The organism is Pseudomonas sp. H3_A02 (genome assembly GCF_054671965.1).
Genome location: NZ_CP162807.1, coordinates 518,139 through 633,481 on the forward strand (window position 1 = coordinate 518,139; position 115,343 = coordinate 633,481).

The 115,343-nt window shown below is 61.5% G+C and carries 94 protein-coding genes, 2 tRNA genes, 1 pseudogene and 1 riboswitch (2 of these 98 cut by a window edge); of the genes and pseudogenes, 23 read left to right on the top strand and 74 right to left on the bottom strand.

The window, feature by feature from the left end; translation table 11 throughout:
* From AB4N80_RS02170 to amaB, 4 genes are all read right to left on the bottom strand, one after another.
* A protein-coding gene (locus AB4N80_RS02170; RefSeq protein ID WP_046064350.1) for an ABC transporter permease subunit crosses the window boundary here: on the bottom strand, positions 1 to 217 show its 5' portion. 698 nt of this gene lie to the left of the window's left edge; only the first 217 of its 915 coding nucleotides appear in the window; it begins with the start codon at positions 215 to 217; its stop codon lies beyond the left edge, outside the window.
* A gap of 223 nt (positions 218 to 440) precedes the next feature.
* A complete protein-coding gene (locus tag AB4N80_RS02175) occupies positions 441 to 1,574 on the bottom strand; it encodes a branched-chain amino acid ABC transporter substrate-binding protein (protein WP_122567284.1) in 1,134 nt (377 codons plus the stop codon).
* A gap of 370 nt (positions 1,575 to 1,944) precedes the next feature.
* The gene (gene amaA, locus AB4N80_RS02180) at positions 1,945 to 3,228 is read right to left on the bottom strand and encodes an L-pipecolate oxidase (protein ID WP_122567285.1); all 1,284 of its coding nucleotides are present in this window, start codon (positions 3,226 to 3,228) and stop codon (positions 1,945 to 1,947) included.
* 152 nt (positions 3,229 to 3,380) lie between these two features.
* Positions 3,381 to 4,871: an L-piperidine-6-carboxylate dehydrogenase gene (amaB, locus tag AB4N80_RS02185; RefSeq protein WP_072412016.1), complete on the bottom strand. Its 1,491-nt coding sequence runs from the start codon at positions 4,869 to 4,871 to the stop codon at positions 3,381 to 3,383.
* A gap of 180 nt (positions 4,872 to 5,051) precedes the next feature.
* Here amaB and AB4N80_RS02190 point away from each other — a divergent pair, with 180 nt between their 5' ends.
* The 3 genes from AB4N80_RS02190 (at position 5,052) to nadE (ending at position 8,232) form a co-directional block, all read left to right on the top strand.
* Positions 5,052 to 5,960 (top strand): LysR family transcriptional regulator, encoded by a 909-nt coding sequence (locus tag AB4N80_RS02190; protein WP_460080505.1) that lies wholly within the window; start codon positions 5,052 to 5,054, stop codon positions 5,958 to 5,960.
* A 213-nt stretch (positions 5,961 to 6,173) separates the two neighbouring features.
* Complete coding sequence (gene pncB / locus AB4N80_RS02195; protein ID WP_122567288.1) at positions 6,174 to 7,400, top strand: nicotinate phosphoribosyltransferase; 1,227 nt, start codon at positions 6,174 to 6,176, stop codon at positions 7,398 to 7,400.
* Between the two features lie 4 nt (positions 7,401 to 7,404).
* Complete coding sequence (gene nadE, locus AB4N80_RS02200) at positions 7,405 to 8,232, top strand: ammonia-dependent NAD(+) synthetase (RefSeq protein WP_122567289.1); 828 nt, start codon at positions 7,405 to 7,407, stop codon at positions 8,230 to 8,232.
* Between the two features lie 615 nt (positions 8,233 to 8,847).
* On the opposite strand, the gene AB4N80_RS02205 is transcribed toward nadE, so the two are convergent.
* Together AB4N80_RS02205 and azu are read right to left on the bottom strand one after the other, a co-directional pair.
* Entirely contained in the window at positions 8,848 to 9,012 is a 165-nt protein-coding gene (locus AB4N80_RS02205; protein WP_163006799.1) for a hypothetical protein, read from the bottom strand.
* 202 nt (positions 9,013 to 9,214) lie between these two features.
* Positions 9,215 to 9,661, bottom strand: coding sequence for an azurin (azu, locus tag AB4N80_RS02210; RefSeq protein WP_122567291.1), 447 nt, complete (start codon positions 9,659 to 9,661; stop codon positions 9,215 to 9,217).
* Between the two features lie 341 nt (positions 9,662 to 10,002).
* On the opposite strand from azu, the gene AB4N80_RS02215 reads away from it, so the two are divergent.
* Entirely contained in the window at positions 10,003 to 10,590 is a 588-nt protein-coding gene (locus AB4N80_RS02215) for an LOG family protein (protein ID WP_122567292.1), read from the top strand.
* 68 nt (positions 10,591 to 10,658) lie between these two features.
* Positions 10,659 to 10,847: a hypothetical protein gene (locus AB4N80_RS02220; protein ID WP_057448273.1), complete on the top strand. Its 189-nt coding sequence runs from the start codon at positions 10,659 to 10,661 to the stop codon at positions 10,845 to 10,847.
* Between the two features lie 73 nt (positions 10,848 to 10,920).
* Here the strand turns inward: AB4N80_RS02220 and AB4N80_RS02225 are convergent, their stop codons facing one another.
* From AB4N80_RS02225 to rnr, 14 genes are all read right to left on the bottom strand, one after another.
* Entirely contained in the window at positions 10,921 to 11,298 is a 378-nt protein-coding gene (locus AB4N80_RS02225; protein ID WP_122567293.1) for an NUDIX hydrolase, read from the bottom strand.
* 168 nt (positions 11,299 to 11,466) lie between these two features.
* On the bottom strand, positions 11,467 to 12,360 hold the full coding sequence (locus AB4N80_RS02230) for a transglutaminase family protein (RefSeq protein WP_122567295.1): 894 nt from the start codon (positions 12,358 to 12,360) through the stop codon (positions 11,467 to 11,469).
* On the bottom strand, positions 12,360 to 14,846 hold the full coding sequence (locus AB4N80_RS02235) for a circularly permuted type 2 ATP-grasp protein (protein WP_122567296.1): 2,487 nt from the start codon (positions 14,844 to 14,846) through the stop codon (positions 12,360 to 12,362). The genes AB4N80_RS02230 and AB4N80_RS02235 overlap by 1 nt, the downstream gene beginning before the upstream one ends.
* Positions 14,847 to 15,053: 207 nt before the next feature.
* Complete coding sequence (locus tag AB4N80_RS02240) at positions 15,054 to 18,347, bottom strand: transglutaminase family protein (protein ID WP_305491612.1); 3,294 nt, start codon at positions 18,345 to 18,347, stop codon at positions 15,054 to 15,056.
* Positions 18,348 to 18,512: 165 nt separating this feature from the next.
* On the bottom strand, positions 18,513 to 18,974 hold the full coding sequence (locus AB4N80_RS02245; protein WP_122567298.1) for a hypothetical protein: 462 nt from the start codon (positions 18,972 to 18,974) through the stop codon (positions 18,513 to 18,515).
* Entirely contained in the window at positions 18,971 to 19,897 is a 927-nt protein-coding gene (locus tag AB4N80_RS02250; protein ID WP_122567299.1) for an NAD synthetase, read from the bottom strand. Before AB4N80_RS02250 ends, AB4N80_RS02245 begins: the two co-directional genes overlap by 4 nt.
* Positions 19,898 to 20,212: 315 nt before the next feature.
* Positions 20,213 to 22,513 (bottom strand): YgiQ family radical SAM protein, encoded by a 2,301-nt coding sequence (locus AB4N80_RS02255; RefSeq protein WP_058546535.1) that lies wholly within the window; start codon positions 22,511 to 22,513, stop codon positions 20,213 to 20,215.
* 250 nt (positions 22,514 to 22,763) lie between these two features.
* Positions 22,764 to 24,161, bottom strand: a complete 1,398-nt coding sequence (dnaB, locus tag AB4N80_RS02260; protein ID WP_027911801.1) for a replicative DNA helicase — start codon at positions 24,159 to 24,161, stop codon at positions 22,764 to 22,766.
* 117 nt (positions 24,162 to 24,278) lie between these two features.
* Complete coding sequence (rplI, locus tag AB4N80_RS02265; protein WP_003186385.1) at positions 24,279 to 24,725, bottom strand: 50S ribosomal protein L9; 447 nt, start codon at positions 24,723 to 24,725, stop codon at positions 24,279 to 24,281.
* Between the two features lie 18 nt (positions 24,726 to 24,743).
* Positions 24,744 to 25,634 (bottom strand): YybS family protein, encoded by an 891-nt coding sequence (locus AB4N80_RS02270; RefSeq protein ID WP_122567300.1) that lies wholly within the window; start codon positions 25,632 to 25,634, stop codon positions 24,744 to 24,746.
* Between the two features lie 36 nt (positions 25,635 to 25,670).
* Positions 25,671 to 25,901, bottom strand: coding sequence for a 30S ribosomal protein S18 (gene rpsR, locus AB4N80_RS02275; protein WP_002551829.1), 231 nt, complete (start codon positions 25,899 to 25,901; stop codon positions 25,671 to 25,673).
* A gap of 28 nt (positions 25,902 to 25,929) precedes the next feature.
* Positions 25,930 to 26,358 carry a 30S ribosomal protein S6 gene (rpsF, locus tag AB4N80_RS02280; protein ID WP_003186395.1) on the bottom strand — a complete coding sequence of 143 codons (429 nt, stop codon included), beginning with the start codon at positions 26,356 to 26,358 and terminating at the stop codon, positions 25,930 to 25,932.
* A gap of 308 nt (positions 26,359 to 26,666) precedes the next feature.
* Entirely contained in the window at positions 26,667 to 27,425 is a 759-nt protein-coding gene (gene rlmB / locus AB4N80_RS02285; protein ID WP_122567301.1) for a 23S rRNA (guanosine(2251)-2'-O)-methyltransferase RlmB, read from the bottom strand.
* Positions 27,422 to 30,058, bottom strand: a complete 2,637-nt coding sequence (gene rnr / locus AB4N80_RS02290; RefSeq protein ID WP_122567302.1) for a ribonuclease R — start codon at positions 30,056 to 30,058, stop codon at positions 27,422 to 27,424. Before rnr ends, rlmB begins: the two co-directional genes overlap by 4 nt.
* Positions 30,059 to 30,285: 227 nt before the next feature.
* On the opposite strand from rnr, the gene AB4N80_RS02295 reads away from it, so the two are divergent.
* Both AB4N80_RS02295 and AB4N80_RS02300 read left to right on the top strand, forming a co-directional pair.
* Positions 30,286 to 30,372: transfer RNA gene (locus tag AB4N80_RS02295), tRNA-Leu, on the top strand.
* Positions 30,373 to 30,548: 176 nt separating this feature from the next.
* Positions 30,549 to 30,635 (top strand) — tRNA-Leu (locus tag AB4N80_RS02300).
* A gap of 326 nt (positions 30,636 to 30,961) precedes the next feature.
* Here AB4N80_RS02300 and AB4N80_RS02305 read toward each other — a convergent pair.
* From AB4N80_RS02305 to AB4N80_RS02365, 13 genes and pseudogenes are all read right to left on the bottom strand, one after another.
* Positions 30,962 to 31,846, bottom strand: coding sequence for a methyl-accepting chemotaxis protein (locus tag AB4N80_RS02305; RefSeq protein WP_460083202.1), 885 nt, complete (start codon positions 31,844 to 31,846; stop codon positions 30,962 to 30,964).
* Positions 31,847 to 31,867: 21 nt separating this feature from the next.
* Positions 31,868 to 32,560, bottom strand: a pseudogene (locus AB4N80_RS02310) (methyl-accepting chemotaxis protein); the annotation flags it as partial.
* Positions 32,561 to 33,046: 486 nt separating this feature from the next.
* Positions 33,047 to 34,339: an adenylosuccinate synthase gene (locus AB4N80_RS02315; RefSeq protein WP_003186407.1), complete on the bottom strand. Its 1,293-nt coding sequence runs from the start codon at positions 34,337 to 34,339 to the stop codon at positions 33,047 to 33,049.
* Between the two features lie 54 nt (positions 34,340 to 34,393).
* Positions 34,394 to 35,581 (bottom strand): ATP phosphoribosyltransferase regulatory subunit, encoded by a 1,188-nt coding sequence (locus tag AB4N80_RS02320; protein WP_122567304.1) that lies wholly within the window; start codon positions 35,579 to 35,581, stop codon positions 34,394 to 34,396.
* 314 nt (positions 35,582 to 35,895) lie between these two features.
* Positions 35,896 to 36,765: a protease modulator HflC gene (hflC, locus tag AB4N80_RS02325; protein ID WP_018610083.1), complete on the bottom strand. Its 870-nt coding sequence runs from the start codon at positions 36,763 to 36,765 to the stop codon at positions 35,896 to 35,898.
* On the bottom strand, positions 36,765 to 37,937 hold the full coding sequence (gene hflK / locus AB4N80_RS02330; RefSeq protein ID WP_122567305.1) for an FtsH protease activity modulator HflK: 1,173 nt from the start codon (positions 37,935 to 37,937) through the stop codon (positions 36,765 to 36,767). Before hflK ends, hflC begins: the two co-directional genes overlap by 1 nt.
* Positions 37,938 to 38,022: 85 nt before the next feature.
* Positions 38,023 to 39,324 carry a ribosome rescue GTPase HflX gene (gene hflX, locus AB4N80_RS02335; RefSeq protein WP_122567306.1) on the bottom strand — a complete coding sequence of 434 codons (1,302 nt, stop codon included), beginning with the start codon at positions 39,322 to 39,324 and terminating at the stop codon, positions 38,023 to 38,025.
* A gap of 12 nt (positions 39,325 to 39,336) precedes the next feature.
* Complete coding sequence (gene hfq, locus AB4N80_RS02340; RefSeq protein ID WP_003186419.1) at positions 39,337 to 39,597, bottom strand: RNA chaperone Hfq; 261 nt, start codon at positions 39,595 to 39,597, stop codon at positions 39,337 to 39,339.
* A 91-nt stretch (positions 39,598 to 39,688) separates the two neighbouring features.
* Positions 39,689 to 40,660, bottom strand: a complete 972-nt coding sequence (gene miaA, locus AB4N80_RS02345; protein ID WP_305469464.1) for a tRNA (adenosine(37)-N6)-dimethylallyltransferase MiaA — start codon at positions 40,658 to 40,660, stop codon at positions 39,689 to 39,691.
* Entirely contained in the window at positions 40,660 to 42,573 is a 1,914-nt protein-coding gene (gene mutL, locus AB4N80_RS02350) for a DNA mismatch repair endonuclease MutL (RefSeq protein WP_122567308.1), read from the bottom strand. The genes miaA and mutL overlap by 1 nt, the downstream gene beginning before the upstream one ends.
* Positions 42,570 to 44,000, bottom strand: a complete 1,431-nt coding sequence (locus AB4N80_RS02355) for an N-acetylmuramoyl-L-alanine amidase (RefSeq protein WP_122567309.1) — start codon at positions 43,998 to 44,000, stop codon at positions 42,570 to 42,572. The genes mutL and AB4N80_RS02355 overlap by 4 nt, the downstream gene beginning before the upstream one ends.
* Complete coding sequence (tsaE, locus tag AB4N80_RS02360) at positions 44,000 to 44,470, bottom strand: tRNA (adenosine(37)-N6)-threonylcarbamoyltransferase complex ATPase subunit type 1 TsaE (RefSeq protein WP_460080524.1); 471 nt, start codon at positions 44,468 to 44,470, stop codon at positions 44,000 to 44,002. The genes AB4N80_RS02355 and tsaE overlap by 1 nt, the downstream gene beginning before the upstream one ends.
* The gene (locus tag AB4N80_RS02365) at positions 44,458 to 45,957 is read right to left on the bottom strand and encodes an NAD(P)H-hydrate dehydratase (protein ID WP_460080526.1); all 1,500 of its coding nucleotides are present in this window, start codon (positions 45,955 to 45,957) and stop codon (positions 44,458 to 44,460) included. Before AB4N80_RS02365 ends, tsaE begins: the two co-directional genes overlap by 13 nt.
* 63 nt (positions 45,958 to 46,020) lie before the next feature.
* On the opposite strand from AB4N80_RS02365, the gene queG reads away from it, so the two are divergent.
* Positions 46,021 to 47,100 (top strand): tRNA epoxyqueuosine(34) reductase QueG, encoded by a 1,080-nt coding sequence (queG, locus tag AB4N80_RS02370; RefSeq protein WP_122567312.1) that lies wholly within the window; start codon positions 46,021 to 46,023, stop codon positions 47,098 to 47,100.
* On the opposite strand, the gene AB4N80_RS02375 is transcribed toward queG, so the two are convergent.
* Together AB4N80_RS02375 and orn are read right to left on the bottom strand one after the other, a co-directional pair.
* On the bottom strand, positions 47,082 to 47,696 hold the full coding sequence (locus AB4N80_RS02375; RefSeq protein WP_204126993.1) for a trimeric intracellular cation channel family protein: 615 nt from the start codon (positions 47,694 to 47,696) through the stop codon (positions 47,082 to 47,084). The genes queG and AB4N80_RS02375 overlap by 19 nt on opposite strands.
* A 221-nt stretch (positions 47,697 to 47,917) precedes the next feature.
* Positions 47,918 to 48,460, bottom strand: coding sequence for an oligoribonuclease (gene orn, locus AB4N80_RS02380; RefSeq protein ID WP_122567314.1), 543 nt, complete (start codon positions 48,458 to 48,460; stop codon positions 47,918 to 47,920).
* 109 nt (positions 48,461 to 48,569) lie between these two features.
* Here orn and rsgA point away from each other — a divergent pair, with 109 nt between their 5' ends.
* Entirely contained in the window at positions 48,570 to 49,601 is a 1,032-nt protein-coding gene (gene rsgA, locus AB4N80_RS02385) for a small ribosomal subunit biogenesis GTPase RsgA (protein WP_122567315.1), read from the top strand.
* Between the two features lie 138 nt (positions 49,602 to 49,739).
* Here the strand turns inward: rsgA and motB are convergent, their stop codons facing one another.
* Positions 49,740 to 50,786, bottom strand: a complete 1,047-nt coding sequence (motB, locus tag AB4N80_RS02390; RefSeq protein WP_122567316.1) for a flagellar motor protein MotB — start codon at positions 50,784 to 50,786, stop codon at positions 49,740 to 49,742.
* Positions 50,787 to 50,789: 3 nt separating this feature from the next.
* Positions 50,790 to 51,641, bottom strand: a complete 852-nt coding sequence (motA, locus tag AB4N80_RS02395) for a flagellar motor stator protein MotA (RefSeq protein ID WP_122567317.1) — start codon at positions 51,639 to 51,641, stop codon at positions 50,790 to 50,792.
* A 166-nt stretch (positions 51,642 to 51,807) separates the two neighbouring features.
* Here motA and AB4N80_RS02400 point away from each other — a divergent pair, with 166 nt between their 5' ends.
* The 4 genes from AB4N80_RS02400 (at position 51,808) to AB4N80_RS02415 (ending at position 57,066) form a co-directional block, all read left to right on the top strand.
* Positions 51,808 to 53,346, top strand: coding sequence for an HDOD domain-containing protein (locus tag AB4N80_RS02400; protein WP_122567318.1), 1,539 nt, complete (start codon positions 51,808 to 51,810; stop codon positions 53,344 to 53,346).
* Between the two features lie 42 nt (positions 53,347 to 53,388).
* A complete protein-coding gene (locus AB4N80_RS02405; protein ID WP_460080531.1) occupies positions 53,389 to 54,204 on the top strand; it encodes a rhodanese-like domain-containing protein in 816 nt (271 codons plus the stop codon).
* Positions 54,205 to 54,223: 19 nt separating this feature from the next.
* Complete coding sequence (gene asd / locus AB4N80_RS02410) at positions 54,224 to 55,084, top strand: archaetidylserine decarboxylase (RefSeq protein ID WP_122567320.1); 861 nt, start codon at positions 54,224 to 54,226, stop codon at positions 55,082 to 55,084.
* Positions 55,085 to 55,305: 221 nt separating this feature from the next.
* Entirely contained in the window at positions 55,306 to 57,066 is a 1,761-nt protein-coding gene (locus AB4N80_RS02415) for a molecular chaperone (RefSeq protein WP_122567321.1), read from the top strand.
* Positions 57,067 to 57,254: 188 nt separating this feature from the next.
* On the opposite strand, the gene serB is transcribed toward AB4N80_RS02415, so the two are convergent.
* A complete protein-coding gene (gene serB / locus AB4N80_RS02420) occupies positions 57,255 to 58,469 on the bottom strand; it encodes a phosphoserine phosphatase SerB (protein ID WP_122567322.1) in 1,215 nt (404 codons plus the stop codon).
* A gap of 133 nt (positions 58,470 to 58,602) precedes the next feature.
* Here serB and AB4N80_RS02425 point away from each other — a divergent pair, with 133 nt between their 5' ends.
* Positions 58,603 to 60,117, top strand: a complete 1,515-nt coding sequence (locus AB4N80_RS02425) for an AhpA/YtjB family protein (protein ID WP_305469454.1) — start codon at positions 58,603 to 58,605, stop codon at positions 60,115 to 60,117.
* A 424-nt stretch (positions 60,118 to 60,541) separates the two neighbouring features.
* Here the strand turns inward: AB4N80_RS02425 and AB4N80_RS02430 are convergent, their stop codons facing one another.
* From AB4N80_RS02430 to AB4N80_RS02475, 10 genes are all read right to left on the bottom strand, one after another.
* A complete protein-coding gene (locus AB4N80_RS02430; RefSeq protein WP_122567324.1) occupies positions 60,542 to 61,246 on the bottom strand; it encodes a PqiC family protein in 705 nt (234 codons plus the stop codon).
* Between the two features lie 179 nt (positions 61,247 to 61,425).
* The gene (gene parC / locus AB4N80_RS02435; protein WP_122567325.1) at positions 61,426 to 63,690 is read right to left on the bottom strand and encodes a DNA topoisomerase IV subunit A; all 2,265 of its coding nucleotides are present in this window, start codon (positions 63,688 to 63,690) and stop codon (positions 61,426 to 61,428) included.
* A 10-nt stretch (positions 63,691 to 63,700) separates the two neighbouring features.
* Positions 63,701 to 64,219: a retropepsin-like aspartic protease family protein gene (locus AB4N80_RS02440; RefSeq protein ID WP_122567326.1), complete on the bottom strand. Its 519-nt coding sequence runs from the start codon at positions 64,217 to 64,219 to the stop codon at positions 63,701 to 63,703.
* Positions 64,216 to 65,202 carry an esterase-like activity of phytase family protein gene (locus AB4N80_RS02445; protein WP_460080537.1) on the bottom strand — a complete coding sequence of 329 codons (987 nt, stop codon included), beginning with the start codon at positions 65,200 to 65,202 and terminating at the stop codon, positions 64,216 to 64,218. Before AB4N80_RS02445 ends, AB4N80_RS02440 begins: the two co-directional genes overlap by 4 nt.
* Positions 65,202 to 67,106: a DNA topoisomerase IV subunit B gene (parE, locus tag AB4N80_RS02450; RefSeq protein ID WP_122567328.1), complete on the bottom strand. Its 1,905-nt coding sequence runs from the start codon at positions 67,104 to 67,106 to the stop codon at positions 65,202 to 65,204. The genes AB4N80_RS02445 and parE overlap by 1 nt, the downstream gene beginning before the upstream one ends.
* A 42-nt stretch (positions 67,107 to 67,148) precedes the next feature.
* On the bottom strand, positions 67,149 to 67,757 hold the full coding sequence (locus AB4N80_RS02455) for a YqiA/YcfP family alpha/beta fold hydrolase (protein WP_122567329.1): 609 nt from the start codon (positions 67,755 to 67,757) through the stop codon (positions 67,149 to 67,151).
* A 655-nt stretch (positions 67,758 to 68,412) separates the two neighbouring features.
* Positions 68,413 to 68,742 carry a DUF6124 family protein gene (locus AB4N80_RS02460; RefSeq protein WP_122564880.1) on the bottom strand — a complete coding sequence of 110 codons (330 nt, stop codon included), beginning with the start codon at positions 68,740 to 68,742 and terminating at the stop codon, positions 68,413 to 68,415.
* A gap of 949 nt (positions 68,743 to 69,691) precedes the next feature.
* Positions 69,692 to 70,507, bottom strand: a complete 816-nt coding sequence (gene cpdA, locus AB4N80_RS02465; protein WP_122564968.1) for a 3',5'-cyclic-AMP phosphodiesterase — start codon at positions 70,505 to 70,507, stop codon at positions 69,692 to 69,694.
* A 99-nt stretch (positions 70,508 to 70,606) separates the two neighbouring features.
* Positions 70,607 to 71,059 carry a DUF1249 domain-containing protein gene (locus tag AB4N80_RS02470; protein WP_024618006.1) on the bottom strand — a complete coding sequence of 151 codons (453 nt, stop codon included), beginning with the start codon at positions 71,057 to 71,059 and terminating at the stop codon, positions 70,607 to 70,609.
* Positions 71,050 to 71,667, bottom strand: a complete 618-nt coding sequence (locus AB4N80_RS02475) for an NUDIX domain-containing protein (protein WP_122564969.1) — start codon at positions 71,665 to 71,667, stop codon at positions 71,050 to 71,052. The genes AB4N80_RS02470 and AB4N80_RS02475 overlap by 10 nt, the downstream gene beginning before the upstream one ends.
* Before the next feature lie 214 nt (positions 71,668 to 71,881).
* Between AB4N80_RS02475 and AB4N80_RS02480 the strand changes: the two genes are divergently transcribed.
* On the top strand, positions 71,882 to 72,628 hold the full coding sequence (locus AB4N80_RS02480; RefSeq protein WP_122564970.1) for a DUF3298 domain-containing protein: 747 nt from the start codon (positions 71,882 to 71,884) through the stop codon (positions 72,626 to 72,628).
* Here the strand turns inward: AB4N80_RS02480 and cytX are convergent.
* Both cytX and thiC read right to left on the bottom strand, forming a co-directional pair.
* Positions 72,597 to 73,889: a putative hydroxymethylpyrimidine transporter CytX gene (gene cytX, locus AB4N80_RS02485; RefSeq protein WP_122564971.1), complete on the bottom strand. Its 1,293-nt coding sequence runs from the start codon at positions 73,887 to 73,889 to the stop codon at positions 72,597 to 72,599. The genes AB4N80_RS02480 and cytX overlap by 32 nt on opposite strands.
* 171 nt (positions 73,890 to 74,060) lie before the next feature.
* Positions 74,061 to 75,950, bottom strand: a complete 1,890-nt coding sequence (gene thiC, locus AB4N80_RS02490; RefSeq protein WP_305482468.1) for a phosphomethylpyrimidine synthase ThiC — start codon at positions 75,948 to 75,950, stop codon at positions 74,061 to 74,063.
* 161 nt (positions 75,951 to 76,111) lie between these two features.
* Positions 76,112 to 76,217, bottom strand: a riboswitch (TPP riboswitch).
* Between the two features lie 158 nt (positions 76,218 to 76,375).
* Here thiC and AB4N80_RS02495 point away from each other — a divergent pair.
* On the top strand, positions 76,376 to 77,815 hold the full coding sequence (locus AB4N80_RS02495) for a TolC family outer membrane protein (protein ID WP_305482467.1): 1,440 nt from the start codon (positions 76,376 to 76,378) through the stop codon (positions 77,813 to 77,815).
* A gap of 132 nt (positions 77,816 to 77,947) precedes the next feature.
* Here AB4N80_RS02495 and waaA read toward each other — a convergent pair whose 3' ends face one another.
* The gene (gene waaA / locus AB4N80_RS02500; protein WP_354338231.1) at positions 77,948 to 79,222 is read right to left on the bottom strand and encodes a lipid IV(A) 3-deoxy-D-manno-octulosonic acid transferase; all 1,275 of its coding nucleotides are present in this window, start codon (positions 79,220 to 79,222) and stop codon (positions 77,948 to 77,950) included.
* A gap of 22 nt (positions 79,223 to 79,244) precedes the next feature.
* Positions 79,245 to 80,135: a LysR family transcriptional regulator gene (locus tag AB4N80_RS02505; RefSeq protein ID WP_060739451.1), complete on the bottom strand. Its 891-nt coding sequence runs from the start codon at positions 80,133 to 80,135 to the stop codon at positions 79,245 to 79,247.
* A 103-nt stretch (positions 80,136 to 80,238) separates the two neighbouring features.
* On the opposite strand from AB4N80_RS02505, the gene AB4N80_RS02510 reads away from it, so the two are divergent.
* The 4 genes from AB4N80_RS02510 to AB4N80_RS02525 all read left to right on the top strand — a co-directional run bounded on the left by AB4N80_RS02510 (position 80,239) and on the right by AB4N80_RS02525 (position 83,762).
* Entirely contained in the window at positions 80,239 to 80,571 is a 333-nt protein-coding gene (locus AB4N80_RS02510; RefSeq protein ID WP_003197153.1) for a DMT family transporter, read from the top strand.
* Between the two features lie 206 nt (positions 80,572 to 80,777).
* Positions 80,778 to 81,953, top strand: a complete 1,176-nt coding sequence (locus tag AB4N80_RS02515) for an NAD(P)/FAD-dependent oxidoreductase (RefSeq protein WP_354338227.1) — start codon at positions 80,778 to 80,780, stop codon at positions 81,951 to 81,953.
* On the top strand, positions 81,950 to 82,762 hold the full coding sequence (locus AB4N80_RS02520; protein ID WP_122564976.1) for an aldo/keto reductase: 813 nt from the start codon (positions 81,950 to 81,952) through the stop codon (positions 82,760 to 82,762). Before AB4N80_RS02515 ends, AB4N80_RS02520 begins: the two co-directional genes overlap by 4 nt.
* 34 nt (positions 82,763 to 82,796) lie before the next feature.
* Positions 82,797 to 83,762, top strand: coding sequence for a metal ABC transporter ATPase (locus AB4N80_RS02525; protein ID WP_122564977.1), 966 nt, complete (start codon positions 82,797 to 82,799; stop codon positions 83,760 to 83,762).
* A gap of 2 nt (positions 83,763 to 83,764) precedes the next feature.
* Here the strand turns inward: AB4N80_RS02525 and AB4N80_RS02530 are convergent, their stop codons facing one another.
* From AB4N80_RS02530 to AB4N80_RS02575, 10 genes are all read right to left on the bottom strand, one after another.
* Positions 83,765 to 84,571 (bottom strand): hypothetical protein, encoded by an 807-nt coding sequence (locus AB4N80_RS02530; protein WP_122564978.1) that lies wholly within the window; start codon positions 84,569 to 84,571, stop codon positions 83,765 to 83,767.
* 72 nt (positions 84,572 to 84,643) lie between these two features.
* On the bottom strand, positions 84,644 to 85,348 hold the full coding sequence (locus AB4N80_RS02535; RefSeq protein WP_122564979.1) for a hypothetical protein: 705 nt from the start codon (positions 85,346 to 85,348) through the stop codon (positions 84,644 to 84,646).
* Positions 85,349 to 85,353: 5 nt separating this feature from the next.
* Complete coding sequence (locus AB4N80_RS02540) at positions 85,354 to 86,328, bottom strand: glycosyltransferase (RefSeq protein WP_122564980.1); 975 nt, start codon at positions 86,326 to 86,328, stop codon at positions 85,354 to 85,356.
* A gap of 107 nt (positions 86,329 to 86,435) precedes the next feature.
* Positions 86,436 to 87,857 (bottom strand): bifunctional D-glycero-beta-D-manno-heptose-7-phosphate kinase/D-glycero-beta-D-manno-heptose 1-phosphate adenylyltransferase HldE, encoded by a 1,422-nt coding sequence (gene hldE, locus AB4N80_RS02545; RefSeq protein WP_122564981.1) that lies wholly within the window; start codon positions 87,855 to 87,857, stop codon positions 86,436 to 86,438.
* Positions 87,858 to 87,956: 99 nt separating this feature from the next.
* Positions 87,957 to 88,508, bottom strand: a complete 552-nt coding sequence (gene cysC / locus AB4N80_RS02550) for an adenylyl-sulfate kinase (protein WP_240998410.1) — start codon at positions 88,506 to 88,508, stop codon at positions 87,957 to 87,959.
* A gap of 190 nt (positions 88,509 to 88,698) precedes the next feature.
* On the bottom strand, positions 88,699 to 90,117 hold the full coding sequence (locus AB4N80_RS02555; protein WP_460080551.1) for a PIG-L deacetylase family protein: 1,419 nt from the start codon (positions 90,115 to 90,117) through the stop codon (positions 88,699 to 88,701).
* 16 nt (positions 90,118 to 90,133) lie between these two features.
* Positions 90,134 to 91,030, bottom strand: coding sequence for a GNAT family N-acetyltransferase (locus tag AB4N80_RS02560; RefSeq protein ID WP_122565003.1), 897 nt, complete (start codon positions 91,028 to 91,030; stop codon positions 90,134 to 90,136).
* Positions 91,030 to 92,820 carry a lipid A export permease/ATP-binding protein MsbA gene (gene msbA, locus AB4N80_RS02565; protein ID WP_122564984.1) on the bottom strand — a complete coding sequence of 597 codons (1,791 nt, stop codon included), beginning with the start codon at positions 92,818 to 92,820 and terminating at the stop codon, positions 91,030 to 91,032. Before msbA ends, AB4N80_RS02560 begins: the two co-directional genes overlap by 1 nt.
* A 132-nt stretch (positions 92,821 to 92,952) precedes the next feature.
* Positions 92,953 to 94,137 (bottom strand): O-antigen ligase family protein, encoded by a 1,185-nt coding sequence (locus AB4N80_RS02570; protein ID WP_122564985.1) that lies wholly within the window; start codon positions 94,135 to 94,137, stop codon positions 92,953 to 92,955.
* Positions 94,134 to 95,255 carry a capsular polysaccharide export protein, LipB/KpsS family gene (locus tag AB4N80_RS02575; RefSeq protein WP_122564986.1) on the bottom strand — a complete coding sequence of 374 codons (1,122 nt, stop codon included), beginning with the start codon at positions 95,253 to 95,255 and terminating at the stop codon, positions 94,134 to 94,136. The genes AB4N80_RS02570 and AB4N80_RS02575 overlap by 4 nt, the downstream gene beginning before the upstream one ends.
* A gap of 274 nt (positions 95,256 to 95,529) precedes the next feature.
* On the opposite strand from AB4N80_RS02575, the gene AB4N80_RS02580 reads away from it, so the two are divergent.
* Positions 95,530 to 96,162, top strand: coding sequence for a BUD32 family EKC/KEOPS complex subunit (locus AB4N80_RS02580; RefSeq protein ID WP_122564987.1), 633 nt, complete (start codon positions 95,530 to 95,532; stop codon positions 96,160 to 96,162).
* 5 nt (positions 96,163 to 96,167) lie between these two features.
* Here AB4N80_RS02580 and AB4N80_RS02585 read toward each other — a convergent pair whose 3' ends face one another.
* The 12 genes from AB4N80_RS02585 to glnE form a co-directional block, all read right to left on the bottom strand.
* A complete protein-coding gene (locus tag AB4N80_RS02585) occupies positions 96,168 to 97,427 on the bottom strand; it encodes a capsule biosynthesis protein (protein ID WP_460080556.1) in 1,260 nt (419 codons plus the stop codon).
* A gap of 23 nt (positions 97,428 to 97,450) precedes the next feature.
* Positions 97,451 to 98,353: a glycosyltransferase family 2 protein gene (locus AB4N80_RS02590; RefSeq protein ID WP_122564989.1), complete on the bottom strand. Its 903-nt coding sequence runs from the start codon at positions 98,351 to 98,353 to the stop codon at positions 97,451 to 97,453.
* Entirely contained in the window at positions 98,346 to 100,094 is a 1,749-nt protein-coding gene (locus AB4N80_RS02595; protein ID WP_122564990.1) for a carbamoyltransferase family protein, read from the bottom strand. The genes AB4N80_RS02590 and AB4N80_RS02595 overlap by 8 nt, the downstream gene beginning before the upstream one ends.
* Positions 100,095 to 100,331: 237 nt before the next feature.
* A complete protein-coding gene (locus AB4N80_RS02600; RefSeq protein ID WP_122564991.1) occupies positions 100,332 to 101,189 on the bottom strand; it encodes a DUF3800 domain-containing protein in 858 nt (285 codons plus the stop codon).
* A 101-nt stretch (positions 101,190 to 101,290) separates the two neighbouring features.
* Positions 101,291 to 102,742, bottom strand: a complete 1,452-nt coding sequence (locus AB4N80_RS02605; protein WP_122564992.1) for a lipopolysaccharide kinase InaA family protein — start codon at positions 102,740 to 102,742, stop codon at positions 101,291 to 101,293.
* Positions 102,742 to 103,494 (bottom strand): lipopolysaccharide kinase InaA family protein, encoded by a 753-nt coding sequence (locus AB4N80_RS02610; RefSeq protein ID WP_354338215.1) that lies wholly within the window; start codon positions 103,492 to 103,494, stop codon positions 102,742 to 102,744. The genes AB4N80_RS02605 and AB4N80_RS02610 overlap by 1 nt, the downstream gene beginning before the upstream one ends.
* Positions 103,491 to 104,225 (bottom strand): lipopolysaccharide kinase InaA family protein, encoded by a 735-nt coding sequence (locus tag AB4N80_RS02615; protein ID WP_305469424.1) that lies wholly within the window; start codon positions 104,223 to 104,225, stop codon positions 103,491 to 103,493. Before AB4N80_RS02615 ends, AB4N80_RS02610 begins: the two co-directional genes overlap by 4 nt.
* Complete coding sequence (rfaP, locus tag AB4N80_RS02620; protein WP_122564995.1) at positions 104,225 to 105,031, bottom strand: lipopolysaccharide core heptose(I) kinase RfaP; 807 nt, start codon at positions 105,029 to 105,031, stop codon at positions 104,225 to 104,227. The genes AB4N80_RS02615 and rfaP overlap by 1 nt, the downstream gene beginning before the upstream one ends.
* Positions 105,028 to 106,152, bottom strand: a complete 1,125-nt coding sequence (locus tag AB4N80_RS02625; RefSeq protein WP_122564996.1) for a glycosyltransferase family 4 protein — start codon at positions 106,150 to 106,152, stop codon at positions 105,028 to 105,030. Before AB4N80_RS02625 ends, rfaP begins: the two co-directional genes overlap by 4 nt.
* Positions 106,152 to 107,210, bottom strand: a complete 1,059-nt coding sequence (waaC, locus tag AB4N80_RS02630; RefSeq protein WP_305469422.1) for a lipopolysaccharide heptosyltransferase I — start codon at positions 107,208 to 107,210, stop codon at positions 106,152 to 106,154. The genes AB4N80_RS02625 and waaC overlap by 1 nt, the downstream gene beginning before the upstream one ends.
* A gap of 1 nt (position 107,211) precedes the next feature.
* Entirely contained in the window at positions 107,212 to 108,246 is a 1,035-nt protein-coding gene (gene waaF / locus AB4N80_RS02635; RefSeq protein ID WP_122564998.1) for a lipopolysaccharide heptosyltransferase II, read from the bottom strand.
* A gap of 209 nt (positions 108,247 to 108,455) precedes the next feature.
* Positions 108,456 to 111,407 (bottom strand): bifunctional [glutamate--ammonia ligase]-adenylyl-L-tyrosine phosphorylase/[glutamate--ammonia-ligase] adenylyltransferase, encoded by a 2,952-nt coding sequence (glnE, locus tag AB4N80_RS02640; protein ID WP_460080564.1) that lies wholly within the window; start codon positions 111,405 to 111,407, stop codon positions 108,456 to 108,458.
* Between the two features lie 382 nt (positions 111,408 to 111,789).
* Between glnE and aceE the strand changes: the two genes are divergently transcribed.
* Positions 111,790 to 114,435 (top strand): pyruvate dehydrogenase (acetyl-transferring), homodimeric type, encoded by a 2,646-nt coding sequence (aceE, locus tag AB4N80_RS02645; protein WP_122565000.1) that lies wholly within the window; start codon positions 111,790 to 111,792, stop codon positions 114,433 to 114,435.
* Between the two features lie 11 nt (positions 114,436 to 114,446).
* A protein-coding gene (aceF, locus tag AB4N80_RS02650; protein WP_460080568.1) for a dihydrolipoyllysine-residue acetyltransferase crosses the window boundary here: on the top strand, positions 114,447 to 115,343 show its 5' portion. Its footprint extends 744 nt past the window's final position; 897 of the gene's 1,641 nt are visible here — the first part of the coding sequence; it begins with the start codon at positions 114,447 to 114,449; its stop codon lies beyond the right edge, outside the window.

The following is a 115,343-nucleotide window of genomic DNA, read 5'->3' on the forward strand; positions in this document are numbered from 1 at the left end:
TACCGAGCATCAGCAGGGGAAAGGATTCAATACCGAAGTATGCCAGCAGAGCCAGACTGATCGCCGCGAGGTACGCAGAGATCATGTAAACCTCGCCATGGGCGAAGTTGATCATGCCGATGATGCCATAGACCATTGTGTAGCCGATGGCGATCAGGCCATAGACCGACCCGAGGGTCAGGCCGTTGACCAGTTGCTGCAGGAAAATACCATCCATAACGCAATCTCACGCAGTGAGAACCTGCACACCCTTGAGTGTGCGGTTCTTCTAAGGAAAATACAGATTTACGTCGGAGCAATGTCAGTCAGAACACTACATCCCTTGTGGACGCTGGCCTGCCAGCGAGAGCGGACGGACATTCAACAAAGATGTCGCCTGTCAGTCCGCCATCGCGAGCAGGCACGCCCCACATGGAATCGGGGGATCTAGCCGATCGTGTTTACTTCTGTTTTTCCAGCTGGTGGTATTTGCCGTCCTTGTCCCACTGGTAAACCACGTAGTCGGAGACTTTCAGGTCGCCCTTGGCGTCCCAGGTCTTCTCGCCCATCACGGTCTTGACTGGGTTAGCCTTGAGCCACTTGGCCGCAGCTTCGCCATCGTTTTTCTTGGCGCCATTAAAGGCCGCCGCGAGGGTCTGAACCGAAGCGTAGGCGTACAGGGTGTAGCCTTCCGGCTCAGTGCCCTTGGCACGGAATGCATCCACTACAGCCTTGCTGTCTGGCAGCAGGCGTGGGTCGGCACCGAAGGTCATCAGCACGCCATCGACAAATTGCGGGCCGCCAGCGGTGGTGACCAGCTCGTCGGTCACGATACCGTCGTCGGACATGAACTTGACGTCTTTGAGGCCTTGCTCACGCAGTTGACGAACCAGGGGACCGGCTTCCGGATGCAGACCGCCGAAGTAGACGACGTCGGCACCGGCGCCGCGGATCTTGGTGACGATGGTGCTGAAGTCTTTTTCACCACGGGTCAGGCCTTCATACAGCACTGGCGTCACGCCGCGCTTGGCCAGTTGAGCCTTGGTCGCATCCGCCAGGCCCTGGCCGTAGGTGTCCTTGTCATGCAGCACAACGACTTTCTTGCCCTTGAGCACGTCGACAATGTAGTCGCCGGCGACGATGCCCTGCTGGTCATCACGCCCGCACATGCGGAACATGGCGCTCAGGCCGCGCTCGGTAACAGCCGGGTTGGTCGAACCCGGGGTGATTGCGATGATGCCTGCTTCGTCGTAGATCTCGGAAGCCGGAATGGTCGACGAGGAGCAGAAGTGACCGACCACGCCCGCCACTTTCTGGTTGGTCAGGTCCTTGGCCACGGTAACAGCCTGTTTCGGTTCGCAGGCGTCATCGCCCTTGACCAGTACGATCTTCTCGCCGTTCACGCCACCCGCCGCGTTGACCGCATCGGCCGCTGCCTGCGCCCCCTTCATGTACTGCTCGCCAAATGCCGCGTTGGCGCCGGTCATCGGCCCCGCCACACCAATTTTCACATCAGCTTGAGCAAACGCAGAAACACCCAGTGCAGCTGCCACTGCGAGGGCCAGGAAACCTTTCTTGTAAAACGTCTGGGACATGAGGTGGTGCTCCAAGGTTTTTTTTAGTTGGCACTGCGACTTCATTTCACTGAGAAGCTCAGAGCAAGGGCCGTGCCATCGGTTTTTTATTCTGAAAAAAGTCGCTGCTTTATTGTTATTTCGACTGTTTCGGGCCCTTTTTCATGGGGCGTGCAACCGTCTAAACCGCGTGAGGTGCAACCTTTTATCTAAATAGGTGAAACCCTCCCTGAGCCATCATTGCAACCATCGCACGAAACGACGTGCAACCACTGTGTAACAACCCACGTCACCGAACTGCACACTGTCGGTGCGCGACTGCTACAACCCGCACCATAACAGGCTAGACGCTACGCCGGAAAACGCGGCTTCCAGCAACAATTTTCAACACTCAAATGACGATCCGCAGGCACTGGCCCGCGTGATACAGCGAAAAGCCCGCCTCATACAGGCAGCTGCGCAACCCCACCCCGGCCAACGACTGCATGGGCGCGAACGGGATCGGCAGGGCCTGGGCATTGCCGTGACACAGGTAATCGGCGAACGCCTTGCCCACCACCGTGCCGGTGGTCACGCCCCGGCCGTTGTAGCCGGTCACGGCCACCAGCCCCGGAGCGGGTTCGAACAGGCGCATCAAATGATCGGGGGTGAAGGCGATGCAACCGGTCCAGGTGCACTCCCACTCCACCGGCTTGAGATAAGGAAAATAGTGTTGCTGCACCCGGTCGGCCCAAGCCTTGAGAAACCAGGTCGGCTTGCGGTTGCCGTTGCCCAGGCTGCCCAGCAGCAAACGGCCGTCCTTGTCCCGGCGGATGCTGCTCAACACCTGGCGGGTATCCCACGAACCCTGCCCGCCCGGCAGAATGCGTTGGGCGGCATCGTCGGCCAGCGGGACGGAAGCGACCTGATAGTAATAACCGGGGAAAAAATTGCGCCGCAGTTCGGTCCAGTCACCCTCGGTGTAGGCATTGGAGGCAATCACCACCTGCTCGGCCAGCACCGAACCCTGGGCGGTCTGCACCGACCAGCGCTGGCCTTGGCGTTCCAGGCGCGTCACCGACGAATGGTCGAACAACTGGCCGCCCAGGTCCGTGGCGGCCTTGGCCAGCCCGCTGGTGTAGGCCATCGGATTGAGCGTGCCGGCACGGCGGTCGAGCAATGCCGCGGCGATTTTCGCCGTGCCGGTGGCCTCGGCACAGGCCTGGCCGGTGAGCAACTCCACCGGGGCGCCACGGCGTTTCCATTGTGCTTCGCGACTGCGCAGGTCGGCCTCGCCCCGGGCGTTATGGGCCATGTGCAAGGTGCCTTCGCGGCGCAACTGGCAATCAATGTTGTATTTATCGATGAGGCTGAACACCAGGGCCGGTGCGGCGCCCAGCATGCGGTTGAGCTGGCTGCCCACCGCCTCGCCGAATCCGGCCTCGATGTCATCCGGCGGGATCCACAGCCCGGCGTTCACCAGGCCGACGTTACGCCCCGATCCGCCATGCCCGGCGCGGTGGGCTTCCAGCACAGCCACGCGCTTACCTTGTTCAAGCAAGTGCACCGCCGCCGACAGCCCGGTGAACCCTGCACCGATCACACAGACATCGACCGTGATTTCGCCGGTGAGGGCAGTGTTTTCAGGCCTTTGCGGCGTCAGTTTTTCCCACAGACATTCTTCGCGTAACGGCATTGCCAGACTCCGAAAAAGAAACCCAACCATCACACTATTCAGTGTGGGAGCGAGCTTGCTCGCGATAGCGGTCTGTCAGTCACATCTTATTGAATGTGCCGCCGCCATCGCGAGCAAGCTCGCTCCCACAGGGGATTTTCGTTGGCTCGACCTCAGTCGAAGGTAATCCCCTGGGCCAACGGCAACTCCAGCGAGTAGTTCACGGTGTTGGTCTGGCGCCGCATGTAGCCGCGCCAGGCGTCGGAGCCGGACTCGCGACCGCCGCCGGTTTCTTTTTCTCCACCGAATGCGCCGCCGATTTCCGCGCCGCTCGGGCCGATGTTGACGTTGGCGATGCCGCAGTCGCTGCCCACCGCCGACATGAACTGCTCGGCTTCACGCACATCGGTGGTGAAGATGCAGGACGACAGGCCCTGGGGCACGGCATTGTTCAAGTGCAGGGCCTCGGCAAAGTCCTTGTAGCCAACCACGTACAGGATCGGTGCGAAGGTTTCGTGGCGCACCACATCACTCTGCTCGGGCATCTCGACAATGGCTGGCGAGACGTAATAGGCATTCGGGAACTGGTCTTCGAGCTGGCGCTTGCCACCGAACACCCGCCCGCCTTCGCTCAAGGCCTGCTCCAGCGCGTCCTGCATGCCGTCGAAGCTGTGCTTGTCGATCAACGGCCCGACCAGATTGCCTTCCAGCGGATGGCCGATGCGCACTTTCGAATAAGCGGCCTTGAGGCGGGTGACGATCTCTTCCTTCACCGACTCATGGGCGATCAGCCGGCGCAGAGTGGTGCAACGCTGACCGGCGGTGCCGACGGCGCTGAACAGGATGGCGCGCACGGCCATGTCCAGGTCGGCGCTCGGCGCCAGGATCATGGCGTTGTTACCGCCCAGTTCGAGAATGCTGCGGGCGAAACGCGCGGCGACTTTCGGTGCCACCTCACGGCCCATGCGAGTGCTGCCGGTGGCGCTGATCAAGGCCACGCGCGGGTCATCCACCAAGGCTTCACCGGCATCGCGACCGCCGATGATCACCTGGCTCAGGTACGGCGGTGCGTCGCTGAAGTTCTTCAGCACGCGTTCGAACAGCGCCTGGCACGCCAGGGCGGTGAGCGGGGTCTTTTCCGAGGGCTTCCAGATCACCGAGTTGCCGCAGACCAGGGCCAGCGTGGTGTTCCAGGCCCAGACCGCGACGGGGAAGTTGAAGGCACTGATCACCCCGACCACGCCCAACGGATGCCAGGACTCACGCATGTGGTGGCCCGGGCGCTCGGAGGCGATGGTCAGGCCGTACAGCTGGCGGGACAGGCCGACGGCGAAGTCGCAGATGTCGATCATCTCTTGCACTTCACCCAGGCCTTCCTGGGTGATCTTGCCAGCTTCCCACGACACCAGCTCGCCAAGATCGGCCTTGTATTCACGCAGCAGGTCGCCGAATTGACGCACCAGCTCGCCGCGACGCGGGGCCGGTACTTGGCGCCACAGGTCAAAGGCGTGTTCGGCACGGCTGACCTGCTGCTCGACTTCAGCGGCGCCTTCCCAGTTCACGGCACCGATGCGACTGCCATCGATAGGCGAATGCACCGGCTGTGTGCCGCCCTGGTACAGGGCCGGATTGACGCCCAGACGATCAAGCAATGCAGCAACCATGGGGTAACTCCTCTAAACGAGCGATGAAGGATTGGCAGACGGACAATTACCGTCTACTCAGGCCTCTAGTTTTAGCTGGCTCGAGTCTTGCCAACAAACGACCATTAAGCGAGATATCATTCCGTTTATTCATGCTGCCCCTGTCTCGATTTATAGAGCAACAAGAAAAAGGCCCTCGTCATGCTCAATAAGCGCTATTTGCCGTCGATCACCGCACTCCAGTGCTTCGAAGCCGTGACCCGCCACCTGAGCTTTACCCGTGCCGCCGAAGAGCTCCATCTGACCCAGAGCGCCGTCAGTAAACAAGTCGCCCAGCTTGAGGAGTTGTTGCAGCACCTGCTGTTCCGGCGCGTGCGCCGTCGCTTGCAGCTGACACCGGCCGGAGAGTTGTACTTGGGGGAAGTGCGAAAAATCCTCACCCAGGTGGAGATGTCCACCCACTACCTGCGTTCCTACGGCGGCGATACCGAAGTGCTGCGTGTCTCCACGCCTCCAACGTTCGGCGCCCGCTGGCTGGTGCCCCGCCTGAAGGGTTGGCGCCTGCGCCATCCGAAAATTCATCTGGACCTGTGCAGCGAGCAGGAAGCCGACGACTTGCAGCAGGGGCGCAGCGACTTGGCGTTCTACTTCGGCCAGGGTTCACGCCCTGGCACCGAATCCCTGAGATTGTTCGACGAAGAGCTGGTGCCAGTCTGCGCCCCCGGCAGCCTGCCTGAGCAACCCTTCACCGACCCGACCCAATTGGCCGAGCTGGTGCTGCTGCAAAACGCTTCGCGGCCCCAGGCCTGGCACGACTGGTTCGACAGCCAGGGCTACCACACCGAACACAGCTACCACGGGCCGCGTTTCGAAACCTTCTACATGTGCATCCGGGCCGCCCAGGTCGGCTGCGGCGTCGCCTTGCTGCCACGGTTTCTGGTGGAAGAAGAACTGGCCGACGGCAAACTGGTCATCCCCTGGCCCCACGCGATGCCTAGCACCAGCGCCTATTACCTGGCCTACCCGGAACATTCGGCGGAAGTGCCCAAGGTACGGCTTTTTGTGGAGTGGATGCTGGAACAGATCGACAGCCCGGATACACCGCAATAGCGGCAGCCAACACAACACCCTGTGGCGAGGGAGCTTGCTCCCGCTGGGCCGCGCAGCGGCCCCCTACCATACGGGCGCTGCGCACCCGAGCGGGAGCAAGCTCCCTCGCCACAAAAAACACTGGCAATACCCACCACGGTTATGCGCCACTAGCCGTTCACTAAAAACCGCCGAACCTCACTGCCCACTGCCGCGGCCTGTCTGGAGAACCCTATGAGCGAGAGCGTATTTGCCGATCGTATCGTGCAGAACCTGCTCGACACCGACTTCTACAAACTGACGATGATGCAGGCGGTGCTGCACAACTACCCCAACGTCGAAGTCGAGTGGGAGTTTCGTTGCCGCAACAGCGAAGACCTGCGTCCGTACCTGGCGGAGATCCGCTTCCAGATCGAGCGCCTGGCGGAACTGAACCTGAGCGCCGACCAGTTGGGTTTCCTGGAGCGCATCAGCTTCCTCAAGCCGGACTTCCTGCGGTTCCTGGGGCTGTTTCGCTTCAACCTGCGCTACGTGCACACCGGTATCGACAACGGTGAGCTGTTCATCCGCCTGCGCGGGCCGTGGCTGCATGTGATTCTGTTCGAGGTGCCGCTGCTGGCCATCGTCAGCGAAGTGCGCAACCGCTATCGCTACCGCGAAATCGTCCTGGAGCAGGCCCGCGAGCAGTTGTATCGCAAGTTCGACTGGCTGAGCGCCAACGCCAGCGCCGATGAGCTGTCCGAATTGCAAGTCGCGGATTTCGGCACCCGTCGGCGGTTTTCCTTCCGCGTCCAGGAAGAAGTGGTCAACGTGCTCAAGCATGATTTCCCCGGGCGTTTCGTCGGCACCAGCAATGTGCACCTGTCTCGGGAACTGGACATGAAACCCCTGGGCACCATGGCCCACGAGTGGATCATGGCCCACCAGCAACTGGGTCCGCGACTGATCGACAGCCAGATCGCCGCCCTCGATTGCTGGGTGCGCGAGTACCGGGGCCTGCTGGGGATCGCCCTCACCGACTGCATCACCATGGACGCCTTCCTCAAGGATTTCGATCTGTTCTTCGCCAAGCTGTTCGACGGTTTGCGCCATGACTCCGGTGACCCGGTGATCTGGGCCGAAAAGGCCATTGCCCACTACCACAAGCTCGGCATCGACCCGATGAGCAAGACCCTGGTGTTCTCCGATAGCCTGACATTGCCCAAATGCCTGGAGATTTTTCGGGCGTTGCGTGGTCGCATTAATGTCAGCTTCGGTATTGGCACCAACCTGACCTGCGACATCCCGGGTGTCGAGCCCATGAGCATCGTGCTTAAAATGATCAGCTGTGACGGGCAACCCGTGGCCAAGATTTCAGACGAGCCCGGCAAGACCCACTGCAAGGACCCGAATTTCGTCGCCTACATGCGACACGTTTTCCAAGTACCTGCCGCCCTTTCTGACACATCAAGCAAGGAGTGAATTCATGCAAGCCGTACAGCGTGAGATTGCTGAACAGCTCAAGGTCCAGCCACCGTTCGCCGATGACGCCGCCCTCAAGGCCGAGATCGCCCGGCGAGTGAGCTTTATCCAGGATTGCCTGGTCAATTCCGGGCTCAAGTCCCTCGTGCTGGGCATCAGCGGTGGCGTCGACTCGCTGACCGCCGGGCTGCTGGCCCAGCGTGCCGTGCGCGAACTGCGGGAGAAAACCGGTAACGCGGCCTATAAGTTCATCGCTGTGCGCCTGCCGTACGAAACCCAGTTCGACGAGCATGAAGCACAGGCCTGCGTGGACTTCATCGACCCGGACGAGCGCCATACCGTCAATATTGGCCCGGCGGTCAAGGCCTTGGCCGAGCAAGTCGCGGCGTTCGAAGGCAAGGCGGTGGTCTCGCGGGATTTCGTGCTGGGCAATACCAAGGCGCGGATGCGCATGCTGGCGCAATACACCATCGCTGGGGCCGAGCAGGGCCTGGTGATCGGCACCGACCATGCGGCCGAAGCGGTCATGGGTTTTTTCACCAAGTTCGGTGACGGCGCCTGCGACCTGGCGCCGTTGAGCGGCCTGGTGAAAAACCAGGTCCGGGCCATCGCCCGTGACTTTGGCGCACCGGAATCGCTGGTGGAAAAAGTCCCCACCGCCGATCTTGAAGACCTGTCGCCAGGCAAGCCGGACGAAGCTTCCCACGGTGTGACCTATGCCGAGATCGATGCTTTCCTGCACGGCCAACCGGTTCGCGAAGAGGCGGCCAGGATCATTTGTGAGACCTATCGTAAGACTGAGCACAAGCGGGTGATGCCGTATGCGCCGTAAGCGGTAAGCGGTAAGCTCGCGATAGCCGAGAGGCGTGGTTTGGTGTGTATATCCGTTGCTGCGGTAACGGCTGCTGGCGGTTCCGCCCTTACGGCGGGTCACTTTTGAAGAGCGCAAAAGTAACCAAAACGCTCTTGCCCCACCACTCGGCACCTCGCCTAGGCTCGGTGTGCCCTCACTCCGGCATTGCTCCGTGGGCCCGCCGCGAAGGGCCATCCATGGCCCAGCGCGGCTATCCCGGCATCCATGCCGGGATGCCCACTGCGCAATGCCTGCGTTCGGCCAGCGTGGTTTAACGGGGCGCCCAGATCAAGATCAAGATCAAGATCAAGAGCCAAAGCAAGAGCAAGAGCAAGAGCAAGAGCAAGAGCGGGACATATCCCAGCATCTATTTAGCTGAACCACCGCTATCGCGAGCAAGCTCGCTCCCACAATGGGCCTGTGGTGAACACAAGACTTATGAGCACCCAAGATCACCTGTGGGAGCGAGCTTGCTCGCGATGAGGCCAGCAAACCCAACATCCCTGTGACTGAACCACCGCCATCGCAAGCAAGCTCGCTCCCACACTCATCCCACAGGAAAAAACGCGGTCCCACCAAGAGCCAGGTCGGCTCTCAGGCCGCCTCGCGGTGGACGTTGATCTCGGGCGCCCCGTTAACCACGATGGCTGAACGAAGGTATTGCGCAGTGGGCATCCCGGCATGGATGCCGGGATAGCCGCGCTGGGCCATGGATGGCCCTTCGCGGCGGCCCACGGAGCAATGCCTTCGTTCAGGCATGCCGAGCCTAAGCGAGGCACCGAGTGGTGGGGCAAGAGCGTTTTGGTTACTTTTGCGCTCTTCAAAAGTGACCCGCTGTAAGAGCGGAACCCTAAGCCGCCGTTACGCAAAAACGGATATACACACCAAAGCCGAGCTTTCTAAAAAAAACGGCGCTTCCCATTTCTGAAAGAAGCGCCGCTTTTTTTGTGCCTGAAACGGATCACTTCAGGGTAACAGTGCCTTTCATCATCGAGATATGGCCCGGGAACGAGCAGAAGAAGCCGTACTTCTCGGAAGCACTGAGTTTCGACACATCGAAGGTCACCGAGTCGGTTTCCTTGGCACCAATGAGTTTGGTATGGGCGATGATGCGAGCATCACCTTCTTTCAAGTAGTTCTTGTCGATACCAGCGGCCAGGCCATCGGTGGCGATCGGCTGCATGTCAGCCTCTTTGCTCAGCACCCAGTTATGGCCCATGACGTTTTTCGGCAGGCTGCCCGAGTGCGTCAGCTCAACGGTGAACGTCTTGCAACTCTTGTCGATCTCGATGGCCTTGGTATTGAAGGACATCTGGTCAGTCGAGTCGATGGTGGTCTTGCACTCCGCTGCCATCAGTTGGCTGCTGGCCAGCGTCAACAGGGATACTGCAACAAGTTTGGCAAACATCGTGAATCTCCAAGGCATGGTTAACAAAAATCCGTCAAAGGGGAAGACTGCCTGAATTTGAGACAAGTTCCTATGACCTGAGTCAAAGATTGTATACAACTTAAGGCTATCAGCCTGATGGACATAATCAACCAGCCATAAGTATGACGCGCCCCTATGATCAGCCCCATCACCTCCTGGAGCGATCGTCATGAACCTCAATAGCCTGTTGTGCAGTTTGCTCGCCGCCTACGCCTGTGGCGCCAGTGGCACCTATGAAAAACCCCAGCGCGAGGTTTAAGTCCTTTGCGCAGCCTAGGCCAGGCTTTACTCTGGAGCGGTGACTGACCACGGAGTAAAGCATGTCCATCGCGTCTGTTTGTGTATTTTGCGGCGCCAGCACTGGCACCGACCCAGCGTATCGTGAAGCGGCGCAGGCCCTCGGGCAGGCGTTGGCTGAACGAAAATTGACCCTGGTCTACGGCGGCGGCGCCGTCGGCCTGATGGGTGTCGTCGCCGACGCGGCCCTGGCGGCTGGCGGCGAAGTCATCGGCATCATCCCGCAAAGCCTGAAGGATAAGGAAATCGGCCACAGCGGTCTGACCCGTCTGGAAGTGGTGGACGGCATGCACGCCCGCAAGGCGCGCATGGCTGAACTCAGCGACGCCTTCATCGCCCTGCCCGGCGGCCTCGGCACGCTGGAGGAGTTGTTCGAAGTCTGGACCTGGGGCCAGCTCGGCTACCACGGCAAACCGCTGGGGCTGCTGGAAGTAAACGGTTTCTACAGCAAGCTCACCGCTTTTCTCGATCATATCGTCGGCGAAGGCTTCGTCCGCGCGCCCCATCGTGACATGCTGCAAGTGAGCGAATCCGCGCAGAACCTGCTCGATGCCCTGAACGAATGGCAACCGTCCGTGCAACCAAAATGGGCCGAACAAAAACCCAGCTAACGGCTCGGCCCCGATACAGGGCAGAATATGCGCCGCTCAACCTCACCTTCGACCCCAGAGGATCGCCCATGGCCAAACCCAATTATTCCTTCGCCAAACGTCAGAGAGACTTGGCCAAGGAGCAGAAGAAAGAGGAAAAGCTGCAGCGCAAGAAAGCCACAGCTGAAGAAGAAGCCGCACTGACCCCGGATACCGAAGGCGAAGTAGCAGCAGAAGATGATGTTGATGCACCGAAAGATCAGGCTCCCGACGCCTGATACCCCCAGGGCCCGATGATCCGATCCGGCCCCCCGGTTCTGTGACCAGGGCCGGCAGCCCCGCTGCCGACCCTTACAATCCCAGCGCGTTGATAATCGACTGGCGATAACCCGCAGGCAGGTTCACCGGCAATTGGTCCGGCGCGAACAGGCCGATCTCCTTGTGCTCATGACTGATGGTCGGCACGAAACCGCCCAGCAACTGGCAGCGGTACGTGGAGATGAAGACGTGCTTGCCGGGAATGACTTCGAACAAGTACGAATCCAGCGGCGCCCCCACGCTCACCTCAACCGCCAGCTCCTCGGCAATTTCCCGCGCCAGGCATTGCGGCGCCGTTTCGCCCAGCTCGATTCGTCCGCCGGGCAATTCCCATTCATCGCGCTCGTTGAGCATCAGCACGATCAGGCCTTCGGGGGATTGCAGTACACCTTTGATGGATACCGGGAACATGGGGAAACCTCCTCATCCATAAGACACACAACCTGTGGGAGCCTAACCCTGTGGGAGCCGAGCTTGCTCGCGATGAGGGCGACACGGTTCAACTGCAAAACCGCGTCATCGTTCATCGCGAGCAAGCTCGGCTCCCACAGGCTCGCTTCCACATTTTTCACACAGCGTTCATGATTCCAACGGCATCACCGTCACCCGCACTTCAGGATCATGGGCACCGCCGCCCAGGATCACCCCGCGCAACGGTGACACATCGGAAAAATCCCGGCCCCAGGCCAGGGTGATGTGTTCCAGGGCCGGCTGGACATTGTTGGTCGGGTCGAAGTCCACCCATCCCAACACCGGGCAATACACCGAGACCCAGGCGTGGGACGCATCGGCGCCAATCAGCCGTGGTTGGCCGGGCGGCGGCTGGGTCAGCAGGTAGCCGCTGACGTAACGCGCCGCCAGGCCGCGAGAGCGCACGCAAGCCAGCATCAGGTGGGCAAAGTCCTGGCACACGCCCCGTCGCCGCTCCAGCACCTCTACCAGCGGCGTCGCCACCTGGGTCGCCTCGGCATCGAAGGTGAATTCCTCGAAGATCTTCTCCATCAGCGCTCGGACACCGACCATCAACGGTCGCCCCGGCGGGAAGCAGCTTTCGGAAAACTCGACGAAGCTGCGCTTGAGGTGCACATACGGTGACTCGAAACGGTAGCGGCACGCCTCCAGCAATGGCGCCGCCAGTGGCCGGCCACTGTAGGTCAGCGCGTTGCAGGTCGACTCCCAGGCCGGGGACAGGCTGAAATCCAGCTCGGGGCGGGCCAGCACCTCGACGCTCAGGCGGGCATTGACCAGCAACTCGTCATGGGGTCGCTCAAAGGCCAGGCGGGTCAGTGGGTTGCCGAACACATCCTGTTCATCGCGGCGGGTCGTCGGTTCCGGGCTGATCAACAGTTGCTGTTCGGTGCAACGCTGCCAGTCACAGGCCCGTGGCCACAGATGAGCGAGCTGCTGGGCCAGGGACACCGGGCTGTCGTAGTGGTAATGGGTGTCGTGGAGGATCTGGTAACGAGCGTTCATCAGACGGACACCGTGCGTTGGCTGACGTCATCGACGTGGGCGAAATGACGCAAGGCCAGGCGATCGGACACCTGGCCGCTGGCGTCAGCCACTTCCTGCAACAGGTCGGCCAGCCCATCGAGTGCCGCGCGCAGGCTGGCCTCACCGAACAAGGGGTTTTCCAGGCAACGCAGGTCAAAGCGTGACAGGCGCACGACCAGCTCCGGCAAGGCGGTTTCCTTGGGCGCGGCAAAATCATCGTTCAAGCGCTTGAGGGTGCGGGCCACCAGCTTCAATTGGAAGAGCACCGCGTGGGGGTTCTGTTCATCCAGCAGCAGCAAGTCCAGCACCGGGATCAACTGGGCCACCGCCAAATAGCGCGAGCGGTAGGTGATGCTGCTATTGCCCAGTTCAAGCAACCACTCCAGCCCGGCCTGATCGAACACCGCGTCGCTGCGCAGGAACGCCGCCAGGCTGCTGCTGAGAAATTGCAGGCGCTCCAGGCGCCGACCGATCATCAAAAAGCGCCAGCCTTCATCGCGGGTCATGTCGTCCAAGGCGAATCCGGACAACGCCGCCAGGGACATCACCAGCCGATTGAGGAAATCCAACAACTCGCCGAAATCCGCTTCCTCGGTTTCCAGCTCCATGGCTTCGCGCTGCAATTCCACCAGCGCCTGCCAGTTCTCCCGGGACAGCTTGCCGCGCACCTGCGAGGCGGCCCATTGCAAGCGCTGCAGGTTGGAACGCAGGCTGAACGACCAGTCGTCCCCCAGCAGTGCCGCCAGCAAACGCTCGGGCAACTCGCCCTCTTCGGGCAGCAGCATCAGGCTTTCGCCCAAGGCCACCGCCGACTGCAAGGCCAGTGGATCATCGCCATCGACATAACGCGCCAGCATGATCCGCAGCAACCGCGCGCTGCCATCGCAACGCTCGCAGTAGCGGCCGAACCAGAACAGGTTTTCCACCACCCGCGACGGCAGGTATGGATCACGTCGAACCAGATCATGGACCCCCACGGTTCGCTGGGCCTTCCATTGTTCACTGCCGGGCGCCTGCTCCCCCAGCACCCAGGTGTCCTTGCTGGCGCCACCGCGCTGCATCGACACCACTTCGGCGTCGGCCTCGGCGGCCACGCGGGTCAGGCCACCCGGCAACACCCGATAATCATCCTTGCCGGACACGGCATACATGCGCATACCGATTGCCCGCGGCTGGATTTGCCCATCCTCGGCCTGCCAGACCGGTGCCTGGGACAGTTGCGCCAGTTCCTGGGCGACATAGGCATAGGGCCGTGCCTGCATGCGCGCCGCCAGTTGCCCGCGCTGCGCCTCGCTCAGGTCGCGACCGAACACCGGGCTGAAACTCTGGGACGGAAACGCCGGCTTGATCAACAACTGCGGCAGTTTTTCCAGGGCCTGGGCCAGCACTGGCGGCTCACCGCACCACCAGGTGGCGATGGACGGCAGCAGCAGTTCTTCGCCGAACAGGTACTGGTTGATCTTCGGCAGGAACCCCAGCAGGCCCGGCGACTCCAGCACGCCACTGCCCAAGGCATTGGCCACCAGCACCCGGCCCTGGCGCACCGCTTCGAGCAACCCCGGCACGCCGAGGGCCGAATCGGTGCGCAACTCCAGAGGATCGCAGAAATCGTCGTCGAGCCGGCGCATGATGGCGTGGACCCGGCGCAGGCCGCTGAGGGTCTTGAGGTAGACCGTGGCATCGCGAACGGTCAGGTCGCCGCCTTCCACCAGCGGATAGCCCAACTGGCGCGCCAGGTAAAGGTGTTCGAAATAGCTTTCGTTGAACCGCCCCGGCGTCAACAGCACCACCAGCGGCGACTCACCGTCGCTGGGAGCCTGTCGCGCCAGGGTTTCCTGCAAGGTGCGGAAAAATCCGGACAGGTGCCGAACCTTGAGGTCGCGATACAAATCGGGAAAGGCGCGGGAAACGATCATGCGATTTTCCAGCGCGTACCCGGCCCCCGAAGGCGCCTGGGTCCGGTCCGCCGTGACCCACCAGCGGCCATCGGGCGTGCGCGCCAGATCCACCGCATACAAGTGCAGGAAACTGCCGTCCGGCGGCGCGATGCCCTGGCAGGGCCAGAGGAAATTGTTGTGCCCGAACACCAGCTCCGCCGGCAACAGCCCTTCGCTGACCAGTCGCTGCGGCCCGTACAGGTCGGCCAGCACCGCATTGAGCAGCCGCGCACGCTGGGCGATCCCGGCTGACAGATGCTTCCATTCCTGCGGGTCGATCACATGGGGCAGCAGGTCCAGTTCCCACGGCCGGTCGGCGCCTTTCGGATCGGCGTAGACGTTGTAGGTCACGCCGTTTTCCTGGATCTGCCGGGCCAGCAGGGCCTGGCGCTGGAGCAATTGGGCCGGCGTGCTGCGCTGCAACTGGTCGAACAGCCGCCGCCAGTGCGTACGTACCGCACCGCTGTCGTCCAGCAATTCGTGATAGGTGCCCGTCGTCAGCGGGTAACGGTCAAGCAGGTCAGGCATGGAAAGCTCGGCAGACAGCAATGAAAGGTGAGACTAGCGCAAGCGCATGACGCCCGGATAGGTGTGTTTGTGTTGGATCCGGCCTGGGTTTTCAGACTGCAATCATCGTGGCGAGGGAGCTTGCTCCCGCTCGGTTGCGCAGCGACCGCGAAATCTTGGGGCCGCTGCGCAGCCCAGCGGGAGCAAGCTCCCTCGCCACGGGGTTATTTATTCTTTTGAGGCACCCTGAAAACGTCGCAGATCCAGCGTGAGGGGAAACTCGTCATCCACTGCCAGGCTGGGTATCGGCAGTTTCCCCGGCGTGTGCCCGAGGCGGAAGAAGCGCGCCATGCGCCGGCTCTCGGCCTCGTTGGCATTCACCGGCAGGCTGTCATAGTTGCGCCCGCCCGGATGGGCCACGTGATACTGGCAACCGCCCACGGAACGTTGCATCCAGGTGTCGAGCAAGTCGAAGACCAGCGGCGCATGCACCGGGATGGTCGGTTGCAGGCAGTTGGCCGGTTGCCAGGCGCGGAAACGCACGCCGGCAACGAATTCGCCGACCCGCCCCGTCGGTTGCAACGGCACCGGCACGCCATTGCAGGTCAGCAGGTAGCGTTGCGGCGCCAGGCCGCTGAGCTTGACCTGCAAGCGCTCCAGGGAGGAATCCACATAACGCACCGTGCCGCCCACCGCGCCCTCCTCCCCCAGCACATGCCAAGGCTCGAGGGCTTGGCGCAATTGCAGCTCGATACCACTGACCGCGTAGTCACCCACCTTGGGAAAACGAAACTCCAGGTGCGCGGCGAACCACTCGGCCCGCAGAGGATAGCCGGCGGCGTTCAGCTCATGGATGACGTCAGCAAAATCCTGCTCGATAAAGTGCGGCAACAGGAAACGGTCATGCAGTTCAGTACCCCAGCGCGCCAATTTCGCCGGCGCATAGGGCTCACGCCAGAACCGCGCCACCAGCGCCCGCAGCAGTAATTGCTGGGCCAGGCTCATGCGGGCGTGGGGCGGCATCTCGAAGGCACGCAACTCCAACAGGCCGAGACGCCCGGTGGCGCCGTCCGGCGAATAGAGCTTGTCGATGCAGAATTCGGCGCGGTGCGTATTGCCGGTCACGTCGATCAGCAGGTTGCGCAGCAAGCGGTCGACCAACCACGGCGGACATTCCTCGCCCGGCTGCGGCATTTGCGCGAATGCGATTTCCAGCTCGTACAACGCGTCGTTGCGCGCCTCGTCCACGCGGGGCGCCTGGGAGGTCGGGCCGATGAACAACCCGGAAAACAGGTAGGACAACGACGGGTGGTTATGCCAGTAACTGATCAGGCTGCGCAGCAGGTCGGGACGTCGCAGGAACGGCGAGTCGGCCGGCGTCGCGCCACCCAGGACGAAATGGTTGCCGCCGCCCGTGCCGGTGTGGCGGCCATCGATCATGAATTTCTCGGTGGTCAGTCGGGTCTGGCGCGCTTCCTCGTATAAAAATTCAGTGCGCTCGACCAATTCATCCCAGGTCGCCGAGGGTTGTACATTGACCTCGATCACACCGGGGTCGGGGGTGATGCGGAAATTGCTCAGGCGCGGGTCGCTCGGCGGCTCGTAGCCTTCCAACAGCACCGGACAGTGCAGTTCCTCAGCGGTGGCCTCAATGGCGCTGACCAGCTCCAGATAATCCTCGACCCGCTCCAACGGCGGCATGAACAGATAGAGCCGGCCTTCGCGGGCCTCGGCACAAAAGGCGGTGCGGGTCAGCCAGTCGGCGGATTTGTCGATCTCCGGGACACGCTCCGGCTCGGCGGCCGGCTCGCCGTGACGCGCCAGTTGCTCGGTGCCGGGCAGCTCGGGCAAGTCCTGGTTCGGGTCGGTGGGGTGGATGAACGGGTACTCGGCCGCAGTAACCCAAGGCTGGGACGCCAGCGGCAAGCGATAACCCAGGGGCGAATCCCCCGGCACCAGGCGGCAGTGACTGTCGCGCAGGTACCAGCGACCGCTTTGCCATTGATCGCCCTTGGCGGTGCGAGCCAATGGCAGGACCTGGCCGATGACCTTGTCCAGGCCCTGGCTGAAGACCTTGCGCAACCGCGCACGCTCCAAGGCGTCCTCCAGGCGTGGGTCCTCGGCCGTGACGTTGGAAGGCAATGCTCCTTCGCGCCAGAGGTAATAGAAGTTGTCTTCGTAGGCCGGAAACACGAACCGCGTAGGAATCTTCAAACGCTCGGCGACACTCGCCAGGAAGCGTCCGGCCAGTTCGCCATCAGCGCCGTAATCGTCCTGCTCGTCAGCGATCAACGCACTGTTGTGCCAGATCGGCACTCCGTCGCGCCGCCAATAGCAGTTGAGCGACCAGCGCGGCAGTTGCTCGCCGGGGTACCACTTGCCCTGGCCGAAATGCACCAGCCCATTGGGCGCATAGTGATTGCGCATGCGCTGGAACAGCTCGGCGGAGAGTCGGCGCTTGTCCGGCCCCAGTGCCGCGGTGTTCCACTCGGCGCCGTCCGGGTCATCGATGGAGACAAAGGTTGGTTCGCCGCCCATGGTCAGGCGCACATCGCCCTCCAGCAGGTCGGCATCGATCTGCCGTCCCAGGGCCTGGATCGCCAGCCATTGCGCGTCGGTGTAAGGCTTGGTCACCCGCGGCGCTTCCCAGACCCGCTCGACGGACATTTCGTGGCTGAACTCACACTCGCAAGGCTCCACCAAGCCACTGATCGGTGCCGCCGAGGATGGATCGGGACTACAGGCCAATGGGATGTGGCCTTCACCGGCGAACAACCCGGAGGTCGCATCCAGGCCGATCCAGCCGGCACCGGGCAGGTAGACCTCGCACCAGGCATGCAAGTCAGTGAAATCGACGTCGGTGCCGGACGGGCCATCGAGGCTCTTCACGTCGGCGGTCAGTTGGATCAGGTAACCGGAGACAAACCGCGCGGCCAGACCAAGGTTGCGCAACAACTGCACCAACAACCAGGCTGAGTCGCGGCACGAGCCGGACGCGTGCTCAAGGGTATGCTCCGGGGTCTGCACGCCGGGTTCCATGCGAATCAGGTAGTTGATGTCTTCGCTCAGACGCTGGTTGAGCGCCACCAGGAAATCCACCGCTGGCAACGGCGTGCGGTCGATGCCGTCCAGATAGGCCTGGAACCTCGGCGTCAGTGGCAGGGTTTCCAGGTAAGGCGCCAGTTCCTTGCGTTCGTCAGTCGCGTAGGCGAAGGGAATCTTCTCGGCGTAGGGCTCGAGAAAGAAGTCGAACGGATTGAACACCGCCATTTCCGCCAGCAGATCGACTTCGATCCGCAGCTCCCGGGTTTTCTCGGGAAACACCAACCGCGCCAGGTAATTGCCCTGGGGATCCTGCTGCCAGTTGATGAAATGCTGCTCCGGCGAAACCTTCAGCGCATAGGAAAGAATCCGCGTGCGGCTGTGGGCCGCCGGGCGCAGGCGAACGATCTGCGGTCCGAGTTCGACGGCGCGGTCGTAGCGGTAATGCGTGACGTGATGCAATGCGACATGGATCGACACGACGTGCCTCCTGCGAGCCTGGGCGGTATCGAAAGCGGCGCAAGACTTATGCCATGCAGGCAGGCCGGACACTTTCTTTGTCTACTCAAGCCAGTAGAGCACTAAAAACGCGCGATGCCCGTATTCATCTGTAAAGGAATGCACATAAATGCGGCGCGAATCGACTCAGCGACGCGGGCGCGAGGCCTTGGCGGCCTGGATGATCAGCGCGCGTTGGCGGCGGATGTCGACGAGTTTGCTGCGCATTTCCCGGTGGCGCTTGCTGTTGAGCAGTAACAGCCCCAGCAGCGGCAACAGCACCGCGAAGAGATACACGCCCTGATGCGGTCGATACGCGAACGTCGGCAGCACCGCCGCCAGACAGGCCAGGAAATACCCCGCCACCCACCAGACCGCCCAGGCGCGCCCGCGAGCGATCAAGAGGTTGCCCAGGACCAGGACGAGCACCAAGGCCAAGGTGCCGAGCCCGACATAGTCGGTCCTGGCTGACGGCTCCAGGGCACGCCAATACGTGGCCCCGGCCAACACAAGCAGCGTGGACCCGGAAAAGCAGCCCAGCAGGATCGTCCCCATGAACACCGGGAAATAGCGGGCGAGAAAGGCCTTCAGCGATCCGCCACCGATCATTCCGTGAACTCCTCATACAGGCCGACGGCAACGGTCTTCACGGCGCCCTCGCCGGTATAACTGCCAATGATCCCCAGCGCGCCCCCAAGGGAGTCCTTTATTTGCGTCAGCGTCGCGTGCCTGATTTCAGCTGAAGAGTAACGTTTGGGCAGGGCCCCCGCGCGTTGCTGCAGCTTGAGTAACTTGGCGGTCAGGCTCGGGTCCTTCAGCGTCAACAGCTCCTTGGTCAGTTTGCTGCGCTCTTGCCGATTCAGGCCCTTGAGCAACTGATACCAACTCTTTCCCGTGCCGGCCGCTTTGTTGGCCTTGAGCAGCCGAACAGTCGTCAGGGCCGAGCCACCGACCCCCACCAGGGAAACCCCGTCAAGGATCGGCGACACAATGTTGTACCAGTCGGCGTCGTTCATCTCATCGTTGCCGGTCGGATTGGTCAGCTCATTGGCCACCCGCATCCCGCCAATGACGCATTGCGCGGTGCTGGCCGTCGCGGCAGCGGCGCCCAGGGCAACGACAAAGGCACTTGCCCCTGCCGTAAAGGGCACCGCGACGCTGCCGCTGAACACCACCACCCAACCAATCACCGCGGCGACACAGGACAAGCCGGCGTTGGTTGCTTCAAGCCCGAGCTTGGACTCGCGGGGGCTGCTTTTGACCTGATCGATGAACTGCTGCGGCGCGATGTATTTTTTCGCCTCGCGCAGAATGATGCGCTTGGGCGCGATGCTGCAAATCGGCTTGAACTCGCGCAGGGTCACGACGTTGTATTCGGAATCGACATACACCACACCCGCCCCGGCGATGCCAGGATCGGCGTCAATAGCAGCAAACAGGCGCGGCAGGTTGATCTGGCTTTCGATGCGTTTGCGGGCCATGAACTGGGAGAAGCTCAGGTCCATGCCGATGCCCGTTGTAGCGCTGCTCATATGAATCGTCCTTGAGAATCGGAAAGTGAGACTTTTATCTACACTGAACCCTGTGGCGAGGGGATTTATCCCCGCTGGGTTGCGAAGCAGCCCTAAAAAGCTGCCACCTCGGTGGTTCAGGCTAATTGTGGCGAGCCTTTTTTGGGGCTGCTGCGCAGCCCAGCGGGGATAAATCCCCTCGCCACAATGGGGCGGCCGACCTGACAGATACAGAAGCTGAATATGGCGGTCGCCACGATAACAAACGGCGAGCACCGTCGCTAGAAAGCAAAACGCCAGCACTTAAGGCTGGCGTTTTACGTTGTCGCTCAAGGATCAGCGTGGCACGACAGGCTTGCGCGCCGGTTTCGGTCCCTTGCCCTTGGCGGCGTCCTTGCGTTCCTTGGCGGCCTGCTGGTTGCGGGCGAATGCCGCGGCCTTGGCCTGCTCGCGCTTGTCCCACGGATTGCCGCCGTCGCTGGCCCGCGGTGGCAGGCCGGTGTGCTGGGTCAGAATCTTGGTGGTTTCCTTGCCCACTTTATGGCTGCCGGCTGGCGTCGAGTTCTTGCGTCGGGCGCTCTGGTAGCTGTCGGTGGCCGGCTGGTGCAACGGAATCAACTGGTTCTTGCCCGGCCCGATCAGGTCGGCGCGGCCCATGCGGGTCAACGCTTCGCGCAGCATCGGCCAGCCCTTGGGGTCGTGATACCGCAGGAAGGCCTTGTGCAGGCGGCGTTGCTCCTCGCTCTTGACGATGGTCACCGCATCGCTCTTGTAGGTGACCTTGCGCAGCGGGTTCTTGCCCGAGTGGTACATGGCCGTGGCGGTGGCCATCGGCGACGGATAGAACGCCTGCACCTGGTCGGCCCGAAAACCGTTGCCCTTGAGCCACAGTGCCAGGTTCATCATGTCTTCGTCGGTGGTGCCCGGGTGGGCCGCGATGAAGTACGGAATCAGGTACTGCTCTTTCCCGGCTTCCTTGGTGTACTTCTCGAACATCCGCTTGAATTTGTCATAGCTGCCGATGCCCGGCTTCATCATCTGGTTGAGCGGGCCTTCCTCGGTGTGCTCCGGAGCGATCTTCAGGTAACCGCCCACGTGGTGGGTCACCAGCTCCTTGACGTATTCCGGTGACTCGACCGCCAGGTCGTAACGCAGACCAGAGGCAATCAGGATCTTTTTCACCCCAGGCAAGGCCCGGGCGCTGCGGTACAGCTGGATCAGCGAAGAATGGTCGGTGTTCAGGTTCGGGCAGATGCCGGGGAACACGCAGGACGGCTTGCGGCACGCGGATTCGATTTCCGGGCTCTTGCAGGCAATGCGATACATGTTCGCGGTCGGGCCGCCGAGGTCGGAAATGACCCCGGTGAAGCCCGGGACCTTGTCGCGGATCTCTTCGATCTCGCGGATGATCGACTCTTCGGAACGGTTCTGGATGATCCGGCCTTCGTGCTCGGTGATCGAGCAGAAGGTGCAGCCACCAAAGCAGCCGCGCATGATGTTCACCGAGAAACGGATCATCTCGTAGGCTGGAATTTTCTCCTTGCCGTACGCCGGATGGGGAACACGTGCGTAAGGCATGCCGAACACGTAGTCCATTTCCTCGGTGGTCATCGGAATGGGCGGCGGGTTGAACCAGACGTCGACTTCGCCGTGCTTCTGAACCAGGGCGCGGGCGTTGCCCGGGTTGGTTTCCAAGTGCAACACGCGGTTGGCGTGGGCGTAAAGCACCGCATCGCCACGGACCTTTTCCACCGAGGGCAGGCGAATCACGGTCTTGTCGCGGGTCATTTTCGGGCTCGCCAGGATCTGCACGACCTTGGCTTCGCTCGGATCCTCAACCGGACCTTTTTCCTGCTCGATGGCACAAGCAGCGGTGTCCTGGGTATTCACGTACGGGTTGATGATCTTGTCGATCTTGCCCGGACGGTCGATGCGCGTGGAGTCGACTTCGTACCAGCCCTGCGGTGTGTCACGACGGATAAAGGCGGTGCCGCGTACGTCGGTGATGTCTTCGATCTTGTGGCCGTAGGACAGGCGCTGGGCGACTTCGACAATCGCCCGCTCGGCGTTGCCGTAGAGCAGGATGTCGGCGCAGGCGTCGATCAGGATCGAGTTGCGCACCCGGTCCTGCCAGTAATCGTAATGGGCGATGCGGCGCAGGGAGGCTTCGATGCCGCCGAGCACGATCGGTACGTGCTTGTAGGCTTCCTTGCAGCGCTGGCTGTAGACCAGGCTCGCACGGTCCGGCCGCTTGCCCGCCATGCCGCCCGGGGTGTAGGCGTCATCGGAGCGAATTTTCTTGTCAGCGGTGTAGCGGTTGATCATCGAGTCCATGTTGCCGGCCGCGACGCCGAAAAACAGGTTGGGCTCGCCGAGCTTCATGAAGTCGTCTTTGGACTGCCAGTTCGGCTGGGCAATGATCCCGACACGAAAGCCCTGGGCTTCCAGCAAACGGCCGATGATCGCCATGCCGAACGACGGGTGATCGACGTAGGCATCACCGGTCACGATGATGATGTCGCACGAATCCCAGCCGAGCTGATCCATCTCCTCCCTGCTCATGGGCAGGAACGGCGCCGGACCGAAACATTCGGCCCAGTACTTGGGATAGTCAAATAACGGCTTGGCTGCTTGCATGTCGATGACCGGTATAAAGGATGAAAAATCGCGGGCGCGGAATATAGCACAAATTTTGACCAATTCCGACGGCTATGGTCGGAAATCGGCGGCGCACCGCATATCAAATGTGGGAGCGAGCTTGCTCGCGAAGGGGCCAGCCCATTCAATGCATGTGCTGACAGTTGCACCGCTATCGCGAGCAAGCTCGCTCCCACAGGAGAAGTGCAATCTTCTGGAAAAGGGCCCGCCTCAATAGATGCCGAACAGGTTACTCGTCATCATCAAAATTGTAGCTACCCGGCGCCAGGTTCTCGAATCGGGTGTATTTACCGATGAACGCCAGGCGAATGAAACCGATCGGGCCGTTCCGCTGCTTGCCGATGATGATTTCGGCGATGCCCTTGTGTTCCGTCTCGGGGTGGTACACCTCGTCACGGTACACGAACATGATGACGTCGGCGTCCTGCTCGATCGCTCCGGATTCCCGCAAGTCGGAGTTCACCGGACGCTTGTTGGGGCGCTGCTCCAGGGAACGGTTCAACTGGGAAAGCGCCACCACCGGGCAGTTGAATTCCTTGGCCAGGGCCTTGAGGGAACGGGAGATTTCGGAAATCTCGTTGGTCCGGTTGTCGCCGCTGGAACCGGGAATCTGCATCAACTGCAGGTAGTCGATCATGATCAGCGCGATATCGCCGTGCTCACGCACCAGGCGACGGGTTCGGGCGCGCATTTCCGACGGACTGATACCCGCCGTGTCATCGATGAACAGCTTGCGGTCGTTGAGCAGGTTGACCGCCGAGGTGAGGCGCGGCCAGTCGTCGTCTTCCAGCTGGCCGGAACGGACCTTGGTCTGGTCGATACGCCCCAGGGACGAGAGCATACGCATGATCAGCGATTCGCCTGGCATCTCGAGGGAGTACACCAGCACGGCCTTGTCGCTGCGCAGCACGGCGTTTTCCACCAGGTTCATCGCAAAGGTGGTCTTACCCATGGACGGACGGCCGGCGACGATGATCAGGTCGGACGGCTGCAGGCCGCTGGTCTTCTCGTCGAGGTCGGTGTAGCCGGTGGACAGGCCGGTGATGGCGTTGTCGGTGTTGAACAAGGTGTCGATGCGGTCGATGGCCTTGGTCAACAGGTCGTTGACGCTCACCGGGCCGCCGGTTTTCGGCCGGGCCTCGGCGATCTGGAAGATTTGCCGTTCGGCTTCGTCAAGGATCTCGGCGGCGGTGCGGCCTTCCGGGTTGAAGGCGCTGTCGGCGATCTCGGTGCTGATGCCAATCAACTGGCGCAAGGTTGCCCGCTCGCGGACGATCTGGGCATAGGCCTTGATGTTGGCGACCGACGGCGTGTTTTTCGCCAGCTCGCCCAGGTAACCGAGGCCGCCGACCTGTGACGTCTGCCCTTCCTTGTCCAGTTGCTCGGCCAGGGTGACGACGTCGATCGGCATGTTCTGATCGGCCAGACGGGCGATCGCACGAAAAATCAGGCGGTGGTCATGCCGGTAGAAATCGCCGTCGGAGACTTGATCGAGCACGCGTTCCCAGGCGTTGTTGTCCAGCATCAGGCCACCGAGTACGGCCTGTTCGGCCTCGATGGAATGCGGAGGCACCTTCAGGGCAGCGGTTTGCAGATCATATTGCTCGGGAGCGGTGATTTCGTTCATGGCCACGTCTGGTTATGAAATTCAGCAATTGCAGAAAGACAAAGGGCACGACCTGTAAACAGGATCGTGCCCGATGTTACCGGCAAGCACCCGAGGGTGCCAGCCGACAGGTGTTGCTTAGGCTGCTACCACGACAACGCGTACGGTGGCTTCAACTTCGGCGTGCAGGTGCACGGCTACGTCGAATTCGCCTACGTTGCGGATGGTGCCGTTCGGCAGACGAACTTCGCTTTTCGCCACTTCAACGCCGGAGGCGGTCAGTGCGTCAGCGATGTCGTGAGTACCGATCGAACCGAACAGCTTGCCTTCGTCGCCAGCGGTGGCAGTGATGGTCACTTCCAGCTCGGCCAGTTGGGCAGCACGGCTTTCAGCCGATGCCTTACGGTCTGCGGCGGCTTTTTCCAGCTCAGCGCGACGCTCTTCGAACGCAGCCAGGTTGGCAGCGGTCGCAGCGGTGGCTTTGCCGAAAGGCAGCAGGTAGTTACGACCGTAGCCGGCCTTAACGTTTACTTTGTCGCCCAGGTTGCCCAGGTTGGCGATTTTTTCCAGAAGGATCAGTTGCATGTGAAAATCCTCTAACTTTTAACCTTCACCGTTCGCGTTGTCGGCGTCTTTCGGCGCCATACGACCGCGAAAATCAATCAGGCTGTCGACGATGGCCAAGACCACGAGCAACGGACCGAGCAAGTGCATGAAAGGCAACAACGTCACGTATATCCCCACCAGCCAGAACGTGGCCAGTCGCTTCTGCGCCACCAGCCCATGAATCAGGGCCAGGCCGGCGAAGACCAGCGGTACACTGCACAGCGGCAACAGGATCAGTGCATGCAGCCCGAAAAACGGAGCCACACACATGACGGCCAGCAGTGACAGCGCCACGCTCTTGGGGAATCGGATGGCGCGAAACTCGCGACCGAAACCACCGGGGTTATACAACGACGCCTGCCAATAGCGCCCAAGAATCAGGCACAGCACGCTAAAGATCTGCAGCGAAGACGCTATCGAAATGATCATCAGCGGAGCGCTCAGGGCGGTGAGAAACGCCTTCTGGTCTGCCGAGAATGTCTCGTAGACCTCACCCATCGCCAGCGGCAGGACGTGTTCGAACGTCTGCGCCAGTGACTCGATGAAGGAACTGAAGACAGTTCCCAGGCTCACCGCACACAACAACCCCACGGCCACGCTGCACAGCAGCACGCGGTTCCAGGTATGACCGGCGCGCAAAACCAACGCCAGGCCACCAGCCCCGAGCAACACCAGGAGTGTTGTCGGGTCCTTCAGGAAGTACCAGCTCACCAACGCTGATAGCAACCCGATACCCAGGACGCTCAAGGCGTCCGAACCGCGCCGCAGGAGCACAAGGCACCCAGCGGCGGCACTCAACCAGAACAACAGCGGCAATGCCGCGGATCCGGCCACAACCAGCGTGGCCTGCACACGTCCCCGCATGATGAAGTCAGCTAAGGCGCGCATGCATTCAATCCCTTACTACTCGTCGACTGCCCGGTCTCAGCGGCCGTGGCTGTCGGTGTAGGCCAGCAGGGCCAGGAAGCGGGCGCGCTTGATAGCGGTGGCCAGCTGACGCTGATAACGAGCTTTGGTACCGGTGATACGGCTTGGAACGATTTTGCCGGTCTCGGATACGTAGGCTTTCAGAGTGTTGAGATCTTTGTAATCGATCTCTTTCACGTCTTCAGCGGTGAAGCGGCAGAATTTACGACGACGGAAGAAACGTGCCATGTGATTGGCTCCTTAAAAGGTCCGTGGATTACTCGTCAGCGTTATCGCTGTTGTCGCTGTCGCTATCGCTGTCATCGCCATCGGCGCTGTCAGAGTGCTCAGGACGGTCGCGACGCTCACGGCGCTCACTGCGGTTTTCTTCAGCCTTGAGCATCTCGGATTGGCCGGTGACGGCTTCTTCGCGACGGATGACCAGGTTACGGATCACTGCATCGTTGTAGCGGAAGTTGTCTTCCAGCTCGGCCAGGGCCTTGCCAGTGCACTCAACGTTCAGCATCACGTAGTGAGCCTTGTGAACATTGTTGATTGCGTAGGCCAGTTGACGACGGCCCCAATCTTCCAGACGGTGGATTTTGCCGCCGTCTTCTTCGATCAGCTTGGTGTAACGCTCAACCATGCCGCCGACTTGCTCGCTTTGATCCGGGTGGACCAAAAAGATGATTTCGTAATGACGCATGAATGCTCCTTACGGGTTGTAGCCTGCCGCTCAAAAACGGTCAGACAAGGAGTGAATGACACTTATGGACTTGTGGACGCTAGACACATAAGTGCCTGCCATCACAGCAAGGGGCGCAATTGTAGAGAAGGGCCGAGGGCGGCGCAAGGCAATTGGCGATTATTTGAACAACCGCCAATCCCTGCTCCTCACACAAAACCAATGTGGGAGCGAGCTTGCTCGCGATAGCGGCATGCCAGTCGACATTGCTGTCACTGATACACCGTCATCGCGAGCAAGCCCGCTCCCACAATGGATTTGCGTCTGGATCAGGGCTTTTTGGCGACAGCCTTGACGCTGCGCTGGCGCAGCGCTTCGAACAGGCACACACCGGTGGCCACCGAGACGTTGAGGCTGCTGACGCTGCCAGCCATCGGCAGCTTGACCAGATAGTCGCAATGCTCGCGGGTCAGGCGGCGCATGCCCTTGCCTTCGGCGCCCATGATCAGGATCGTCGGGCCCGTCAGGTCCTGGTCATAGATGCTGACCTCGGCCTCGCCCGCCGTGCCGACCACCCACAGGCCACGCTGCTGGAGTTTTTCCAGGGTGCGCGCCAGGTTGGTCACCGCCACCAACGGGATCACTTCAGCCGCGCCGCAAGCGACTTTACGCACCACCGGCGTCAACGTCGCCGACTTGTCTTTAGGCACGATGACCGCCAACGCACCGGCGGCGTCCGCCGAACGCAGACAGGCGCCCAGGTTATGCGGGTCGGTGACGCCGTCCAGCACCAACAACAGGGGGGCGCCTTCGGTGCGATCGAGCAGTTCGTCGAGCATCGCCTCGCCCCAGACCTGGCTCGGGCTGACTTCGGCCACGACGCCCTGGTGAACGCCTTCGACCCACACATCCATTTCACGACGCTCGGCCTGGCCGATGGCAACCTTGTTTTGGGTGGCCAGCTCGACCAGCGCTTGCACACGCGGCTCGCTGCGACCTTCCGCCAACCACACTTGCTTGACACGTTTGGGGTGGTGACGCAGCAGTGCTTCTACGGCGTGCACGCCGTAGATTTTTTCCAGACTCATGACTTGGCCTTAGGTTTGCGCGACCCGCCGCTTTTCGCGGGGGCCGAACCCGCTTTTGGCGGGCCTTTACGGTGTTTGCTTGGCTTGCTCGACGGCTTTTCCGCCCCGTGGGACTTTCCCCCAGACGCCGCTTTACCACCGCTTTTGGCTTCGTTGAGCAACTGCTGCTTCAACTCGCGGCTCTTGCGCAGTTCGGCGTTCTTCGCCGCTGCGTCGCTGGGGCGGTAGGCCTCGGGCGCCTTGTCCTTGACAGACGAACGGCGACCGGCCTTGGCTGGCTCAGGCTCTGCGGTTTTGGCAGGAGCACCTTTACCTCTACCTTTGGTCGCAGGCGCTGCGGTCTCGCTGCCACGCTTTTTACGACCAGTCGGTGCCTCAGCGGGTTTGTCGGACATGCCGAAGTCGATCTTGCGCTCATCGAGGTCGACGCGCATGACCTGCACTTCCACGGTGTCGCCCAGACGGAAGCTGCGACCGGTGCGCTCTCCCGCCAGGCGGTGATGCACAGGATCAAAGTGGTAGTAATCACCCGGCAAGGCGGTGACGTGCACCAAGCCCTCGACGTAGATGTCGGTCAGTTCGACAAACAAACCAAAGCCGGTCACCGCCGTGATCACGCCTGGGAACGACTCGCCCACGCGGTCTTTCATGAACTCGCACTTGAGCCAGTTCACCACGTCGCGGGTGGCTTCGTCGGCGCGGCGTTCGCTCATGGAGCACTGTTCGCCCAACTGTTCCAGGGCCGCTTCGTCGTACGGATAGATCCGCGCCTTCGGAATGGTCATGGCACCGGCGCGCTTGACGTGCGGGGTGTTCTGCTTGGAATGGATCACGCTGCGGATCGCGCGGTGCGTGAGCAAGTCCGGGTAACGGCGGATCGGCGAGGTAAAGTGGGTGTACGCCTCGTAATTCAGGCCGAAGTGGCCCTGGTTGTCGGCGCTGTACACCGCCTGACTCAGGGAGCGCAACATCACCGTCTGGATCACATGGTAATCCGGGCGGTCCTTGATGCTGGCCAGCAGTGCCTGGTAGTCCTTCGGCGTCGGGCCGTCCTTGCCTTTGTGCAGGGACAGGCCGAGCTCGCCGAGGAAGGCGCGCAGTTTTTCCAGACGCTCCGGCGGCGGGCCGTCGTGCACGCGGTACAACGCAGGAATCTCGTGCTTCTTGAGGAATTCCGCAGTGGCCACGTTGGCCGCCAGCATGCACTCCTCGATCAGCTTGTGCGCATCGTTACGGGTCGTCGGGGTGATTGCGGCGATCTTGCGCTCGGAACCGAAGACAATCCGGGTTTCCTGGGTCTCAAAATCGATCGCGCCACGCACGTGACGGGCCCCCAGCAACACCTTGTACAGCGCGTACAGCTGCTTGAGATGCGGTACCACGCCAGCGTATTCGGTACGCAGCGCCTTGGCTTCACTGGTCTTCGGCGTTTCCAGGATGGTGCTGACCTTGTTGTAGGTCAGGCGCGCCTGGGAGTGGATCACCGCTTCGTAGAACTGGTAGTCGGTCATTTCGCCGGTTTTGGAGATGGTCATCTCGCACACCATGGCCAAACGGTCGACTTTCGGGTTCAGCGAGCACAGGCCGTTGGACAGCTGCTCAGGCAGCATCGGGATCACGCGCTCAGGGAAATACACGGAGTTGCCGCGCACCTGGGCTTCGTTATCCAGGGCCGAACCGATCTTCACGTAGCTGGACACGTCGGCAATCGCGACGAACAACTTCCAACCGCCGGAGAACAGGCGCAGCTTGCCGGGCTTGGCTTCGCAGTAGACCGCATCGTCGAAGTCGCGGGCATCTTCGCCGTCGATGGTGACGAACGGCAGATGGCGCAGGTCGATGCGTTTTTCTTTATCTTTCTCTTCGACTTCCGGCTTGAGCTTGGCGGCTTCCTTGAGCACAGCCTCGGGCCAGACGTGAGGAATGTCGTAGGTGCGCAGCGCAACGTCGATTTCCATGCCCGGCGCCATGTAGTTGCCGACCACTTCAACGATATCGCCCTGTGGCTGGAAGCGCGCTGTAGGCCAGTGGGTGATTTTCACCTCGACGAACTGACCCACCTTGGCGGCGCCATTACGGCCCGGGGTAATCAGCACTTCCTGCTGAACCTTCGGGTTATCCGGCACAACAAAACCGATACCGCCTTCTTCGAAGTAACGGCCGACGATGCTTTCATGGGCACGGGACACCACTTCGACGATCACGCCTTCGCGACGACCACGACGGTCCAGGCCGGACACACGGGCCAGGGCCCGGTCGCCGTCGAACACCAGGCGCATTTGCGCCGGGCTCATGAACAGGTCGTCGCTGCCGTCGTCCGGGATCAGGAAGCCGAAGCCATCACGGTGACCGGCGATGCGGCCCAGGATCAGGTCGAGCTTGTCCACTGGCGCATAGGTGCCGCGTCGGGTGTAGATCAGTTGAGCGTCGCGCTCCATGGCGCGCAGACGGCGGCGCAGGGCTTCGAGTTGGTCCTCGGTGGTCAGACCGAACTCTTCGACCAACTGCTCGCGGCTAGCAGGCGAACCCCGATCGGCGAGATGCGCCAGGATCAGTTCACGGCTAGGAATAGGGTTTTCATATTTTTCCGCTTCACGAGCGGCCTCGGGATCGAGGGACTGCCAATCGGCCATTAGAGAGTTTTCACCTTGTCTATATGCGGGTTAGTTTGGCATAGGCTTAATGAAACGGGAAATTTCAAGCATCCGATAGCGTTTTCAGGGTCATTTGACCTGCCTTCGAAGCACTCGGAAAGCACCGCTCGTGAAATTTAGCGGTTTTTTTCTCCGGAGGGGTTTACAGTTAAAAACACGCTCCGTATAGTGCGCGCCATCGACGACGTACACACGTTGCCGATACTGCCCAGATGGTGAAATTGGTAGACACGCCAGCTTCAGGTGCTGGTGACCGCAAGGTCGTGGAAGTTCGAGTCTTCTTCTGGGCACCAATTTCGAGCAACAGGTCAACGGCCTGGCAGCTCAACAAAAACCCGCGAAAGCGGGTTTTTGCATTTCTGCCCCCTGCAATTGCGTTTGGCAATTACTAAAACAAAAACAGGGGTTTACAGATCAAAACGCGCTCCGTATAGTGCGCCACATCAACAGCGGCAACGCTGAAGATGCTGCCCAGATGGTGAAATTGGTAGACACGCCAGCTTCAGGTGCTGGTGACCGCAAGGTCGTGGAAGTTCGAGTCTTCTTCTGGGCACCAATTCAAGCTTCAAGGTCACGGCCTTGAACCTCACAGAAACCCGCGAAAGCGGGTTTTTGCGTTTCTGCTATCTGAAAATTGCGAACAATTGGATCGGAGTACGACCGGGAGAACCCGGTCGACTGTCAGGCCGCCATCGCGAGCAAGCTCGCTCCCACACTGGGTCGGTGACGATCTACAGATTGCGGCCACTGCAATCCCTGCGGGAGCGAGCTTGCTCGCGATGGCGGTAGGTCTGCTTGCATCAATGCTGAATGTGCCACCGTCTTCGCGAGCAAGCCCGCTCCCACACAGGCTTTGTCGCGTATAAGCCTGTGGAAACCCGATCAAGCCCTGAACTGCCCCAAACTCGCCTTCAACTGCGCCGCCAAACTATCCAGCACCTTGCCACTGGCCGTGGTCTCAACCACAGCCTGGGCCGCTTTCTCAGCCTGGGCATGAATGGTCTCCACCCGCCCACGCACCGCTTGCGCGCCCTGGGCCTGATGAGCCGCCGCCTGAGTCGCCAGGCCAATGGCCGCATGCACCTGCTCTACAGAGGCCTGCACCGACTGCTGCAAGCGCGCGCTGTCACGCAGCACCAACAGACCCTCATTGGCCTGGCGCCCGGCCTGGCCAATCGCAGCCACCGCCTCGCGAGCGCCCTGCTGCAGGGCCACGATATGCGCCTGGATGTCGCCCGTAGAGCTCTGGGTCTTGCTCGCCAACGCCCGCACCTCATCCGCCACCACCGCAAAACCGCGCCCGGTTTCCCCGGCCCGCGCCGCCTCGATGGCCGCGTTCAAGGCCAGCAAGTTGGTCTGCTCGGCGATGCCGTGAATCACGGTCAGCACCACTTCAATCTGTTCGCTCTGCTGCGCCAGCCGCTCGATCACTTTCGCCCCGGTATCGACCTGTCCGGCCAAAGCCTCGATCAAGCCGCTGACCTTGGTCGAAGTGCGGGTGTTTTCATCGGTGGCCTGGCGGATCTCCACCACTTGCTGCAGGGCCGCCTGCATCGCCTGGCTTTCCGATTGAGCCTCGTCAGCCATTTGCGACAGCGCACGCAGGCTCTCGGCCACTTCATCACGCTGCATCCCGGCCGCCGCATCGGCACCGGAGTTGCGCAAGGTCATCGCACCGATTTCCACACCGGTACGCTGGGCCACATCACCCGCCTCACGCACAATGGGCTGCAACTTATCCACAAAGCGATTGACCGCCGAGGCCATGTCGCCGATTTCGTCCTTGCTGTTGATTTGCACACGCTTGGTCAGGTCACCCTCGCCCGCCGCCAGGTCATTCATGGCCGCGATCAGCAGCTTCAAGCGATTGACCACCCGACGCCCCAGCACCACGGCCAGCAACACCAGCACGCCGAAGCCCACCAGCGCCAGACCCAAGCCGATGCGCCAGCGCAGGGTGCCCGCCGCGTCCTGCACGGTGCTGGCGGTGTTGGTCTGCATTTGCGTGGCCGTGGCCTGGGCCGACGCCAGGCGACCGCGCATGGCGGTGGCGCTGTCGGCCGCCGCCCCTTTGAGGCTGTCACCGACCAATTGGTCGCTGCTGGCGATCAAGGCCGAGAAGCGCTGGTCCAGCGCCTTCAGGTCGGCTTCAACGGACGCCGTGGAAACCCCCATCAAGACTTTGCCGATTTCCACCCCATTGGGGTTGATCGAGGCTTCAAGGTAATACACCGACGGATCGTTCTTTGCCGCGTCCAGCACCTTATCCAGCGCCCGCTCGCCTTTACCCTTCTCCAACAACGCCTTGTTGATCGGGTTTTCCCGGTTCAGATACCGAGTCAAGTGCTCACCGGCAGCATCGTCATAGATGACGAACAGCACGTTGGGATTGCGCTGGGCCCGACGGGCGAATTCAGAGAGGGTGGGCACGTCGTTGTCCCACATGGCGCGCGGCGCAACGGAAGCCAGGAGTTGCGCCATATCATTGGCGGAATCCCTCAAGTCCTTCTCCAAGGTCCCACGCAACTGCGCCTGCTCGTCCTTCAGGCGAGCGGAAAGCCCGACATTGAGCCGCTGGCGGGTATTGGCGGACAGGCTGTCCAGGCTCGAGGTGACCTCGCGCCCGGCCTGCTCCAGTTCGGCGGAGAGCTTCTGGCTGTCCGCTCCCAACCGCGCGCCCAGGTCGGCTTCCAGCGCCGTGACGGTGCTTCGGGTCAGCGCAACGGCCACCAATACCTGCACCAAAAGGGCGATACCGAGGGTAACGAACACAGGCCGCAACAAACGGCTTTGTAACAGTGAGAGAACGGCCGACACGTGAAATCCCTCTACCAAACGCCATTAATTTGATGGCACTCGGGAAAGCGGTGCCTTAATGGAGTTGCATAGCAAGTGTCGTGCCGCCCGACAGGCAGAAACGACAAAGGGCCCCGACGAGGGCCCTTTGTGTTTCACATCAACGACTTATCAGGCAAACGGATGACGCAGAACGATGGTTTCGTTGCGGTCCGGCCCCGTCGAAATAATGTCGATCGGCGCTCCGACCAACTCTTCGACGCGTTTGATGTAGTTGCGCGCAGCCACCGGCAGCTCTTCCAGGGTCTTGGCACCCACGGTCGATTCAGTCCAGCCTGGCATCTGCTCGTACACCGGCTCCAGGCCGATGTAGCTGTCGGCGTCGGTCGGTGCGTCGATGACGGCGCCGTCCTGGTTCTTGTAGCCCACGCAGATGTTGATGGTTTCCAGGCCGTCCAGTACGTCCAGCTTGGTCAGGCACAAGCCCGAGATGCTGTTGACGTCGATGGCGCGACGCAGGATGACGGCATCGAACCAGCCGCAACGACGGGCACGACCGGTGGTGGCACCGAATTCGTGGCCGCGCTTGGCCAGGAAGGCACCGACGTCGTCGAACAGCTCAGTCGGGAATGGACCCGAACCGACGCGAGTGGTGTAGGCCTTGGTGATACCCAGGATGTAGTCCAGGTACATCGGACCGAAACCCGAACCGGTGGCGATGCCGCCAGCGGTGGTGTTGGAACTGGTGACGTACGGGTAGGTACCGTGGTCGATGTCCAGCAGCGAACCCTGGGCACCTTCGAACATGATGTCCTTGCCGGCGCGACGCAGCTCGTGCAGCTCGGCGGTGACGTCGAGCATCATCGGCTTGAGCAGCTCGGCGTATTCCATGCACTCGTCCAGGGTCTTCTGGAAGTCGATGGCCGGTTCTTTGTAGTAATTGACCAGGACGAAGTTGTGGTAGTCCAGCAACTCGCCCAGCTTGGCGGCGAAACGCTCACGGTGGAACAGGTCACCGATGCGCAGGCCACGACGGGCCACCTTGTCTTCGTAGGCTGGGCCGATGCCACGACCGGTGGTGCCGATCTTCAGCTCGCCACGGGCCTTTTCACGGGCCTGGTCCAGCGCCACGTGATAGGACAGGATCAGCGGGCAGGACGGACTGATACGCAGGCGCTCGCGCACCGGTACGCCTTTTTCTTCCAGCTTGATGATTTCCCGCAGCAAGGCATCGGGCGCAACCACCACACCGTTGCCGATCAGGCACTGTACGCCTTCGCGCAGTACGCCCGACGGAATCAGGTGCAGGACGGTTTTTTCACCGTCGATCACCAAAGTGTGGCCTGCGTTGTGGCCACCCTGGTAGCGCACTACGGCGGCAGCATGTTCGGTCAGCAGATCAACGATCTTGCCTTTGCCCTCATCACCCCACTGGGTGCCCAGGACTACGACATTCTTACCCATAACACTTGTCCTCATTCGCGCAAACTTGGTGCCGGCCGCGGCCGGCGGGAAAACTCAAGAAGCCAGCGGCAATACTTGCCAAAGCCCGTTCTGCTGAATCAATTGTCGGTCGCAGTCCGCTTCACGGGCGGCGGCCAAAGGCTGCCCAGGCAAGGCCTGGACGACACGCTGACCCTCACTGCGCAACTGGCAGACCGCCTGCCAGAGTGCCGCATCCGTACTGTCAGGCATCCAGATACCGCCAGACGGTAGCTCGACTTCAGCACGCCCCAGGGTCACCAGGGTTTTCAAATCGGTAGAGAAACCGGTCGCCGGACGGGCGCGACCGAAGTCGGCGCCGATGTCGTCATAACGGCCGCCCTGGGCGATGGACTGGCCAACGCCCGGCACGAACACGGCGAACACAACACCGGTGTGATAGTGATAGCCGCGCAACTCACCCAGGTCGAAATACAGCGGCAACTCGGGGAAACGCACCGACAGACGCTCGGCAATCGCCAGCAAGTCATCCAGCGCGGCCAACACCGGCGCCGGCGCATGAGCCAGGCGTTCACGGGCAGCGGTCAATACTTCACGCCCGCCGCACAGGTCCACCAGTGCCCGCAGCATGCCCGACAGATCGGCCGGCAGGCCCTCGGTCAGGCTGATGACTTCGTCGATGGCCTTGCGTTGCAGGGCATCGAACAGTTGTTGCTCCACTTCACCGGACAAACCGGCCGCACGGGCCAGGCCGCGGTAAATGCCGACATGCCCCAGGTCCATGTGGACATCCGGCACGTCAGCCAGTTGCAGCATGGCCAACATCAGACTGATGACTTCCACGTCGCTGCTCGGGCTGGCATCGCCATACAACTCGGCGCCCAGCTGGATCGGGCTGCGCGAAGACGACAAGGCACGCGGCTGGGCATGCAGAACGCTGCCGGCGTAGCACAGGCGGCTCGGACCTTCACGGCGCAGGGTGTGGGCGTCGATGCGCGCCACTTGCGGCGTGATGTCGGCACGAAAGCCCATCTGCCGGCCCGACTGCGGGTCGATTACCTTGAAGGTGCGCAGATCCAGGTCCTGGCCCGCGCCGGTGAGCAGGGATTCCAGGTACTCGATATGCGGGGTGACGACGAATTCGTAACCCCAACTCTGGAACAGATCCAACACCTGCCGACGCGCTACTTCGATACGCGCAGCTTCCGGTGGCAGTACTTCTTCGATGCCATCAGGCAGCAGCCAGCGGTCTACCGTTGCCATTACGCCATTCCCCTATGGTCCGGGCGGCCAGCCCTCGGGCAAGCCTTGAGTGAAGCAGAAAACACTGGGCCCATACGCAAAACACGCGCATGAGCGACGTGACGAATGGCCCGCAATCGGCCTCGCCCAGCGCTTTCCTCGAAAAACCTGTCGAGTCGTTCAACCCGACGCCTGCACCTATGAACCGCAATCGAACGTGCAGACGCAAAAAAGCCGGGAATTTCCCGGCTGCCGCATCATACACACGTTTTCCCAAAGGATCACCCCGCCCGACGCTTTAGCCGCCGGGCGGAGTGTTTCAGGTCAACGTCGCATCAAGGCTTGGACTTTTCCAGGTAATGGAAGAAGTCGCTGCTTGGGTCCAGGACCAGGACGTCGGATTTGTTCGCGAAGCTTTCACGGTAGGCACGCAGGCTACGGTAGAACGCGTAGAACTCCTGATCCTGACCGTAGGCCTTGGAGTAGATCGAAGCAGCCTGGGCATCACCATCACCCCGGACCTCCTCCGATTCACGATAGGCTTCGGCCAGCAGCACACGGCGTTGGCGATCGGCGTCGGCACGGATGCCTTCGGCCAGCTCGTTACCCTTGGCGCGGTGCTCGCGGGCTTCACGCTCACGCTCGGTACTCATCCGCTCGAACACACTGCGGTTCACTTCCTTCGGCAGGTCGATGGCCTTGACCCGGACATCGACCACTTCGATACCCAGCTCCTTTTCCGCCATCGCATTCAGCGAACGGGTGATGTCGGCCATGAGCGCATCACGCTCACCGGACACCACTTCATGCAACGTGCGCTTACCGAACTGGTCACGCAGGCCCGATTCCAGACGACGGGACAGACGCTCGTCGGCGATCTGCTTCAAACCAGAGGTCGCGGTGTAGAAGCGCTCGGCATCCTTCACGCGCCACTTGGCGTAGGCATCCACCATCACGGCTTTCTTTTCCAGCGTCAGGAAGCGTTGTGTAGGCGCATCCAGCGTCATCAGGCGAGCGTCGAACTTGCGCACCTTGTTGACGTACGGCACCTTCACATGCAGCCCCGGCTGGACATCAGCCTGGACCACGCGACCGAATTGCAGCAACACCGCGCGCTCGGTCTGAGCCACGATGTAGAAGCAGTTCCAGGCAGCGATCGCCACGACGACACCGACAATAAGGGCGATCAGCGATTTATTGCTCATCAGCGACTCTCCCTGGTACGTGCTTGCTGTTGTTGCAGGTCCGCCGCCGCACGGGTGCCGGCCTCATTGCTGACCGCCGCCGAACTGGCCGGTGGCGTACTGGTGTTGCGACCGCTCTCGACCATCTTGTCCAGCGGCAGGTACAGCAGATTGCTCTGGCCGTTCTTGTTGCCAGTCACGAGGACCTTGCTGGTGTTGCTGAAGACTTCCTGCATGGTGTCCAGGTACAGACGCTGGCGGGTCACTTCAGGGGCCTTGCGATACTCGGCTACCAGTTTGGTGAAGCGATCGGCCTCACCCTTGGCACGGGAGACCACTTCGTCACGATAACCGTTGGCGTCCTCGATGATGCGCTGGGCCTGACCACGGGCTTCCGGCACGACGCCGTTGGCATAGGTTTCGGCCTGGTTGCGCGAACGCTGTTCGTCTTCACGGGCCCGGATCACGTCGTCGAAGGCTTCCTGGACCTCACGCGGTGCCGCTGCGCTCTGGACGTTGACCTGGGTAACGGTGATACCGGTGCGATAGGTATCGAGGAACCGTTGCAGGCGCTCCTTGATTTCGCTGGCCATCAGTTCACGACCTTCGGTCAGCACCTGGTCCATGGCGGTGGAACCCACCACATGGCGCAAGGCGCTTTCGGTCGCGTGCTGCAGGCTGATTTCCGGCTGGTCGACGTTCAGCACGAAGTCCTGCAGGTTGGTGATCTTGTATTGCACGGTCAGCGGCACTTCGACGATGTTCTCGTCTTCGGTCAGCATCTGGCCCTGCTTGGTGTACGCCCGCTCACGCGTGACGTTCTCCATGTACTTCTGGTCGATCGGCGGGAAATAGATGTTCAGGCCCGGGCCAACCGTCTCGTAGTACTTGCCGAAGCGCAGCACTACGGCCTGCTCCTGCTCGTCCACGACATAGACCGCGCTGTACAGCCAGACAGCCGCCAGCACGACGAGACCGATGCCGAGCAGGCCGAAACCGCCGCCCTTGCCCGAACGACCGCCGCCCTCGTCACCGCGTTTTTTACCACCACCGAACAAACCGTTCAGGCTTTCCTGCAGCTTTCGGAAGGCCTCGTCGAGATCTGGCGGCCCCTTGCGGTCGCCGTTGTTACGACGTTTGCCACCCCAAGGATCCTGATTATTCGAGTTGCCACCCGGCTCATTCCAAGCCATAGCGCTCTCCATCTGATAAAGCAAAGACGCACCCACGGCGCGCCGACCAATGCTACAGAATGCCTGACACCGCTTTCTCAGGCTTTTATTGCAAAGTGTGTTGCTCGATGAATTCCATCGGTTGCAGCCCTTCGCGACTGACCAGTCGGTTGAGCTCCGCCCGAGGCAGGCGAACAGCCAGCAGGCAGACACCTTCTTCGTCGTGCTCTTCTTTTTGCACCGCCCCCAGCTCGAAAAACTGCGCACGCAGCCGGGCGAAACGTTGCGGCAACTTCAGGGTGCCGACAAACAGATCGTTGCCCAACAGCTCGGCCACGGCCTGCTTGAGCAGGTCCAGGCCGCTGCCATCGCGGGCCGACAGCCAGACCCGTTGCGGCTTGCCGTCGGCATCGCGCTGGATCTGCGGCTCCACGCCTTCGAGCAAATCGAGTTTGTTGTATACCTCGAGGATCGGCAAGTCCTGGGCTCCGATCTCACCCAGCACCACCATCACCTGCTCGATCTGCAGCATCCGGTCCGGCTCGGCGGCATCGATCACGTGCAGCAGCAGGTCGGAGTTGCTCGACTCTTCGAGCGTAGCCCGGAAAGCCTCGACCAGTTTATGCGGCAAGTGACGGATGAAGCCCACGGTGTCGGCCAGCACGATCGGCCCAAGGTCGTCCAGGTCGAGCCGGCGCAGGGTCGGGTCGAGCGTGGCGAACAACTGGTCGGCGGCATACACGTCGGATTGGGTAACGTTATTGAACAGGGTCGATTTGCCGGCGTTGGTATAGCCCACCAGTGAAACCGTCGGGATATCCGCACGCTTGCGGCCACGTCGCGACTGCTCGCGCTGGCTGCGGACCTTTTCCAGCCGCCCCTTGATCTGGCGCAGGCGAACCCGCAACAGGCGTCGGTCGGTTTCCAGCTGGGTTTCACCCGGGCCGCGCAGGCCGATACCGCCTTTTTGCCGCTCAAGGTGAGTCCAGCCGCGAACCAGCCGCGTACTCATGTGCTCAAGCTGGGCCAGTTCGACCTGGAGCTTGCCTTCATGGGTGCGGGCGCGCTGGGCGAAGATATCGAGGATCAGCCCCGTGCGGTCGATCACGCGACACTCGAAGACTCGTTCGAGGTTACGCTCCTGACTGGGCGTGAGGATGTGATTGAAAATCACCAGATCGACCTGTTCGGCCTTGACCAGGTCGCGCAACTCCTCGACCTTGCCACTGCCGATCAGAAACTTGGCGGTTGGCCGATGACGCGGCACGTTGAAAAACGCGACGGTCTCGGCGCCGGCCGAAAGAGCCAATTCCTGAAACTCCTGCGGATCTTCGCGCGCCTCAGGGTCCTGTCCATCCAAGTGAACGAGAATGGCTCGCTCACCACCACCGTGGCGCTCAAAGAACAAAGGAGGCTCCTATCAAGCGTTACCCGGTTCAGCGTCACCGCCTTCGGATTCGGTTGCGCTAGGCAGACGAATTGGGCGAACGGGCACCACTGTCGAGATCGCGTGCTTATAGACCATCTGGCTGACGGTGTTTTTCAGAAGGATAACGAACTGGTCGAAAGACTCGATCGTGCCTTGCAGTTTGATCCCGTTGACCAGATAGATGGACACCCCAACTTTCTCTTTACGTAAAGTGTTCAAGTAAGGGTCTTGTAGCGAATGCCCTTTTGACATGTGCCGCACTCCTTTAAGGATCAATAATAAAAATCGGAATCAGATGGCTTGGGCCGTCACACCCCCAAGGATAGACGGCAATTGCAAGGACTCAGCTCAATATGGAGATGGTCCTGAGGTATTTCAAGGCGCGTGGCAGATTGTCGCAATCGAGACTGTCGAGCCAATGCAAGTCAGTCCAGCTGCGCAGCCAGGTGAACTGGCGTTTCGCCAATTGGCGCGTGGCTATAATCCCACGCTCCTGCATCTCGGCTGACGTCAGCTTGCCGTCCAGGTAATCCCAGACTTGTCGATAACCTACCGCACGTATAGACGGCAACCCGGCATGCAGGTCACTTCGCTCACGCAGGGCTACGACCTCGTCTATGAACCCCTGTTCCAACATTAATGTGAATCTTTGTTCAATTCGCCGATGCAGCACTTGCCGGTTCGCCGGAGCGATGGCCAGATTCGCGACAGTATAGGGCAATTGTTGCAGTCCCGAAGCGGCTGCTTCAGTACTTTGCGCAGATTGTCGCTGGCGCAGGGCGGTCATGCTCTGGCCGCTGACCCGATAAACCTCCAGGGCCCGACTGAGCCGCTGCGGGTCATTGGGGTGAATACGCGCCGCCGATTCCGGGTCGATGACCGCCAGTTGCTCGTGCAAGGCTTGCCAGCCCAGGCGCGCGGCCTCTTCTTCGATCTGCGCGCGCACCTCGGGATCGGCCGCCGGCATGTCCGCCAGCCCATCGACCAAGGCCTTGTAGTACAGCATCGTGCCGCCCACCAGCAGCGGAATCTTGCCCCGCGCGGTGATCTCGGCCATGGCCTGGAGCGCGTCACGGCGGAAATCGGCTGCCGAGTAGGCTTCGGCCGGGTCGAGGATATCGATCAGCCGGTGCGGATATTCGGCCAGCAGTTCTTTCGACGGCTTGGCAGTGCCGATGTCCATGCCCCGGTAGACCAGGGCCGAATCGACGCTGATCAACTCGCAGGGCAGGACCTTGGTCAATTCGATGGCCAGGTCGGTCTTGCCGGCGGCGGTTGGCCCCATCAGGAAAATCGCGGGTGGCAACGGGCTCATCAACGACCGCGCAGGAACAGTTTGTCCAAGTCGTCCAGGCCCAATTGGGTCCAGGTCGGCCGGCCATGGTTGCATTGACCGCTGCGTTCGGTGTTTTCCATGTCCCGCAGCAGACCGTTCATTTCCGGCAGGGCCAGGCGCCGGTTGGCGCGGATCGCGCCGTGGCAGGCCATGGTGCCGAGCAATTCGTTCAGGTGCGCCTGGATCCGGTCGCTGGTGCCGTACTCCATCAAGTCCGCCAGCACGTCGCTGACCAGGCGATTGGCCTCGGCCTGCTTCAACAAGGCCGGGATCTGGCGGATCGCCAGGGTTTCCGGGCCCAGGCGCTGCAACTCAAAGCCAAGGCGCTGGAACCAGGCCACATGTTCTTCGGCGCAATCGGCTTCGCGCTGGCTGACGGCCAGGGATTCGGGCACCAACAGCGGCTGGCCGCTCAGGCCTTCGCTGGCCATGGCGATTTTCAGGCGCTCGTACATGATCCGCTCATGGGCTGCGTGCATGTCCACCAGGACCAGGCCCTGGGCATTTTCCGAGAGGATATAGATGCCTTTGAGTTGCGCCAGGGCATAGCCCAGTGGCGGGATATCGCCCTGGCCGTCGGGCATCGCCGCCGCGCCGGCTTCCGGCAAGGGTTTGAAGAACTCGCGATAGGCCGCCTGAGCCTCGGCTGCCGGCACGTTGGATTGTGGGCGCGGGGTGTATTGATACTGATAGCCACTACCAGCACCGCTGCCGGCGGTGTTGTAGCTCGGCTGAGGCTGGGGTTGCTCCAGCAGGGCATTGGCCGCCAGGCGCATTTCGCCCTGGGGCCCGAATTCGCCCGCGTCCAACCCCGTTGGCCGGACCATGCCGGCCACTGCCGCCGGAGCCGCCAGTTGATCTTCCGGACGCACATCGCCCAAGGCGCGGTGCAAGGTGCCGTAGAGGAAATCGTGGACCATGCGCCCGTCACGGAAACGCACCTCGTGCTTGGTCGGGTGCACGTTGACGTCCACCACCGCCGGATCGACTTCGAAAAACAGCACGAAGGTCGGATGCCGACCATTGAACAGCACATCGCGATACGCCTGGCGCACCGCGTGGGCCACCAGTTTGTCGCGCACCGCCCGGCCGTTCACGTAGAAATACTGCAAGTCCGCCTGGCTGCGGGAAAAAGTCGGCAACCCGACCCAACCCCACAGGTGCAGGCCATTGCGCTCCACCTCGATGGGCAAGGCCTGTTCCAGGAAGCCTGCGCCGCACACCGCACCGACACGACGGGCGCGGGCCGCATCATCGTGGGCCTCGTGCAGGCTGAGGATGGTCTTGCCGTTGTGGCGCAAATGGAACGCCACGTCAAAACGTGCCAGGGCCAGGCGCTTGATGACTTCTTGCAGATGATCGAATTCAGTCTTCTCGGCCTTGAGGAACTTGCGCCGGGCCGGGGTGTTGAAGAACAGGTCGCGCACTTCCACCGAGGTGCCCACCGGATGGGCCGCAGGCTGGACGCGAGAGGCCATGTCGCGGCCTTCGGTCTCGACCTGCCAGGCCTGCTCGGCATCGCGGGTGCGGGAAGTGAGGGTCAGGCGCGACACCGAACTGATGGACGCCAGTGCCTCACCCCGAAACCCCAGGCTCATGACCCGCTCGAGGTCTTCCAGGTCGCGGATCTTGCTGGTGGCGTGGCGCGCCAGGGCCAGCGGCAGGTCGTCGGAGGAAATACCGCCACCGTCATCGCGTACCCGCAGCAGCTTGACGCCGCCCTGCTCGACATCCACATCGATGCGCCGGGCCCCGGAATCGAGGCTGTTTTCCAGCAGTTCCTTGATGACCGACGCCGGACGCTCGACCACTTCACCGGCGGCGATCTGGTTCGCCAGCCGAGGGCTGAGCAGTTCGATGCGGGCGGTGCTGCCGATCACTTCGTCACTCATTGCTTGGCCGCCACTTCATTGCCCGGAATGGTCAAGGTCTGGCCAATCTTGAGCTCATCGCTCTTGAGATTGTTGGCACTGCGCAAGGTGGCGGGCGACACCTGGTAGCGCACGGCAATCATCGCCAGGGTTTCGCCAGGGTTGACCCGGTGATCCCGTGGTCCCTGGGCGATCTTGCCGGAGTCGCGCAGCCAGGCGATGTAGGTGCCTGGCGGTGGGTTCTGCTGGAAGAACTGGCGCACACCGCTGCTGATGGATCGGGCCAGGGCCTGCTGATGGCTGGAGGACGACAGTTTGGACGCCTCGTTGGAGTTGGAGATAAAGCCGGTCTCCACCAGGATCGACGGGATGTCCGGCGACTTGAGCACCATGAACCCGGCCTGCTCGACGCGTTGCTTGTGCAGCGGCGTGACCCGACCGATGTTGCTCAGGACTTTCTGGCCGACGTTCAGGCTGGAGGTCAACGAGGCAGTCATCGACAAATCGAGCAAGACACCGGCGAGCATCCGGTCCTTGTCGTCGAGGCTGACGTTGCCGGCACCGCCGATCAGGTCGGAACGGTTTTCGCTGTCAGCCAACCAACGGGCGGTTTCAGACGTGGCGCCGCGATCGGACAGGGCAAACACCGAGGCCCCGAACGCCGCCTTCGAAGGCGCGGCGTCGGCGTGGATGGAGACGAACAGGTCAGCACCTTTCTTGCGGGCGATTTCGGTACGCCCACGCAGGGGAATGAAGTAGTCGCCGGTGCGGGTCAGTTCGGCGCGGAAGCCTTTCATGCCGTTGACCTGGCGCTGCAGTTCACGGGCGATGGACAGCACCACGTCTTTTTCACGTTGCCCACGCGAGCCCGAGGCCCCGGGGTCTTCGCCACCGTGACCGGCGTCGATCACCACGATGATGTCGCGCTTGCCGGCCGGGGCCGGTGGCAGCTTGAGCGCAGGTTCGGTCGGGGTCACCGGCACCGCGGGCACCGTGGCAACCTTGGTCGGCGGCGGTGGCGGTGGGTCGGCATCGGCCGGGTTGTCGAACAGGTCCACCACCAGCCGGTTGCCGTACTGGGCGTTGGGGGCCAGAGTGAAGCTTTTCGGGGTCACGGCTTTTTTCAGGTCAATGACCACCCGCAGGTCGGTCGGCGTACGCTGGGCCGAGCGCATCGCGGTAATCGGCGTGTTGGCGGTGGCGACGTTCAGCGGTGCGCCCAAGGAGGCTCCGTTGATGTCGATCACCAGGCGATCCGGGGCGGTCAGGGTGAATACGCTGTGCTGCACCGGCCCCGTCAGGTCGAACACCAGCCGTGTGTTGTCCGGCGCCCGCCAGAGACGAACGCTGTTGACCTTTGTCTCGGCCACAGCATCGACGGCCAGTGCCGTAAGCAACAGTCCTACGACAGCAACCACCGCGCGAAAGCGCATACCAAACCCCATCATCAATTAGTTTCCAATGCCAAAGCGGCACACCACGACTCACCACGGGAGCCTTGCGGCGTCAGTTTCAGCGAACGCCCGCCGTTCTGCGCGCCAATGGTAATGGTCAGGTCGGGCTTTGGCAAAAAGCCTGCACCCTTCTGGGGCCATTCGATCAGGCACAAGGCGTCATCTTCGAAATAATCGCGGATGCCGAGGAATTCCAGCTCCTCAGGATCCACCAGTCGATACAGGTCGAAATGGAAGACGCGAATGTCGCCGATCTCATAGGGCTCGACCAGGGTGAACGTCGGGCTCTTGACTGAACCGACGTGCCCGAGGCCGCGAATGATGCCACGGGACAAGGTGGTTTTCCCCGCGCCGAGGTCGCCTTCGAGAAAAATCAGGCCGTGGCCGGCGGTGATCTGCGCGATGCGGGCGCCAAATTGTGTCATGGCTTGTTCGTCCGCCACGTACAGGGTTACTTCAGACACGGTGAATGCTCCTCCAACAACTGACGAATGGCCGGGATCAGATCGGTCGCCGCCAACCCCCGGCCCGAGCGACCAGCCTGGGCACCGGCATTGGCATGCAGCCAAACCGCCAGGCACGCGGCCTCGAAACCTTCCATGCCCTGGGCCAGCAAGGCCCCGACCACGCCGGCCAGTACATCCCCCAGGCCCGCCGTGGCCATGGCTGGATGGCCCTGTCTGCAAACCGCCAGGCGCCCGTCCGGGCTGGCAATCAGGCTGCCGGCACCCTTGAGGATCACCGTGGCGGTGTATTTCTGGCTCAAGGCATGGGCCGCGGCCGGGCGATCGCCTTGCACCTGGGCGGTGGACATCTCCAACAGGCGCGCCGCCTCGCCCGGGTGCGGGGTGATGACACACTGCTCAGGCAAACGGACATCGCCGCTGCTCAGCAGGTTCAGCGCATCGGCGTCCCACACTTGTGGCAGCGACGCGTTGGACGCCGCCGACAACAGGCTACGCCCCCAAGCGGCCTGGCCCAGGCCCGGCCCGACCACCAGCACGCTGGCCTGTTGGAGCAAGCCCATCAATTGGTTCGCCGAATGGGTGCCCTGCACCATCACTTCCGGCAAACGCGTCAGTGCGGCGGACACATGCTCGCTGCGGGTCGCCATCGAAATCATGCCCGCGCCGCAGCGCAGAGCGCTTTCGGCGCTCATCTGGATGGCGCCGCCGAAGCCCCGGTCGCCACCGATCAGCAGCACATGACCGAACTTGCCTTTGTGGGAAGTGGCAGCGCGAGGCGTCAGACGTGGCAGATTATTGGGTAGGAGCAGCCGGGCACTGACCGGTGCCGCTTCAACAATATCCGGATCGGCGTGCAGATCATTGAATACCAGCTCACCGACCCGGTCCGCCGCTTCGCCAGTGAACAGCCCCAGTTTCAAGCCAATGAAGGTCACGGTCAGGTCGGCCGCCACCGCTGTACCCAGCACCCGCCCGGTGTCGGCGCACAACCCCGAGGGGATATCCACCGCCGCGACTGGCAGGCCGCTGACGTTGATCGTATCGATGGCCTGCACATACGGCTCACGCACATCGCCACTCAGGCCCGTGCCAAGCAACGCGTCCAGCAGCACGCCACGCAACTCGGCCTCATCCGACCACGGCTCCATCGGCACGCCCACCGCCACGGCCTCGGCATGGGCATTGGCGGCGTCGCCCTGCAATCGCCGAGGCTCGCCCACCGTTAGCACCCGCACCGGCCAACCGGCGCGCCGGGCCAGGGTCGCGACCAGATAGCCATCACCGGCATTATTGCCATGGCCGGCCAGCACAGTCAGCTCACGGGCGTCAGGCCAGCGTCGAACGATCGCTCGCCAGGTGGCGCGGGCAGCGCGCTGCATCAATTCGAAACCGGCGGTGCCTGCCGCGATCAGTTGCGCGTCGAGGGCCCGGACCTGCGCGGTGCTGTACAGCGCGTCGGGAAAATCATCTTTAGTGTGCGGCATGCGTCTTCGGGCTCCGATGTCTGGCAGAATTATACGCATCTCAGCTCTGGTTTCTCTCGCCTCATGCCTGCCATTCCCACAGACCTCCCCGCCCTCGCCCAATCCATCAAGGAATGGGGCCGCGAGCTGGGTTTCCAGCAGGTCGGCATCAGCGGCCTGGACCTGGCCGAGCATGAACAACACCTGCAACGCTGGCTCGACGCCGGCTACCACGGCGAAATGGACTACATGGGCGCCCACGGCAGCAAACGCTCGCACCCCGAGGAACTGGTGCCGGGCACGCTGCGGGTGGTGTCCCTGCGCATGGACTACCTGCCGGGCGACACGCAAATGGCGCAATTGCTCGGCCAACCGGAAAAAGCCTACGTCTCACGTTATGCGTTGGGCCGCGATTACCACAAATTGATCCGTAAACGCGTGCAGCAACTGGCAGAAAAAATTCAGGCGGCCATCGGCCCCTTTGGCTACCGCGCCTTCGTCGACAGCGCACCAGTGCTGGAAAAAGCCATCGCCGAACAGGCCGGCCTGGGCTGGATCGGTAAAAACACCCTGGTACTCAACCGCAAGGCCGGCAGCTATTTCTTCCTGAGCGAGCTGTTTGTCGACCTGCCGCTGCCCATCGACCCGCCCCACGGCACCGAGCATTGTGGAAAATGCACCGCGTGCCTGGACATCTGTCCGACGAATGCCTTCGTCGGGCCCTACGTGCTCGACGCTCGTCGCTGCATTTCCTACCTGACCATCGAGCTGAAAAGCGCGATTCCTGAAGAGCTGCGGCCACTGATCGGCAACCGGGTGTTCGGCTGTGACGATTGCCAGATCGTCTGCCCGTGGAACCGCTTCGCCCGACCGTCCGGGGAAAGCGACTTCAAGCCGCGGCACAACCTGGACAATGCCGGGCTGGCCGAGCTGTTCATGTGGGACGAGGCGACGTTCCTGAGCAGTACCGAAGGCTCACCGCTGCGCCGTGCCGGTTACGAGCGCTGGCTGCGCAATCTGGCGGTGGGCCTGGGGAATGCGCCGTCAACGATTCCGGTGCTGCAAGCCCTGGAGGCGCGGCGCGACTATCCGTCGGAACTGGTGCGCGAGCACGTGGCGTGGGCGCTACGCCAACATGCCGAGCGTCAGACCTCGTCGTTGTAGACGAACTTCGGCATTTCCCAGTGAAAGCGGATCGCCAGGAGCCGCAGCAGGAAACCGCCGAACAAGGTGATGAGGATCGCCTGTTCGCTCGGCAGTTGCAGGAAGACACACAGCAGATAACACCACGCCGCGGCAAACGAGACGCTGGCGTAGAGTTCGCGACGGAAGATCAACGGAATATCGTTGCAGAAGATGTCCCGGAGGATGCCGCCAAATACCCCGGTGATCACCCCACTGACCGACGCCACCAGCATGCCATGGCCCATTTCCAGGGCCGTCATGCAGCCGATCAGGGTGAACGCCACCAGGCCCACGGCATCGAGCACCAGGAACAGCGAGCGCAAATGACGCATCCAGCGCGCCAGGAACACCGTCAGCATCGCCGCCGCGGTGGTCAGTACCAGGTATTCCGGATGCTTGACCCAAGTGAGCGGGTAATGACCGAGCAGCACGTCGCGCACCGAGCCGCCACCCAATGCCGTGACACAGGCGATCAGCACCACGCCGAACCAGTCCATGCCCCGCCGCCCGGCAGACAAGGCGCCGGTCATGGCTTCGGCGGTGATGGCGATCAGATAAAGCATCAGCAACATGATGGCGGTCCATACGGGAAGGCGCGCAGTCTAGCCAGTTTGGGCAGGCACCAAAAGAGGGCAGCTCCGCCCTGCCCGACACAGAACCTGTGGCGAGAAGGTTTGTGGGAGCAAGGCTTGCCCGCGATGATGGCGGTGCGGTCATTCAGAAACCGAGTCACCTGTTTCGCGAGCAAGCTTTGCTCCCACAAAACCACAAGCTACAAGAACGCCGTGCGCTGGAATCAGAACTTGATGAAGTGCTTACGGTAGTGCTGCAACTCGGCAATGGACTCGCGGATGTCGTCCAGGGCCAGGTGGGTGCTGCCCTTCTGGAAGCTGTCGCGCACTTCTGGCGCCCAACGGGCGGCCAGTTCCTTGAGGGTGGAGACGTCCAGGTTGCGGTAGTGGAAGTAGCTTTCCAGGGATTTCATGTGGGTATAAAGGAAGCGCCGATCCTGGCAGATACTGTTGCCACAGATCGGCGACTTGCCCTTGGGCACCCACTGTTCCAGGAAAGCGAGGGTCTGGGCTTCGGCCTCGGCCATGCTGATCTTGCTCTCACGCACCCGCTGGGTCAGGCCCGAGCCGCCGTGCTGGCGGGTGTTCCACTCGTCCATGCCGGCGAGGATCTCGTCGCTGTGATGGATCGCGATCACCGGGCCTTCGGCCAGGGTATTGAGGTCGCTGTCGGTGACAATGGTGGCCATTTCGATGATGACGTCGGTGTCTGGGTTCAGACCGGTCATTTCCAGGTCGATCCAGATCAGGTTCTGCGGGTTTTGCATAGGGAAGCTCCTCGGCGTAGCCACGCAGTTTAGCTTAGGCAGGCCCTTGGGCGTGCTAAACTCGCCGCCGTTTTACCCTATTCGCTGCATTTCTTCATACGGAACACCCATGGCCAAACGCCAACTCAATCGTCGTCAGAACTGGCGCATCGAAAAGATCCAGGGCGAGCGCGCCGCCCGCGCCGCCAAACGCGAATCCAGTGCTGTCGAAGCCCTGGAGGGCGGCGACCTGGGCCCTGAACAGACCGGACTGGTGATCGCCCACTTCGGTGTGCAGGTCGAGGTCGAGGCCCGGGAAGGCGAACTGGCCGGCCAGGTGTTCCGCTGCCACTTGCGCGCCAACCTGCCGGCGCTGGTGACGGGCGACCAGGTGGTCTGGCGTGCTGGCAACCAGGGCATCGGCGTGATCGTCGCGCAGTTGCCGCGCCACACCGAGCTTTGCCGTCCGGACAGCCGGGGCCAGCTCAAGCCCGTGGCCGCCAACGTCGACATGATCGTCATCGTGTTCGCGCCATTGCCCGAGCCCCACGCCAACCTGATCGACCGCTACCTGGTGGCGGCCGAACACGCCGGCATCCGTCCGCTGTTGCTGCTCAACAAGTTCGACCTGATCGACGAACACAACGCCCCGGCGCTGAACGCCCTGCTGTCGGTCTATCGGGATTTGGGTTACCCGGTGCTGGAAGTCTCGGCCCATCACGGCAACGGCATGGAACAATTGCAACGGCAGCTGGACGGGCGCATTAGCGTGTTCGTCGGCCAGTCCGGCGTCGGCAAGTCTTCGCTGGTCAACAGCCTGCTGCCGGAAGTCGAGACCCGCGTCGGACCGTTGTCCGAGCTGTCCGGCCAGGGCACCCACACCACCACCACCGCACGACTGTTCCACTTCCCGGGCGGCGGTGAATTGATCGACTCGCCAGGTATCCGCGAATTCGGCCTGGGCCACGTCAGCCGGGCCGATGTCGAGGCTGGGTTCATCGAGTTCAACGAGCTGATCGGCACCTGCCGCTTCCGCGACTGCAAGCACGACCGCGAACCCGGTTGCGCCCTGCTCAAGGCCCTGGAAGAAGGTCGCGTGCATCAACAACGGATGAACAGCTACCGCTCGATCATCGCCAGTTTGCCGGAAAGCAGTTACTGACCCGGCAGGACACCTTTGTGGCGAGGGGATCCGTGGGAGCAAAGCTTGCTCGCGAAACAGGCACCTCGGTCTCCGAAAGACCGCATCGCCTTCATCGCGGGCAAGCCTTGCTCCCACAGGTCTGTATCGGCTCTCAGGTCACTGCGCCGGCGGCTCAGCCGGCTTCGGCGCGGCGTCGTCGAACAGGTTCAGCCGCTCGCGCAGTTCATGGGCCGGCACGGGTTGCTGGTCCGCCGGCAACGCGTTCGGATCGACCGCCGCGCCAGGTGTAGCGGGCGAAGCAGGCACTTCACCCGGCGCGCCCTCGCCCGGGGCAGGATCGGGCGCCGGATCGTCGGTTTGTGAGCCCTCGATCGCTTTCTGCGCCTTCTTGGTCAACACCACGATATCGATACGCCGATTGACCGGGTTGAGCGGATCCTTGCGGTCGAACAGCGCCGAAGACGCATAGCCGACCACCCGTGCCACCTGCTCGTCCGGATAACTACCGGCCACCAGGGCGCGACGGGCCGCGTTGGCGCGGTTGGCCGACAATTCCCAGTTACCGAAATCGCCTTTGCCAACGTAAGGCTTGGCATCGGTGTGACCGCTGATACTGATCTTGTTCGGCACCGCCTTGATGGTGTCGGCCATGGCCAGCAGGATGTCTTCGAAATACGGTTTCAGGCGCGCGCTGCCAGAGTCGAACATCGGCCGGTTATCAGCGTCCATGATCTGGATGCGCAGGCCATTCGGCGTGATCTCGAACAGGATCTGGTCCTTGAATTTCTGCAGTTGCGGATTTTCTTCAACTTTGTTCTGCAATTCCTGCAACAGCAACTCCAGGCGCTCGCGCTCGACCTGTTCGGCCATGCCTTCGACCTGCTCGGAATCCACCGTCACCTTGTCGGGCTGGGGCTGGGACTTGACCTCGGGGTTGAGGGTGTTTTCCGGCGCCAGGGTCGGCGAGCCGCCCAGGTCAATGATGTAGGGTGTGCCGCTTTCGGAAAAGCCGACCGGGTCCTTGAAGTAACCGGCGATGGCGATCTTCTGTTCCGGGGTTGCCGTGGACAGCAGCCACAGCACCAAGAAGAACGCCATCATCGCCGTCGCGAAGTCGGCGAAGGCAATTTTCCAAGCACCTCCATGGTGCCCGCCGGCTATGCGCTTGACGCGCTTGACGATGATCGGTTGATTATTTTCCATAACTTAACGACCGCGAACCGCTTGTTCCAATTCGGCGAAGCTTGGACGGTGCGCCGGGTACAGGACCTTGCGACCGAACTCCACCGCCAGCGATGGCGGCATGCCCGACGCCGAAGCCACCAGGGACGCCTTGATGGCTTCGTAGACGTTGAGTTCTTCCTTGGCATCATGGGCCAGGGAATGGGCCAGCGGACCGAAGAAACCGTACGCGGCCAAAATACCGAAGAAGGTACCCACCAGTGCCGCACCGACGTGCAGGCCGATGGATTTCTGGTCGCCATCGCCCAGGGAGGCCATGGTCACCACGATCCCCAATACTGCCGCGACGATACCAAAGCCAGGCATGCCGTCGGCGATGCCGTTGACCGCGTGGGACGGGTGCTCCAGGTCTTCCTTGAGGCTGTACAGCTCCATGTCGAACAGGCCTTCGAGCTCATGGGGCGCCATGTTGCCGGACGACATGATGCGCAGGTAATCACAGATGAACGCCGTCATGCGTTCATCCTTCAGCACCGAGGGATACTTGGCGAAAATCGGGCTGGCGGCGGCGTCTTCGATATCGCCCTCGATCGCCATCATGCCTTCGCGGCGACTCTTGTTGAGGATCTCGTAGATCAGCCCCAGCACCTCGAGGTAGAAGGTGTGGCTGAAGCGCGAACTGAACATGCTCAGGGATTTCTTGAGCACGTGCATCGTCATATAGCCAGGGTTGGCCTGCAAAAATGCACCGAGGGCCGCGCCACCGATGATCAGTACCTCGAAGGGCTGGATCAGGGCGGCAATCTTGCCATGGGAGAGCACGTATCCGCCGAGTACGCTCGCGAACACGACAATGATGCCGATAATTTTAGCCATAGATAGAAAGTACTTATTTAAGTCGGGTTCAAGGTCATATTCGGAAGCTGAAAAATCTCTTCTTCTACTTATCGGCAAAACTGCGCCAGACTATAGGCTGTTCTGGCGAAAAGCCAATTTGCCCCGTTCCGGGCGTAGAGAATTCATACGATGATCACGTCCAGCCATGACTAACGAAACCAAGGTTCCAACGCCCCGACCGACCACCCTCGACGGCTGGGTAAAACTGCTCAACGGCGTGCATCTGCCGGTACCCCAGGCCAGCCACGACTTGGTCTGCAAGGCCCTCGCCGACAGCCGCCGCTCGTTGCGCGACATCGCCGACCTGATGCAAGACAGTCCCGCCCTGGCCCTGAGCGTCATCCGCGAAGCCAACCATCACACCCATGGCAGCCTCGCTGAACCTGCGGAAAACCTCGAAGTGGCCATCAACCGCCTCGGCCTCAAGCGTACCGAGGAACTGCTCGCCCGCCTGCCGTCGTTGCCCGGGCCCGAAATCCCCCTCGCCTTGCGCCAACTGCAATTGATCAGCCAGCACGCCACGCAACAGGCCAATGGTTTTTTTGCCAGCCGCCTGGCACGGCTGTGGCAAGACATACACTGGGGCAGCCTGTTGTTCCTGTCGCCGCTCTGGCCCCTGGCCCTGACCCACCCGCGATTGCTTGGGGAATGGGAATTGCGGGTCGTCCATAAAGGCGAGCCCGCACACAAGGTAGAGCGCGAGCTGTTCGGCGTCAGCCTGATGGAAATCTGCCTGGCGCTGGTGGAGACCTGGCGCTTGCCCATCTGGGTGGCGCAAGGTTATCGCCTGCTGCTCAATGAACGCCGCGAGCTGGTGAAAGTCCTGCGCATCGCCCGGGACAGCGAACACCCGCTACGCCAGCAGAATCGCCTGGACGACGACCCGACCCTGCGCCGCTGGCTCAACCAGCCGGCCAACACCGTGTTGCTGGCCAACGGTCTGGCACTGGCCGCACAACAGGCCTGGGACAGCCCCGCTATCACCCGCTGGCAGTACCTCACCAGTTTGTATCTGCAGATGTCGATGGATGAGGTCCAGCAACAGCTGCACCAACAAGCGGTCAACAGTGCCCATCATCACGCCATGCCGGACCTCTGGCACCCGGCCGTAGCGCTGATCTGGCCTGCGGGCAGCCGCCGTATCCACCCCGGCTTGCTGCCCGCCGCCCCGCCCAGCGCCCAAGACCTGAGCCAGTGGCGCAAGCAATGCTCCGCCATGCTGGTGGAGCCGAGCCCCTTCCGCAATGCCATGCACCTGACGACTTCGGCGCGGGACGTCCTGGTAGCCTGTGGCATGCGCCGGGTGATGATCCTGATGGCCGACCGCAGCCAGACCAGCGTACGCGTACACCAGACCGCCGGTTTACCCAAGGAAGCCGCGGCCATGAGCTTTACCATCAGCCAGAGCAAAATACTGCAACGGTTGCTGGCCCAGCAGGCCCAGGTGCGCCTGAACCCGGACAACAACGCGCAGTTTTCGGCGCTGCTGCCGCCGGGCCTGCGCAGCCTGTTCCGCGGTGAACACCTGCTGTTGCGCTCACTGACCTGCAATGGCCGGGTGATCATGCTGGTGGCGGTGGACCAGGGCGGCGGGCCGTTCTCGGATATCACCGTGCAAGCCTTCGGCAAAACCGTGCAATGCATCGAAAGGGCCCTGCATACCTTTACCAACCGCGGCCGCTGAACTTGCTACAATCCTTTCCCTTTGCGCCCCTGGAGACCTCACATGCCTGACTTCTCTGGCTTGCCGCTGGTGATCGAACCGACCGAACTGCTGCCGCGCCTCGACGCCCGCGAACTGATTCTGGTGGATCTGACCAGCGCCGCCCGCTACAGCACCGGGCATATCCCCGGCGCACGCTTCGTCGACCCCAAGCGCACCCAGCTCGGCCAGCCACCGGCGCCGGGCCTGCTGCCGGCGAAGGCCGACCTGGAAGCCCTGTTCGGCGAACTCGGGCACCACCCGGATGCGGTCTATGTGGTCTATGACGATGAAGGCGGCGGCTGGGCCGGGCGGTTTATCTGGCTGCTGGACGTGATCGGCCACTCGAACTACCACTACCTCGACGGTGGCTTGCTGTCGTGGCTGAACGAAGGCCTGCCGGTGTCCATCGACGTCCCTGCCCCCGTCGCCGACCCGGTCAGCCTGACGCTGCACGAAGCCCCCACCGCCACCCGCGAATACCTGCAAAGCCGTCTCGGTGCCGCCGACCTGGCCATCTGGGACGCTCGCGGCCCGCTGGAATACTCCGGCGAGAAAGTCGTCGCGGCCCGGGGCGGACACATTCCCGGCGCGGTCAATTTCGAATGGACGGCCGGCATGGACCCGGCGCGCAACCTGCGCATCCGTAAGGACATGGCGCAAATCCTTGAACAATTGGGCATCACGCCTGACAAAGAAATCATCACCCACTGCCAGACTCACCACCGCTCTGGCTTCACCTACCTGGTGGCCAAGGCGCTCGGTTATCCACGGGTCAAAGGCTATGCCGGTTCCTGGGGCGAATGGGGCAACCATCCCGACACGCCCATCGAGCTTTGAAGGTTCTTAAGGACAGTTAATGAAAAACCGTTTGTTCATCCTCACTCAATACCTGCTGCCCCACCACCTGTTGTCGCGGTTGGCCGGTTGCATTGCCGAATGCCGCGTGCGCTGGTTCAAGAACGCGTTCACCGCGTGGTTTGCCAAGCGCTATCAAGTGGACATGTCCCAGGCCTTGGTGGAAGACCTGACAGCGTATGAGCACTTCAACGCCTTCTTCACCCGCGCCCTGAAAGACGGCGCCCGCCCACTGGACGAGACCCCGGGCGCGATCCTCAGCCCCGCCGACGGTGCCGTCAGCCAGCTCGGCCCGATCGAGCACGGCCGGGTGTTCCAGGCCAAGGGCCACAGTTTCAGCGTGCTGGAGCTGCTGGGCGGTGACGCGGCCAACGCAGCGCCGTTCATGGGCGGCGATTTCGCCACCATCTACCTGTCCCCCAAGGACTACCACCGCGTGCACATGCCATTGGCCGGCACCCTGCGGGAGATGGTCTACATCCCCGGACGGATTTTCTCGGTCAACCAGACCACCGCTGAAAACGTTCCAGAACTGTTCGCCCGCAACGAGCGCGTGGCGTGCATTTTCGACACCGAGCGCGGGCCGATGGCCGTGGTGCTGGTGGGCGCGATGATCGTGGCCTCCATCGAAACCGTCTGGGCCGGGCTGGTGACGCCACCCAAGCGCGAGCTGAAAACCTTCCGTTACGACGAAGCCGCCCGTGCGCCGATCCACCTGGAAAAAGGCGCCGAACTGGGACGCTTCAAGCTGGGTTCGACCGCCGTCGTGCTGTTCGGGCCGGACCAGGTGAAATGGGCCGAAGGCCTGGTGGCCGGCTCGCCGGTGCAGATGGGCCAGGGCCTGGCACTGCCCAAAGCCTGAGCCTCACCAGCCCTTGAAGCAGGCCTGTAGAAGGCCTGAAGGCTGGAGCCTGTGGGAGCAAGGCTTGCCCGCGATGAACGATGAGGCGGTCTAAAAGAAACCGCTGCGCCTGTATCGCGAGCAAGCTTTGCTCCCACAGCACATTCAGGGCAACACGCCGGCCTGTCAGCTGCTAGAGTTGGAAACACCACGTTTATTTCCCGCCGGAGCCCGCACACGGCATGAATGAGACCAGCCCTCTCCAGCTACTGCGCGTCCTGACCCCGACACAATCACGCCTGTCGTTCTGCGAGGCTACGCCACGGGACCTCAAGCGCTGGATCGCCAACCTGCCCAAAGCCAACATCGGCGAAACGGCCCGCCTGTTGTACCAGGCCCTTGGCGAACTCAACCAGCTGCTCACGCCCAGCGACAATCGCCTGCAACTGCTCGAACTGCTGCGGCCCGAGGTGTATTACGTTTGCAAACACCTGGAGCGGCACTTCCTGCAACAGGCCATCGTGCTGGATGATCGCTCGCGCAAGATCGTCAACCTGTGCCAGGCCCTGCAAACCCAACTGGCAATGGGCTACAAACAGATCGTGGCGCGTATCGCGTCGAAGTACACCAAGGACCGGGCCCGCCTGCTGAGCGCTGCGCTGCAACGGGCGTTGCATGCCTTCAACGGCCCACTGCTGCGTGCCAGTCAACTGTACAGCCCAGTGCCCGAGGGGCTATGGCTTGATTTGCATCAGTTGTACCGGATCGCCTGCCAGCACCGGCTGCAACACCTGAGCGTGAGTGACGAACTGGCCAGCCAGGTTCATCAATTGAACGCCGAGCAAACCTATGTCGTCGCCCTGCTGCTGGGCGCGTCACGCAGCAACCAGTTGCGCCAGAGCCAGATCGGACGGCTGACCGAAGTGCTCGAATCCTGGAGCCAGTGGGTCAAGCTGGACCCCGCCACCACCGCCACCAGCCTGTTCGCGGTTGCGCCGGAGCTGGATGTCGGGCCACGCTACCGCTCCAAGTTCCGCGCCGAACAGCAGCCTACCTTGCAGGGCTTTGACCCACAGCCACTGGTGCGTGCAATCGCCACTCACCTGGAACAACCTGCCGATAATACGTTGCCAGTCCCGGGGGGCATGAGCGCCGACACCTTGCATCACCTGCAAGCCGCCTGGGGCGAAGCGGCTGAACGCAGCTTCCAGCGCACCGAGGGCAACGGCACACTGACCCTGTGCGTGGGCATGAGTGCGCTGCACTACTACCTTGGCGGCGAGCGCTCGTTCAACGAGATCTTGAAAAGCCCCACCACCCGCAAAGCCCGCTTCGAAGCCTCGCCGAGCAAGACAAACGACACCTGGAAGCAAGCGTTCGATGCAGCCCCCGCCGGCGACAGCGACCTGTTGCCCTATGAAGAAATCGAGTACCCGGTCAACCCGGCCGATGACGATGGCACCAGTTCCGACAACCAGCATCACTTCCCCACCTACGACCTGCCGATCATCAACCACAGCCCAGGCGGCTATTGCCTCGGCTGGCCCAAGGAAGTACCGGAACAGTTGCAAGCCGGGGAAATGATCGGCATCCGCGACGCCAGCGATCAAGCCTGGAGCGTCGCCGTGGTGCGCTGGATCCGCCAAGTGCGCAACGGGGCCATGCAAATGGGCATCGAACTGGTCGCGCCGCATGCCCAGCCTTGCGGGCTGCAGTTGGTCCGGGATGAAAATGAACACGGTCACTATCTGCGCGGGCTGTTGCTTCCCGAGATCAGTGCCATTGACCTGCCCCCGACCATGATCGCCCCCCGCCTGCCCTTCCAGGAAGGCCAGCGGGTGTTGATCAATACCAACGGCCAGGAACGCCGCGCCGGCCTGGACCGTCGAGTGACCAGCACCCACAGTTTCAACCAGTTTTCCTATCACCCGGAAGAGTCAGCCGAGACTGGGGATGGCAGCGACCAAGAGGGGAATTTTGATTCGTTGTGGAAATCGCTTTAAGCAGCGCTATAGCCCCCCTGTGGCGAGGGGATTTATCCCCGCTGGGCTGCGCAGCAGCCCCAGAACCTGACGACTCGCTATGTCAGGCTGAGTGGGGGTGCATTGGGGGGCTGCTGCGCAGCCCAACGGGGATAAATCCCCTCGCCACGGATAAGTCCCTGGCCACAGGAAATGTCGCAAGCTCAGAGTTAGAGCTGCCCGTCACGATCCCTGAAGCCCAGCAGGTACAACACCCCATCCAGCCCCAGGGTGGAAATCGCTTGCCGGGCCGACTGCTTGACCAGCGGTTTGGCGCGGAACGCCACGCCCAGGCCCGCGATCGCCAGCATCGGCAAATCGTTGGCGCCGTCGCCCACGGCGATGGTCTGTTCCAGGCGCAGGCCTTCTTTTTCAGCCAGTTCACGCAGCAGGTCCGCCTTGCGCTGGGCATCGACGATCGGTTCGACGGCCACGCCGGTCACCTTGCCATCCACCACTTCCAATTCGTTGGCGAATACGTAGTCGATACCGAGTTTGGCCTGCAATTGCTTGGCGAAGTAGGTGAAGCCGCCGGACAGGATGGCGGTCTTGTAGCCCAGGCGCTTGAGCTCGGCGAACAGGGTCTCGGCGCCTTCGGTCAGGCGCAGGGAAGCGCCAATGGAATCCAGCACGCTGACGTCCAGCCCCTTGAGCAGCGCCAGGCGCTCCTTGAAGCTGGCACGGAAATCCAGCTCGCCGGCCATGGCGCGCTCGGTAATGGCCGAGACCTTGTCGCCCACGCCGGCCGCCTTGGCCAGTTCGTCGATGACTTCGGCTTCGATCAGCGTCGAGTCCATGTCGAACACCGCCAGACGGCGGTTGCGGCGGAACAGCGAATCCTCCTGGAAGGCGATGTCGACATTCAGTTCCTGGGCCACGCTGAGGAACTCGGCACGCAACGCCTGGGGATCGGCCGGTTCGCCGCGCACCGAAAATTCGATGCAACCCTTGCCCTTGTCGGCCGGGGTGTCCAGCGGCATACGCCCGGACAGGCGGTCGATGTGGTCGATGTTCAAGCCATATTGGGCGGTGATCGAGCTGACGCGCTGCAACTGCTCGGCGGTCACCTTGCGGGTCAGCAGGGTCACGATGTGGCGCTTCTTGCCCTGACCAGCCACCCAATGCCGGTAATCGTCCTCGGACACCGGGGTGAAGCGCACCTGCTGGTCGAGCTTGTAGGCGGTAAACAGGATGTCCTTGAGCACGGATTTGCTTTGTTCGGCGTCCGGGATTTCAACCAGAATGCCGAACGACAGCGTGTCATGGATCACCGCCTGACCGATGTCGAGAATGTTCACACCACCCTGGGCCAGAACGCCGGTAATGGCCGCAGTCAGACCCGGACGGTCGCTGCCAGTGATGTTTATCAGGACGATTTCGCGCAAGGCGCACCCCCGCAGGTGGAAAAAAACCGCATTCTACCCACATTCAGTGACCATCGGGCACCGCCAGTGCTTTGCCGGTCATGGGGCTGTCGCTATACTGCGCGTCAATTTCACGGACAAAGAGCCGAGCTCAGTGAACCGGCCCACGCCAGTCAAAACCGACAACTTCTTCCTGCTGATCTTCCGTGCGCTGCGTCACCGTCGTGTGCCGATTGCATTGCGCATTGCCAGCCATAACGTAATCCTGGTCGCCCTGGCCTTGGTCATCTATGCCTGCGTGATGGGTTTGCAATTCAAGCAGGCCATGCACGAGCAGGCCGATGCCCTGGGTGAAAGCCTGACCACCCAGACCGCCACGTCCGCCACCGAGCTGCTGGTGTCCAACGACATCCTCAGCCTCAACGTGCTGCTCAACAACCTGACCAAGAACAAGCTGGTGGCCCACGCCGCCATCTACAGCGTGGACAACCGCATCCTCGCCGAGGCCGGACAGCGTCCCAAGCCTGGCCTGCTGGGTGAGCCCGGCGGTATGTATCAGAGCAAGATCACCTTCCAGGATGTGACCGCCGGGCAACTGCGCATCAGCCTGGACATGGACCAGTTTCAGCAACCGATGACCATCAGCCTGCAAAGCATGGGCATCCTCAGCGCGATCCTGCTGGCGTTGGCACTGGCCTTGAGCCTGCGCCTGGGACGGCACATCTCCACGCCGCTGTTGCAACTGCGCGTCTGGCTGCGGGACATCGACGAACACACGCCGGCCACCCAGCGCCAGGACGAGATCGGCGACCTGGCCCGGCAACTGCACGCCAGCTTCGCGCCGGAACCTGAGCCTTTGCCGGAACCTGAAGAGATTGACTACGCGGACGACGAGGCCGAGCCAGGCTTCGAAGTGCGTAACCTGCGCGACCCGGGCTTTGATGAAAGCCAGCCGATGCCGGCCTCCAAACCGGCGCCACGCCACGTGGTTCGCACGGTAGAAGACGAGGAGGACGACGACGCCTTCGCCGACCTGCGTGACGAGTCGGTCGACGGGATACCTCGACCGGTCGCCAAGCCCGTGGTCTCGAACCTACCCCAGCACAGCGCCGTACTGGCCGTGCAATTGGGTGCCCAGGATCAACTGCGCCGCCTGCCCCAGGCGCGCCTGAAGGAGTTGCTCGAGCGCTACCGCGATTGCCTCGACCAGGCCGCCTCGCTTTATCAGGGCGAACTGCACACCCTGAACGACGGCAGCACGCTGATGCTGTTCCACACCGAAGACAGCGGCGACGACTACCTGACCAACGCCATTTGCTGCGGTGAGTTGCTGCGCGCCTTGGGCCACCAGTTGCAGATCGAAGTTGCCGACAGCGGCATCACCCTGCAATTGCAATTGGGCCTGACCTTGGGCGATGGCTTGTTCGGCCTGAGCCAGATCGACCTGCTGCTGACCGAAACCGCCCAGGACGCCCTGGCGCTGTCGCAACACAGCCGTAACCTGCTGCTGGTGGAGCGCAAGATCAACGACGACGCCCTGATCCGTCAACGCGCGCGCATCCGCCCCATCGCCAGCCCCGAAGGTGCGTGCTGCGTGGAGCGCTTGATGGAGCCTTATCCATCGATGCTGGAGCGGCAGTTGGCGCGGATGCATGAGCGCCAGGCCTGAGTCCAGAGCCTGAAATAACGAAGCCCACCGATGAGTGATTGTCTGTGGGCTTTTTTGTTGCCCGGGCCGGCCTCATCGCGAGCAAGCTCGCTCCCACAAGGGATCCCTGCAAAGCCACAAATCCAGGACATCACCGCACCGGTGGCGAGGGAGCTTGCTCCCGCTGGGCTGCGCAGCAGCCCCAGAACCCTTCAAAACCACTGAACGCCGGACCTGGGGTGGGTGATTGTCTGCAGGCTTTTTTGTTGCCCGGGCCGGCCTCATCGCGAGCAAGCTCGCTCCCACACGGGGTCTGCGGCTTGCAGAGATCCACTGTGGGAGCGAGCTTGCTCGCGATGAGGCTGGCACAGACACTAAAGAACCAACCGGCAGAAACAACAAAGCCCGCATCAACGCGGGCTTCGTTTTGCATCCAGTCCTGGCGTCAGAACCTGAACACTTCCATGTCCGTACGAATCGGCAAGGCCATGGGAATCTTGTCCTTTTCTTTCTCTACCGGTTTGGCCGGGGCAGGCGCGGACTTACGTGGCACTTCAGCGACAGGCGGCTGGTTGGCCAGGGGCTTGAGCGACACGGACAGCTGTTCGGCCAGGCGTTGCAGGAGCACACCCTGGGCCTGGACCTGCGCCGCGGTGGTGCCGGCATGTTGCTCTTGCAGATGAACGATGCGGTTCTCACGCACCTTGCCACGGCGGTCGATCAACCGCCATTGGGCATCGAGCACCGCCGGTTGGGCTTTACCCGAGTCCAGGCGGGTAATCGACAGCAGTACCTGCACATCCGGGGTGAAGCCCTGGGTTGCCGGTGCCAGCACCACGCGTTGGCTGTCCAGGTGTCCGGCGACCTGGCGCAGCAGCAACTGATCGATGTCAGAGGACAGGCTGCCGGCCCAACGGCCGTCAGTGGCGGCTTGCAAACTGCCGTCCGGTTGGCGTTGCAACAAGGTTTCACGCTGCAGGTAGTCAGCGATCAGAACCGGGCCGAGCAATACGGCCATGCCTGTGCTTTGCGCAGGCTGGGCCGGGGTTCCGCTGTCCAGTTGGTACAGCGACACTGGCTGGTTCATGCTGCAGCCCGCCAGGCCAAGCAGGCCGGCGAGCCACAAAATAGGGAGGCGCAGAGCAGTCATCGTTCCGTCCAGGTGGCAGCCACAAGGCTTACCACAGTGAAAAAATACTCGGTCAATATGAAGAACGCTCGGCCACGCCGGCGCTTGAAAGGGCCTATCATCCGTGAATATGCGCGCCGACTCCAGCGCGAAAGCATCGATCCGCGGCATTTAATCGCAGACCGAGCCGTCTAGTACGCCTAATTGAGGTTTTCGACGAGCAGCGCATCGACTCGCTGAAATCCCCTCGGAAGCTTGTTGCCCCGCCGACCGCGTTCACCCTTGTAATGCTCAAGATCGTCTGCCTTCAACGAAAGCGTACGCTTTCCTGCCTGTAGCACAAGCGTCGCGCCTTCCGGTAACACTGCAATATCCGTGACATATTCCTCACGGCTTGCCACCCGTTCGCCGGAAATACCAATAATCTTGTTGCCCTTGCCTTTACCCAGCTGTGGCAGGTCGCTGATCTTGAATACCAACAACCGGCCTTCGGTGGTAACCGACGCCAGCCAGTTGCTCTCGCGATCGGCAACCGGCCGCGGCGCAATCACCTTGGCGTTGTTCGGCAGGCTCAACAACGCCTTGCCCGCCTTGTTCTTGGCTTGCAGATCCTCACCCTTGACCACGAACCCGTAACCCGCGTCCGATGCAATAACGTACAGCCCATCATCATCAGGCATCAGCACGCATTCAAAAGTTGCACCCGGTGGCGGAGTTAATCGTCCGGTCAGCGGTTCGCCCTGGCCGCGAGCCGATGGAAGGGTATGCGCCGGCACCGAATAACTGCGCCCGGTGGAGTCGACGAACACCGCAAACTGGTTGGAACGCCCGGCCGCCAAGGCCTTGAAGCCGTCCCCGGCCTTGTAGGAAAGCCCCGTCGCGTCAATATCATGACCCTTGGCCGAGCGCACCCAGCCTTTTTCTGACAGCACGACAGTCACTTTCTCGTTCGGCAGCAGATCATGTTCAGTGAGCGCTTTGGCTTCGGCGCGCTCGACGATCGGCGAACGACGGTCGTCGCCGTAGGTTTCGGCGTCCTTGAGCAGTTCGGTGCGCACCAGCTTCTTGAGTTTGGCCTCGCTACCCAGCAGGGCTTGCAGCTTGGCCTGCTCCTTGAGCAACTCATCCTGCTCGGCCCGCAGTTTCATCTCTTCCAACCGCGCCAACTGCCGCAGGCGGGTGTCGAGGATGTAGTCGGCCTGGATTTCGCTCAGGGCGAAACGCTCGATCAGGCTGGCCTTGGGGTGCTCCTCGGTGCGGATGATGTGGATCACTTCATCCAGGTTGAGGTAGGCAATCAGCAAGCCGTCCAACAGGTGCAGGCGGCGCTCGACCTTGTCCAGGCGGAATTGCAGGCGCCGGCGCACGGTCTTGACCCGGAACTCCAGCCACTCCACCAGCAAGGCCCGCAGGTTTTTCAGCTGCGGCTTGCCGTCCAGGCCGATGATGTTGATGTTGACCCGGTAGCTGGACTCCAGGTCGGTGCTGGCGAACAGGTGCTGCATCAGTGCGTCGTGGTCGACCCGACTGTTGACCGGGATGATCACGATGCGGCACGGGTTTTCGTGATCGGACTCGTCGCGAAGGTCGGCCACTTGCGGCGCTTTCGATGGTTTTGCCTGCATCATCGCGGCAATCTGTTCCAAAACCTTGGCCCCGGAGACCTGGTGCGGCAGCGCCGTGACAATGATGTCACCGTCTTCGATGTGGTACACGGCGCGCATGCGCACCGAACCGCGGCCGGTCTCGTAGATCTTCAGCAGGTCGGCGCGCGGGGTGATGATTTCGGCTTCGGTCGGATAGTCCGGGCCCTGGATGTGCTCGCAGAGTTGCTCCACCGTGGCTTTCGGCTCGTCCAGCAAGCGCACGCACGCCGTGGCCACTTCCCGCAGGTTATGGGGCGGCACGTCGGTGGCCATGCCCACGGCAATGCCGGTGGTGCCATTGAGGAGGATATTCGGCAAACGTGCGGGTAAAACCAGGGGTTCGTCGAGGGTGCCGTCGAAGTTCGGCCCCCAGTCCGCGGTGCCCTGGCCCAGTTCGCTGAGCAGCACCTCGGAATAGCGCGACAGCCGCGCCTCGGTGTAACGCATGGCCGCGAAGGATTTGGGATCGTCCGGCGCACCCCAGTTACCCTGCCCGTCCACCAACGTGTAGCGATAGCTGAACGGCTGGGCCATCAGCACCATGGCTTCATAGCAGGCCGAGTCGCCATGGGGGTGGAACTTACCAAGCACATCACCGACGGTACGCGCCGATTTCTTGTGCTTGGAATCCGCATCCAGCCCCAGCTCACTCATGGCATAGATGATCCGCCGCTGGACCGGCTTCAAACCGTCGCCGATGTGCGGCAAGGCGCGGTCCATGATCACGTACATGGAGTAATTGAGGTAGGCATTTTCGGTGAAGTCAGCCAGCGATCGGCGTTCTACGCCGTCTAAGCTGTCTGCAAGAATGTCGCTCATGCGGGCCTCATCAGTTCGTTGTCTGGCGCAGCAGCATGGTGCCGTCGCGCTGGGTAAATTCAAGTTTGTTCAGGGCGCTCATACCCAGCAGCACTTGCGTGCCACCCAAGCCTGGCGCCACCAGGGCACGGACATCGCGCAAGACGATGTCACCCAATTGCAGCCGGTCGATGCGGGTACGGTAGCCCTCGCTCAAACCGTTGGCAGTACTCAATGTCACGCCGAAACCTTTTTCCAGCTTGAGGCGCTCGGCCAGCTCCACCGGAATCGCCACGTCGGTGGCACCGGTGTCGAGCATGAAGTCCACCGGCTGGCCGTTGATCTGGCCGCTGGCGACGAAATGCCCCTGTTGATTGCCGACCAGCTTCACCTCGATAAAACCTTCACCTCTTTGCGAGTACACCTGGGTATTGGGGTTTTGCTGGCGCTGCTCCCATTGGGCAAAAAACCGCGTTGCCAGAAACAGCGCCGCGCACCAGGCCAATATCATCAATACCCGGCCGGCGCGCTTGCCCGGCGGCTGACTCATGGCGAGGTGCTCCAACCACTGTCCGGCGCGGCGAAGCGCCAGATGATCGGCCGCGTTTCGCCGTCGGCGCGGGCGCCATCGTTGTTGTCCAGCCCAATCCAGGCGCCCTCAGCGTCCACTACCAACGCTTCGGCCAGGCCATAGGCCTGTGCGTAACGACGGTTATCCTGCAACGCCTCGGCGGCGAACGACCAGCAACGTTCCACCTGGGCGGTCTGCGGGTCACGCCGGCAGATCTGGTAGGCGTTGCGTTCCAGGGTAAACAGCTTGCCATTGAACAATGACAGGTCGGCGAAATCCCGCGAAACCGCCTTGGCCTTGGGGAACTGTGCCGGCTGCATTTCCAGCCCCGCTTCGCTCAGCAACACGCAATTGCCATCGCAGTCCCACACCGTTTGCTGACGCTTGATCAGCAGCAGGCCGCGGCGTTCGCGCTCCGCCGCCAGCCACAATTGATCACCAGCCGGGTTGACCGCCAGGCCTTCGAACAAGGCATTGAAATGCAGCAACATGCCACTGCCCCGGGCCTGACGGATCAATGTTGGGGCGATTTTCAACCAGGACGCAGGCCCCGACGTCGGCACCTGCAGCACAGCGGCGTGGGACTCACTGATCACGTAACGATTGCCGGCGCTGTCACAGCTGATGCCTTCGAAATCCAACTCACCACCGCGCAGGAACGACGCCGCCCAGGTTCGCGACCTCAAGCCCCAGGGCAAACCGCTGTCCGGCACCTGCGGCACCTCGATTTCAACCACCTCGGCCTGCCAGACCGGCGCCTCGGAGGGCACGAGCCGATAGATCCGGTCGTCGTCACGATCGGACACCATCCACATCTCGCTGCCGCAGAACGCCAGCCCGGACAGGTTGCCACCGCGCATGCCCTCGATGGCATGCTCGGACAGCAGCTTCAGTTCCGGCGCAGGCCCTGCGATTACCACCCCCGCCCACAGCCATAAGGCCAGGGCGAAACCGTTGCGCATCAGGCCAGCACCTCGGCCAGGTCCCCTTTGGATTCGAGCCAGGACTTGCGGTCGCCGGCGCGTTTCTTCGCCAGCAACATGTCCATCATTTCCGAGGTCGCTTCGAAATCATCCAGGGTCAACTGCACCAGGCGGCGAGTGTTTGGATCCATGGTGGTTTCACGCAGCTGCGGCGGGTTCATCTCGCCCAGACCCTTGAATCGGGTGACCTGCGGCTTGCCGCGTTTCTTCTCGGCCACCAGGCGATCGAGGATGCCGTCGCGCTCGGCTTCGTCCAGGGCGTAGTAGATCTCCTTGCCCAGGTCGATGCGGTACAGCGGCGGCATCGCCACGTAGACGTGACCGGCGTCCACCAGCGGGCGGAAATGCTGGACGAACAAGGCGCAGAGCAACGTGGCGATGTGCAGGCCGTCGGAGTCGGCGTCGGCGAGGATGCAGATCTTGCCGTAGCGCAGCTGGCTCATGTCTGCGGCGCCCGGATCGACACCGATGGCCACCGCGATGTTGTGCACTTCCTGGCTGGCCAGCACTTCGCTGCCGTCCACTTCCCAGGTATTGAGGATCTTGCCCCGCAGCGGCAGGATCGCCTGGAACTCCTTGTCCCGCGCCTGCTTGGCCGAGCCGCCGGCGGAGTCACCTTCCACCAGGAACAGCTCGGAACGCATCGGGTCCTGCCCGGCGCAATCGGCGAGCTTGCCCGGCAAGGCCGGTCCCTGGGTGATGCGCTTGCGCTCGACCTTCTTGCTGGCCTTGAGACGCCGGCCGGCGTTGTTGATCGCCAACTCTGCCAGGGCCAGGCCGGTTTCCGGGTTGGCGTTGAGCCACAGGCTGAACGCGTCCTTGACCACCCCGGAAACAAACGCCGCCGCTTCGCGGGACGATAGGCGCTCCTTGGTCTGGCCGGAGAATTGCGGTTCCTGCATCTTCATCGACAGGACAAAGGCGATGCGTTCCCAAACGTCTTCCGGCGCCAGCTTCACGCCACGGGGCAGCAGGTTGCGGAACTCGCAGAATTCGCGCATGGCGTCGAGCAAGCCTTGGCGCAGCCCGTTGACGTGGGTGCCGCCCTGGGCCGTGGGGATCAGGTTGACGTAGCTTTCCTGGACGCTTTCGCCGCCTTCGGGCAGCCACAACAGCGCCCAGTCCACCGCCTCCTTGTTACCGGCCAGGCTGCCGCAGAACGGCTCGTCGGGCAGGCGTTCGAAACCGCTGACCGCGTCCACCAAGTAAGAGCGCAGACCGTCTTCGTAATGCCACTCGACTTTCTCGCCGGTGGCCTTGTCCTCGAAGCTGACCAGCAGCCCCGGGCACAACACGGCCTTGGCCTTGAGCACATGCTTGAGGCGGCTGACGGAAAACTTCGGTGAATCGAAATACTTCGGGTCCGGGGCGAAATACACGCTAGTCCCGGTGTTGCGCTTGCCGACGGTGCCCACCACTTCCAGCTCGGTGGCCTTGTAGCCGTCGGCGAAGGTCATCTGGTATTCATTGCCGTCACGCTTGACCCGCACCCGCACCTGGGTCGACAAGGCGTTGACCACGGAAATACCCACCCCGTGCAAACCGCCGGAGAACTGGTAGTTCTTGTTGGAAAACTTGCCGCCGGCGTGGAGCTTGGTGAGGATCAGTTCGACACCCGACACACCCTCTTCAGGGTGAATGTCCACCGGCATGCCGCGGCCGTCATCGCTGACTTCCAGCGAGTGATCGGCGTGCAGGATGACCTGCACCGACTTCGCATGCCCGGCCAAGGCTTCGTCGACACTGTTGTCGATGACTTCCTGGGCGAGGTGGTTCGGCCGACTGGTGTCGGTGTACATGCCGGGGCGCTTGCGCACCGGGTCGAGGCCCGAGAGGACTTCGATGGCGTCTGCGTTATAAGAGCTAGCGCTGGGAGTGGCCATGGGGTCTCGTCGTCAGTGTTCAATGAAAAAGGGGCGATGGGCTCACAGCGACGTGAAGTCGATCGCCTGGTACAAATCGGCGCCAATGCCGGCAAAACTCAACAGCGCCGGCAACTGCTGGGCAAACCCTTGGAAACTGTGGTCGCCGCCGGCCTGGATGCGCAAGGCACAGGCGCGGTAATACTGCTGGGCGTGGCGATAATCCAGCGTTTCGTCACCGGTTTGCAACCATACCTGATACCGCTGTGGATCCCGGGGCGCCGGCACTTCCAGCTCGGCCAGGGCCGTGACGTGGTCGTGGGTCAATTCCCAGGTTTCGTCGGTGTACAAATTCTTCTGCGTGCCCAGGTAGCCGTCGAACATCCGATGTGGGCTGACGGCCGGATTGACCAGCAGGGCCTTGAGGCCGTGGCGCTCGGCCAAGTGAGTCGCATAGTAGCCGCCGAGCGAGCTGCCGACCAGCAGCGGCCGCCCCAGTTGTGTAATCGCCTGCTCCAGCTGACCGATGGCTTCGCGGGGGTGGTGATGCAAGGCGGGCACCTGTAATTGGTCGCTCAGGCCAAGGCGTGCCATCACGTCGACTAGCTGACAGGCTTTGGTCGAGGCTGGGGCGCTGTTGAAGCCGTGGATATAAAGGATCGAACCCGACATTGCCGACTCCCTGGGTGTTGGGCAAAGGCCGGAGTTTACAGGGAGTTTGTGGGGGTTTGGGGGATTTGACCGTCTTGTTGTCGCCGATGATCAGTCAATCACGGTGCCTGTGGGAGCAAAGCTTGCTCGCGATGGCGGCCTTACAGCCGGCCAGGATGTTGTTGACCGGGTACATATCCATTGCTGCGGTAACGGCTGCTTATGGTTCCGCCCTGACGGCGGGTCACTTTCGAAAAGCGCGAAAGTAACCAAAGCGCTTCTGCCCCACCACTCGGCACCTCGCCTAGGCTCGGTGTGCCCTCACTCCGACATTGCTCCGTGGGCCCGCCGCGAAGGGCCATCCATGGCCCAGCGCGGCTATCCCGGCATCCATGCCGGGATGCCCACTCCACAATGCCTGCGTTCGGCCATCGTGGTTAACGGGGCGCCGAGATCAACGTCCACCGCGAGGCGGCCTGAGAGCCGACCTGGTTCTTGATAGGACCGCGTTTCTCCTGTGGGAGCGGGCTTGCTCGCGATGGCGTTGGATCAGCCTGTATCGGCGTTGGATGTGCCACCGTCTTCGCGAGCCGGCTCGCTCCCACAGTTGGATTGGAGTACTGCCGCCGGAGACAGGTCGGCGGTAAGTGCTCCCCTACAATGCTTTCCCTCGGCGTTAGCGCGGATCGACGATATCCAACGCCCGATTCGCCAACAACTCACTGAGCTCGATCATCTGCTGGACTCCCAGGGCGAAATGCCGACGGGAACCTTCCAGGTCGAAGGTTAGATCGCCGAGCATGGCGTTGGCGGAAGCTAGGGTTTCGCTGAGGTTGACTAGGAGGGTTTCAGTGTCGGCGCTCTCCGCGACAGAGAACAGTTGGCTTGAGGTTTTTTTCTTTTTGGGTTGGGGCTTGGGGTCGAGATAATGATCGATGGCGCGCTTGGCGGCTTCATCAAGCTCTTGGGGATCGGTTTCGGGGGGATTGGGTGTGGCTTTGAACATAGGGTGACACTCCGTCTACTGGTTGGAGCTGCCACGTTCGTTTCCAAGCGAGGGGGTGGCAGCCGTACGCAGGTTGGAAAACCGGGGTAAACGAGCCCGACAGACCCGAAGGTCTCCCGCGCACAGCCGCCATAACGAAAGCATGGTCAAAAAACGACCGCAAGCATACGTCATGAAGGGCGCTTTCGCGCCGTCTACTTATCGGATTTCCAAGCCCGGCCGCTGAATTTGCAGCGACGGGAAAAGGTTAGCGACAGCCCTTCCCACCCGGCAACCGCCAGAGTTCGTCGGAAAAATCTAATGCAGCCCGGAGGGGTGTCCGACCATTCCCACAAAGCTTGGTCGGCTGTCAGGCCGTCATCGCGAGCAAGCTCGCTCCCACACAGGTTTTTGGTCGTTTATACGATCAGTGTCCACCGCCGATCCCTGTGGGAGCCGGGCTTGCTCGCGATAGCGGTGGGTCTGCTTGCATCAATGCTGAATGTGCCGCCGTCTTCGCGAGCAAGCCCGCTCCCACAATTGGACTGGGTACACCCGCAAGAGCAGGTCGGCTATAAGGCCGCCTCGCGAGCAAGCTTTGCTCCCACAGGTCCAGCTCAAACAAGTCTGATGGGTGTACTCCCCGCAAGAGCCAGGTCGGCTATCAGGCCGCATCGTGGTGGGGTGGACGTTGATCTCAGCGCCCCGTTAACCACGATGGCCGAACGCAGGCATTGTGGAGTGGGCATCCCGGCATGGATGCCGGGATAGCCGCGCTGGGCCATGGATGGCCCTTCGCGGCGGGCCCACGGAGCAATGCCGGAGTGAGGGCATGCCGAGCCTAGGCGAGGCACCGAGTGGTGGGGCAGGAGCGCTTTGGTTACTTTCGCGCTTTTCGAAAGTGACCCGCCGTAAGGGCGGAACCCTAAGTAGCCGTTACCGCAGCAATGGATATGTACTCAATCAAAACTCAATAACCGTTGGACTCATAGTCCGGGGTAAACGCAAACCCAACCACCCGCTCAACCCCCGTCTCCAACCGCCCATCCGGCAAGAGCCGCAACCACCGATACCCCGGCGCTTGCGAGCCCACCGCAAAATCCTCACTCCCCGGCTCAAACTGAATACAGGTCGAAGGCGAAGCCAACAAACGAACCCCCTCCCGCACCCGATCAACCTCCTGATGCACATGCCCCCACAACACCGCCCGCACCTGGGGAAACCGATCCAACACCGCAAACAACGCCTCCGGATTACGCAACCCGATCGGCTCCATCCACACACACCCAATCGACACTGGATGATGATGCAGACACACCAAATGATGCCGCTCCGGCGCCTCGCTCAAGGCATTGGCCAACAGAATCAACTGCTCCTCAGCCAAAAACCCCGGCACCGAACCTGGAACGGCAGAATCGAGCATCGTCACCCGCCAATTGCCAATGTCCACCACCGGATCGAGCAACGTACTCTTGACCGCCGCCTCAAGCATCACCTGCGGCTCATCATGGTTACCGGGAATCCACCGCGCCGGCGCATCAATTCGCGCAGTCAACTGCCGAAACGCCGCGTAGGATTCCAGCGTCCCGTCCTGGGACAAATCCCCAGTGGCAAGCATCAGGTCAATGTCCGGCTGCTGCTTGAGCACCAAATCAATGACCGCCCGCAAACTGTCACGGGTCTTCATGCCCAGCAACGAGGCATCGGCCTCGGCGAACAAATGGCTATCGGACAGTTGGACCAACAACGCCGCATCGGCTGTGGTCAAGCTGGATACGCTCGGCAAATCGCTCTCTCCCAGGCGCAATCACGCCGTTGCATGAAGCCGCAATTATGCTGGGGGATGATCGAAAGGGGAAACCCGCGAACCGGAACCGGTTCACAACTACCGAACGACTTCGAACTCGTGACCCAGCGCCAGGCAATGACTCAACCACTCGCCCAGGAACAGGTTCAACTGGGCCTTTTCATCCGGCTGGTGCATCGAGGCATTGGGGTAAGGATAGATGCCACGAAAGCGTCGTGCATGTTCGGCGCTGACAACTTCGGCCATGCGCGCGTCGTGATAGACCTGCACTTCCAACTGCGGCACCGGCAACCAGGGCAGGCTGTGCTCCTGACGAACCTGCAAGGTGGTGGTGTAGGGACAGGTCTGCAGCACTTCCAGGGCCAGCACGCCGAGCATCTGGTCGCCGTGGGTCACGGCGATGCGGCGCGGCAACGGGTCGTTGCGCATGTCCGGCAACAAGCGCATCAAGCGGGCGTAGTTGGCCTCGCAGGCGGCCTGCAACCCCACCAGATCGACGCGATAGCGGTCGCGCAGTTTGTTCAGGACCATAGCCCCCTCACTTCATCGCGATTCAAGGCCAGCCATTGCAAGGCAATGATGCTGGCCGCGTTGCAGATACGTCCGTCGCGCACGGCTTGCAAGGCATCCTCAAAAGCCCAGACCTTCACCCGAATGTCCTCGGCTTCCTCCAGAAGGCCATGCAGGCCGCCTGCCCCCGTGCTGTCGCAACGCCCCAAGAACAAATGTACGAACTCATTGCTGCCGCCCGGCGATGGAAAATATTGGGTCATCGGCCAGAGCGCAGCGAAGACAAGCCCAGCTTCCTCCTGCGCCTCGCGATGAGCAACTTCTTCCGGTTGCTCGTCCTTGTCGATCAGCCCGGCCACCAGCTCCACCAGCCAGGGGTTGGTGGTCTTGCCAATGGCGCCCACGCGAAACTGCTCGATCAACACCACTTCATCGCGCTGCGGATCGTAGGGCAGCACACACACCGCGTCATGACGCACGAACAGTTCACGGCTGATCTCACGGCTCATGCCACCGGCAAACAACTCGTGGCGCAGGACGAGGCGGTCGAGCTTATAGAAACCCTTGAAGCAGGTTTCACGCTTGACGATGTCCACGGTGTTCGGTGTGGCGTTGGCGAAGTCGGTCATGACAATCCTCGTGTGCAATGGATCAATACGAGGTTCCAACCTCGGCTTCGCGCCATCCTAACGCGCCCGTACCCTTTGATGCAGCCCCTTTCCGGTGATCGGGATGGACGGCTGCGCTGAAAATCACTCTAATGAGCTTAGTGGCGAACTGATTGCCTTGCCGACAGTCGAAGCGGGTAACTTTTTGCCTTTCCGTGTTTCATGAAGGACGCCCATGTCGCTTTTCAAAACCGCCTCCGTGGCTGCCATTGCCCTGACCCTGGGCGCTTGCCAAAGCCTGTTCCAACCCAACTATCGCGCACCGCTGGAGACCACCCGCGACGCGTCGGAACAATTGCAACAAGGTTGCGCCAGCGCCGACTGCCCATTGGTGAACATCGATACTCTGCATTTTCCCACCGAGCCTGCCTTGGACGGCATCGTCGAAAAACGCCTGCTGCAAATGACCCGCACCACGCCGGACGCTCCGGTGGCGCCGACGCTGGCGGCCTATCGCGAGCAGTTCCTGCGCAACGCCGCACCACGCAACAGCAGCTACTTGCAGGCCAAGGTACGCGAGCAACATGACGGCCTGGTGATCATCGAACTGTCCAGCTACCTGGACACCGGCGGTGCCCATGGCACGCCGGGTCGAGGTTTCATCAACTATTCGCGCCAGCAACACAAGGTGCTGACCCTGTCGGACATGCTGCTACCGGGCCAGGAAGAAGCGTTCTGGAAAGCCGCCCAGGTCGCCCACAACAGCTGGCTGATCAGCACCAAGTTGGATCAGGAGCCCGAGTTCCTGAAACAGTGGTCCTTCCAGAAAACCCCACACATCGCGCTGACTTACGGCGGGGTGATCCTCAAGTACGAAGTGAGCACCATCGCGCCGTACGCCTTGGGCCACATCGAACTGAAGATCGCCTATCCACGCCTCAACGGCATCCTCAAGCCCGAGCTGTTCCCCGGCCGTAGCTGAAAGCCCGGCCCAGCAACAGTTGCAGTAACCCTGCCAGGATCAACGATGGCAGGGTTGCACCGACGTCCGGATAGAAGTTGGCCAGCAGGTGATAAGTACTCACCCCACCCAACCAGGCCAACAGGGCCGGCCAGCGCAACGCGGCTGACACCCCTTGGCTGCTGCGCTTGCGCAGGATGAAGTGATCCACCAGCACCACGCCGAACAGCGGCGCGAACACCGATCCGATCAGCAACAGGAAGTTCTGGTATTGCGCCAACGGTGCAAAGCAGGCGATCAAGGTGCAGATGACGCCAATCGCCAAGGCCAGGTGCTCGACTTTCAGCCCCGACAGCATGCCGCTGGACACCGCCGCCGAGTGAATGTCGGCGAAGGCGTTTTCCGACTCGTCCAGCAGAATCAGCAGCAGCGGAATGCCCAACCCGGCACCGGCCAGGGCCAGCAGCAACGCATTGACTTCACCGCTCGGAGCAAACGCGAGGGTGTAGGCAACGCCCAGGCTCATCAGCCAAAAGTTACCGATGAAGAAGCCCAGCGCAGTGCCGCCAAACACATTTTTGGCGCGTTTGCCAAAGCGTGAATAGTCGGCGATCAGCGGCAACCACGACAGCGGCATCGCAATGGCAATATCAAACCCCACCGCCAACGGCATCGAGCCGTCGCCCGCCTGGGCCCACAGCGCCGCCAGGTCAGCCTTGGCGAACAGGTTCCAGGTCAGCCAGATGCAGGCCGCCAGCAGCAGCCAGATGCCCCATTTGCGCAGGACCTTGCGCACGAACGTCAGCGGTCCACTGACCGCGAGCAAGGTCGCCAGGGCGCCGAAGAACAGCGTCCACAGCAACGGATTCGAACCCAGGCTGCCTTCGCTGAAGGCGCGTGCACCGAGCAGGCTGGCCGCGTCACGCATGACGATGATTTCGAACGAGCCCCAGCCGATCAGTTGCAGCAGGTTCAACACCGCCGGCACGCTCGCGCCCTTGCCGCCGAGGCTGAGCTTGAGGGCGGCCATGGCCGACAGGCCGGTGTCGCTGCCGATCACCCCGACGGCTGCCAGCAGCAGGACGCCCACCAGCGTGCCGAGGAAAATCGCCAGCAGCGAACCACTCAGACCCAGGCCCGGCGCGAGCAAGGCGCCGACCTGCAAGACCATCAGGCCGATGCCGAGGGAGAACCACAGGGAAAACAGGTCGCGGGCGCCGAAGACGCGTTTGTCCAGGGGGACTGCGGCGTCGGGGGAATAGGTGCTGGGTTGGATGTTCAAGAGTTGTTATCTCAGAGGGATATTTGTTGTCTTTTTGGCCGCTATCGCGAGCAAGCTCGCTCCCACAGAGGATCAACGGTGCACACAGACTTTGCGTCCACAGTAGATCCCCTGTGGGAGCGAGCTTGCTCGCGATGACGGCGGTGAAAACACCGCCGCCTTCAGCTCACATCACACTTTCTTGTAAAGCTGACTACCTTCCTTCTTGAACCGCTCAGCCTGCTCCGCCAAGCCCTGGGCAACCTCGACATCCACCGCTTCAATGCGCTGGTTGGCGGCGTACTCGCGCACTTCCTGGGTGATTTTCATCGAGCAGAATTTCGGCCCGCACATCGAGCAGAAATGCGCGACCTTGGCCGAGTCCTTCGGCAAGGTTTCGTCGTGGTACGAGCGGGCGGTGTCCGGGTCCAGGCCGAGGTTGAACTGGTCTTCCCAACGGAACTCGAAACGCGCCTTGCTCAAGGCGTTGTCGCGGATCTGCGCGCCCGGGTGCCCCTTGGCCAGATCGGCCGCATGGGCGGCGATCTTGTAGGTGATGATCCCGGTCTTGACGTCATCCTTGTTCGGCAGCCCCAAGTGTTCTTTCGGGGTTACGTAGCAGAGCATGGCGCAACCGAACCAGCCGATCATCGCCGCACCGATGCCGGAAGTGATGTGGTCGTAGCCCGGGGCGATGTCGGTGGTCAGCGGGCCGAGGGTGTAGAACGGCGCCTCGTCGCAGCACTCGAGCTGCTTGTCCATGTTCTCTTTGATCAACTGCATCGGCACGTGGCCGGGGCCTTCGATCATGCATTGCACATCATGCTTCCAGGCGATCTTGGTCAGCTCGCCGAGGGTTTCCAGCTCGCCGAACTGCGCTTCGTCGTTGGCGTCGGCAATCGAGCCCGGACGCAGGCCATCGCCCAGCGAGAAGCTGACGTCGTAGGCCTTCATGATTTCGCAGATGTCTTCGAAGTGGGTGTAGAGGAAGTTCTCTTTGTGGTGCGCCAGGCACCACTTGGCCATGATCGAACCGCCACGGCTGACGATACCGGTGACGCGCTTGGCGGTCATCGGCACATAGCGCAACAACACGCCGGCGTGGATGGTGAAGTAGTCGACGCCCTGCTCGGCCTGTTCGATCAGCGTGTCGCGGAACAGCTCCCAGGTCAGGTCTTCGGCCACGCCGCCGACTTTTTCCAGGGCCTGATAGATCGGCACGGTGCCGATCGGCACCGGCGAGTTGCGAATGATCCACTCGCGGGTTTCATGGATGTGCTTGCCGGTGGACAGGTCCATGACCGTGTCCGAGCCCCAACGGATGCCCCAGGTCAGCTTCGCCACTTCTTCTTCGATGGACGAACCCAGCGCGCTGTTGCCGATGTTGCCGTTGATCTTCACCAGGAAGTTACGGCCGATGATCATCGGTTCCAGTTCGGTGTGGTTGATGTTGGCGGGGATGATCGCGCGGCCACGGGCGATTTCGTCACGCACGAATTCCGGAGTGATGACTTTCGGCACGCTGGCGCCGAAGCTGTGGCCGGCGTGTTGCTGGTCCAGCAGGCCGGCGGCGCGGGCCACTTCCAGCTTCATGTTCTCGCGGATGGCGACGTATTCCATCTCGGCGGTGATGATGCCTTTGCGCGCGTAGTGCATCTGGCTGACGTTGGCACCCGGCTTGGCGCGACGCGGGTTGTTCACGTGGGCAAAGCGCAGCTTGGTCAGCTCGGGGTCGGCCAGGCGTTCCTGGCCGAAGTTGGAACTCAGGCCCGCCAGGCGCTCGGTGTCGCCACGGGCTTCGATCCACGGCGAGCGCACGTCGGCCAGGCCTTTGCGCACGTCGATGATCACGTTCGGATCGGTGTACGGGCCCGAGGTGTCGTACACCACCACCGGCGCATTGATTTCGCCGCCGAAGTCGGTGGGGGTCACGTCGAGGCTGATTTCGCGCATGGGCACGCGGATATCCGGGCGGCTGCCCTGGACATAGATTTTTTGCGAGCGGGTAAAGGGCTGAACCGATTGCTCATCGACCTTGGCCGAATCACTGAGGTTGATCGCGTTTTTTGATTTTGTCGTCATCACGGGCTCTCCAGACACACATCCAGGCAGTGGATTTTTGTCGGAGCGAACCTGTAACGAATGGACGCGTCCCTGCACGAAAGTGCGGACGCTGTGCTTGCTGCTCGAGTGCGTTCAATGGTCGAACGACATCCCGGACGAAGCACAAGAGGACTCGCCGGGTGACGAGAAATCTTGTTCCCTACGCAGGCGCTAACCTGATCAGGTTCAACGGGATCCGAAATTATTCGATCTCAGCCTCATAGCAAGGCACCCCGACAAGAACCCGGCCAGTCTAGACACAACTACCAGAGAACGCCATCGCCAGGGCAAAAGGCGTGATGAATGGCGCATATACAGGATTGTTGCCATGCCGTCGCGCAACTACACTCGCTACGCCGCGCGCCTCTTATGCGCATTCTCATTAGTGAATTAGGGATAGCCTCATGCTGCGCAAACTCTCACTGGCCCTGGCCGTGTCTTGTGCGTCCAACGCCATGGCCTGGGCCGCCGAAGCGCCCTTGACCACCAAAACCGATCTGGTGAGCGTGTATCAGGAAGCGGTGGACAACAACGCCGATCTGGCCGCTGCCCGCGCCCAATATGGTGCCCAGAAGGAAGTGGTGCCCCAGGCCCGCGCCGGGTTGCTGCCCAACCTCTCGGCCGGTGCAGACTTGAACAACACCCGTACCGAACTCGACCAGCCGGCGATGACCGCCACCCGCAGTTCCACGGTCTACCAGGCCACGCTGTCCCAACCGATTTTCCGCGCCGACCGCTGGTTCCAGCTCCAGGCGGCAAAGTCCGTTGACGAACAAGCGTCGCTGCAACTGTCGGCCACTGAACAGAACATGATCCTGCAAAGCGCCGAGAGCTATTTCAACGTGCTGCGCAGCCAGGACAACCTGGCCTCGACCAAGGCCGAGGAAGCGGCGTTCAAGCGCCAGCTCGACCAGTCCAACGAACGTTTCGACGTCGGCCTGTCGGACAAGACGGATGTACTGCAATCCCAGGCCAGCTACGACACCGCACGCGCCAACCGGATCCTCGCCCAGCGCCAGGTCGAAGACGCCTTCGAAGCCTTGATCACCCTGACCAACCGCCAGTACAACTCGCTCCAGGGCATCGTCCACACCTTGCCGATCCTGCCGCCGACGCCGAACGATGCCAAGGCCTGGGTCGACACGGCGGCCAAACAGAACCTCAACCTGCTGGCCAGCAACTACGCCGTCGATGCCGCCGAAGACACACTGCGCCAACGCAAGGCCGGCCATGCGCCGACCCTCGATGCGATAGCCCAGTACAGAAAAGGCGACAACGACGGCCTCGGTTTCACCAACCCGAGCCCCACCGGCCAGCGTTATGGCGGCGATGCCGAGCAACGCACCATTGGCCTGCAACTGAGCATCCCGATCTACAGCGGCGGGCTGACCAGTTCCCAGGTGCGCGAGTCCTACTCGCAGCTCACCCAGACCGAACAGCAACGCGAAGGCCTGCGTCGGCAGGTGGTGGAAAACACCCGTAACCTGCACCGTGCGGTCAACACGGACGTGGAGCAGGTCCAGGCCCGGCGCCAGTCGATCATCTCCAACCAGAGCGCGGTGGAAGCCACGGAAATCGGCTATCAGGTGGGCACCCGCAACATCGTCGATGTGCTCGACGCCCAGCGCCAGCTGTACACCTCGGTGCGCAACTACAACAACGCCCGCTACGACTACATCCTCGACAACCTGCGCCTCAAGCAGGCGGCCGGGACGTTGAGCCCGGCGGACCTGCAGGACCTGTCGCGCTACCTCAAGCCCGACTACAACCCCGACCGCGACTTCCTGCCGCCGGACCTGGCCCAGGCGGCAGCGCAGCAGTTGCGCTCGCGGCCGGCGCAGTAACCCCTCGGAGGGAAGCCCTGCCAGCAACATCCTGTGGGAGCAAGGCTTGCCCGCGATGAATACAACTCAGTCTCCCTGGAGCCGGGGCGTTTGCATCGCGAGCAAGCTTTGCTCCCACAGATATTCAGTCGCTCAATCAATCAACCGCCCCAACCCCTCCAGCAACCGCTGCAACGCGCCCTGATTGCGGCGCATCACCGCAAGCCCCGCCTCGGCCATGCGCTGGGCATCCCGAGGCAGTTCGAACAGGCGCTGGATCGCCAGGGCCAGGCTTTGGGCATCGTCCACTTCCGCCAGCGCCCCGGCAGCGCGCAGTTGCGCGGCGATTTCGAGGAAGTTGAACAGGTGCGGCCCACTCAGCACCGGTTTCGCCAGGGCCGCCGGTTCGAGCAGGTTGTGCCCACCGTTGGGCACCAGGCTGCCACCGACAAACGCGCTGTCGGCCAATGCGTAGAGAAACAACAGTTCACCCATGGTGTCGCCGAGCAACACCGAAGCCTGGGCGGTAACCGGTTGGCCGCTGGAGCGCCGCACCGTGACCAGACCTTCGTTGACACACAACTGGTGCACGGAGTCGAAGCGCTCGGGATGACGCGGCACCAGGATCAGCAACGCTTCGGGATAACTGTCGAGCAGCCGACGGTGGGCGGCCAGCACCACTTCGTCTTCACCTTCATGGGTACTGGCGGCGATCCATACCGGACGCTCGGAGGCCTGCCACTGGCGACGCAAGGCGCTGGCGTCCTCGAGCAGTTGCGGGTCGATGGTCAGGTCGAACTTGATGGAGCCGGTGACCTCGACGGTTTCCGCCCGGGCGCCCAACTGGCGGAAACGCTCGGCTTCGGCTTCGGTCTGCACGGCGAACAGGCTCATCTCGGCGAGCATGGGCCGGGTCAGTTTGGGAAAACGTGCATAACCCCGCGCCGAACGCTCCGACAGCCGAGCGTTGGCCAAGGCCACGGGAATGCCGCGCCTGGCGCACTGGTGAATGTGGTTGGGCCACAGCTCGGTTTCCATGATCACCGCCAGGGACGGGCGCACCCGATCGAGAAAACGCTTGGCGGCGCAAGGCAAGTCGTAAGGCAGATAGCAATGCTGGATGCGCGGCTCGCTGGCGAACAACGCCCGGATCCGCTCCGAACCGGTGGGCGTCATGCAGGTGACGGTGATCGGCAGCTGTGGATAACGTTGCAGCAAGGCGCGGATCATCGGCGCGGCGGCAATGCTCTCGCCCACCGACACCGCGTGCACCCAGATGCCCCCCGGCACCATGACCGGCAGCCCCCGAGAGAACCGCTCGCCAATGCGCCGGGCATACGCTGGCGCCTTGCGGGCCCGCAGCCACAGCCGAATCGCTACCAGTGGCAGCCCCAGATAAAACAACGCGCTATAGAGAGTTCTGTTCATGGCGGCGGAGTTTATCGGGTTTTCAGCCGATCGCCTGCAACTGCACGGCAAAACGTTCCGCCAGCCAACGGGCCGCCGGCCCCAGGGGTTCGTCGCGGCGCCAGACCAGTTCCACCACCAGGGCCGGCGGCGTCCATTCGCTGCTGAGTTCGACCATGTCACCCAGGTACGCCGGGTATTGCACCACGTGCCGTGGCAGCCAGGCCCAGCCCAGGCCACTCCTCAGCCATTCGGCCAGCACATAGAAACTGTCGGCCCGCCAGACCTGCGGGCTGGCCTGCTCGCTGCCGGGATAGACGCTGGATTGGGTCGCCATCAACAACTGGCGGTGCCGGGCCATTTCCCGGCAGGTCACATAACCATGGTTCGCCAGGGGATGGTCCCGGCCGCACACCGTGACCATTTCGACGCTGCCCAGTACCCGGCGTTCCAGCGCCTCGGGGATCTGGTCGTGATAGAACAGCAAGCCGAGGTCGGCGCGCCGCTCCACCAGTTTGCGCGCCACATCGCCCTGGGCGGCGCTGGCCAGTTGCACTTCGAGGGTGGGAAATTGCTCGGCCAGGGCCGCCAGGCTGTCGATGACCGGTTGATAGGGCATGGCTTCGTCCTGGGCCAGGCGCAGCGACGCTTCCTGGCCGCGCATCAAGGCCAGGGCTCGACCATTGAGGCGCTCGCACTGGCGCAGCACTTCCCTGGCCTCTTCGAGCAGGGCTTCACCCGCGTCGGTGAGCCTCGGCTGACGGCCGCTGCTGCGCTCGAACAGGCTCACCCCCAAGTCGTCTTCCAGCAAGGCGATCGCACTGCTGATGGCCGACTGCGCCTTGCGCTGGTCCCGGGCCACGGCGGAAAACGAACGTTTCTCGGCGACCCCGACAAACAGCCGCAATTGTTCCAGGTTCCACTGTACGTTCATGGCTCAACCTATCTCTATTACAGATAGGTAATGACTTTACCGCATCTGGGCGATCTCTAGAATGGCCCCATCGAAAGACGCAACCGTCAAAGAGGAACTGCCCATGAACGCCTACTACTACCTGGCCATCGCCATCTGCGCCGAAGTGATCGCCACCGTTTCGATGAAAGCGATCAAGGGCCTGAGCACACCCCTGCCCTTGCTGCTGGTCATCGTCGGCTACGGCACCGCGTTCTGGATGCTGACGCTGGTGGTGCGCACCGTACCGGTGGGCGTGGCCTATGCGGTCTGGGCCGGACTGGGGATCGTCATGGTCAGCGTCGCGGCGCTGTTCATCTACGGGCAGAAACTGGACGTGCCGGCGATGCTGGGGATGGCGCTGATTGTGTTGGGGGTGGTGGTGATCCAGCTGTTTTCCAAGACGGCCGGGCACTGAAGACACGGCTTAATAGGGCTGAAAATACATGTGTGGCAAGGAGGAATCTGTGGGAGCAAGGCTTGCCCGCGATGAAAACGACGCGGTCTCTCTGGAACCGAGGCGCCTGTATCGCGAGCAAGCTTTGCTCCCACAGGTTGAGCGGCGAAAACTCCACTCATCGAGTCTGTATACTGCGCCCTCGTCTTGAACACTGAGGTCGCTGCATGCCATCCGTTATTTCCACCGACATCCTGATTGTCGGCGCCGGAGTCGCCGGCCTCTGGCTGAACGCGCGCCTGCGCCGCCAGGGGTTTTCAACCGTGCTGGTGGAAAGCGCCAGCCTCGGCGGCGGGCAGAGTGTCAAATCCCAGGGCATCATCCATGGCGGCGCCAAGTACGCCTTGCATGGCGCCCTGACCGGGGCCTCGGAAGCCATCGCCGACATGCCGCGCCGCTGGCGCGAAGCCCTGAAGGGTGAAGGTGAGCTGGACCTGTCCGGCGTGCGCATGCTGTCCGATGCCCATTACCTCTGGTCCCCCGGCACTTTGGCCGGCAACCTCACCAGTTTCTTCGCCAGCAAGGCCGTGCGCGGGCGGGTCGACCAGGTCAAGGGCGACCAATTGCCGCCGGCCCTGCAAGACAAGCGCTTCAAGGGCAAGGTCTATCGCCTGGCCGAACTGGTGGTGGACGTGCCCAGCCTGATCGCACGCCTGGCGGAACTGGCTGGCGACAGCCTGCTGGCCGGGCAGCGCATCGAGCCACTGCGCGAAGCCGGTGAGCTGGTCGGACTGAAGGTCGACGACCGCGAGATCCGTGCCCAGCGCATCATCCTCAGCGCGGGCGCTGGCACCGCTGATCTGCTCAACGCCCTGGGCCTGGACAAACCGGCCATGCAGACCCGGCCGTTGCACATGGTCCTGGCCAAGGGCCCGAGCCTCAAGCCGCTTTACGCCCATTGCCTGGGCGGCGGACCGAAGCCACGCGTCACCGTGACCACCCATCCCTCCGCCGATGGCCAATGGGTCTGGTACCTGGGGGGCGACCTCGCCGAAGGCGATGCCATCGCCCGCGAGCCCGCCGAGCAGATCGCCGTCGCCCAGAAAGAACTTGGCCAACTGCTGCCGTGGATCGACCTGAGCAGCGCGCAATGGGCCACGCTGCGGGTTGACCGCGCCGAACCGTTGCAGTCGGGCCTGACCCGCCCGGACAACGCCTTCCTCGCCGAGCAGGATCGCCTGCTGGTGGGCTGGCCGACCAAGCTGGCCTTGGCGCCGGACTTCGCCGATCGGGTGGTCAACGCGCTGCAACGCGACGGCATCCAGCCCAGTCATCCGGCCCCGCTGCCGGATCTGCCGAAGCCGCCCATGGGCGTGCCTGCCTGGGAGCAACTGCTGCCATGAGCCAAGCGACCCTGCATGACCTCTATCGCCCCCTGGGCCATAACGGCCCGCGGGTTTCCCCCCTGGGCCTGGGCACCGTCAAGCTGGGCCGCGACCAGGGCGTCAAATACCCCAACGGTTTTCAGATTCCCGATGACGACGAAGCGCGCATGTTGCTCAAGCTGGCGCGGGACCTGGGTATCAATTTGATCGACACCGCGCCGGCCTATGGCCGCAGCGAAGAACGCCTCGGCCCGCTGCTGCGCGGCCAACGCCAGGACTGGGTGATTGTCAGCAAGGTCGGCGAAGAGTTCAGCGACGGCCAGTCACGCCACGACTTCAGCGCCGCCCATACCCGATTCTCGGTGGAGCGCAGCCTCAAGCGCCTGGAAACCGACTACATCGACCTGGTGCTGGTGCATTCCGACGGCAACGACCTGGCAATCCTCAACGACAGCGAGGTCTACCCGACCCTGGCGGCGCTCAAGCACGAGGGCAAGATCGGCGGCTTCGGTTTTTCCGGCAAGACCGTCGACGGCGGCTTGAAGGCCTTGGAGCAAGGCGATTGCGCGATGGTCACCTACAATCTGAACGAACGAAACGAAAAGGCGGTCATTGACTACGCCAGCGAGCACGGCAAAGCGATCCTGGTGAAAAAAGCCCTGGCCAGCGGCCACGCCTGCCTGAGCCCCGGGGTAGACCCGGTTCGTGCCAGTTTCGAACTGTTGTTTGAGCATCCCGGGGTCGCCAGTGCTATTGTCGGCACCATCAATCCGCTGCACCTCGCCCATAACGTCGCGACCGTAGCCAAGGTCCTGCGTAAACACTGACGCCGCCCTACGCGGCCTTAAGGAAGGAGCCGACATGCCGCGTACGCTCATCAGAAAGAACCCGAGTAACTTCAAGACCCTGCCCCTGCTCGTCGAAGCGACCCCTGAAGGCCTGACTTACCAGAGCGTCGGGATGCCGCTGAATTTCGCCCAGACCTTGCAGCGCCGCCGCCCTGTTGCGGTGGCCGATACCGAGCGTTTTTCCCTGGAGCTGGCCAACCTGGGCGTCTCGGTGCGCCTGACCCTGCATTGGCAGAACCGCGATTATTGGGTACTGGTGCGCCAGCGCCGGCAGGATCGCGGCGATGTGGTGCTCAAGCTGATTTCCGGCTACGTCCCGGCCCACGAACTGAACCTGCCGCTGCTCACCGCCATCAGCGAAATTGCCGAGGAATGCCTGCTGGAAACCCCTGAAGGCTGGCTCGGCGGACGCTTCAACGACACCTGGCTACCAGCCCCCTACGCCACCGCCCTGCATTACCGCGAAGCCTTGCCGTTTCGCCTGACGCCGCTGTCGGGCTCAGCCCGCCCGGTGCGCAGCGCCAACCTGCAACTGATCGAGCGACCACGGGCCTACGTGCACCTGCCGACGGCATCGCTGCAATTGATCTATGACTTGCGCCTGGATGTGCCCAAGGAAGCCAAGTCCCTGAGCCTGTTTCACGTCGATGAGCGCCTGGAGGGCGACCAGTTGGTAGCGCGCCTGGACCGCAAGCGACCGGACCTGTACCTGATGCCGCTTGAAGACGGCAAGCCGATCGGAGAGCTCTATACGCTTAAACGTGATCAGTTGATCGCAGCCAGTACCCGAGGCCTGCACCTGGCTGAAAGCTTCGCCAGCCAAGAGGGCTGGGTAGTTCGCGACGAACGCATCCGCTGGAAGGATTGGCTCGTGAAACAAGGCTTGGAAGTGCACAAGCCTCGTCGCCAGGGCCTGACCAACTTGCACAAAAAAGCCATGGGCCTGATGCGCATGGTTCGCGGGACACTACACAAATAGCGTCAGCTGGAACGTCGTTTATCCAGATAAGTTCGCCACCGTGCAAACAGATGGAAATAACGATTTTCACGCTTGCCCATGCCACGCTTGGGCGAGAACGACTCTTCGGCGAAGGTGCCATCGATTCGTACCCGCGACGCCGTGGTCGGCAAGGTGCAAACCTTCACCTTTGCTTGTTGCAACGCGTATTTGAGCAGCCGCTCGGAATGCAGCTTCCGCCCTGTCGCCTCGCAAAAATCGAAAATACGTTCGATACGCTTGCCATAGGCTGGGTAGGCATCCCGTCCGCAAATAGCGAAACGGTCGTTCAAGCCCCCCCACCATTGCCAGTCCGGAATGTAGGCATTCAATCTGCGTGCATCAGGGTGAGCGAACACATACGCCGGAAGCGCGGTGTGGTAGAAATTGTCAGGACGCACAAACACGACGAAATCCGGATCGAACGGTTCTATCATGGCCGTCACAGCATTCAGGGAATTGAGCTGGTAGATCAGGTTTCTGAGCGAAGCGTGCTCATCTCCCCAGGTATCGCCCAGGGACTTGACCCGCTCGAAGTCCCAACGTTCCAGGACGCCCTCGGTGGAGTCGAGGCGACCGGTCATGGTGGTGAATGGTGCATAATTGTCCGCTTTCAGTTCACCTTGCTCCCCCGAGCGCGGGTTGCGGATTTCATCGATTTTGTACAGATGATAAAAACACTGCACCTCGCTCCCGGCAGGAATGTGTGCCAGGACGTTTTCTCGAATAGAGGGGAAACAGATCTCCGAGTTTCTCGGGATACCAAAAAAAGCCAGCGCAACTTTCAACACGCATCCTGCCCTTGTCGTAAAAAAGAATTGCCCGGCGGCATCGCATCAGGCGGCTCAACGTGCCAATGCGACTCAAGGGCGACGAAACCACCTTTGCCACCAACGGCAGCGTTGCAACGGCACAACAGTTACATCGGCCCCGAGCAACCACTGACGTTCATACTCCCAAGCGTGCCCGCTCCAGAACTTTCCCGCCTCGTTGGAAAAACCCAAGGTCACTATTTGGTAGTGATAACCTGCATGGCCGCGCAACCAATCGAACAGTACCAGCGCATTGAAGCCCGTCGAAGGACCGACATAGCGCTTGCCACCCTCCCGGTTGACCGGGTAGTTCCACAAAGGGGGTAATGGCATGCGCTCCCAATACAAGGTCACGCCCGGCAGTGGCGACATATTCCCGGTGCACCCCACCAACATTGTGAAGCAGCGTGCGTCGGGCAAGCCGAACAATCGCTGCACCTCGGCGTTGTAGGGCAGGCCGAAGAAATAGGCGTCGGGGGCATTGAAACCATGGACGAACACATTGACGCTGTGGGGACTGAGCAGTGCCGACTTCACGCAGGTGTTGAAAGTCACGACCACGTCGTCACTGCCGATGTCGAGTGCCTGGAAGTCGCTTGCAGTGATGGCTGGATTATTGGCCACCAGCACCACCCGCGAGGCCCTTTCCAAGCAGTCCTTCAACGCCTGGGGCAAGGCCCCCATCAGCGATTGATGCCCCCCAGGCAATTTGTCGAGCGCCATTTCGTCACTGATTTGAGGAACACGATCGGCCATGTCGCTTACCCCGGCACCTTCATGCCATAGCGCAGCTTGACCCATCCGCGAGTGAGCGCCGACGGGGCTTGCCAGGGACGCATTTCACGCTGGATTTCCTCGGCCAGAGCCCGCCCGACACGCGCAAACGAATAGCGGCTCTCGGCGAAGGCTTGGCCATTGCGGGCGATCCGCGCAGCCAGTTCCGGATCACGCTGCAAAAGCTCCAGCTTCTGCACGGCCTCGTCCTCGGAGCGATAGAAAACGGTGTTTTCCATGTCCTCAAAACCCAGCAATTGATCTTCCTCGCCCTGGCTCCAGGCCAATAACACGCAACCGCAGGCCATGGCCTCGAAGTTCTTGATCATGAACTCCCCCATGCCCAGGTCGGCGCTGACAAAAATCTTGATGCGATTGAGTGTTTCCAGATACTCGCGCCCCGACTGAGTGCGCGTCACAAGCATGCCGGTGCGTTGTACCAGGGATTCAAGCAGCGCTTTGCGTTGAGCATATTCAGTGCTCTTGAGACTGCCGAGAAAACCAATGGGGATATCGCGGACGCTGTCGGTGTTGCGCAGCATCCGCTCGTCATAACCTTTGGAAACGAACACCGCATCGATGTCTTCGGCTTGCATCCGGCGAGCCACGACAGCCCCTGACACCAAGGCGCGACAACTGGGCAAGCGGCGATACAAACGTGAGTAGACCCCCTTGTATTTACTTTCGCCCATGTAGTTCTGATAAGCGTCGTGCTCAAGGAAGATCAGCCCTGGAATGCACTTCAATACGCTCAGTTGTGGGGCCAGGCGTTTGACCCGTGAAAAAATTACCACTCGATCGAAATCTTCGTAATTGACCGAGGCCAGGAACCGGCCAAGCTTCTTTTGCTGCTGCTTACTCAAGCGATAGATGGTGCAGTCGTCGCAGTTCTCCCGCACGACTTCATACAGTCGATCAAGGATCACACGCTGTTCATCCATAACCAGGAGCATGACTTTCATAAGTTAATTAACCACGAAACGAAACAAGCAGGGCCGATGAGCGAGTTCAACCCGCGAAGGCAGGCATTTGCCATGTAAGACCTTCCCTGGACTATAAAATGATCCCTTCAACGGCTGCGAATCTTCTCGACAATCGCCGTTGTCGAACTGTTTTCCACCAGCCCCAATACCTTCACGGTGCCACCGTAGGCCGTGACGATGTCCGCGCCCACGACTTGGTCAATCCCATAGTCACCGCCCTTGACCAGTACATCCGGCTTGACCTGGCGCAGCAGGTTTTCCGGCGTGCCCTCGCTGAAACTGATCACCCAGTCCACCGCGCCCAGGCCAGCCAGGACCGCCATGCGTCGGTCGACGCTGTTGATCGGACGCCCAGGCCCTTTGAGACGGCTTACGGAGGCATCGTCATTGACCGCGACGATCAGGCGATCCCCTTGGGCCCTGGCCTGCTCGAGGTAGGTCACGTGGCCGGCGTGCAGGATGTCGAAGCAGCCGTTGGTGAAGACGATTCTTTCGTTGTGGGCGCGGGCGTCGTCCACAGCCAGCAGCAGTTGCTCCAGGCCCAGCACGCCCCGCTCGGAGCCTTCCTCGCGCTGGATGGCGCGACGCAGTTCGGGGGCGCTGATGGCCGCCGTGCCGAGCTTGCCGACGACAATGCCTGCCGCCAGGTTCGCCAGGGCCACCGCATGGGGCAATTCCTCACCGGCAGCGATCGCCGCAGCCAGGGTGGAGATCACCGTGTCGCCGGCCCCCGTCACGTCAAACACTTCGCGGGCACGGGCCGGCAGGTGCAACGCCGGGTGATCGGGGCGCAGCAAGGTCATGCCGTGTTCGCCACGGGTCACCAGCAAGGCGCCGAGGTCGAGGTCTTGCATCAACTGCGCGCCTTTGCTCACCAGTTCGTGCTCATCGACGCAACCGCCGACGATGGTTTCGAACTCGCTGAGGTTCGGCGTGATCAGGCTGGCGCCACGGTAGATGGAAAAATCCTTGCCCTTGGGGTCGGCCAGGACCGGAATGCCACGGGCACGGGCGGCCTGGATCAGCGCCTGGTGGTTTTTCAACGCGCCTTTGCCGTAGTCCGACAATACCAGGACCTTGACGCCTTCGAGCAGGTTGTCGACCTCGGCACCGAGCGCCAACGGGTCGGTGGCGAACGGTTCTTCGAAATCGATGCGCAGCAGTTGCTGGTGGCGGCTCATGACCCGCAGCTTGACGATAGTCGGCTGGTGCGCCACGCGCTGGAATATCGCGCGTACGCCCGCGCCCTTGAGGCTGTTGGTCAGGCTGTCGGCCGCCTCGTCGTCGCCGGTCACGCCCACCAGGGACGCCGGTGCGCCGAGGGCAGCAATGTTCAAGGCAACGTTGGCGGCACCACCGGGGCGATCCTCGATGTGCTCGACCTTGACCACCGGTACCGGCGCCTCAGGGGAAATCCGTGAGGTACCGCCATGCCAATAGCGGTCGAGCATGACATCGCCGACCACCAATACAGGGGCTTGATCGAATCGCGGCATGGACAACTTCATGGAGCATCCCACATACAAAATGAACAGGGCGGGGATATTAGCACAGGGCGAACGAAGGCTCCCCCATGGCTATAACGGAAGCATCCAGGCTATTTTTGTTCAGCTGTGCAACATTGCCCATAGCCGGTCGCAGGCCAGGCTCGGCTCCAGCTCGTCGGTGTTGATTTCGCAGTCGGGAGCCAGCGGGGCTTCGTATGGACTGTCGAGCCCCGTGAAATGCTTGAGCCGCCCCGCTCGCGCTTCCCGATAAAGCCCTTTAGGGTCCCGCTGGGCGCAAATGTCGAAAGGCGTGCTCACATAGACTTCGAGAAAAGCACCCGGGGAGAACAAACTCCGTACGGCCTCACGATCCACTCGAAATGGGGAAATGGCCGCGACGATGACAATCAGGCCAGCCTCGGTCATCAACCGCGCCACCTCGCCCATTCGGCGGATGTTCTCCTTGCGCGCCTCAGGGCTCATGCCCAAGTCACTGCACAACCCCTGGCGCAGGTTGTCCCCGTCCAGAAGGCAGGTGTGGAAACCTTGCTCGTGCAGGCGAACCTCCAACGCATTGGCCAATGTTGATTTACCCGCGCCAGACAGTCCGGTCAACCAGATGCAGCGCGGCCGCTGGGATTTGATCGCCGCCCGCTCCTGCGCAGACACCATCGACACATGGGAACGAATTGCCGAGCGTTGAATCGAGTCCTTCGTCGTACCGTCCATAACCGAGCCTCTCCAGATATCAAAATCGCGCCTGGGTTACCGGCCTGCGCACGACATGGTCGCGTATCCCCGACATTGCCCAGAACAAAGCATAGGCTGAACATCACACTTCGACGGCTCGCTAACGAACACCTCAGCGCTCATCCGGCAAGGAGCCCTCCAACGAACGCACCCAGAAAAGCTCATGCCGACGCACGGCCTTGCGGAAAAATTCATCCTCCCCGGTACTGGGCCAGCGACGCCCGGCCAATACGTGCTGAATCATGCGACGCACCCGTCTTTTGAAGGGTGGACGGCCCTGTAGATCGTGTTGCATGCCCAACGCCATTGCCTTGTCCATGCGGGTTGGCGCATCCAGTGATGGACTCCATAGCCCATCGGCCGGCAACGGTTCGATGGCTGGGGGCAATGCGATGCCATAACCTGCCGGCCCCATTGGCCAACGGTCGTTGTCATGCAGGTGGTTGGCATACAGCAAGAGGGTACGCGGACGCCAGGTACTGAGCCCAATCGCCTCCATCAGGGCGCGAGTACTCGCGACATGATCGCTGTGAGGATCCAGTTCGGGATGAGGTGTGAGCACCGTCTCGGGACGTTGCTGTTCAAGCAGTCGCACCAGGTCAGCCACCAGGTTGCGCCAATTGGGTTGGCCGTCGACGTCACCCGGCAGGCTCTGAGGGTTGAATCGACGCACATCGCGAATATCGCTATCGCCCGACTCCAGGGAACCGAAGCTACGCTCAGGTTCTTGTGCCATTGCCTGCAGTTGCAGGCAGTAGTAGCCCAGTTGCACACATTGCTGCTGCGTCACCCCGCCCCACAACGGAACGGCCAGGCTATCCCAGCTGCGCAGGCGGCCTTTGAGGCGAGCGGCTTGAGCGTCGTCCAGACCCATTTTGCGATAGTGCCCGGCTTCAATTTCACCTCGGGTCAACGTGACAATAGATACGTCACCGGCCCGGCTATAGAGGCCAAAAGCGGCAAGCTCGGCATCATCGGCATGAGGGGCGACGATGAGTAAACGCTGCTGGCCGAAGTCCGGGTTACTCAGGACATGAAGGGTCGCCTGTGATGCCAGGCTGCAAAAACGGCCGTGCAATCTCAGGTCCCCGTTCGTCAGCCCCGACTCCTGCCCGGACAGGTTGAGAAAACGCTCGCCCGCAACGCCGCGCTCCAGGTCCTGTCGGTCGTTGCCGATCCATACCTGGGGATCGAAAAAACGCCCCAGCCAATGGCTTTTGACCCGCACCTGCAAAATCAGGGTTTGCCCAGCCTTGAACTCGCCGGTCACCTCCAAGAGGCCGTTGTTCAGAGTGGCGGGGAGCTGCAACGTGCCCGCCGGAAACTCGTAGCGATAATCGTCGCTGGGGGCATAGAACAGATGATCGCAAAACCAGGCTTCGTGGGCGATCCAGCCCAGCAGCAGGAACAGCGGCAACGACCACCACGACACGAAAAAGCCCAGCGCCGCCGCCACCAGCAACGTGCCAACCAGTATCAGACGTTTGCGTTGACGATGGCGCTTGAGCAACTGCTGCTTGCGTCCGCTCATTGCTGCTTGCCCTCACTCAAACCTGATAGACCGGAACCCGGTGACACCAGCGATCCTTATATTCACGGTCAGCACGACCGAACGAGTAACGCAGTGGCTTGCTTGCGGCTCGAGCTTGCTCCCAAGCGGCTTGGGTATTGACGAAACTGAGCACGCTGCCAGGGCTGAACTCACGACTCTGAGGGTCGACGCCGCCGTTGATGTATTCCAGGCTGATCCACTTGGGTGCCTCGACCCGGTACAGAATCTGGATAGCTACCGGTTTATCGTTCAGGTAGACCAAGGATCCGGTCATGAACTCGCGCATCAGGCTGAACACATCGGCCAGATGCTTTTTACCTGGCGCTTCGAAATTCCAGCGCTGCTGAAACAGATCTGCATAGATAGCCGCCTGTTCACTTGCGCTCAGTTCCAGCATCGGTCGGATACTACCGCCCGCCTCCTCCAGCAAGCGTTGCTCTCGACGCTGGTTGTAACGAAACTTCTTGCTGTAATCATCGGGATCACGAGCCAGCGCCAGACCTTCAGGCTGCTCAGCGAGCCCCCTCATATTCTGTGCATTGAGTGCCGATACATAGCGCATCCGATGCCGTACGCGAATCTGGGCGTCTTCGGCAACCGGCAGGATAATCTCGGCGTTGCCAAGATCAAGCATGCCGCGTTTACCTTCACGCTTGAGCACGTCTTTGGACAAGGCCACATGACGCCCCCAGGTTGGCATCGCAGCGCACAATCGACCTGCGACGACCCAGCCCAGATAGCGCACCGGAATACCTACCAACCCGGCCAGACGCTCGACCACGTCGGGGTGAGTCGCCACACTGCCGCCAAACTGTTGCCAGGCCTGGGCGTAAGCCACTGCGTCAATGGGGGTCCAACCGTTTTCTCGCCAGGCCCGCCAGTAACTCAAGATCAAACGAAGGACTCCTTCATCGCCTCGTCGGTGCCGTCGACGAAATCCTTTTCATGCAGACGTGCGTAAAAACCGTTCAGTGCCAGCAACTCTGCATGGGTGCCTCGCTCGACGATGCGCCCTTTGTCCATCAACAGAATCAGGTCGGCCTTCTCGATAGTCGACAGACGGTGCGCAATCACCAGCGTGGTGCGCCCCTTTATCACCTGATCCAACGCCGCCTGAATATGACGCTCGGACTCGGTATCCAAGGCTGAGGTGGCCTCATCCAGGATCAGTAACGGCGCATTCTTGAGCAGCGCCCGAGCTATCGCCAGGCGTTGACGCTGACCACCGGAAAGCAGGACACCGTTTTCGCCCACCAACGTCTCATACCCCTGGGGCATCTGTTCGATAAACTCGGCGGCGTAGGCATCTTCTGCCGCCTTGCGCACATCTTCGAACGGCGCGTTGGCAAGATCACCATAAGCGATGTTGTTGGTGACACTGTCGTTAAACAGCGTGACCTGTTGGGTCACCAGGGCAATGTGGCGACGTAAGTTGGTGAGTTTGTATTGCTCGACATCCACACCATCGAGCAGGATCTGGCCCTTGTCATGGTGATAGAAACGCGGGATCAGATTAGCCAAGGTCGACTTGCCACTGCCCGAACGCCCCACCAGAGCAATCATCTGTCCCTCTTCGGCGGTAAAGGAAACATCGTCGAGCACAACTTTTTCCGTACCTGGGTATTGGAAACTCAGGTTGCGCACCTCCAGACGCCCGCTCACACGGGCCATTTCCTTGGTTCCCGTATCCACTTCCGGCTCTTCGTCAAGCTGCTCGAAGATACTGTCTGCCGCCGCCAACCCTTTCTGGATCGTGGCGCTGACTTCCGACAACTGACGGATGGGCTTGGGCAACAAACCGGCAGCGGTGATGTAGGCAACCAGCTCGCCAGCCGAGGCATCACCGCGAAGATAAAGCACCAGGTACATCAAGACAGCCATGCCGATGTAGATCACCAGCTGCAACAATGGTGTATAGATCGACTGTGTGCGAGTCATGCCCAGGCTGCGATTCATGTTATCGGCACTGGCCTGATGGAACCGCTCGATTTCGTAGCTTTCACCCCCGAAGCTGCGAACCACACGGTAGCCCTGGATCGTCTCCGAAGCCACATGGGTCACATCGCCCATCGCCACTTGGATTTTCTTGCTCTGCTTGCGGAATTTCTTGCTCGCACTACTTACCAGAACCGCGATGACCGGCAGGATCGCCAACAAGACCAGCGTCATTTTCCAGTTGCTGTACAGCAGGTAACCGAACAGGAAAACCACGGTCAGGCCCTCACGGATTACCACTTTGATTGCATCCGTAGCGGCACCGGTGACCATCGTCACGTTATAGGTAATACGTGAAATCAGATGGCCGGAGTTATGGTTGTCAAAGTAACGGTTAGGCAAGGTCAGCAGATTATCGAACAAGGCGCAGCGCAGATCGTGGACAACGCCACGAGCGACCTTGGCCAGGTAGTAGTTGCCCAGGAACGAGCCTATACCTTGATAGACGGCAATGAGTACGATGAGCAGCGGCACGCCGAGCACCAGCGAAACGCCCATGAACTGGGTGTCATTGGGCTTCTGCAAAGCGTCGAGAAAATGCTTGAGCATGTCTGCCAGCATCGGCTGGCTGGATGCGAACAGCACGAAACCGATGATACTGATGGCGAAAGCGCCCCAATATGGGAGCACGTATTTCAGCAACCGCAGGTAAATCGTCATGCTCGATTGCTGGTCGGAATTGGCCATTCGGTGCGCCTCGGATGTTTGAAAAAAGAGACAGGATGCGGATTGTAGCAGCGAACGAATTACCACATCGGCCCAGTCAGGATATACGACCGGATAGCGCAGAAATGGTAATTCGCTTCAGGGTTGTAGACATCAAGAAGCAGGGAGACTCTCGACGGGGGCTTTGACTTCAGCATTCCCACGAGCGGCCAATGTAATGCTCAAGGCAATTGGCAACCAGGTAATCAGCCAATCGGCGTTCGGTTTCAACCAGAGACCTATACCGTCGGTTAACAACGAGGCCCCGGAAAAAACCCAAAGAGCCAGCAACACTTGACCGAGTGGCTGCGCACGCGAAATCCAACCGCGCCAGCCAACCGCCAACCACAGCCATCCGAACAACAGCAAGCCAGGAACCCCAAGGCGTACACCGGTATCCAGAAACAGGTTATGGGGGTGCTTGAATGTCTGTCCGATTTCAGGGATAGGGATCAGGTACTCTTTGAATCCCAACCCCATCGCCCAGTGGTCCTGTATCAGCTGGATACCACTGCGCCATAATTCTGGACGGAAGGAAACACCGCGCTGCAAGAGAATTTTCGGTTCGATCATAGCAACGCACGCCACTGCGAAGAGCGTCAGCAGAATCAGCCCGCTCCCCAAGCGTGACGGTCGCGCCACACCCATTACAAGCAGGGTGGCTGCCAAGCCGATCCACACACCGCGGGTTTGGCTGAGGCCCAGGAAAAGAACATATCCAAGCGCTGGAATCAGTAACAGCACCCTCACAGGAGGAGTGAAGCGCCGGGTCTGCAGCATAAAAGCGCCAATAATCGCCAAGGCACCTACCGCATGCGCGGCCATGATCGAAGTGTCCCACAAGCCGATGGCAATCAACCGGCCGCGGACAGGCAGGTCGGACGGTTGATAAAAGTAAACCAGGGAAGCCATCGCAAAAAAACCGCCAATAATCGATGCATACAACAACATCGATTCGAACCGCCACTTGCGGTTCTGCGCAGCCAGCAACACGCCTGATAAGGTCAGGCTCACATAGAGCACCACTTTGCTCTTGGCGAAGTCATTATTGCCCCCCTCCATCACAACAACCAGCAATGTCCAGGCAACGAACAAGGCGAAAAGGACACATTCCGGCTGCTTGAGTAATCGACGAAAATCCCGATGGAGCAGCACCAACATGGCCGGCAGCCACAGCAGAAAAATCAACAACTGGTGGTAAAGCTTATTACTCGGCAGTACCCACGCTCCGCACAACAAAACAAGAAAACCGATGGATGCCCATACCGCCAAGACATCCTTGCCGATAAATCTCTTCATTCTCGGTCAACCCTTAGCTGGCTCAGCATTCGATCGGCAACTCTTTGCAACTGAGCTTTATCGGCATTCTTCCAGCCCCCCTTGATGCAGTAGTGCTCAGATAGGTAGTGCAGGAAATTACGTCTTAATTGCTCGTTGAGCGGCCATTGCGCAAATGTACGCGCCAGCGCCAGCATCTGCTCGGCACTGTCGGCATGCATCACCAGCCCCTCGATATTGAAAAATGCCTGGCCCAAGGTGAGTACGCGCTTGCCCAAGAGAATACTCTCCAGGCCCACCGTCGAATTGAGGGTGACCACAAACTGACTGGCTTCGATCAATTGCTGGGTGGAATTACCATTGGCGAACATCAGCCGCTCATGCACGCGCTCATGCAATTCGGGATAGGCCTCGCGACTGGACGGATGTTCCTTGAAGACCACAGTCAATCCTGTTTCTTCAGCCAGACGCTCGCCCAAGGCAAACATCTCGCGCATGTTCCGGACCCAGGGAGAGTAAAGCCGAACCTGGCTATCACGATCATCCTGAAACGGAATGAAAACAAAACGCTCCGGCAGCTCGATGGGAACCGGGCCGCTGGTGCGGGGCTGACGAGGGATCAGCGCCGGCGCGACCTGGTTTTCAGGCACGGGATAAGGATAGTTGAGGTAGAAATCAGCCTCGCGAGGAACGGAGTTCAGGTAATTCACACCCTGCGGATCCACCGTCGTGGTATCGGGTAAAAGGCCATTCTCGAAAAAGAATGTTTTGCAGCTCGACGGCGCCAACGCCATCAGCAATCGACAATAGCGATGGGAGCCATTCCAGAACCCCAATGCATCAGGACGCTCAAGGTCCAGCAAGGCTTGGACACGCAGAGCCATCCAGAAGAGTTCCAGGCGTAGCAATAGGCGATACAGGCGACCATTGTATTTATTCTTGACTCGTCGTTCCTCGCACTTCTCTTCAATCAAACTCGACCAGTCGATGCACGAAAGAACCTTGGAAACCCGCCATGACCTCGGCCATGGCATCTGTGCTGGGGTTACAACTTTACCTTTGAGCTCGGTATCATTGAGCAACCGATTAAAATAAAGGCCTTGATGGGCGGCAAGGGAAATGAAGAGCGTTGTCGTCATGAAGGGTCCAAATAGGCAGCACTTGCACATCTAGATGCCGCATAACCAGGCGTGACGGCCCTTGGGCATCACACCCAGTCATTCGGCTGCCCGCGCATCGGAGGATGGGGAGCATAACGTAGTCAGCGTGCTGTGACAGAGTCCAGGCAATTGGGCGACAGCGGTAAATGCCCTTGAAATTTGACGCGACTATACCACAGCGGTTTTTTGCAGCAGGCACACTGCGGTAACATAGCCAGCAGCCCATCTCGTCGGGCCAAGCCTTGGAGCTCTGATGCAAACGCTCGACCACACTTCTTACCTGAGTCTGCGCGAAGGTGCCGACGTTCTCGAAGCCGACGGTAAGGGAGATAAAGTTCTGCGCCTGGCTGACGGCTCGATTCTCAAACTGTTTCGTCGCAAACGCCTGCTGACCTCTGCACTCTGGGCGCCTTACGCCAAGCGCTTCGCCGACAATTGCCGGACGCTGCACGAACGCGGCATAGAATGCCCGAACATTCGCCGGGTTTATCGCATCCCCAGCATCGAACGCGATGCCGTCCACTATGACCCACTGCCTGGCCATACCCTGCGTCAGTTACTGAACTCTGGTGACAATGAAGACCTTAAGGCGCGATTCGGGGAGTTCATTGCGCGACTGCATCAGAACGGCATCTACTTTCGCTCCGCGCATCTGGGCAACGTCGTATTGACGCCTCAAGACACACTGGGGCTGATAGACATTGCCGACCTGCGCACTTACCGCAAGCCGCTACGCAAAGGGCTGCGACTGCGCAATTTCAAGCATATGTTGCGCTATCGGCAGGAGCGCGAATGGCTGCTCGAGGACAATCAGTTCCTGGAGCACTACCTGAGCCACCAACGCCTCTGCAACGAACTGGAATTAAGGCTGGCACTCAACGCTTAAGCCTATCAACCGGCGGCGGGAAGCCTGAACGTCTCGAAGTGACGTTCAGGCGCGATGTCGTGCAGCAAGTCATCAATTAATTGAACGGTTTTTGCCAAACCCTGAGCACCGTACACCAGGTGATAGTCGGCGAAATGCCGGGCGCTGGCCACATGTCCCGAATAATCGCGCTCAAGTGCCTGCAGCTGACGGGAAAACTCATGCTCATCACAAACTTGAGGCCCGAAAAAAAGCGAATGCGAGAAGATGTCCACATCGCTACCCGCATTCACATGAATCACCGGTCGCCCCGCCAACCCCGCTTCAATACCGGCATTGGACATAATATTGATCACAACGCTGGCCTGCGCCAGTGCCTGCGCCAGCGAGCACGTCGTATCAAGCAGCTCTACGTTGGCTAACCGCTCAGCGGCCTCGCTCCAAAATTGCGCCTTGCTGCGCGGATGACGCTTGAACAAGACGCGATAGTGCGGATGTCGCTCGGCCCAATCGCATAACAGTTGATAGGTGCGTTGGTAGCCAGACTCTTTCTCCCGGTCAGGACCAACCCCCAAAACCAATAATGTCCTCAGCACCGGATCAGCGACGGGTAAATTATAGGTTTCATCGGCGAGGTAAGAACCAACCAGCACAACCGTCGACTCACCAAACCGCAACGTTCGCTCTTGCAAAGCAACAAGCGAACTGCGCCCAAAGACGCCGTAATAATCAAAGTCATTCATGGCCAGTCGCCGAGAAGACTCCAGCGTCGCAGCGTGGGCCAGTTGCAGCAGTCGAGCCCCCCGCGCAGCCAATGCCAACCGCAGAAAGGGGGCATGGAGACTGCCGTTGCGTTCGTTAATCAGCACCTTGGGCTGGTAGGTCATCACTAACCACTGGGCATGGGCCGCGTATACCAGATAACGCAGCGGCACACGCTGCGGGGGTGCCACAAGCATACGCTGGGCACAGGCGTCAGAGGGTGAGCGTAACGCTGCTTCCCTCAGATGGTGTCCGCGCTTGCGCAGGGCCTCGATCAAAATATTCTTACGCTGCAACGCCATGGACTTGGGTGCCGAATGCAGCAACAGCACCTCACAGGGCGTTGCAACCACAGAATCACTCAAGCGCGCCTTGGCACGTACCCCGACCGCAACATCGACCAGCACATCACGAACCAGGCGCAGCAGGCTGCCACAGCGACCATGACGCTCGCGTAGCAGTTTCCAACGATAACGGTCCAACTCACGTGCTTTTTGCGCCCAGCATCCCGTGTCCTGGGTCACATTTTGCCCAGGCGGTAGCGTACTCATTTGAACAATAACCGAATGGCCTTGCGGGTATATGGCCAGCGCGTAAGCGAGCGAATATCGGCGCGCACGGCCTGAGCATAAAAGTCCTTGGCTTTGACGTAGTCTCCCGCGTTGTAACAATCACGAAACAACGACAGGCAGCGTTGAGCCAGGAAGGCCTGGCGCAAGTCCTGCAGCCCTGGCAAGCGTGCTGGGGAGAACACCTCGTCAACCATTCCCACACCCGCTGCCATACTTTGCTTGAGGTCGTGTCGCATGCTGTCTGCATGCTTGTAGATCAACGCCAACGGCTGGTTGAGCACGCTGCAAGGGAAATTCGCCAACACTTGGGCAAACACCGGGATATCTTCGACATTACGCAGGTGCTCGGGATAATTGCCCGGTCCAAACACCTCGCGATGCATCACGCAAGCGCCGTTGGAGAGCATCACCGTTTTGTCCAGCAAATAACCCCGTACGCGCTCGCGCGGCGTAGCAGGCAAGGGTTTTACGGAGTGCCGAACGCGACGTCCATCAGGGAAGACCGACCAGTGACCACCAATAATCAAACGACTCTCGGAGTGCTTGGATATATGTTGGGCCACTGCCGCCAAGGCGCCGGGGGCCATCTCATCATCGGCATCAAGGAAGATCAGGTACTGCCCGCGACTCTCTTCAATCCCACGATTGCGTACCGAAGACAAACCGCCATTGGGTTGGCGCAGAACGCGGAAGCACCCGGCGTGTTCGACCAATAGCTGCTCCAGCACCTGTGGCGTGGCGTCCTCTGAACCATCATCGATCACTAGCAGTTCAGCCTGGGCGTCACCCAGCTGCGCCACCACCGAATTCACCGCACGTGGCAAAGTCCGGGCATAGTTAAAAGCAGGAATAACAACGCCGATCAACATTTCAGTCATAAGGCGACACGCCGTCTTTGACCACCAGAATGTCTTCCATGATCAGATACTGCAGGTCGGAACCGAAGAACATGTTCAGCGCGTCGGTCGGCGAGCAGATCATCGGTTCGCCACGACGGTTGAGCGAGGTGTTCAGCGACACGCCGTTACCGGTCAGCACTTCCAGGGCCTTCATCATGTCGTAGTAGCGCGGGTTGTATTCGCGCTTGAGCACCTGGGCCCGGGAGGTGCCGTCTTCATGGACGACTTCCGGCACGCGGGTTTTCCATTCTTCAGCCACTTCGAAGGTGAAGGTCATGAACGGTGCCGGGTGATCGACCTTGATCATCTGCGGCGCAACGGTGTCGAGCATCGACGGGCAGAAAGGCCTCCAGCGCTCGCGGAACTTGATCTGCTCGTTGATCCGATCGGCCACGCCGCTGGCGCTTGGGCAGCCGATGATCGAGCGGCCGCCCAAGGCACGCGGGCCAAACTCCATGCGCCCCTGGAACCAGGCCACCGGGTTGCCGTCGACCATGATCTTGGCAATGCGCTCGGGGGTGTTGTCGATCTTGCGCCACGCAGGCTTGCTCGGATGACGGGCGCACGCAGCGATCACGTCTTCGTTGCTGTAGGCCGGGCCGAGGTAGACGTGTTCCATCTTCTCCACCGGCACGCCACGGGCGTGGGACACATACGCCGCCGCACCCACCGCCGTACCGGCGTCGCCTGAGGCCGGTTGCACGAACAGCTCCTTGACGTCGTCACGGGCGATGATTTTCTGGTTCAGCTTGACGTTCAACGCGCAGCCACCGGCGAAGGCCAGCTTGCCGGTTTCCTTGAGCACGTCGCCCAGATAGTGGTCGATCATTTGCAGCGCGAGCTTCTCGAACAGCGCCTGCATGCTCGCCGCATAGTGGATGTACGGCTCGTCGGCGATGTCGCCTTCACGTTTGGGGCCGAGCCATTCGATCAGCTTCGGCGAGAAGTAGAAGCCCTTGCCCTTCTCTTTATAGCGGCGCAGGCCGATTACGTTGGCGTAGTCGGTGTTGATCACCAGCTCGCCGTTTTCGAACGAAGCCAGACGGGAGAAATCGTACTTGGTGGCATCGCCGTAAGGCGCCATGCCCATGACCTTGAATTCGCCGTCGAGCATTTCAAAACCGAGAAACTCGGTGATCGCACCGTACAGGCCGCCCAGGGAGTCCGGGTCGAAGAATTCCTTGATCTTGTGGATCTTGCCGTTTTCACCGTAGCCGAAGAAGGTCGTGGCGTATTCGCCCTTGCCGTCGATGCCCAGGATCGCGGTTTTTTCCTGGAAGCCCGAGCAGTGATAGGCGCTGGAGGCGTGGGCCAAGTGATGCTCGACCGGTTCGATCTTGATTTTTTTCGGGTCGAAGCCCAATTGCTCCAGGCACCAGACGATCTTGCGGCGATAACGCTTGTAGCGACGATTGCCCATCAGGATCGCGTCGAGGGCGCGATCCGGGGCGTACCAGTAACGTTTGGCGTAGTGCCAGCGTGCTTCGCCGAACAGGCTGATCGGGGCGAAGGGAATCGCCACCACATCGACATCGGAAGGCTTGATGCCGGCCTGCTCCAGGCAGAACTTCGCCGACTCGTAGGGCATGCGGTTCTTTGCATGTTTATCGCGTACGAAGCGCTCTTCCTCAGCTGCCGCGATCAGCTTGCCGTCAATGTACAGCGCGGCGGAAGGATCATGGCTAAGGGCGCCGGACAGGCCAAGAATCGTCAATGCCACAGGGTCTAGCCTCTTCTATCTGCATACGGGCGCCAAGCGCCGCGAAAAATGGAGGTGCCGCGCGCCAAGGGTGCGGGGCAGCTAAAGGGCGGGATTATAGCTTAAAAGCGATCTTAAGCCTCTAGCGGTGAGTGGGGAGTCACCGACTGCACGTCCATTGACAGCTAATGGCAGCCAACATAGACTTCGCGCAAATGGACTGGGGGATCCCGGTCGGCGTCTAAGCCTCGGTGAGTTTCACCGGGGCTTTTCGCTTTCTGGAAGCGGAAATATTTTCAATCCCCAGTTTTCAAAACCTTCTCCGGCCTTGTCACGCCCGCCGCTGCAATAGAACTTGCGCTTGAGCACATCAAAAGCCCGGTTTTCCTGCCCGGCCCGCATGACACTCATACCAATAGGTCTCGCAACGAGATCTGCTAGCTGCAAGCCAGTAGAGTTAACCTGCTTAGTCGCAAAGACAATATCAAACGGAAGTTGAATCCCCATACGATTAGCACCGTCACACATGCGGCGAAACTCCAGCTCGAGCTCGTTGTCCTCTTTTTTCCCTCTTCGCTCGACGATCACATGAGTCAACGCATCGTGCTGGACCTTCTCCTTCAGAAACTCGTAAAGCGTTTCTAGACAGAAGCCCAAAGCAACGTGATATGGGTTATCCGCACCGCCTTGCCTATCACGAAGCCTCGTTTTATCTATAACGCAACTGATCAGAATAAAATTGCTCGCCTCGATGATACTGGTCAGTTCATCAAGAAAGGCATGCTTGTGCTGCCTGGATACAAACAAACTGGAAAAAGCGCCTTTCTCTTTGCGGATTTCCAGCTCATGCAGCCCAATCAGATCATGTCCCATATGATTGAACTTGAACTTCTGCAATGCAGGGATGACCTTCTCACAGTAGTGGCGCTTATGAAACACGCAAAAAGCCAGTACAAACATAGGATAGTTGGGGTCCAGCGTCTGCATGCCATGATCGCCACTCTCATCCACATACACGATGAAATCGCTGAATTTCCCGCTTGGGATGACAGGCTTGTCCTCGCTACCGGGATTTTCAGCCTCAATCTCAAAAAGTGAAAATTGCTGAGCAGGCATTGGATGATCTAGCACGCGTCACGACTCCTTCTCAAGGCGTACTGAACCCACAAAACCAGAACACCTACATGTTGATCCGTTAAATGATGTGTCGCATAAGCTCAAGCTGATACCCCGACCTCTCTAGGCAACCGCCCATCAATCACCCGATACAACGCACTGTCCTGCGGCCAATTGCGCATGAACCGCGCACGATCCCGGGCGTAGGCCGGGGCGAAGCTGGCCTGGGTGCGGTGTTGGCACATGGAGTCGAGGTCGATCAGCGCCCAGCGGTCGTGCTGCCAGAACAGGTTGTGGCCCTTGAAGTCGCCATGGCTGATGCGCTCGCGGATCAGATCGGCGAACAGCCGGTCCAGTGCCAGCAATTCAGGCTCGGGGGCGTTGCCGCTTTCCACATAGGGGGCAAAGCGTTCGATGATGTCGGGGCCCGACAAATGCTCGGTCACCAGATAAGCGCCACGGCGCAGCCACAGGACACGCTTTTCCAGCAAGGCCAGGGGCTTGGGCGTGGCGATGCCGAGAAAGGCCAGGCGATGACCTTCGCGCCAGGAATGCCAGGCGCGGCTCGGGCGCCAGAAGCGCTTGAGCCAGTGAGCGAAGTTCTTGATGTTGTAGCGCTTGATCACCAAGGTGCGACCGTTCGCCTCGACTTTGCCGACGCTGGCCGCGCCGCCGGTCTTGTACAGGTGGCCCTGGTCGAGCAACGCATCGGCCTGCTCCAGCACCGGCGTCATGGCTGCTTCTTCATCCCGCCGGATCGCCCGCAAGCTGAACGCCCCGCGCTGTACGCTGAACAGGCTGCACTCGCGCCCGACTTTTTCGAGGAAATCCTTCAGGCGCCAGGCCTGCACCTTGTCGATCTGTTTTTGCAACGCTTCCATGGGCAGCGCGTGTTCGGCGTTGCCCAACAGGTAGTACACCAACAGCTCTTCATTGAAAGGCTGGAGGGCCTTGGGAAGCTGGGCGAAAAACACCCCCAGGTTCTCCAGGACTTTCTGCCGCGACAACGGTTGCCCCGGGGTCTCAGCGCGGATACCGGCACCGTCGATCAAGTAGAGCTTGCCGTCGTGGCGCAGCAGGTTGTCCAGGTGCAGGTCTTCCTGCCACAGGCCTTTGCCGTGCAGTTGCGCGATGGCGCCGAGGGCTTCGGCCAGCACCGCCGACTGTTCGTCGGCCAGCAAGGGCAGGTTTTCGACCTGTTTCCAGGCATCGCCCAGGCTCTCGGCGTCTTCGAGCAACTCGAACAACAACCAGCCACCTTCAGCCTCGTTCAAGCCATCGGCGAGCAACAACGGCGTCGTCAGCCCTTGCTCCGCCAGCAGGCGCACGCCTTGCAGTTCCCGCTGGAAATGCCGGGCGGCCTTGCTGCCCACCAATAACTTGGCCAGCACTGGCCGGCCACGCCAGACGCCCGCGCCGACATAACGCTGCCCCGGCAACACCCGCAGCAGCGTAAGCAGTTGCAGTTGCGCCGGGCCCGCGGCATCTGCCAGTTCCAGGCTCAGCGGCAGGGTCGGGCTGCGGCCGGCGTTCTTCAATTCGGACAAATGCATCAACGAGCTCCCTTGTGGCTGCGCCGGGCGCTCAGGCGGGTCATCCAGCTGTCGACCAGCCCGGCGTCGAGCGGTTGGTCCAGATAGGTGGACAACAGCTGGCGCACATCGGCATCACTCCAGATGGACGCACGACGCAGCAACGGCTCCAGGTCCTTGACTCGATCACGCTGGCCAAACAGCAGCGGCCGGGTCTTTTCCAGATCGATCAATTGCGCCTGATAACCGTCGGCGGTGGCTTGCAGGAAGATGTGTTTTGGATAGAAGCAGCCGTGCACCTGATGCATGCCGTGCAGGCGCCGCGCCAACTGCCCGCAGGCGTTGAGAATGGTGGTGCGCTGGGTCGCCGTCAGGCTCGGCCAGCGTTGCAACAGCGAGTCCAGGTCGTCCCAGCCATCCAGGGCCCGGGTCAGCAGGATCGCCCGCACCTCGCCGTCCACTTTGCGCTGACCGTAGAACACCGCTTGCAGGGCCGGAATCCCCAACTGCCGATAACGGCTGATGTTGCGAAACTCCCGGGAAAAACTCGGCTCGCCCAAGGGGTGGGACCAGGTCCGGGTCAGGTAGTTGCTCTGGCGCTTGAGGTAATAACCCTGCCCTTCCAGCTCCAGCCGGAACACGCTGCTCCAGCCGTCGCCCGAGGTGTTGGGTTCGTCCACCGCGTCCAGTTGCCGCGCCCACAAGGCCTCGAAGCTGTCCAGGCCATGACGTTGCAACAACGCCCGGTCTTCAGCGGCCAGAAAATCAGTCATTCACGCCCCTCGAAAAATCTCACCACGTGACGGATGCGCTTCTTGTCACACGCATCGAGCCGGTCGCGCTGGCGGTATTGCAGGTAAAAACGCAGGCGCTGTGTGGCCGACAAATGGTATTTGGCCACTTTATCCAGGCACGCCAGATCCTTGGTAATACGGTACTTGAGCCAGAAACCGCGCCAGAAATCCCCGTTCGGGCAGTCGATCAAAAACAGCTGCGAGCGGTCATCGATCAACAGGTTGCGCCACTTCAGGTCGTTATGGGTGAAGCGATGCTCGTGCATGGTCCGCGTGTAACTGGCAAGTTGCCGACTCACACCATCGACCCAGGCGCGGTCAGTCAGCCTCGGATCTTGACGATCGGCCAAAGCCGAGAGGTCTTCGGTATGCGGAAGTTCGCGGGTAATCAGCGCACCACGGGCATAGCTCACACCGTTTCGCTCCAAGCCCCAGCCCACGACTTCGGCGGTGGGAATACCCCATTTGGCGAAGCGCTTGAGGTTCTGCCATTCGGATTTGACCCGTGGCTTGCCCAGGTAGCGCCGCAAGCCTTTGCCGGCGCCGACGTAGCGCTTGACGTAGTAGTTCACGCCGTTTCGCTGCACCCGGATCACCTCTGACAACGGGTCACGGGTCAAGCGCTCCCCTTGCAGCGCGAACACCGCTTCAAGACTGCCAAAATCCTGCGCCAGCTCGGCGTATGCAGGCTCCAGATTCCAACCCGACATCAGAGCGCGTCCCCATACCGCTGCTTGCGGGCATACAGCTTGTTGGCCTTGCCTTCGAGCCAGGCCAGCAACGAAGCCTCTTCGGCGAGGATCCGCCGCAGCGGCTGCTGGAAATAGCCCTTGAGAAAACGCAACTTGTCGCGGCGGGTCAGGCCAATGTCCAGCGCCGAGAAATACAGCGCCGCCAGGTCCTTGTTGCGCCAGCGAGTGGTGATGGCGGGACGGGTCTGGGCGCGGTGCAGGTCGATCACCGAAAGTTTGAAATCTCCAGGCGTCACCGGCTTGTCGGTGTGCAGCAGAAAGTGGCAGATGTAGCAGTCGCGATGGTTGACGCCGGCACGGTGCATCATGCCGGTCATGCGCGCCACTTCGGCGATCAGCGCACGCTTGAGCGTCGGCTGGGGTGGCTGCTTGACCCAATCGATGCTGAAGTCTTCGAGACTGACGGTCGGCGCCAGTTCTTCGGTGACGATGAACGAGTGCTGGTCCGCCGGGTTGCTACCCTTCTCGCCGTAGGCGACCGCGGTCATGGTCGGCACGCCGGCTTCCTGCAAGCGCTGGATCGCCTTCCACTCCTGCCCTGCGCCGAGTACCGGCAGCTTGGCGGTGAACAGGTTCTTGAAAATCTCGCCCCAACCGATGCCACGGTGGATCTTCACGAAAAAGCCGCGACCGTCCACCTCCGTGCGCAAGGTGCGCCGGGCTTCCAGTTCGCGATAGACCTCGCCCTTGAGCCCTTCGACTTCGGCGAACGCATCGCGCCCGGCCCAAAGGCTCTTGAACGGTTCGGCCAGCATCAATTTCATTGTGCGTGCTCCGCCAATATCACATCGGCCGCGTGCTGCGGCATGCTGTAGAGGTCGGCCGTCTCGGCGAAGGCCAGACCGTTGCGACTCCAGGCCGCCCGTGCTTCGGCGTCGTTCAACATGCGCCCCAGGTATTCGGTGAGCTGGGCTTGTTCGAACGGCTCATCCAGCACCAGGCCACTGTCGGCCTCGGCGATGTAATGGGCGTACCCACACACCGCGCTGACCAGCACCGGCAACCCCGCCACCAGTGCTTCGAGCAGCACGGTGCCGGTGTTCTCGTTGTACGCCGGATGGATCAACAGGTCGGCGCCCAGCAGGAAACGCGGGATGTCGCTACGGCCCTTGAGGAACCGCACGTTGTCGCCCAGACCCAGCGCGGCGCTCTGCAGTTGGAATACTTTGGGGTCATCCTGGCCAATTACAAACAGCCGGGTGCGTTTTCGCAGTTCCGCTGGCAGCGCGGCCAGGGCCTTGAGGCTGCGATCCACGCCCTTGGTCTTGAACCCGGAGCCGATCTGCACCAGCAGCAGGTCATCGTCGGCCAACTCGAATTCGGCCCGGAATGCGGCGCGAATTTCATCGGCATCGGCGGGCCGCCGGCGGTCCTGGGCGATGCCCGGCGGCAGTAGGTGAAAGCGTTCCAACGGCGTGCCGTAGTGCTTGATGAACAGCGGCTGCTGGACTTCGGAAATCATCAATACGTCGGTTTTTGCATCCTTGGCGAATACGGCCCGCTCGTACTCGGCGAAATGCCGGTAGCGACCCCAGCGCCGGTACAGCGAATTGCGCAAGTTCTGCGCCTTGTCTTCAAAACAGCCATCAGCGGCGTAGTACACGTCCAGGCCAGGCATTTTGTTGAAGCCGATCAAGCGATCCACCGGACGCTTGGCCAGGTCGGCCTCCATCCACGCGCTGAGCTTCTCGTTGCGGCGATGATTGAACAGCGCCTTGACCGGTGCCACCAGCACCTCGAAGCCGGGCGGCACGTCACCTTCCCAGATCAGCGTGTAGACACGGATCTGGTGACCGCGTCGCTGGCATTCCAGGGCGATGCGCATGAAGTCACGCTGCAGGCCACCGAAGGGGAAGTATTTATAAAGGACAAAAGCCAATTGCATCAGCGCGGCTCCTCAGCCAATAACGTGCTCAGGTGGCTGGCAACACGCTCGGGGTTCAGACGCGTGAAGCACAGGGGCTGCTCGCGTTTCAGGTCAAACCGCCGGGCATCTTCGGCGGTCGGCGGGTAAGTGCATTGCTTCTGCATGCACGGCGCGCATGGGAAATCACTGGCCAGGTGAATCTGGCCCTTGCCATAGGCGCCGGTCAGCACCGGATTGGTCGGGCCGAGCAGAGAAATGGTCGGCACGTCAAGGGCCGCAGCCAAATGCCCGAGGCCGGTGTCCACGGCCACGCAGGCCTGGGCTCCGGCAAGCACCTTGCCCATGCCGCCGAGGTTCAGCTTCGGCAGTACCAAGGCATTGCGCAGCCCGCTGGCGATGCGTTCGGCCCGGGCCTTTTCGGCAGGGTTTCCCCACGGCAGTTTCACCACCACGCCGAACTGGCCCATGCGTTCGGTGAGCTGGCGCCAGTACAGTTCGGGCCAATGCTTGGATTCCCAAGTCGTGCCGTGCAGGAACACCACGTAGGGGTAGGGGCGTGGCAATTCCACCAATCGGTCGATGTCGAGGCCATAACTGCCCTGGGTTTGCGGCAGGTCATAGCCCAGCGCCAAGGCGAACAACTGGCGCACGCGCTCGACCGCGTGTTGACCGCGAGCCACCGCCAGACGTCGGGAATAAAAGCGCGCCGCCAGGGGCTCACGGGCCGAATTCTTATCCAGGCCGGCCACTGGTGCCTTGACGTAACGGGTCAGCCAGGCGCTTTTCAACAGACCCTGGGCGTCAATTACCAAGTCATATTTTTCGGCGCGCACGCTCTGCTTGAAGCGTCGCCACTCGCCACTCTTGATGGTTTGCCAGAGGTTCTTGCGCCAGCGACGGATCGCCACCGGGATGACCTTGTCCACGGCCGGGTGCCAGGTGGGGATTTCGGCAAAGCCTTCTTCCACCACCCAATCGAACTTGATACCCGGAATCGCCCGCGCCGCATCGGTCAGTGCCGGCAGGGTGTGGACCACATCCCCCAGCGACGAGGTCTTGATCAGCAATACCCGCAAGTTACCGAACCTCCACGGGAGTGCCCTGCAAACGCTCCAGGGCCTCGTTCACCGACGGCGGCATGAGTTGGCGCAGGCAGTTGTAATGACCGAAACGGCAGGTGCGGTCGAAGCACGGGCTGCACTCGATGCCCAGGCGCACAACTTCGACCTGGTCGGCCAGCGGCGGCGTGAAGCCTGGCGAGGTGGAACCGTAGACCGCCACCAGCGGGCGGTTCAGGGCTGCGGCCACGTGCATCAGGCCCGAGTCGTTGGACACCACCGAATCGGCGCAGGACAGCAGGTCGATGGCCTCGGCCAGGGACGTGTCGCCGCTGAGGTTCACCGACTCTTCCCGAAGTCCTGGGATCAGCCGCGAGCGGATGTCCTCGCCCACCGGGTGATCTTTTTTCGAGCCGAACAGCCAGACTTGCCAGCCTTCGCGAATCTTCGCCTCGGCCACCTGGGCGTAATGCTCCGCCGGCCAGCGTTTGGATTCGCCGAACTCGGCCCCTGGACACAGGGCCAGCACCGGACGATCCAGGCTCAGGCCGAACTTGGCCAGCGCCGCGTCACGGGTCACCGGGTCGATTTGCAGGCTCGGCCGTGGATAGGGTTTTGGCAATTCGGCACCCGGTGCGTAGGCCAAGGCCATGAAGCGCTCGATCATCAGCGGGTAACGGTCTTTTTCCAGCTTGCGCACGTCATTGAGCAGGCCGTAGCGAAATTCGCCACGCCAGCCGGTGCGCTTGGGAATGCCAGCGAAGAACGGCACCAGCGCCGATTTCAACGAATTGGGCAACAGGATCGCCTGGTCGTACTGACCGGCCAGGGATTTGCCGATCCGTCGACGGGTCGCCAGCTCCAGCGCGCCATGGCCGAGCGGGAAGCTCAAGGCCTTGCGCACTTCGGGCATGCGTTCCAGGATCGGCCGGCTCCACTCGGGGGCCAGGACGTCGATTTCGCACTGCGGATGACGCTGTTTCAGGCACTGGAACAGTGTCTGCGCCATCACCATGTCACCGACCCAACTGGGCCCAACGATCAGAATATTCATGTGCTTTCCAAAAACGATACGGGGAGGCCTACGCCTCCCCGCCTCGAGAATCACTGTGGCTTAGGTCGTTGCCTGTTGCCCTAATCTACAACACACCACCCATCTACTGTGGGAGCGAGCTTGCTCGCGATGAGGCCATCACATCCGGCATCCCAGTTGCCTGACACTCCGCCATCGCGAGCAAGCTCGCTCCCACATTTATTCAATACTCAGCTCAGTCCCAGCTCTCGCCAGATCCGCACTACCTGCCGGCGTTCATCCACGAACTGGTCACCTGCGATCACCCCGGCATCTTTCTGCAAGGCCTGGCGGTGGGCGGCGGAGCGGTAGGCTTTGTAGGCTTCGCGCAACAGCGTGGCATCTTCGGCCGGCATCAACCCGACCTCCTGCAACCCGTCCAGGATGCGGATGTTATCGGTGTAGCGCACCAGCGATGGATGCTCTTGGGACCACGCCAGGGCCGCGTATTGCACCATAAATTCAATATCGACGATACCTCCGGCATCCTGCTTGAGGTCAAAGGGCGCCGTGGCCTCGAAGGCATTCGCCGCGGTCCCGGCGGCGGTGGCCTTGCTGCCCAGGTTGTCGCGCATCTTGGCGCGCATCTCGCTGACCTCCTGACGCAGCGTCGGCAAATCACGCTTGCGCCCCAGTACCTGGGCGCGGACCTTCTCGAACGCCTGGCCCACGTCCTGGCTGCCCACCAGCACACGGGCTCGCACCAACGCCTGATGCTCCCAGGTCCAGGCTTCGTTCTCCTGGTAACGGGCAAACGCCCCGAGGGAACTGACCAGCAACCCCGACGCCCCGGACGGCCGCAGGCGCATGTCCACTTCATACAACTGCCCGGAGTTGGTCTGGGCCGTCAGCAAGTGGATGATCCGCTGGCCGAGGCGGGTGAAAAACTGCGCGCCATCGATAGGTTTCGGCCCATCGGTTTCCGCCAGAGGATCGCCGTCGTGAATGAAGACCAGGTCCAAGTCGGAACCATGCCCCAACTCCAGGCCGCCGACCTTCCCATAACCGACAATAATAAAGCCCGGATCGCACAGGCTGCCGTCAGTACCCAATGGCACGCCGTGCTTGGCGGTCGTCTGGCGCCAGGCCAGGGCCAGCACTTGTTCGAGAATCGCCTCGGCCAGCCAGGTCAGGTAATCGCTGACCTTCATCAGCGGCAGGCTGCCGGCGATTTCCGAGGCCGCTACCCGCAGGCGGTGCGCCAGCTTGAAATGCCGCAACGCCTCCATTTGCTGCTCCAGATCATCCTCGGGAATACGCGTCAGGCGCTCACGCAACTCCGCGGCCAACTCTGGCGCCAGGGGCGGCTTGAACAACCGGCCCTCGTTGAGCAACTCATCGAGCAGCAGCGGGAAACGGGTGATCTGCTCGGCAATCCACGGACTCGCTGCGCACAGCGTCAGCAAGCGCCGCAGGGCGCCGGGGTTTTCCGTCAACAGCACCAGGTAGGCCGAACGGCGGGCCACAGCCTCCACCAAGGGCAGTACCCGCTCCAGCACCAGGTCCGGATCGGCATGTTCCACGGCCTGGGCCAGCAGGCGCGGAATGAACGCATCCAGGCGCTCGCGTCCCAGGCGCTGCATGGCGCGCAGTTGCGGGCTGCCACGCAGGACGGCCAGGGCCTTGAGGGCTTTGGGCGCATCGGTGAAGCCGCCTTCTTCCAACTGACGGCACGCCGCTTCTTCATTTTGGCTGTCTTCCCACAACGGCAACCATTCGCCGCCTACCGCCATTTCGCTTTCGCCGCCCTCTTCTTCATCCGGGTCGGCGATGACCTGGCCGAAGTGCCAGGCCACACGACCGCGCCAGTACATCAGTTGCTCGTGAAAGGCCGACCAGTCGGCGAAACCCAGCATGAACGCAATGCGTGCCTGGTCCTGCGGGCTGTCCGGCAACATCTGGGTCTGGCGGTCGGCGATGGCCTGGATCGCATGCTCGGTATAACGCAGGAACTCATAGCCCTGACGCAACTCATCAACCACCTTGCCCGGCAGGTACCCCTGGCCCTCCAGGGTGCCCAACACTTTGAGCAACGGGCGCTGCTGCAAGCTCAAGTCGCGACCGCCATGAATCAGCTGGAACGCCTGGGCAATGAACTCCACCTCGCGAATGCCGCCCGAGCCCAGCTTGATGTTGTCGGCCATGCCCTTGCGCCGCACCTCCTGCTGGATCAGTTGCTTCATCGTGCGCAGCGCTTCGATGGCGGAAAAATCCAGGTAACGGCGATAGACGAACGGGCGCAGCATGTCGAGCAATTGCGCGCCGGCCACCTGGTCGCCGGCCACTACCCGGGCCTTGATCATGGCGTAGCGTTCCCAGTCGCGCCCCTGATCCTGGTAATACTGTTCCAAGGCATTGAAGCTCAGCACCAACGCACCGGCCGAGCCGTAGGGGCGCAGGCGCATGTCGACACGGAACACGAAACCATCGACGGTCATCGGGTCCAGGGCCTTGATCAGGCGCTGGCCGACGCGGATGAAAAACTCCTGGTTATCCAGCGGCCGTTTGACGCCCACGGTTTCGCCACCCTCGGGGTAGGCGAAGATCAGGTCGATGTCCGACGACAGGTTCAGTTCCACGGCCCCCAGCTTGCCCATGCCCAGAATGACCATCTGCTGCGGTTCGCCGCTGCGCCGTCCGGTGGGCGTGCCGAATTGCTGACTGAGGCGCTGGTACAACCAGTGGTAAGCCTGGTCGATGCAGGTGTCGGCCATGTCCGAAAGATCGCGGCAGGTCTGGACCAGGTCGGCCTGGCGGGTCAGGTCGCGCCAGATGATCCGCACCTGCTGGCGGGTGCGCTGGCGGCGCAGGACGCGGCCCAGTTCGTCTTCGGTTTCGGCGGCCTGCACGGCGGCAGCGATCTGCGCGCGCATTTCATCAGGCGCCAGGCTGCGGTCCAGTTCACCGCTGCGCACCAGTTCCAGCAGCATCACCGGATCACGGACACTCTGCTCGATAACGAAGTCGCTGGCGGCGGCAATACGGTTGAACGCCTCCCAGCGTTGCGGGGTCCATGCCGACAGGCCGTGATCTTCATCGAGCAAGGCGACCGCCGCACGGAACGACTGCTCGGCACGATTGACCAATGACTGGAGAATGACCGGTACCGTTTCCGGTATTGGGGCAAGCGAGGGCAGGCTCATGGTCTATCCTTGATCGGCGCGGGAAAGGCTGGATGTAGTGTTTTTTCAGAAGACACTACCTGATCGACTGTCGAACAAAGATGATAAATAGCTGAAAATCTGATTTTATTGGCAGCCGGCATCAAGTTTTTACCTGTTCTAGTTGGCTAAAGACCAACAGTAACGATTATTCTCACAACGAAATGAGGGGCCACGAGCCGCTCAGGTGTAGTTTTACTACTCGTCTATACATTCGAAAGGCTGAAACGGCCGACGATTTGTAGTAAAACTACACGCCGCCGAAACAACCTTCGGCAATCCAAGAATTTATATCGTCTGCCCACAAGGCCAGTCGCAAACTCAGGCAACCGATTCTGGTAGCCTTTCCGCCCTGGAGCAAGCCATGCAAGACCTCGATCCCGTCGAAACCCAGGAATGGCTGGACGCCCTGGAATCGGTTCTCGACAAAGAAGGCGAAGACCGTGCTCATTATCTGATGACCCGTATGGGCGAACTCGCGACCCGCAGCGGCTCGCAACTGCCCTACGCCATCACCACGCCGTACCGCAACACGATCCCCGTTACCCACGAAGCACGCATGCCTGGCGACCTGTTCATGGAACGCCGCATTCGCTCGCTGGTACGCTGGAACGCGTTGGCCATGGTCATGCGTACCAACCTGAAAGATTCTGACCTGGGCGGTCACATCTCCAGCTTCGCCTCCAGCGCGACGCTGTATGACATCGGCTTCAACTATTTCTTCCAGGCCCCGACCGACGAACACGGCGGCGACCTGATCTACTTCCAGGGTCACGCATCGCCAGGCGTCTACGCCCGTGCGTTCATGGAAGGCCGCATCACCGAAGACCAGATGAACAACTTCCGCCAGGAAGTGGACGGCAACGGCCTGTCCTCGTACCCGCACCCTTGGCTGATGCCTGATTTCTGGCAGTTCCCGACCGTTTCCATGGGCCTGGGCCCGATCCAGGCGATCTACCAGGCGCGCTTCATGAAGTACCTGGAAGCCCGTGGCTTCATCCAGCCAGGCAAGCAGAAAGTCTGGTGCTTCATGGGCGACGGCGAGTGCGACGAGCCGGAATCCCTGGGCGCGATCTCCCTGGCCGGCCGCGAGAAGCTGGACAACCTGATCTTCGTCATCAACTGCAACCTGCAGCGCCTCGACGGCCCGGTTCGCGGCAACGCCAAGATCATCCAGGAACTCGAAGGCGTGTTCCGTGGTGCCCAGTGGAACGTCAACAAAGTCATCTGGGGCCGTTTCTGGGACCCACTGCTGGCCAAGGACGTCGACGGCATCCTGCAACGCCGCATGGACGAAGTCATCGACGGCGAGTACCAGAACTACAAGGCCAAGGACGGCGCGTTCGTCCGCGAGCACTTCTTCAACTCGCCTGAACTCAAGGCCATGGTCGCCGACCTGTCCGACGACGAGATCTGGAAGCTCAACCGTGGCGGCCACGACCCGTACAAGGTCTACGCGGCGTACCACCAGGCGGTCAACCACAAAGAGCAGCCGACCGTCATCCTGGCCAAGACCATCAAGGGTTATGGCACCGGTGCCGGCGAAGCGAAGAACACCGCGCACAACACCAAGAAAGTCGATGTCGACAGCCTGAAGTTGTTCCGCGACCGCTTCGACATTCCGGTCAAGGACAGCGAGCTGGAAAACCTGCCGTTCTTCAAGCCCGAAGAAGGCAGCGCCGAAGCCCGTTACCTGGCCGAGCGCCGTGCCGCACTGGGTGGTTTCGTGCCCCAGCGTCGCGCCAAGAGCTTCAGCATCCCGACCCCGCCACTGGAGACCCTCAAGGCGATCCTGGACGGTTCGGGCGACCGTGAAATCTCCACCACCATGGCCTTCGTGCGGATCCTTGCGCAACTGGTCAAGGACAAGGAAATCGGCCAGCGCATCGTCCCGATCATCCCGGACGAAGCTCGTACCTTCGGTATGGAAGGCATGTTCCGTCAGTTGGGCATCTACTCGTCCGTCGGCCAGCTCTACGAGCCAGTCGATAAAGACCAGGTGATGTTCTACCGCGAAGACAAGAAGGGCCAGATCCTCGAAGAAGGCATCAACGAAGCGGGCGCCATGAGCTCCTTCATTGCCGCCGGTACTTCGTACTCCAGCCACAACCAGCCGATGCTGCCGTTCTACATCTTCTACTCGATGTTCGGCTTCCAGCGTATTGGCGACCTGGCCTGGGCCGCTGGCGACAGCCGTACCCGTGGCTTCCTGATCGGCGGCACCGCCGGCCGCACCACGCTGAACGGTGAAGGCCTGCAGCACGAAGACGGCCACAGCCACATGCTGGCCGGGACCATCCCGAACTGCCGCACCTATGATCCGACCTACGGCTACGAGCTGGCGGTGATCATCCAGGACGGCATGAAGAAGATGACCGAAGAGCAACAGGACGTTTTCTACTACATCACCGTGATGAACGAGTCCTACCAGCAGCCAGCCATGCCGGCCGGTGTCGAGGCTGGCATCGTCAAGGGCATGTACCTGCTCGAGGAAGACACCCGCGAAGCGGCGCACCACGTCCAGTTGATGGGCTCGGGCACCATCCTGCGCGAAGTGCGCGAGGCTGCGAAGATCCTGCGTGAAGAATTCAACGTCGGCGCCGACGTCTGGAGCGTCACCAGCTTCAACGAACTGCGTCGCGACGGCCTGGCCGTAGAGCGCAGCAACCGCCTGCACCCTGGCCAGAAGCCAAAGCTGAGCTACGTCGAAGAATGCCTGAACGGCCGCAAAGGTCCGGTCATCGCCTCTACCGACTACATGAAGCTGTTCGCCGAGCAGATCCGCCAGTGGGTTCCATCCAAGGAATTCAAAGTGCTGGGCACCGACGGTTTCGGCCGTAGCGACAGCCGCAAGAAGCTGCGTCACTTCTTCGAAGTCGACCGTAAGTTCGTTGTGTTGGCAGCCCTGGAAGCCCTGGCTGACCGTGGCGATATCGAACCTAAAGTGGTGGCCGAGGCCATCGTCAAGTTCGGCATCGATCCAGAAAAACGCAACCCACTGGACTGCTGAGGAGAATTTTCGTGAGCGAACTCATTCGCGTACCTGACATCGGCAGCGGTGAAGGTGAAGTAATTGAACTGTTTGTGAAGGTCGGCGACCGTATCGAAGCCGACCAGAGCATCCTGACGCTTGAATCGGACAAGGCCAGCATGGAAGTGCCTGCGCCGAAGGCCGGTGTCATCAAGAGCCTGAAAGTGAAGCTGGGCGACCGCCTGAAAGAAGGCGACGAACTGCTGGAGCTGGAAGTCGAGGGCGCCGCTGCGGCGCCTGAAGCGCCCGCCCCTGCCGCTGCCCCGGCCGCCGCTGAAAAGCCTGCCGCCGCACCGGCTGCCGAAGCGGCTCCCGCGCCCGCCGCTGCGCCTGCCGCGGCCACGGTCCAGGACATTCATGTTCCGGACATCGGTTCGTCGGGCAAGGCCAAGATCATCGAAGTGCTGGTCAAGGTCGGCGACACCGTCGAAGCCGACCAGTCGCTGATCACCCTGGAATCCGACAAGGCCAGCATGGAAATCCCATCGCCGGCCGCCGGTGTGGTGGAAAGCGTCGAGATCAAGTTGGAAGACGAAGTTGGCACCGGTGACCTGATCCTGAAGCTGAAAGTAGCTGGTGCTTCGGCACCTGCCGCGCCAGCCCAGGCCGCTGCTCCTGCCGCCAAGGCTGAAGCAGCTCCAGCGCCAGCCGCCGCTCCCGCGGCCAAAGCCGAAGCAGCGCCTGCCCCTGTCGCCGCCGCGCCGGCGCCAAGCGGTGCCAAGGTGCACGCCGGCCCTGCGGTGCGTCAGTTGGCCCGTGAATTCGGTGTCGAGCTGTCGGCCGTCGGCCCAAGCGGCCCACACGGTCGTGTGCTCAAGGAAGACGTGCAAGCCTACGTCAAGGCCATGATGCAGAAGGCCAAGAACGCACCGGCCGAAGGCGCCACC

Excerpts from the sequence above, each read along its gene's own strand:
- AB4N80_RS02470 (WP_024618006.1), bottom strand. The coding sequence starts at position 71,059 with ATGGTCCTGAACAAACTGCGCGACCGCTATCGCGTCGATCTGGTGGGG.
- AB4N80_RS02600 (WP_122564991.1), bottom strand. The coding sequence starts at position 101,189 with ATGCCTGCTCAGCAATTTTCACTTTTTGAGATTGAGGCTGAAAATCCC.
- AB4N80_RS02535 (WP_122564979.1), bottom strand. The coding sequence starts at position 85,348 with ATGGCCGATCGTGTTCCTCAAATCAGTGACGAAATGGCGCTCGACAAA.
- queG (WP_122567312.1), top strand. The coding sequence starts at position 46,021 with ATGCCTGCCATTCCCACAGACCTCCCCGCCCTCGCCCAATCCATCAAG.
- thiC (WP_305482468.1), bottom strand. The coding sequence starts at position 75,950 with ATGACGACAAAATCAAAAAACGCGATCAACCTCAGTGATTCGGCCAAG.
- AB4N80_RS02215 (WP_122567292.1), top strand. The coding sequence starts at position 10,003 with ATGTCCATCGCGTCTGTTTGTGTATTTTGCGGCGCCAGCACTGGCACC.
- mutL (WP_122567308.1), bottom strand. The coding sequence starts at position 42,573 with ATGAGTGACGAAGTGATCGGCAGCACCGCCCGCATCGAACTGCTCAGC.
- AB4N80_RS02250 (WP_122567299.1), bottom strand. The coding sequence starts at position 19,897 with ATGAGCAGCGCTACAACGGGCATCGGCATGGACCTGAGCTTCTCCCAG.
- orn (WP_122567314.1), bottom strand. The coding sequence starts at position 48,460 with ATGCAAAACCCGCAGAACCTGATCTGGATCGACCTGGAAATGACCGGT.
- AB4N80_RS02205 (WP_163006799.1), bottom strand. The coding sequence starts at position 9,012 with ATGCCTGAACGAAGGCATTGCTCCGTGGGCCGCCGCGAAGGGCCATCC.
- AB4N80_RS02255 (WP_058546535.1), bottom strand. The coding sequence starts at position 22,513 with ATGCAAGCAGCCAAGCCGTTATTTGACTATCCCAAGTACTGGGCCGAA.
- AB4N80_RS02245 (WP_122567298.1), bottom strand. The coding sequence starts at position 18,974 with ATGATCGGTGGCGGATCGCTGAAGGCCTTTCTCGCCCGCTATTTCCCG.
- AB4N80_RS02460 (WP_122564880.1), bottom strand. The coding sequence starts at position 68,742 with ATGTTCAAAGCCACACCCAATCCCCCCGAAACCGATCCCCAAGAGCTT.
- motA (WP_122567317.1), bottom strand. The coding sequence starts at position 51,641 with ATGGCTAAAATTATCGGCATCATTGTCGTGTTCGCGAGCGTACTCGGC.
- AB4N80_RS02315 (WP_003186407.1), bottom strand. The coding sequence starts at position 34,339 with ATGGGTAAGAATGTCGTAGTCCTGGGCACCCAGTGGGGTGATGAGGGC.
- pncB (WP_122567288.1), top strand. The coding sequence starts at position 6,174 with ATGAGCGAGAGCGTATTTGCCGATCGTATCGTGCAGAACCTGCTCGAC.
- AB4N80_RS02590 (WP_122564989.1), bottom strand. The coding sequence starts at position 98,353 with ATGACTGAAATGTTGATCGGCGTTGTTATTCCTGCTTTTAACTATGCC.
- AB4N80_RS02270 (WP_122567300.1), bottom strand. The coding sequence starts at position 25,634 with ATGCGCGCCTTAGCTGACTTCATCATGCGGGGACGTGTGCAGGCCACG.
- AB4N80_RS02520 (WP_122564976.1), top strand. The coding sequence starts at position 81,950 with ATGAGCCAAGCGACCCTGCATGACCTCTATCGCCCCCTGGGCCATAAC.
- AB4N80_RS02570 (WP_122564985.1), bottom strand. The coding sequence starts at position 94,137 with ATGAAGAGATTTATCGGCAAGGATGTCTTGGCGGTATGGGCATCCATC.
- cysC (WP_240998410.1), bottom strand. The coding sequence starts at position 88,508 with ATGGTGTCTGCGCAGGAGCGGGCGGCGATCAAATCCCAGCGGCCGCGC.
- AB4N80_RS02515 (WP_354338227.1), top strand. The coding sequence starts at position 80,778 with ATGCCATCCGTTATTTCCACCGACATCCTGATTGTCGGCGCCGGAGTC.
- rpsF (WP_003186395.1), bottom strand. The coding sequence starts at position 26,358 with ATGCGTCATTACGAAATCATCTTTTTGGTCCACCCGGATCAAAGCGAG.
- AB4N80_RS02445 (WP_460080537.1), bottom strand. The coding sequence starts at position 65,202 with ATGCGCAACGGTTTCGCCCTGGCCTTATGGCTGTGGGCGGGGGTGGTA.
- miaA (WP_305469464.1), bottom strand. The coding sequence starts at position 40,660 with ATGAGCCCGTTGCCACCCGCGATTTTCCTGATGGGGCCAACCGCCGCC.
- hflC (WP_018610083.1), bottom strand. The coding sequence starts at position 36,765 with ATGAGCAATAAATCGCTGATCGCCCTTATTGTCGGTGTCGTCGTGGCG.
- AB4N80_RS02575 (WP_122564986.1), bottom strand. The coding sequence starts at position 95,255 with ATGACGACAACGCTCTTCATTTCCCTTGCCGCCCATCAAGGCCTTTAT.
- AB4N80_RS02220 (WP_057448273.1), top strand. The coding sequence starts at position 10,659 with ATGGCCAAACCCAATTATTCCTTCGCCAAACGTCAGAGAGACTTGGCC.
- rpsR (WP_002551829.1), bottom strand. The coding sequence starts at position 25,901 with ATGGCACGTTTCTTCCGTCGTCGTAAATTCTGCCGCTTCACCGCTGAA.
- rnr (WP_122567302.1), bottom strand. The coding sequence starts at position 30,058 with ATGGCCGATTGGCAGTCCCTCGATCCCGAGGCCGCTCGTGAAGCGGAA.
- AB4N80_RS02175 (WP_122567284.1), bottom strand. The coding sequence starts at position 1,574 with ATGTCCCAGACGTTTTACAAGAAAGGTTTCCTGGCCCTCGCAGTGGCA.
- parE (WP_122567328.1), bottom strand. The coding sequence starts at position 67,106 with ATGGCCACTCCCAGCGCTAGCTCTTATAACGCAGACGCCATCGAAGTC.
- waaF (WP_122564998.1), bottom strand. The coding sequence starts at position 108,246 with ATGAATATTCTGATCGTTGGGCCCAGTTGGGTCGGTGACATGGTGATG.
- hldE (WP_122564981.1), bottom strand. The coding sequence starts at position 87,857 with ATGAAGTTGTCCATGCCGCGATTCGATCAAGCCCCTGTATTGGTGGTC.
- AB4N80_RS02525 (WP_122564977.1), top strand. The coding sequence starts at position 82,797 with ATGCCGCGTACGCTCATCAGAAAGAACCCGAGTAACTTCAAGACCCTG.
- asd (WP_122567320.1), top strand. The coding sequence starts at position 54,224 with ATGAAAAACCGTTTGTTCATCCTCACTCAATACCTGCTGCCCCACCAC.
- glnE (WP_460080564.1), bottom strand. The coding sequence starts at position 111,407 with ATGAGCCTGCCCTCGCTTGCCCCAATACCGGAAACGGTACCGGTCATT.
- AB4N80_RS02355 (WP_122567309.1), bottom strand. The coding sequence starts at position 44,000 with ATGATGGGGTTTGGTATGCGCTTTCGCGCGGTGGTTGCTGTCGTAGGA.
- AB4N80_RS02365 (WP_460080526.1), bottom strand. The coding sequence starts at position 45,957 with ATGCCGCACACTAAAGATGATTTTCCCGACGCGCTGTACAGCACCGCG.
- AB4N80_RS02495 (WP_305482467.1), top strand. The coding sequence starts at position 76,376 with ATGCTGCGCAAACTCTCACTGGCCCTGGCCGTGTCTTGTGCGTCCAAC.
- waaA (WP_354338231.1), bottom strand. The coding sequence starts at position 79,222 with ATGAACAGAACTCTCTATAGCGCGTTGTTTTATCTGGGGCTGCCACTG.
- azu (WP_122567291.1), bottom strand. The coding sequence starts at position 9,661 with ATGTTTGCCAAACTTGTTGCAGTATCCCTGTTGACGCTGGCCAGCAGC.
- AB4N80_RS02235 (WP_122567296.1), bottom strand. The coding sequence starts at position 14,846 with ATGCCTGACCTGCTTGACCGTTACCCGCTGACGACGGGCACCTATCAC.
- rplI (WP_003186385.1), bottom strand. The coding sequence starts at position 24,725 with ATGCAACTGATCCTTCTGGAAAAAATCGCCAACCTGGGCAACCTGGGC.
- aceE (WP_122565000.1), top strand. The coding sequence starts at position 111,790 with ATGCAAGACCTCGATCCCGTCGAAACCCAGGAATGGCTGGACGCCCTG.
- nadE (WP_122567289.1), top strand. The coding sequence starts at position 7,405 with ATGCAAGCCGTACAGCGTGAGATTGCTGAACAGCTCAAGGTCCAGCCA.
- AB4N80_RS02305 (WP_460083202.1), bottom strand. The coding sequence starts at position 31,846 with ATGGCCTCGGCGGTCAATCGCTTTGTGGATAAGTTGCAGCCCATTGTG.
- hfq (WP_003186419.1), bottom strand. The coding sequence starts at position 39,597 with ATGTCAAAAGGGCATTCGCTACAAGACCCTTACTTGAACACTTTACGT.
- rlmB (WP_122567301.1), bottom strand. The coding sequence starts at position 27,425 with ATGAGTCTGGAAAAAATCTACGGCGTGCACGCCGTAGAAGCACTGCTG.
- parC (WP_122567325.1), bottom strand. The coding sequence starts at position 63,690 with ATGAGCGACATTCTTGCAGACAGCTTAGACGGCGTAGAACGCCGATCG.
- AB4N80_RS02230 (WP_122567295.1), bottom strand. The coding sequence starts at position 12,360 with ATGAACGCTCGTTACCAGATCCTCCACGACACCCATTACCACTACGAC.
- AB4N80_RS02510 (WP_003197153.1), top strand. The coding sequence starts at position 80,239 with ATGAACGCCTACTACTACCTGGCCATCGCCATCTGCGCCGAAGTGATC.
- AB4N80_RS02430 (WP_122567324.1), bottom strand. The coding sequence starts at position 61,246 with ATGACTGCTCTGCGCCTCCCTATTTTGTGGCTCGCCGGCCTGCTTGGC.
- AB4N80_RS02190 (WP_460080505.1), top strand. The coding sequence starts at position 5,052 with ATGCTCAATAAGCGCTATTTGCCGTCGATCACCGCACTCCAGTGCTTC.
- AB4N80_RS02475 (WP_122564969.1), bottom strand. The coding sequence starts at position 71,667 with ATGACCGACTTCGCCAACGCCACACCGAACACCGTGGACATCGTCAAG.
- AB4N80_RS02540 (WP_122564980.1), bottom strand. The coding sequence starts at position 86,328 with ATGAAAGTCATGCTCCTGGTTATGGATGAACAGCGTGTGATCCTTGAT.
- AB4N80_RS02480 (WP_122564970.1), top strand. The coding sequence starts at position 71,882 with ATGTCGCTTTTCAAAACCGCCTCCGTGGCTGCCATTGCCCTGACCCTG.
- AB4N80_RS02505 (WP_060739451.1), bottom strand. The coding sequence starts at position 80,135 with ATGAACGTACAGTGGAACCTGGAACAATTGCGGCTGTTTGTCGGGGTC.
- AB4N80_RS02400 (WP_122567318.1), top strand. The coding sequence starts at position 51,808 with ATGACTAACGAAACCAAGGTTCCAACGCCCCGACCGACCACCCTCGAC.
- AB4N80_RS02555 (WP_460080551.1), bottom strand. The coding sequence starts at position 90,117 with ATGAGCGGACGCAAGCAGCAGTTGCTCAAGCGCCATCGTCAACGCAAA.
- dnaB (WP_027911801.1), bottom strand. The coding sequence starts at position 24,161 with ATGAACGAAATCACCGCTCCCGAGCAATATGATCTGCAAACCGCTGCC.
- AB4N80_RS02405 (WP_460080531.1), top strand. The coding sequence starts at position 53,389 with ATGCCTGACTTCTCTGGCTTGCCGCTGGTGATCGAACCGACCGAACTG.
- AB4N80_RS02605 (WP_122564992.1), bottom strand. The coding sequence starts at position 102,742 with ATGCATTTGTCCGAATTGAAGAACGCCGGCCGCAGCCCGACCCTGCCG.
- AB4N80_RS02615 (WP_305469424.1), bottom strand. The coding sequence starts at position 104,225 with ATGTCGGGTTGGAATCTGGAGCCTGCATACGCCGAGCTGGCGCAGGAT.
- AB4N80_RS02415 (WP_122567321.1), top strand. The coding sequence starts at position 55,306 with ATGAATGAGACCAGCCCTCTCCAGCTACTGCGCGTCCTGACCCCGACA.
- rsgA (WP_122567315.1), top strand. The coding sequence starts at position 48,570 with ATGGCCAAACGCCAACTCAATCGTCGTCAGAACTGGCGCATCGAAAAG.
- hflK (WP_122567305.1), bottom strand. The coding sequence starts at position 37,937 with ATGGCTTGGAATGAGCCGGGTGGCAACTCGAATAATCAGGATCCTTGG.
- AB4N80_RS02440 (WP_122567326.1), bottom strand. The coding sequence starts at position 64,219 with ATGAGTCAGCCGCCGGGCAAGCGCGCCGGCCGGGTATTGATGATATTG.
- AB4N80_RS02320 (WP_122567304.1), bottom strand. The coding sequence starts at position 35,581 with ATGGCAACGGTAGACCGCTGGCTGCTGCCTGATGGCATCGAAGAAGTA.
- amaA (WP_122567285.1), bottom strand. The coding sequence starts at position 3,228 with ATGCCGTTACGCGAAGAATGTCTGTGGGAAAAACTGACGCCGCAAAGG.
- amaB (WP_072412016.1), bottom strand. The coding sequence starts at position 4,871 with ATGGTTGCTGCATTGCTTGATCGTCTGGGCGTCAATCCGGCCCTGTAC.
- AB4N80_RS02580 (WP_122564987.1), top strand. The coding sequence starts at position 95,530 with ATGCAAACGCTCGACCACACTTCTTACCTGAGTCTGCGCGAAGGTGCC.
- AB4N80_RS02610 (WP_354338215.1), bottom strand. The coding sequence starts at position 103,494 with ATGACTGATTTTCTGGCCGCTGAAGACCGGGCGTTGTTGCAACGTCAT.
- rfaP (WP_122564995.1), bottom strand. The coding sequence starts at position 105,031 with ATGAAATTGATGCTGGCCGAACCGTTCAAGAGCCTTTGGGCCGGGCGC.
- AB4N80_RS02225 (WP_122567293.1), bottom strand. The coding sequence starts at position 11,298 with ATGTTCCCGGTATCCATCAAAGGTGTACTGCAATCCCCCGAAGGCCTG.
- motB (WP_122567316.1), bottom strand. The coding sequence starts at position 50,786 with ATGGAAAATAATCAACCGATCATCGTCAAGCGCGTCAAGCGCATAGCC.
- AB4N80_RS02625 (WP_122564996.1), bottom strand. The coding sequence starts at position 106,152 with ATGCAATTGGCTTTTGTCCTTTATAAATACTTCCCCTTCGGTGGCCTG.
- msbA (WP_122564984.1), bottom strand. The coding sequence starts at position 92,820 with ATGGCCAATTCCGACCAGCAATCGAGCATGACGATTTACCTGCGGTTG.
- AB4N80_RS02455 (WP_122567329.1), bottom strand. The coding sequence starts at position 67,757 with ATGTCGGGTTCGATCCTTTATATCCACGGCTTCAACAGCGCCCCAGCC.